Origin of the sequence: Yokenella regensburgei (assembly GCF_003634235.1) — a bacterium.
Taxonomy (GTDB): Bacteria; Pseudomonadota; Gammaproteobacteria; order Enterobacterales; family Enterobacteriaceae; genus Yokenella; species Yokenella regensburgei.
Genome location: NZ_RBIZ01000003.1, coordinates 632987 through 745427 on the forward strand (window position 1 = coordinate 632987; position 112441 = coordinate 745427).

Below are 112441 nucleotides of genomic sequence, written 5' to 3' on the forward strand. Positions count from 1 at the left end.
CGTAATCTCGCCAGCGGATCCTGGCGATAGAATTGGCAGAAACGCTGCCACAGCGCCGGGAAGCGGGGGGCAAACAGCTCCGGGGCGCTGAAGAAGTATTCTGATAAAACCGCGAAGCACTCCGCCGGGTCGCTGGCGGCGTAGGCGTCGATGCTCGAGGCACTTTCGCCCACCATATCGATTTCATCCTGAATATTGTTCATTGCCGCATGCAGGTCGTGCTCCCATCCCGCCACTTCACGCAGGGCGATGAGCGGCACGCCGCTGGCGCGATCGCCGTTGCGGGTGTCGAGCTTGTGCGCCACTTCGTGGACAATCAGGTTAAACCCGGAGGCGTCGAAGGAGTCCTGGATATCGAGCCAGTTGAGGATGATGGGCCCCTGTTGCCAGCTCTGCCCGGACTGCACCACCCGCTGGCTGTGCACGAGACCGATATCGTCTTCCCATTCGTCGTCAACCACGAACGGGGCAGGGTAGATAAGCACTTCGTGAAAGCCGTCGAGCCACTCGATACCCAGCTCGAGCACCGGCAGGCAAAACAGCAGGGCAATGCGCGCCTGTTGCTCTGCAGCAAGCTCAAGCCCCTGAAGCGGAACCAGACGCTTTATCTGCAAGAAACGTTCTGCCAACTGGACGAGCTTGTCCTGTTCTTCATCAGTCAGGTTAGCTAAAACAGGAATAGCAAGCGCCTGCTCCCAGGGGAACTGCGGATTGGGGGACGTTTCTTGTGCTTTCCAGGGCCACTTTATCATCGCTTTGCTCGCAAACTCGTCACTTGAACAGAATGGGAGGAACCGGGTCTGTTAAAATGCCAAATAACCTGGCATCATGGCAACCATCAAAACGGAGAGATGCCAGAGCGGCTGAATGGACCGGTCTCGAAAACCGGAGTAGGGGCAACTCTACCGGGGGTTCAAATCCCCCTCTCTCCGCCACTATTCAATCACTTACACCGTTTTGTTTCAACGATACCCATCACAATTGAAGCGCTGCTGGTGATAATTTCCTATCAGTATTATCCGCTTTCCTCATTTAGCAGAACAGTCTCAGTATGACTCCGTCCCGGAATGCCAGGCGTCGAAGCGGCACTCCCACAGGCGTGCGGTTGCGGCGTTGCGGTCACTGTGTCGACCACACAGGGTAGTGGCATCGGCGCAGTTTTTGATTTTACTGACCCAGCGGCCCTTCTGCTGAATAATACATCCCACCGGCTGGGTTCGGTAAAAGAGAATGGAAATATAATTTTTGTGCCGCAGAAAATATTGCTGGTTCATTTTATTAATACCTGAGTATTTGTGAATTACCGGCACCAGTAGGGCGGTATTCCTGTCTTCTCAACGATAAAATCAATAAAGGTGCGAACCTTACTCGAAACTATTTTTTTACTTGGATAAACAATCCATACAGCGGTTTCCGCGTGGAACATGCTGAATTCCCACTCTGTCATCACTCGCTGCAGGCGCTGGTTTTTTTCATCCTTCCAGGCGAGCCAGTCGGGCAATATTGCGATACCCGCCCCGTCCCGGCAGGCAAGAAGCATGGCCTCATCGTCGTTCGCGCTAAAGCGGAAATTCACCGGTACCCGCACCCAGTCATCACCGGAATTCTCTTTGCGTGCATACCAGCCGTCGCCGTGCAGGCGTGAAAACATCAGGACAGGCGAGTCCTCCTTCTGACAATCGGCCAGCAGTGGCTTCGCATGACGGGCCAGCCATTCCGGGCTCGCCCAGGCATAACGGCGCTGCGGCGCCAGCTTGCGGGCATGCATGGTGGAATCCGGCAGCGTGCCGATGCGCACGCTAAGATCGATATGCGTTTCGATCAGGTCCTGAATATCGTCGTTGAAAATAATATCCAGAGAGATATCCGGGTGCCGGTGGAGAAACTCGTCAACGAAAGGAATTATATGCAGACGTCCGTAGGCGCAGGGTACGCTAATGCGCAATAAACCCGCCGGACGCTGATTTAACGCTGAGGTCGAGCTGCGCGCATGTTCCCACTGCTCCAGTAACAGCGTAGCGTGAGAATAGAAAAGAATACCGGCTTCCGTCAGCGCTAAACCCCGGGTTGAGCGGTTAAATAATGAGACATGTAAATCATCCTCAAGGTGCGTAACATGGCGGGATACCGTTGAGGTCTCAATATTCAATACTTTAGCTGCAGCACTAAAACTGCCTAAATCCGCCGCGCTAACGAATGTCCTGATCGCAGCAAAGTAATTCATAATATTCATTCATCCTTTGAGGTGCCGCGGACACGATTTCTCCAGAGTTGTGCGCACTGGCTATTCATCAACATGCGGGTAGTTTGCGATCCGCACCTGACGGTACTTGAATCACCTGTGAGAAACAGCGTAACCCATTGTGGATGGTAAATTTAGCTACTGAGATCAATATTAAAGCGGGGAATTTGTCATTTTGAATGACTATTTCGATCATCAGCATCTGCTCGCTAAGCGGCCCCTATGGGTACCTGAATTAAGGCAATACAGTTTTGCTGAAATTGGCCTTACTTGCCTGATTCTGCAAAAGCTAAAGTGACAATACGTTTCCACCAGGGTTTGACCTATCGCTCATAAAATAAAAAGGTAACACGATGAAATTAAATGTGTTGACGAGAAAGGCATTGCCGATAGCACTAAATACAATTCTCAACCATGTTGATGAAGCCGGAATGGAAAAACTATTCAGATTAGGAGCCCGAATAGCGAAAGAGAGTAAACAGGAATTACTGCAGTTGGCTGATATGTGTCGTGATAAAGATCCGCAGGTCCAGGGGTGGCTTGAAACGCTACGCAAATTAAATCCTGTCGCCCGTAAAAAACTCATTGGTAATTTAATATTTAATCATATCGTTTCTGGCGCTAATCTGCGTGACGATGCCGGTGAAAAATATGCGACTCACATTCCCTTCCTGGTGCTGATTTCACCCACTTATGAGTGCAACCTCGAGTGTAAAGGCTGTTACTCGGCGCTGTATGGCAATCGCTATCATTACACCGAAGAAGAAATATTCGATCTTATCCAGCAGTTTTACGATCTGGGCGTGCGCTTCTTTACCTTCACCGGCGGAGAGCCCTTTGTCTATAAGCCGCTGATGAAACTCTTCGAGCACTTCGATGATTGCTATTTTATGGTCTTCACCAATGGCACCATGCTGACCGAAAGCCGGGTGAAAAAACTCGCCAGAATGGGCAACGTCGCGGTCACTATTTCGGTGGAAGGGTTTGAGGAGATGACGGACTGGCGCCGTGGCAACGGTACCTGGAAAAAAATCCTGGAGGCCTACGAGCGCCTGCAGCGCTACGGCGTCATGCGCGGGGCGTCAGTGATGGCAACCTCGAAAAACCACGAGCAAATTTGCGGAAACGAGTTCTGGAACTTCATGCTGGATAAGCTGGAAATTCAGTATGCCTGGATCTTTCAGTACATGCCTATTGGTCGTGATGCGACGATGGAGCTGGTGCCTAACGCGGAGCAGCGTTACGAGCGTTTTCACTTCCTTGAGGCGATGCGTACCTCGGGGCGTCTCGGTTTTCTGGCCGATTTCTGGAACCACGGATTCCTGGTGAACGGCTGCATGTCCGGCGGGGCGAACTACCTCCATGTTAACGCTAAAGGGGGAGTCGAACCCTGCGTCTTCCAGCCCTATGCCACCGACGATGTGCGTAAAAAACGTATTGTCGATATCCTGAAGAGCCCGTTCTTTGAGGGCTATAAGCAGCAGATACCGTTCAATGACAATCTGATGCAGCCGTGCCCGATAATTGATAACCCGGCCAAATTCCGCGAGCACATTGAAAAACACGGCGCGGTACCGCAGCACGACGGCTCTGACAGCTATTTTAAATTCTCGCACGAGCTGGATGAGCTGGCGGATGAATGGAAAAAATACGCCATCAAGATATGGAAAGATGAAGGGTACGGCGATGAATATCATGCCGAGCACGATCTCTATGTGAACCCCGAGAAATCTGCGAATAAAGCCGCCAGCGATGAGCATGTCGGGTCCTGATAATCGCGCAGGTCCCTCGTGGCCTGCGATATATCCTAATTATCACAAAGGGTTAGATTATTCATGATGTGAATGCTTATGATCGTGATCATATTTTGAAGTGATGCATCGATCGTAATATATATTTTTATATAGCGATCGAGCACCTTCATGAAAACGATAAGTAAAATAGCAGCGCTGATGCCGCTGTTCACCTCTTTTGCCCCACTTGCCGCCTCCACTCACACCAGCAACGAAGAAACCCTGGTCGTCACCGGAAAGACCACAACGCCTGAAGATGAAAGCGCTGCCGGTGCCGGGTTCAAAACCAGTGATATCGATATTGGCCCGCTGGGGAATAAAGCCTGGCTGGATACTCCCTATTCCTCAACCACCGTGACTCAGGAGATGATTGCCAATGAACAGGCAAAAAGCGTCAGTGAGTTGCTGAAATATTCACCGAGCACGCAAATGCAGGCGCGGGGTGGCATGGACGTTGGCAGGCCGCAGAGCCGCGGGATGCAGGGGAGCGTGGTGGCGAACAGTCGACTCGATGGTCTGAATATCGTCTCTACCACGGCGTTTCCGGTAGAGATGCTGGAGCGGCTGGATGTGTTAAATAGCCTGACCGGTGCGCTTTACGGCCCGGCAAGTCCGGCGGGGCAGTTCAATTTTGTCGCCAAACGGCCCACCGAAGAGACCTTACGCCAGGTGACGCTCGGCTATCAAAGCCGTAATGCGATTAACGGCCAGGTAGACCTGGGCGGGCATATTGATGATGAGAAGAAATTTGGCTACCGGATCAATGCGCTCAGCGAAGATGGCGAAGGGAATGTTGATGACAGCACCCGGCGGCGTAAGCTGCTGGCGGTAGCATTTGACTGGAATATACAGCCGGGAACGCAGCTCCAGCTGGATGCCAGCCACTATGAATTTTTGCAAAAGGGCTACCCCGGGGGTTTTAGCTACGGCCCGAACGTGAAACTGCCTTCAGCCCCCGATCCGCAGAACAAAAACCTGGCGCTCAATACCGCCGGGAACGATCTCACCACCGACACCATCAGCACCCGCCTGATCCATTATCTTAACGATGACTGGTCCGTCACCGCGGGCGTGGGCTGGCAGCAGGCCGATCGCGCCATGCGCTCGGTGTCCAGCACCATCCTTAATGATAAAGGTGATATCAAGCGTTCACTGAGCGACTCCAGCGCGGCAGGGCGTTTTCGGGTGTTGAGTAACACCGTCACCCTTAACGGCCACGTTGATACCGGCGGCCTGGGCCACGATCTCGCGCTCTCGACGACCGGCTATGTCTGGTCGATGTTCAGCGCGAAGGGAGCCAGTCAGCGTTACGATTTCGATAACAGCAATATTTACGATCCGTCGCAGATGCATGAGCCGGGTAATGGGCAAATCAATACCAACGGCGCCCGCTATAAGTCTGGGGTAAACACCCAGCAAAGCATAACCCTCGGTGACACGATTACTTTTAATCCTCAGTGGTCGGCCATGTTTTATCTGAGCCAGAGCTGGCTGCAGACCCAGAGTTTTGACAAGTCAGGCAATAAGACCAACCAGAACGATCAAAATGGGTTAAGCCCGAATGCGGCGCTAATGTACAAAATCACGCCGTCGCTGATGACCTACATCAGCTATGCCGATTCTCTGGAGCAGGGCAGCACGGCGCCAACCGGTGAAGGGATCAAAAATGAAGGACAGACGCTGGATCCTTACCGCAGCAAGCAGTATGAAATTGGCCTGAAAGCCGATGCCGGAGGAATGAATCTGGGCGCCGCGCTGTTCCGTCTTGAGCGCCCCTTCGCCTATGTTGACAGTAACGATATGGTGTTCAAAGAGCAGGGCAATCAGGTCAATAACGGCCTGGAGTTGACGGCAATGGGGCGGGTCTATGAAGGGCTTAATATCTTCGGCGGGGTGACCTTCCTCGACCCGCGGCTGAAGGATACCGTCTCTGACAGTACCAGTAATAAGCGGGTGGTGGGTGTACCGAAGGTGCAGGCTAATATGCTGGTGGAATATAGTCTGCCGTCCATGCCGCAGTGGGTTTACAGTGCGAATCTCCACTACACCGGCAAGCGTGCCGCGAACGATACCAATACCTCCTGGGCCGACAGCTATACCACGCTGGATTTGGGGACGCGCTACACCACCACCATCAGCCAGGTGCCGACGACCTTCCGTCTGGCGGTGAACAACGTGACGAACGAACACTACTGGGCATCCATCTTCCCGTCAGGTACCGACGGCGACGGCGGCTCACCAAGCGCATTCCTCGGCGGCGGGCGTGAGGTCCGTGCTTCAGTCACGGTCTCCTTCTGAGAGGCATAACGATGAGAACAACACGTTTTGCTGCGCTGATGTTGCTCCTCGGCGCGTGTTTGAGTGCCAGCCTGTGGGCGGCTCCGCTGCATAATGATGTCCGTATTGCTTCGCCGTGGCCGGCGCAGAATACCATCATCACTATGCTGGGCTACGGCGATAATCTGGTGGGCACCTCGCTGGTGGCAAAGCAGATCCCACTTTTTCGCCAGAGCCTGCCGGGTATCGAGACGGTGCCGGTGGTCAGCGCCAACAGCGGCAACGAGCTAAACCCGGAGCAGATAATCTCTCTGGGTACCCAGCTGTTGTTTGTACCGAAGGGAATGAAGGTGCCGCAGCCTGAGCTGCTCGAGCAGGCGGGGGTGCGCATTCTGGCGTTCCCGGCGAACTCTATGGCTGCCCTGCGCGAGCGGGTGCAGAAAACAGCGGATGTCCTTGGCGAGGACGCCCGGCAAAAGGCGCAGGCCTACGAGGCGTATTTTGCCGACAACGTGGCGCGGGTCTCTGCCCGTCTGAAAGGGCTACCGGACGCTGAGCGTGTTCGTGTTTATCACAGCATGGGTAACCCGTTGACCACCACCGGAAGACCCTCGCTTAATCAGGACTGGATGGATCTGGCTGGTGCAATTAACGTGGCGGAGCACGGCTTTGGTATGAAAAAAACCAGCGCAGGCGAAGTGGCGCTTGAGCAACTGGTGGTGGCCAATCCGCAGGTGATTGTGACGATGAACAAGCGAGATGCCGTGGAGATCCGCCGTTCAGCGCAGTGGGCGGGTATCGATGCGGTCATCCATCATCGGGTGGTGGTGAATCCGAAAGGCATGTTCTGGTGGTGCCGTGAAACCAGTGAAGAGGCGCTGCAGTTCCTGTGGCTGGCGAAGACGCTGTACCCGCAACGCTTCGCCGATATTGACATGGTGCAGGAGACCAGGCGCTTTTATCACACCTTCTTCGGCCTGAACCTGACCGATGCCCAAATCAACGACATTCTTAATCCGCCACAATGACTGAGCTCACCCTTGATATTGCCCGACGCTACCGGCAGGCGCTGAGAAAACGGCTGCTGGTGCTGCTTCTTATGCTGCTGGCTATCGTTTTGTCACTGTGGCTTGACGTTACCCTCGGCCCCTCCGGGCTGACGGTGGCGCAGCTCTGGCAAACGCTCCTCAGCCCGGAGAGCGTCGCTGTCGGACAGCGCGTGATCGTCCTCGACATTCGTCTGCCCTATGCGCTGATGGCGCTGCTGGTGGGGATGGCGCTGGGCCTCGCTGGTGCAGAGATGCAGACCATCCTGAATAATCCCCTTGCCAGCCCGTTTACGCTCGGTGTTTCTTCGGCGGCGGCGTTCGGTGCTGCGCTGGCGATTGTCCTCGGCATTGGGCTTCCGGGTATCCCGGGACACTGGTTTGTTCCGGCAAACGCCTTTCTTTTTGCGCTGCTTTCGGCGCTGATGCTTGATGCCATCAGCCGCTGGACGCGAATGGCGACCTCCGGCGTGGTGCTGTTCGGCATTGCGCTGGTTTTCACCTTCAATGCGCTGGTTTCTGTCCTGCAGTTTGTGGCGGACGAGGACACGCTGCAGGGGTTGGTGTTCTGGACGATGGGTAGCCTGGCGCGGGCGTCGTGGCAAAAGCTGGCCGTGCTGCTGGTGGCGTTCGCGCTGGTGATGCCGTTCTCGCTGAAAAGCGCCTGGCAGCTCACGGCGCTGCGTTTGGGTGAGGACAGAGCGATGAGTTTTGGTATTAACGTACGACGTCTCAGACTGGCGTCATTGCTTCGTATCAGCCTGCTGGCAGCGCTGTCGGTGGCCTTCGTCGGACCGATAGGTTTTATCGGCCTGGTTGCGCCGCACATTTCCCGCATGCTGTTTGGTGAGGATCATCGCTACTACCTGCCCGGCAGCATCTTGACCGGCGGGCTGGTGCTGTCGCTGGCGTCGGTGGCCTCGAAGAACATCTTCCCCGGGATAATCATCCCGGTTGGGATCGTCACTTCTCTGGTGGGGGTTCCTTTCTTTTTAAGCATCATTTTGCGCCAGCGGGGAGGGCATTGATGGGTGAATTACGGATCCAACAGCTGAGCTGCGGCTACGGAAAAACGCGCGTATTCACTAATCTTCAGATACCGGCGCTGCCCCAGGGAGAGATCAGCGTGCTGCTGGGGCCAAACGGCTGTGGAAAGTCCACGCTGCTGCGGGCGCTGGCGGGGCTGAACCCGGCACAGGGGGACGTTTTACTGGCGGGGAACAATCTGATGACCATGCCCTTTGCTGAGCGTTCCCGGCGGGTGGTGTTTCTGCCTCAGTCGCTCCCGCAGGGCGTTCATCTTCATGTTCTGGAGTCGGTGATTGTCGCCATGCGGGCAGGCGGTGGTCGAACGGAGGGGAACGAAATGGCCCGTGCGCAGGCGATACTGCGCCAACTGGGGATTGCCCATCTGGCAATGCATTACCTCGACCAGCTTTCCGGTGGGCAAAAGCAGCTGGTTGGTCTGGCGCAATCGCTGGTACGTCAACCGGAGCTACTGCTGCTGGATGAACCGCTTAGCGCGCTGGATCTTAACTATCAGCTGCTGGTGATGGAGCAGATAGCCCGTGAAACGCGGGCGCGACGGATAGTCACCGTGGTTGTGCTCCACGATATGAATATTGCGCTGCGCCATGGGAGCCACATTGTCATGCTCAAAGACGGGCAGCTGGTCGCCTGCGGCAGACCTGAAGAGGTGGTCACCTCCGCGACGCTTGCGGAAGTGTACGGCGTACGTGGGCGTGTCGAACGCACCCGCGACGGCCAGGCGCATGTGGTGCTGGAGGGGCTGGTATCAGCGTAAATAAAACAGAAAATCAGATGAAATAAAGCACCAGAAAAGTAATGGAATATGATGCAATATATATTATGCATTTTTATTTATATTTACTGGTGAGTGACGATGTTGTGGCGATAATATTGTTTCTGACTACGCTTAACACGACGCCATTTTGGCTTTCACATTGAAGGTGATCAAATGAACATGAATGTTTTGCGTTTGTCTTTAATCAGTGCCGGTGTATTTACCGCTATGACTTTGAGTTTGCCGAGCGCTGGCGCGGCCAGCACTGAGAAGGAAAAAGCTCCGCGCCACGGTACGCCAAGCGAGCCCATATCACGCCAGCAGCTGTGCTTTGACGGTCAGGATTATCACTGGCCCGTAGATGGCAGCAATATTAAAAATGCCGCCTGCAAAGCCGCCTATCAGGTGAATTATAATAAGTATAAAGACGCCGTGAAGTACCCTGAATTTAAAGATGAGCAAAAGCTCATTGAACAGTCGAATTATCCGTTTGTACAGAAGAATGAATTTGCGCACCTGATCCCCGCTCCAGATTATAACGATCAGGAAAAGGTAAAAGCGGCTATCCCGGACGGGACGCTGTGCTCTGGGAATAACGTAGGCCAGGCGAAAGACAGTAAAAAACCTTATCTGTATAACGATAAATCAGGTATGGATATTCCTGCTCCGTGGACCGCCAGCAAGGTTCATCTCAACGCCAAAGGAGAGATTGAGATTACCTATCACGCTTCAGCCACGCATGACCCAAGCTTCTTTGAGGTCTATCTCTCGAATGCTGACTATAAAGCCAGTGAAAGAGCGCTGAAGTGGAGCGACCTGACGCTGCTGGCAAAAGTGGATAAACCACAGCTGGTGGGCTCCGACTACAAGTTTGTTGCCCCGGCAAAAGAGGCGAAAGGACCAAGGGTACTATTCATCCGCTGGCAGCGTATCGACCCGGCGGGGGAAGGGTTCTACAGCTGCAGTGATATCGATATTCAATAGCGACGGGGTCAGAAAAGAAAAAGCCGCAGACGTCTGCGGCTTTTTGAGCGTTCCCGTCGGTCAGTTACATCATCAGAACTGATAAACCAGGCCCAGCGCGACGATATCGTCAGTAGAGATGCCGTTGCTGGAATAGAAGTCGTCGTTGTCATCCAGCAGGTTGATTTTGTAATCAACGTAGGTAGACATGTTTTTGTTGAAGTAGTAGGTCGCACCCACATCAACATACTTCACCAGGTCTTTGTCGTTGCCCCAGGCGGTGTTCAGGTCTTTGCCTTTAGACTGCAGGTAGGAAATGGCCGGGCGCAGACCGAAATCGAACTGGTACTGGGCGGTCACTTCGAAGTTCTGCGTTTTGTTGGCAACGCCACCACCTGCCGTACTGTCGGTGCTACCATATGGGGTCATATTGCGGGTTTCGGCGTACATGGTTGCCAGGTAGATGTGGTTAGCGTCGTACTTCATGCCCAGCGTCCAGGCATCAGCCTTATCGCCACCGGCAGTGGTACCGTGTTCTTGTGCGTTAGTTCGATCGGATGACGCATATGATGCACCTGCGCTGAAGCCCATGCCGGTGTTGTAGGTGGTGGAGATACCGTAGCCGTCACCGTTGTCATAGCGAATATCTCCGCTGTCACCGCGGTTATTGGTGCCTACGTTTTCTTTGATGCTCTGATTTTCATTTTTACCCTGATACTGCAGAGCAAAAGCCAGGCCGTCGACCAGACCGAAGAAATTGCTGTTGCGGTAGGTGGCAACGCCGTTGGTACGGCCGGTCATAAAGTTATCAGCGTTGGTGTAGGTATCGCCGCCAAACTCCGGCAGCATATCGGTCCAACCTTCCACGTCGTACAGCACGCCGTAGTTACGGCCGTAGTCAAAGGAGCCGTAGTCGCCGAACTTGAGGCCCGCAAAGCCCAGACGGGTCCAGGAGTTATTACTACCCTCGGTGCTGTTGGCCTGAACGTTGTACTCCCACTGACCGTAGCCGGTGAGCTGATCGTTGATCTGGGTTTCGCCTTTAAAGCCGAGACGGATGTAGCTTTGATCTCCGTCTTTCTTACTGCTGTCAGAGAAGTAGTGCAGACCGTCGACCTTGCCGTAAAGATCCAGCTTATTGCCGTCTTTATTATAAATCTCTGCCGCATTTGCTGCGCCTGCCATGAGTAATGCAGGCATAAGTAGTGCCAGAACTTTTCTGTTCATTATATATTCCCTTGAATTTATAATTAATGTGAATATCTGTAATGCCGGGCTGGATTACAGCTGAAATACTATCTATTAAGTTCATTTAAATTTAAAGGAAAAATGTAATTAAATTATATCTAATATTTCATTTTGTTTCTAAAGTGGGCATTATAATTCAAATGAATAATGATGTTGGTTAGTATTAAGTTGCTGTATCTGTAATATTATGCTTATAAATATCAATGGGTTTTGTATTCATTAATACAATGAAATTGAAGTGGTGTATGATTTTTGGTGTTACATATGGGCGACGAATAAAAAAATACCCAACGGCGTTGGGTAAATGTTCAAAGTCAGAAAAGTATGAATAAGTACAGTGTAAAAACAACTTCAGGCTAATAACGAGTTAATGCTCTCATAGATTAACGGCAGAAAGAAGTCTGAAACTGGATAATTTTATATGCATTGCGTAAATTAATTAAGTTAAATAATTTGTTTGGTAAATGACATTAACAAGAATTAATCTTGCTACACAGAAGAGCGAACATGAGGCATAACCATGACCCCTGAACAGTGGCAGGAACGATTCGAAAACTGGATGGCACAGCACCACTCCCAGGAGGACGCGGCTCATGATGTCTCGCATTTTCGTCGCGTCTGGGGAACGGCCCGCCAGCTGGCGGAAGGGGAGGAGGCGGATCTGCTGGTCATTCTCGCGGCCTGCTATTTTCACGATATCGTGAGCCTGCCCAAGAACCACCCTGAACGTCATCTTTCATCAACGCGGGCAGCGGCCGAAACGCTGCAGATCCTGGCGCGTGATTTTCCGGATTATCCAGCCAGCCTTTACCCGGCGCTGGCACATGCGATTGCGGCGCACAGCTTTAGCGCGGCGATCGTTCCTGAAACGAAAGAAGCGAAAATTGTTCAGGATGCGGACCGGCTGGAGGCGCTCGGTGCCATCGGCCTCGCCCGGGTTTTTGCGGTGGCAGGGCAGCTCAACGTCCCGCTGTTTGACGCGAAAGATCCGTTTGCCGAACGGCGAATGCTGGATGACCGTGCCTTTGCGCTCGATCACTTCCAGACTAAACTCCTGCGTCTGCCGCAGACCATGCAAACCGCACGAGGCAAAGCGCTGGCGGAACATAATGCGCAGTTCCTGGTGCAGTTTATGGCCAAGCTCGGTGCAGAATTAAGCGGTGATTATCGTAAGCCAGATGCGGCGGTGATCCAGCGTTTTGGGTTCCAGGTCCAGGAACCTACCCTTTAGGCTATCTTGCTTGTCAGTTTGGACCTGGGCAGTGCTCAAAATCCTCACGTACTTCGTGTACGCTCCGGTTTTTCCGCGCTGTCCGTGCCCAAACTGTCTTCGCCGATTACGCCTGATGGGGTAGGTTCTAAGACTAATCTCAGCAAGCTTCGGCTGTTGCGCCGGTTTTTTATGGTACTCTTTTGCCATAATTGACTGGTCCGGTTACCCCAATGCAGGAAAACATGTCATTCAAACTCTCCCCCCGTGGGGCAACGACAGAGCCCGCGCGGGATGCTAACGCGTTATTAACCCGCTTGCTGACCATCTATGATGCGAAAACGCTGGTAGCGCAGTTGAACGCGCAGGGCGAGCAGCACTGGAGCCCGGCGATCCTGAAAAGAGTGGTCGCCCTTGCTAAAGCCGATAAACGCCTGAGCGAGGGAGAGTACGCGCGGCTGCATGAACTGCTGCCGAAACCGCCGAAACACCATCCGCACTATGGTTTTCGTTTTATCGACCTGTTTGCCGGGATCGGCGGCATTCGCCATGGCTTTGAGGCGATTGGCGGGCAGTGCGTGTTCACCAGCGAGTGGAATAAGCATGCCGTGCGCACCTACAAGGCGAACTGGTATTGCGATCCACACGAACATCAGTTCAATACCGATATCCGCGACGTGACGCTAAGTCATCAACCTGAGGTCAGCGACGCGCAGGCAGCGCAGCATATTCGCGAGACGATCCCTGAACACGACGTGCTGTTGGCCGGTTTTCCCTGCCAGCCGTTCTCATTGGCGGGCGTCTCCAAGAAAAATGCGCTGGGTCGGGCGCACGGTTTCGCCTGCGATACCCAGGGAACGCTGTTTTTTGACGTGGTCAGGATTATCGATGCCCGCCGTCCGGCGATTTTCGTGCTTGAGAACGTTAAAAACCTTAAAAGCCACGATAAGGGCAAAACCTTCCGCATTATTATGGAAACCCTCGACAGGCTCGGATACGAGGTTGCTGATGCCGCTGAGATGGGGGCCGATGATCCGAAGATTATCGACGGGCAGCACTTCCTGCCGCAGCACCGCGAGCGCATCGTGCTGGTGGGTTTTCGCCGCGATCTTAATCTGCACGAAGGCTTTAGCCTGCGCGACATTCCGGCGCTGTACCCGGAGCGTCGAACGACTTTTGGGGAACTGCTGGAACCGACGGTGGATGCCAAATTTATCCTGACTCCGGTTCTGTGGAAGTACCTCTACCGCTATGCCAAAAAGCATCAGGCCAAAGGTAACGGCTTCGGTTATGGTCTGGTAGACCCGCGCAATCCGCACAGCGTGGCGCGCACGCTTTCGGCGCGATACTACAAAGATGGTGCAGAAATCCTTATCGACCGTGGCTGGGACAAGGCGCTCGGTGAACAGAATTTTGACGATCCAACGAATCAGCAGCATCGTCCTCGTCGGTTAACGCCGCGCGAGTGCGCCCGCCTGATGGGGTTTGAAGCGCCGCAGGGCTATCAGTTCCGTATTCCGGTGTCAGATACCCAGGCGTATCGCCAGTTTGGTAACTCGGTGGTCGTCCCGGCGTTTGCTGCTGTCGCGAAACTGCTGGAGTCGCGCATCCGCCAGGCGGCGGCGCTGCGTGAGCAAGAGGCTCTGCATGGCGGACGTTCACGATAAGGCCACCCGCAGTAAAAATATGCGGGCGATTGGCACCCGCGACACCGCCATCGAAAAACGCCTGGCTCTGCTGCTTGAGGAGGCCGGGTTTACCTTCAACGTACAGGATGCTTCTCTGCCGGGAAGGCCGGACTTCGTGGTGCCGGAGTATCGCTGCATCATTTTTACCCACGGCTGTTTCTGGCACCATCACAACTGCTATCTGTTTAAAGTTCCCGCCACCCGTACCACGTTCTGGCTTGGCAAGATTGGCAAGAACGTTGAACGTGATAGCCGGGATCTTACCCTGCTGCGCGCTGAGGGCTGGCGGGTGCTGGTCGTCTGGGAGTGTGCGCTGCGTGGGCGGGAAAAGCTAACGGATGAGGCGCTGCGTGAGCGAATCGAGGAGTGGATCTGCGACGGCGGCAGCCCCGCCGCGCAGATAGATACTCAGGGCATTTCGCCGCTGACGGCTACTTCAGATCCTTACACGGCGTAGCGCTGGCGCGTGCCGGAAACAGATATTTGCCGAGCGTTACCAGAACCACCGCGAAAATAATCACCCCCAGTGCCAGCCACTCCACGGCAGAAAGGTGCTCGCCGCCGAAACCGGTGCCCAGCAGCACCGCGACCACCGGGTTCACGTAGGCATAGCTGGTGGCGACCGCAGGCGCGACGTTACGAATAAGATACATATAAGCGTTGATGGCAATGAGCGAACCGAAAATTGCCAGATAACCCACGGCGAGGAAACCGGAGAGCGTTGGCATTGCCGTAAGTTTTTCGCCAGTTAAAAGCGATGCCGCCATCAGGACGATCCCGGCGGTTAGCATCTCAATGGCGCCCGCCATCATTCCGCTCGGCAGCTCAATGCGCGAGCCGTACACTGAACCAAACGCCCAACTGATGGAGCCAATCAGGATCAGAACCGCGCCCCACGGGTTGCCGTTGAGGTTGCCGCCGCTGTTGAGCAGAATAATACCGACAAGACCAATGGCAATACCTAACCACTCGAGTTTACGGGTGGCTATGCCAAAAAAGCGGCTGAAACAGAGCGTAAACAGCGGCACGGTGGCGACCATCACGGCGGCGATGCCGGAAGGTACGTGCTGATGCTCGGCCACGGTGACAAAGCCATTGCCAACCGCCAGCAGCAGAACGCCAATCAGCGCGGCGTTCAGCATCGGGCGCCGTGCGGGAAGTTTATGCCCGGTGGCCAGCAGAAAGCCCAACAGTAAAACGCCAGCAAACAAGAAGCGCACGCCCGCCATCATAAACGGAGGCCAGCTTTCAACGCCGATGCTGATAGCAAAATAGGTCGAACCCCAAATAATATACAGCGCAAACAGCGCGCCAATCAGGGGGAGTAAGGGTCTGGAGCGCATACTTCCTCACGGCAGGATAGAAAGGTCGCGTATAGTAAACGTGAAAACTATCCGCCTGGCGAGCGCTTTCACTGTCGGTGAATGTTTTTATTTTGTTGACAATTTGTATGAGTGGGCGCGTTGGCGCTTTTGCTACATACTATATGTTTAATAACGATAAATTGAAGGACGATTATTTTGGCGGGATCAAGTCTGTTAACGCTGCTGGATGATATTGCCACCTTGCTGGACGATATTTCACTGATGGGAAAACTGGCGGCGAAGAAAACCGCCGGGGTGCTGGGGGACGATTTATCCCTGAACGCCCAACAGGTTTCGGGGGTACGCGCCAACCGGGAACTGCCGGTGGTGTGGAGCGTGGCGAAAGGGTCGTTTCTTAATAAGGTGATCCTGGTTCCGCTGGCGCTATTGATAAGCGCTTTTCTGCCCTGGGCTATTACCCCATTGTTGATGCTGGGCGGCGCGTTCCTCTGTTTTGAAGGCGTGGAGAAAGTGCTGCATACCCTGCAGTCGCGCAAACATAAAAAAGATGAACAAGCGGCGGCGCAGCGGCTGGAGAGCCTGGCGAACCAGGACCCCCAGGTCTTTGAGCGGGACAAAATCAAAGGCGCCGTGCGCACCGACTTCATTCTTTCTGCCGAGATCGTGGCGATTACGCTGGGCATTGTTGCCGAAGCGCCGCTGCTGAATCAGGTGCTCGTCCTTTCCGGCATCGCAATTCTTGTAACAATTGGGGTTTATGGCCTGGTGGGGATCATCGTTAAACTGGACGACATGGGCTACTGGCTGGTGGAAAAAAGCAGCCAGCTGGCACAGAGTCTGGGCAAGGGGCTGCTGTTTATCGCACCGTGGCTGATGAAGTTTTTGTCGGTCGTCGGGACGGCGGCGATGTTCCTCGTCGGTGGTGGCATTATCGTGCACGGCGTTGCGCCGCTGCATCACGCCATTGAACATTTTACCGCGAGCCAGGCCGCTGCCATCCAGTGGATGCTGCCAACCTTACTCAATCTGCTGCTCGGTTTTGTGGTGGGCGCGGTGGTGGTGGGGGCCGTTTCTGTCGTCAGCCGTTTGCGCCAGACAAAAGCGTAAAATTCGTCCTGCCATTACGCAAATTTGACGGATTTCGTCTAAGGTTTGAGGGTTTCACCCTGATACAGGAGGCAACAATGGTCTTTTTGATCAGTGATGAAGTTAAGCCTAAAAACGGTGGGCCAAGCATGGTCGTGACCGGATTTTCCAGCGGGATGGTTGAATGCCGCTGGTACGATGGTTATGGCGTAAAGCGTGAGGCGTTCCGGGAAGATGAACTGGTGCCGTGGCGGCAGTCGGTTCAGAACGAGGCGTAGCGACCCCGCCCGGCAACGTTGCCGGGCGTTTTACTGAGCAATCTGACAGTGCCCTGCCACGGCAATCATGGAGTTTTTGTGCACCGCGTAACATCTGTGGAAAAGCCCTCCTGGCTGAACTATCTCAGCCGCCGTACGAACCCGGGAAGGGTCGTCAACTATTGCTTTATCATCGTTTTACTCTGTTCCACGCTGCTCACCTGGCGCGAGATCGTCGTACTGGAAGATGCCTACATCTCCAGCCAGCGTAATAACCTCGAAAACGTTGCCCATGAGATGGATGCCCAGCTCCAGTTCAACGTCGATCGTCTGTTCTTTTTTCGTAACGGAATGCGTTCGGCAGTAGAAATCCCTCTCGGGTTTGAAGTGCTGCGCAATGCGAAAGATGACTTTGAACACAAGCGCCGTCAGCCTGAATGGACCGTGCTTATTGATAAAAGCCGCACGCTGCCGGTGTATGGCGTGTCGGATAAATTTGTCGATGAGACGTCGATCCTTAATCGCGACAACCCGCTGCGCGATAATGAGCTGACCGCAACGCTTGAACTTGGCTACCTGCTGCGTCTTTCTCATCCCTCCCAGCGCCTGGCTGACCGTATGCTGTACGTTTCCCGCGCCGGATTCTTTCTCTCAAGCAACCCGGACGAAAACCCGAAATCGGTGATTATGGCTTATTACGGCCTCGTTACCAGCCCGTGGTTTGCCCAGCAGTCACAGCGTAATAACCCGGCGCGCGGCATCCGTTGGTACACGCAGCCCGCTCCGAAAGGAGAGAGCATTGAGGCAAGCCTCGTCACCGCGTCTTTACCACTCGATTTTAAGCACTACTGGTACGGCGTACTGGCGATGGACTTCTCCGTCAGCGAAATGAAAAACTTCCTCCTGCGTGCCGTTGAGGGCGAGGAGGAGGGAGAATACCAGCTGTACGACAGCAAGATGAACCTGATCGCTTCTTCAGCGGTGGGGGCGGATATCATCCACCTCGACAAACTGGAAGAGGCGCAGTTAGCCAACGATTTTGAACATGACAACCGCGGTGGATTGCGGTTGGTGACCCGCTACATTAGCTGGGAGAAGCTGCGTAACTTCGACGGTGTACTGCTGCGAATTCACAGCCTGAATGAGGGAATACGAGGTGACTTTGGCACCATTACTATCGCGCTGGCGCTGGTATGGCTGCTATTCACCAGCATGCTGCTGTTCTCCTGGTGGCTTATCCGCAGCATGGTCGCCAACATGACCGGGTTGCAGGAGTCGCTGCAGTGGCGCGCCTGGCATGATGCGCTGACCCGCCTCTATAACCGTGGCGCGCTGTTTGAACGTGCGGTCACCGCCACCCAGGAGTGCGAAGAGAAGCTCCTGCCGATTTCGGTTATCCAGCTCGACCTCGACTACTTTAAGCAGATCAACGACAAGTATGGTCATCAGGCGGGAGATCGGGTGCTCTCGCATGCCGCAAGCCTTATCACCAGCAAGATCCGCGAGGCGGACATTGCTGGCCGCGTAGGGGGAGAGGAGTTCTGCGTGGTGCTGCCGGGGGCCTCGCTACGCACGGCGATGGAGGCGGCAGAGCGTATCCGTGAGCGTATCCATAGCCGGGAACTGCTGGTGGGCAAAGGGGCGACGCAGCGCATCAGCGCGTCGCTTGGGGTGAGTAGCAGCGACGAAACCGGACAGTACGATTTTGAAGTTCTGCAGTCGATTGCCGACAAGCGCCTGTATCAGGCGAAGCAGAATGGCCGTAACCAGACCTGTGGCGCCGACGATTCCTGAAACGGCAGATGAGCCTCTTGCGGGAATAATTGAAATTTTTTGCCAAGGGATCGGTGGCCGCTGATTGGGACCGATCCCTTTATCACCAGGGCCGGAGCGGTAGTGCCCAAAAAAATCTATGCAAATTCAATTATTCACGTCAGGAATAATCCTTGTCACACAAAATTTTTGGCGATAATGTGTGAGCCACATCAGATTTTCTGGTGTAACGAATTTTAAGTGCTTCTTGCATATGCAAGCTTCATCCCGGGCCGAACGGCGCCGGGATTTTTTTCGCCTTAACGACTCATCTCCGTCACGCTGAAGTCGTGAATGTCCAGCTCGAACGCCTCGGCCATTTCACGCCACGTGTGATATTCGCGGCCGTCCACGCTGACGTGGCTGGGGTCATCGCTGGAACGGTGAACTTCGCTTTCGCAGATTTCGTTAATCGCGGCCAGTAGAGCGTCGACATCGACGTCGTCCCCGCCCCGGGTTCTGTCGGCATACATTTTCCCATCTTTCATAAGCCCTGCCTCCGTAGGGTCATTGGCTCATCTATTAGTATAGACGCGTATACTCGTCATACTTCAAGTTGCATGTGCGTTGGCTTCCTCGCTCACCCCAGTCACTGACTGATGTAAGCTCCCGGGGATCCACTGCGTCGCCTCCTTCCTGCAACTCGAATGATTTAGAGTATATAAAAGCACCGATCACACTCAGGCACGCTGATTGCGAATGCGTTTTGTTCTACACTGGCTGAAAAGCATTGTGGAGAGAAGCGTATGCAGGTCAACGATCGAGTGACGGTGAAAACCGATGGTGGTGAACGCAGGCCGGGCGTAGTGCTGGCGGTTGAGCCGTTCAGTGAAGGCACGATGTACCTGGTATCGCTTGAGGATTACCCACTGGGCATCTGGTTCTTTAATGAACTGGGACACGAAGACGGGATTTTCGTGGAAAAGAGTGAATAACCGCTGACGTTAAACCGGCGGCATGGCCGCCGGCTAACAGGCATCAACGCATGTTGACGTAGATCCCAGAGGTAACATGGTCGGTTAACCGAACAACATGGTAAATTACCTGCTTGTTATGTGTTTTTATTTTCTTTTTAATATTACCTTTATGTGAAGAAACTGTTTTTGCCTTTATATTCATCTGGTCGGATATCTGGATCGTACCCTGTCCCGACATCCACATTTTCAGCATACTGGATTCAGTACGGCTTAACGAAAGTGTAGGGAGATTAATATTACCAACCCCATTTGATTCTTTTTTGAGATAATCCCCTAAAATGTCATCCAGTGATTCCGGCTTAATTGATTTAGAGCTAATTAGTAAGTTTTTTCTGACCAGTAAATATTCATCAAAATGGATGTTTGCGATTGCCATAAATACGATAAACATTGTCCTGGTGTGTTGATTAATGATCTGCTTGATTTGCTGACTGCTTTGCGGATCATGAATAAAGCAGTCTTCATTAATAAACACGACAGACGGTTGACGGCTTTCACACACTTTTGCGAACTCTTCGACGCTGTCTACGTCACAGATGTCGCGCTTCTTCACCCCCCGGCTTGTCAGGTACCCGGTTAACCCCAGCCGGGTGTAACTGCACAGATCCATAATAATCGTTGACATGGCTTACCCCCACTCGATGTGTAACGATAATTAACCCATCACCTTCAATCAAAATCCCACGACCTGAATTAAACTTAAAATGAGCAGGGCGAACGAAATCAGGCGACCTCAACTATCCCGTAAAGTTACTTATAATTTGCCAGGAATCTTCTCAAAGTAAAGTAAATGTTGTGTTATGTGAATGTCTTAAAAGCAAATAAGCCGCGCCAGATATATCCTGGTAGATGTTTCCTCTAATTTTTTTTAGGAATATCCTTAGAATAACGGTGCGATAAGAAGGGGATTAAGGCGAGTTTATTTTCGGCAGTTCACTGATAATATCTGCGAGCAAATCAAAAATCTCACTAAATAAACGTTCGCAGAAAGGAGCAATCAACGGCATCAGTGCCGTCATCAATAAAATACCGACGGTAAGCGTAATCGGAAAACCGATAACGAAAACGGAGAGCTGCGGTGCCATTCGGTTCAGCATACCCAGCGCCAGGTTGATGGTCAGCAGCAGGGTAATCACCGGTAATGCCAGCATCAGACCGTTGAGGAAAATGAGCCCGCCAGCGCGGGAAAGCGCCATAAACGCATTGCTGTTTAACGGCTCGCCGCCAATGGGCAAAGTATGGAAGGTATCGACCAGTAAAGAAATCAGCCACAGATGGCCGTTAAAGACCAGGAACAACAGCAGCGCCAGCATATCCATGATGCGCGCCAGCACCGGCATGTTGAGGTTACTGCCCGGATCCACAAAGGTGGCAAACGACAACCCCATCTGCAGACCAATGATTTCCCCGGCGGTACGAATTGCCGCGAAGGCAAACTGCATGGTAAAGCCAAGGGCAATGCCAATCAGCACCTGCTGCAGCGCCAGCCACAGGGCGTTTGGTGAAAACAGCGTGACGTCGGTGGGCGGCAGCATCGGGGCGATGACAAAGGTAATCAGAAAACCGAGCCCCAGCTTCACCCGCTTAGGCACGGCTTTTTCACTGAGGATCGGCGCGGTCGAGATCAGCGCCAGCACGCGCAGCAGCGGCCAGAAATAGAGGCTTAGCCAGTGCAGCCACTGGTCGCTGGTGACGTGCATCATAGACGGTTAGCCAATGATGTAAGGCAGGTTGGAAAACAGCGTGCGCACATAGTCGAGCAGCAGATTCAGCATCCACGGACCGGCAACGATAATGGCGATAAACACCGCGATGATTTTCGGAATGAACGACAGCGTCATTTCGTTAATCTGGGTTGCAGCCTGCAGAATACTGATAAGCAAACCGGTAACCAGCGCTACAAGCAGCAGGGGAGCAGCGAGCGCGAGGGCGATTTTCATCGCCTCGGTGCCCATCATCATGACCGATTCAGGTGTCATCGTCAGACTCCTTAACTGTAGAAACTCTGGGCCAGAGAGCCGATCAGCAGCTGCCAACCGTCGACGAGAACAAAGAGCATGAGCTTAAACGGCAAGGCGATAGTCGCCGGCGGTACCATCATCATCCCGAGTGCCATCAGGACGCTGGCAATAACCAGGTCAATAATCAGGAACGGAATGAAAATGGTAAAACCGATCTGGAATGCGGTTTTCAGTTCGCTGGTCACATACGCTGGCAGCAGAATACGCATTGGCACCGCTTCCGGCCCCTGCAACGGGGCGGTGTTGGCCAGGCGGGCGAACAGCGCGAGATCCGCCTCACGGGTCTGGCGCAGCATAAACTCACGCAGCGGCTGGGCGCCTTTGTCCAGCGCCTGCTCCATCGAAATCTTATCTTCGCTGAAGGGCTGGTAGGCGTCGGCATAAATCTTGTCGATAACCGGCGACATGATGAAAAAAGTCAGGAACAGCGCCAGGCCCAGCAGCACCTGGTTAGGCGGTGCCGAAGGGGTTCCGAGCGCGTTACGCAGCAGACCAAAGACGATGATGATGCGGGTGAAGCTGGTCATCATCAGTAAAATGGCCGGAATAAAGGTCAGCGAGGTAATAAAAACCAGCGTCTGTACCGGCAGCGACCAGCTCTGACCGCCGCCCGGCAGCGGTTGGCTAACCAGACCCGGCAGTTGGGCAAACGCGGCAGGGGAGAGCAACCACAAAGCGGTCAGCGAAAGGGATAACACGCGCTTCATCAGGATCTCCCGGAACGCTTGAGAGTATTTTTTATTATCGAGGCGAAATCGGGCTGGACCGTTTTCTGTTCTTCGGCAGCGGCTGGTGCAGGCGGCAGCGTATGCAGCAGAGTCACCTGACCCGAGGTCACGCCAAGCACCAGGCGGGCGTCCTCAACGTCAACAATGACCACCCGTTCACGTTGGCCCAGCGAAGCGCTGGCGCTGACTTTAAGCCCCCGGTTACCGCCGGATTTAACGCCGCTGAGTCCGACGCGTTTGGCAAGCCAGGCCGCCGCCAGGATCAGCAAAATTATGCCCAGCAGGGCACCGCTGACCTGAATCAGCGGTGACGAGTTGGGTGTAGCAGGCTGGCTGATGATGGCCTGGGTTTTCATCTTAGCGGCTCAGACGACGCATACGTTCGGACGGGGTGATGATATCGGTGATGCGCACGCCGTACTTATCGGCAACGACCACGACTTCACCCTGCGCAATCAGGTAGCCGTTGATGAGAATATCCAGCGGCTCACCGGCCAGACCGTCGAGCGCCACCACGGAACCCTGCGTCAGGCGCAGCAGCTCTTTAATGGTCATGCGGGTACGACCCAGCTCAACGGTCAGTTTGACCGGAATATCCATGATGAGATCGATATCTTGCAGCGTACCGCTGGCATCGCCACCGCCGAGCTGCTGGAACACCGCATCGGCAGCGCTCTTGCTGGTGGTGGTTTTCTGTTCGTTCAGTGCATCAGCCCACAGATCGTCCATTGCTCCGCTGTTGTCATCGGACGGGGTATTCATATCACTCATTTGGGCTGTTCCTCATTCAGCGAATTCAGTATCGGATTAATCAAATGCTCTACGCGTAACGCGTATTGACCGTTCAATGTGCCGTACTGGCTGGTCAACACCGGTACACCATCCACGTGGGCAATAATGCGGTCAGGTTTTTCGATCGGCAGCACGTCACCCGGTGACAGCTTCAGGATCTGCGACAACCGCATCGAGATATCGGCAAAGTTCGCCACCAGCTCCAGCTCGGAGTGCTGCACCTGGCGTACCAGGTTTTCACGCCAGTTCTGGTCTTCGCTGCGGGAGTTTTCCAGTGGCGGGTTCACCAGCACTTCGCGCAGCGGCTCAATCATGCTGAACGGCAGGCAAATATTGAACTCCCCGGTCAGGTTGCCAATTTCGACATGGAACGGCGTATTGACCACAATGTCGTTCGGAGAGGTGGTGATATTGGTAAATTTCACCTGCATTTCGGAACGCACATACTCCACTTCCAGTGGGTTGATGGCTTTCCAGGCATCGCTGTAACCTTCGAGCGCCAGCTTCAGCATGCGGTTAATCACGCGCTGTTCGGTATGGGTGAACTCGCGGCCTTCCACTTTGGTCGGGAAGCGACCGTCACCACCAAACAGGTTGTCCACCGCAATGAACACCAGGCTTGGTGAGAACACGAACAGCCCGGTACCGCGCAGCGGCTTCAGGTGGATCAGGTTAAGGTTGGTTGGCACCGGCAGATTGCGGGCAAACTCATGATACGGCTGAATGCGAATCGCACCGACGGTGATGTCCGGGCTACGACGCAGCAGGTTGAACAAGCCCATACGGAACTGACGGGCAAAACGTTCGTTGATGATTTCCAGCGCCTGCAGGCGCTCACGCACCACGCGACGCTGGGTATTAGGATCGTAGGGACGAATATCGCTGTCGCTGACTTTCCCTGATTTGGGTTCGTCTGCATTGTCACTGTCGCCGTTAAGCAGTGCGTCGATTTCGGCCTGAGAAAGAATACTATCGCCCATGGGATTACCGCAGAATGAAAGCTGTATACAGAACGTCAGTCACTTCCTGCTTCGGTTGACCCGCAACCAGCGGCTGGGCAAGCGTGCTCTTGATAGCGTCGACCAGTTTTTGTTTGCCGGTATCGGTGGCAAGGTCGGTCGCATTTTGACGAGAGAACAGCAGCAGCAGGCGGCTACGAACTTCCGGCAGATACTCGCTCAGGCGCAGGCGGGTGGCTTCATCCTTCAGGCGCAGGGTGATCCCGACGTACAGCACGCGGTCAGCATCGCCAAGGTTAACGGTGAAGGTATCAAGCGCATAGAACACAGGCGCAGGCGGCGGCGGAACCTCTTGTTTCGCGCTCGCGGCGGGGTGTTGCTGCAAACGCCAATAACTATATCCCGCGGTGGCGCAGGCGGCGAGCGTCACCAGCACTAACAACGGGATCCAGATTGAGCGTTTACGTTTTTTACTGAGAGCAGAGTCTGTCATCTGTTACGGTCATCCTGTTTACAGCTTATGGTGTGATTATCCCGTCTCCCGCGCGCGTCAAAGCGTGGAAAAGACGGGAATAATCACGTTACCTCTGGCGTTAGGCGAACGTATCGACCGCGCCAGTGCCTCGAGTGAGAGATTGCAGGCTGGCAGGCGCAAGCAGCGTGTCGTCTTCTTCAGCCGCGGCGGAGCCCTGAGCAGAAGAGCGGGATGCGTTCTGCTGCTGCGAGAACGACTGCTGTTGTTGCCCGGAGAAACTCTCGCTGCTGATGTTGCTTTGCCCCAGCTGAATGCCGCTTTCTGCAAGATGCGTGCGCAGGGTGGGCAGGGCGGCTTCCAGCGCCGCGCGAACGTGGCTGTGTGATGAAACCATCTGCAGCTGGGCCTGATTGTCGTCAAGCTTGAGGGAGATATGGATCTGTCCCAGGTCTTCCGGGTGCAGACGCAGCTCGGCGGACTGCTGTCCCTGACGAGTAAACAGCGTGATGTGCTGGCTAACGTTCTGCTGCCAGTCCGGGCTACCCAGTGGTGCGCTGATGGTTGGGGTCGGCACGCTGGCGACCGCCGCAGGTTGCGCGGTGGCAGGACTCATCATCGGTGCGACGGGCGTGGTAGACGCGGTGGGCGTGGGCGCGCTTTCAGCCTCCGCCTTTACGGCCGCAGTGGCCGCCAGCGGGGAGTTTTGTGTCAGTGCTGGATTTTCACCGGCTTTTGCCGCCAGCGGTGCGTTTTTGCCTTCACCTTTACCCGGGAGCTCTGTGGCGGCCAGTGATGTCCCGCTTTGAGCCGCGGTGCTGGCAAGTCCGGACAGGGTGACGTTAGCCTGCGCGGATGGTGTGGTTGCCGGTACGTTCAATGTTTGCGCCTGCGGCAGCATCGCCATCAGCGCGCTTAAGCCTGCAAGGTCGTCTTCGCGCAGGCCGCGGGCATCAGATTTCAGCCCCGTTTTCACGTCAGCCTGTGGCAGAGTCTTTGCCGCATCCGTGTTGGCCAGCGGTGCGGTGAGCGAGGCCAGCAGCGCCTGCGCATCGCTCAGCGTTTCGGCGTCTGACTTGCTGAGCGCGGCTTCAGGATGCTCCTGAGCCTGGCCCAACAGCTGGTTGAGCTTCTGGGCACCGGCCCTGGCGTCGCCTTTGGCAAGGCCCGCGGCGGCATTTTGCAAATCGGTCAGCGTCAGCGCAGTTTTACCATCGCCGCCTGTTTTGGCAGAAAGCGCTCCCGCCAGCAGCGAGAGAAAATCCTGCGCGTCACCGGGGAGCTTCGCCGTTTGCCCGGCGGCGGAGACGTCGGTATCGCTAAGGATAATTTTCGGCAAGCTAATCATTCTGGTTTCCTTAAGGTTGCTCGTTGGGCGAATTCGTCCATTTTTTTCTGGTCCAGACGGTTTTCTGCCAGCAGTTCGGCGGCAGCCTGTCTGTCCTGCAGCGTTTGCCATGCCTGTAAACGCTGTTTTTTCTCACGCCAGAAGGTCAGGGCCTGGCTGACACGGCTCTCCCACTGGGAAAGCTGTTCGCGGTGCTGGTCGATGGCCTTTTCAAGCGTAGCAATAAACTGCTGATAGTTTTGCCAGCGCAGGCTGCCGATCCCTCGCGTCATGTCACCGGCAAGGTTGTTCTGGTACTCAAGCTGATAATCCATCAGCATTTTCAGCTGCTCTTCCGCTTGCTGAAACCCGCGACGCATTTCGCCTAAGCGCAGCGCGGCGTTATCCACTTCTTTTTCGGCCAGACCTTTTAATGTCGTTAATGCACCATGTTGCGCCATAATCGCAGACCTCCTGCTTCATCACGCCGTAGGGAAAATCAGTTCCAGCGCCTGCAGCGAATCGTCCCAGTCCGAACGTTCAAAAATGCCCTGCTGTAAGAAAGCTTCCAGCTGTGGCCAGAGCGTTATCGCTTTGTCGAGCATCGGGTCGCTGCCCTTGGCATAGGCCCCGACGCTGACCAGGTCACGGTTACGCTGGAAACTGGAGAGCAGCTGCTTGAAGTGACGGACGCGGGCGTAGTGCTCTTCGGTAATGAGCGATGTCATTGCACGGCTGATCGAGGCTTCTATATCAATCGCCGGATAGTGACCGGCTTCGGCCAGGCGACGCGAGAGCACCACGTGACCGTCAAGGATGGCGCGCGCCGAGTCGGCGATCGGATCCTGCTGATCGTCACCTTCGGTAAGCACCGTATAAAACGCGGTAATCGAGCCACCGCCGCTGATACCATTCCCGGCGCGCTCAACCAGCGCTGGCAGTTTGGCAAATACGGAAGGCGGATAGCCTTTGGTGGCCGGTGGCTCACCGATGGCCAGCGCAATTTCACGCTGGGCCATGGCGTAGCGGGTCAGGGAATCCATGATCAGCAGTACGTGCTGTCCGCGATCACGGAAATCTTCGGCGATGCGCGTGGCATAGGCGGCACCCTGCATACGCAGCAGGGGAGAAACGTCCGCCGGTGCGGCGACCACCACGGAGCGGGCGCGACCGTCGGCACCGAGAATGTTTTCAATAAAGTCTTTAACTTCGCGACCACGCTCGCCGATGAGCCCCACGACGATAACGTCGGCCTGGGTGTAGCGTGCCATCATGCCAAGCAGCACGCTTTTACCCACGCCGGAACCGGCGAACAGGCCCATACGCTGGCCACGGCCAACGGTGAGCAGGGCGTTAATTGGGCGAACCCCGGTATCCAGCACGTGCTCAATGGCGGTACGCTGCAATGGGTTAAACGGCGGGGTGATAAGCGCGCCGGTCTCGGTAGTGTCGGGCGCAGGCAGGCCATCCAGTGGCTTACCGCTGCCGTCGAGCACGCGACCGAGCAGAGCAGGGCCAAGGGGCAGCTGTTTGCCGCTTTGCAGGCCGTCGCCCGTGCTGTTGCGGGCATACACGCGCGCTCCGGGCAGAACACCTTCCACTTCTTCAAGCGGCATCAGGAACAGGCGGTGGCCATTAAAGCCTACCACTTCGCTTTCCACTTCCTGAGTTTCAGTACCATCCTGACGTTCAATAATGCAGGTTGCACCGAGCGGCAGCTGAAGCCCGGTGGCTTCGAGCACCAGCCCGGTTGCGCGGGTTAAGCGCCCGTAGCGACGAACCGCAGGCAGCTGCGCCATGCGGGTTTCGAAGTTGTCGAGGGTCGTGAGCCAGCGGGTCAGACGTGCAGTCATCAACAGGCTCCGGGTGCCGCCAGGCGGCACAGTTCCTGCCAGCGGGTTGCCACGCTGGCATCAAGATCGCCTTCATCGGCAGAAACTTTGCAACCGCCAGGATGCAGCGTTGGATCGCCGCGCAGTCGCCAGCCGTGCAGGTTAAGGGTTGCGCCGAGCATCTCTTCAACGCGCTGTAGATCGTCCGGATGCACCCGCAGCTGCGGTTTGCCGCTGAACAGCGGCTCCTGCTGCAGAAGACCCTGGATCTGTTTAATCAGCGCTGAGTTATCCACCGTCGGCGCATAGCCGATAACCTGACGCGCGGCTTCCAGCGCCATCTGCATCAGACGTGAGGCAATCACGCTGTCGAGGGCATCGAGGGTGTGCTGGAACTCGCTGACCAGCTGCTGCATGCGGGCGTGGAGCGGTGCCTGCTGCTGCTGTGCCTGTACCAGACCTTGCTCAAGGCCTTTCGCCAGACCTTCCTGATACCCCTGGGCGTGCCCGTCGCTGCGGCCTTCTTTAAGACCGGCCGCATAGCCCTGCTCGTGCGCCTGCATCTGCATCTGGGCGAGCTGCTGCTGAAGCTTCTCTTCTTTGCGGAGGTCGTCCACCGCTTCGCCGTCGAACACCTCTTCAGGCTCCTCAAAAGCAGGAGCGAAGGAGGGCATCGGCGGCGCGAGGTCGTCGGGTTGCCAGACTTTCCATGCCGAATTATCAGACATAGGTGTCGTCTCCGCTGCCAATCACCATCTCGCCGGTTTCTGCCAGACGACGAACAATAAGCAGGATGGCTTTCTGTTCGTTCTCGACCTGCGACAGACGGACCGGACCACGGTTGGCGAGGTCGTCGCGCAGGATGTCGGCAGCACGCTGCGACATGTTGCGCAGGAACTTCTCGCGCAACGGTGGCTCGGCGCCTTTGAGAGCGATAAGCAGCGATTCGGAATCCACTTCCTGCAGCAGGCGCTGGATACTGCGATCGTCGACTTCGACCAGGTTTTCGAACAGGAACATCTCGTCGATAATCTTCTGCGCCAGCTCGCCGTCGAATTCGCGCACGGCGGTGATAACCGCTTCTTCCTGCTGCGTTTTCATCAGGTTGATAATCTCGGCTGCGGTTCTCACGCCGCCCATTTTGCTGCGCTTGAGGTTCTGGCCGTCGAGCAGGTTGTTCAGCACTTCGGTCAGTTCCGCCAGTGCGGCAGGCTGGACGCCGCCGAAGGTGGCAATACGCAGCATCACGTCGTGACGCAGACGTTCGTCGAACAGCGCCAGAATATCTGCTGCCTGGCCGCGTTTGAGGTGCACGAGGATGGTGGCAATGATCTGCGGGTGCTCGTCGCGGATAAGGTCGGCCGCGCTCTGTGGCTCCATAAAGTTGAGCGTTTCAATCCCGCTGGTGGTCTCGTTGGTTTCGAGAATATCCTCCAGCAGGCTGGCGGCACGCTCTTCCCCGAGGGCTTTCACCAGCACGGAACGCAGGTATTCGTTGGCGTTGACGTTCAGCGCCGCAAACTGTTCGGCTTCCTGCTCAAACTCTGCCAGTACGTCGGTCAGCTGTTTGTTGGAGATCTGACGCACGTTGGCCATTGCGGCACTCAGCGTCTGTACTTCGCGGGTGGAGAGGTGTTTAAACACCTCTGCCGCACGGTCTTCGCCAATGGTCATCAACAGGATGACGCTTTTATCGGTTCCGGAAAGATTACTCATGGTCGTTATTCATCCACTGGCGAATGACCAGCGCCACCACGCGCGGATCGTTGTCTGACAATTCACGGATGCGCTGGCTCATCACCTCGGCACCCAGGCGCTGGTTAGCACGGCGCTGCTGAACTTGTTCGTCTTTGCTGAGGCGAACTTCCACGGCGTCTTCGGTTTCCTGACGCACGCGGGCTTCTTCCACGGCAACTTTCGCCATCTCCTGGCGGCGGATGATTTGCGGACGAACCGCTTTACGCCACAGCAGCCAGGCGACCAGGGCAACCAGCAGCCAGCGTCCGGCGGACATCAGCTGATCGATAAACCACGGCTGTTTCCAGAACGGCAGGTCGCCGCTGGTGTCTTCGGTGCTGTTGAACGGCGAGTTCACCACGTTCAGGGTATCGCCACGGCTGTCGGTAAAGCCCATCGCTTCGCGGGTCAGATTTTCAATCTGTTTAATCTGATCGGCGGTCAGCGGCAGCGGTTTGCCGTCCGGCAGGTTGCGATAGTTCACCACCACGGCAACCGACAGACGCTTCACGTCGCCCACATTCATTTTGGTGTGGCGAATGGTACGGTCGACTTCGTAGTTACTGGTTTCGTTACGCTGAGTATTGCTTGGGCCGTTGCTGGTATTGCGCTGAGCGTTGGTCTGCGTATTTTGCTGGTTGGCAGGCGGCGTAGAGATAGGCGCATTTGGTGCTGGCGCCGGGGAGTTCGACAGCGCCCCAGGTACACCACCAGGATACGGGCTACCGAGCTGCTCGCTCTCGCTCACCTGACGGGAACGAAGGACGGCCTGGCTTGCATCACCGTTCGGGCGATACTGCTCTTCGGTCTGCTCTTTATTATCGAAGTTAATCTGGGCGGTAACCTGCGCATGCACGTTGCCGCTGCCGACGATAGGTAAGAGGATGGATTCAATGCGACGCTGAATACGCGCTTCGACATCGGCAGAGTATTTCAGCTGTGCGTCGTTAAGGTCACGATCGCCGGTATTGGACTGGGTCAGCAGATGACCGCCCTGATCGACCAGCGTCACGTTGCCCGGCGGCAGGCCCGCTACGGCGCTGGAGACCAGATGAACGACGGCTGCGATTTGTCCTTCGTCGAGCGCGCGGCCTGGTTCCAGGTTCAGCGTGACGGAGGCAGAAGGGGATTTTTGTTCACGGACGAACAGTGTTGGTTTGGGCATTGCCAGGTGGACGCGAGCGCTTTTTACCGGACCTAAGGTTTCAATGGTCCGCGCCAACTCACCTTCCAGCGCGCGCTGGTAGTTAACCTGCTCGCTGAACTGGCTGATGCCAAATTTTTCCTGATCCAGCAGCTCAAAGCCAACGGCGCCGCCTTTCGGCAGCCCCTGCTGAGCGAGGCGTAAACGCAGTTCGTGAACTTTTTCTGCCGGAACCTCAATCGCACCGCCGCTGTCAGCGAAGCGATAAGGCACATTCATTTGCTGCAGTTGGGTGACGATGGCGCCCCCATCCTGATCGGACAAATTCGAAAATAGTGTGCGGTAGTCCGGGCTTTTCGCCCAAAGCACAAGGGCCACAACGATAGCGACCGCTGCGGCACTGGCCACCATTAACGGAATTTTCGGATTGGCACGCAGGCGATTGATCCACTCTGGAATTTTAGTTTGTGGCGTGGTCGTTGCAGTCGCGCTCATTGCGCACCTCGTAAATCCTGGCCAGTGGCGAAAAAGAGATTGAGAAACAAAACAGACTCCCGGGTCGACAAACGCATAAAAAAAGCTATGCCATTATTTGATGCTTCAGAATTTTTGATGGGCCAAATAACCCGTTTTTTTGTCGCTAATTAGCGCCTTTATCTCATTGACAAGCTGGTAATCTCAGCCCCAGAAATTCATAAAAGAGGAAAGATCATGGCTGTTCAGGGTATCGAGGGCGTACTGAGCCAGATGCAGATGACGGCGAGCGTCGCGCGCAATCAGGCCGTTGAAGCACCGCAGGGCGTCAGCTTTGCCGGGCAGCTTACCGCTGCGCTGGACCGCATCAGCGACACGCAAACCGCGGCACGTGCACAGGCAGAAAAGTTTTCACTGGGTGAACCCGGCGTTGCGCTCAACGACGTGATGACCGATCTGCAAAAATCGTCTGTTTCACTGCAGATGGGGATTCAGGTGCGCAACAAGCTGGTAACGGCGTATCAGGAAATGATGTCCATGCAGGTGTAGGTATAGTAACCTACTGAATATTATTATTTATTTACATCAGATCCCACAGCGTGGGGCATGGATGGGGCAAACGCTGATAGTTTCTGGTTCAGAATGACTACCTGGTCCTGGTTGTTTTCCGCCATCCAGGATCCGTATACCCGGTAAACCATCTGAGCATCCGAATGGCCCATTTGCTTAGCGATGAAGTTCGGGTTGGCGCCAGCCGTTAAAGACCAGCATGCGTACGTATGCCTGGACTGGTATGCTTTGCGGTAGCGAATCCCGGCGCGCCGCATTGCCGCCTCCCAGCTCTGGTTAATAGATCCAACTGCGTAATGATGCCCGGCCAGGCCATTTCGCATTACGATCTGAGGATTGAACACGAACGTGCAGAGATGCTGTTCGGTTCTTCCATATTCCCTGAGCTTTACTTCAATCTGATGCTGCTTCCCGAGCCGGGTCATTTCGGCCTGGTTTTTCAGTACATCTAACGCAGGCTGGATAAGGTTAATCACCCTGTCTGTACCCGCATCCGTCTTTGGAAGGGTGAATTCCTTCGTCAGAGTGTGGTTGCGGCGGATCGTCATCGTCCCGGCTTTCAGGTCGATGTCCTCCCAGGCCAGTGAAACGAGCTCACCATGACGGACACCGGTATAGACTGCCAGCGACCACATGTTTTTCAACTGCTGATGCCGGCAAGCATCAATCAGGCGAACGAACTCATCACGCGTCAAGGGGTCAGGTTCCGTCCTGGACTTCTTCAGCGGCGTTATCCCAGAAAAAGGGTTGGCCCTGATATATCCGCTATCCGTGGCAAACTGAAACATGACCGCCATGATGCCCATGTAGTTGTTAACCGTTGGAACGGTTCTTCCCTTCACCGGCGTACGGTGTCCTTTCTTCATAACCTGGTAGCCAGTTAGCAGGTCCTTCCTGATGAACAGCAGATCTTCCTGTGTAACCGAAGATGCAAGTCTGCTCTCTCCAATCCGCGGCACCATATTCCTGACGATAGACTTGTACCTGCCAAGGGCATTCGTGCTTATCTCCATCTTCTTCAGCTCGAGCCATTTTCTGGAAAGCTCAATGACCGTAATTTCCCGGTTTTCTGCACCGAATTTCTTCAGGTTCGGAGAATCAGGGAACTGAGCTGAAAAGTTGAAGCTCCCCGTCTTAATGGTGAAGCACACCGACGCGCGCAGCTCGCCAGCCACTTTCCTGTTTTTTGGTGTATCCGGTACGCCAAGGTTCTCCCTGACCCTGGCGCCTTTGTAGATGAACCATATGCGGAGAGTCCCGCCATGATTCTCAACGCCTGTTGGGTATGCTGACTTAGCCATTGTTCCCTCCTGACGTCCAAGAGCCCGTTAAGCATAAACGGATCTTCATTGGCGCGCACCCGGCTGTTTCTTTGACATGCTCTCAACCCATTGGTCGACAGCTTTACGGTTGTACATGCACTCGCTGTTCGGCTTTGGTATACCATCCGGGGAAACATGAATATATTCCCGACCAACCATCCATGACTTTTTGCGCGCAGCTTCAATGGTACCCGGGCGAAGCCCGGTAATTTCGACGAGCTTATCTTCCGTCACCCAGTCATTGGGCACGATAAATGTCATTTCGCTCATAGGTATCTCCAGGCAAAAAAGAACCCGGCGCGGGGCCGGGCGAAAAGGGATAATGGAGCAGTGCTTTCGCACCCAATAGCCAGCTCATAACTGGCTATCAGTTGCGTCAGTCGTCTTCATCTTCCTCCCAGTCCTCGTCGTAATAAGGCGGGGCCAAAAGAGGGTTGGTTGCGGAAAGAACTTCTCCGGCTGCACCCTGGCGCTGTAGACGGCGAAGCGCTTCGTATAGCTCGAAAGCCTCTGTACGCTGGTCACCAATATCGAGAGAACACGCTACTTTGTGCGCATCAGCGATCAGGGTTGAAAGTTGGCTCCGGATGTCCTGAATGGTTTTCATATCTCTCCTCACGCCGCACGCTGGGCGCGCAGCTTCTTCAGGTGTTCTGCTGTTTCGATTTCTTCGGCGATCCGCTCAGCCTGTGCTTTAGTCAGCGGTTCAAATTCGTGTTGAAAGCGGACCATGCTGGCAATGCAGGTGCGTCCGTTGCGGATGTAGTGGATTACTTCGTGGGTAGCGCGGAGGATTTTGCAGGGCGCGCCGTGGCGATCAGAGTAATACTCCCCAAGCATCAGGAAGCTAAAAAGTCGACTCTTCATGTTTCTCATCTCTTTTAGCGCGGGCTAATTGATGAGCGGCCGACGCCTCTTCCTCGGTGTCGAAACGTCCAAGAGAGGTTCTTTTCCCATCGATTGAAATGTGCGCCTCCCAACGACCATGCTTGGTAAGGCTAACCCCTTTGCAATTTGATGTGCAGCCACTCCTTTTCCTCTGATTCTTGGTCTGATCAGACTGAGTGGCCCATCGACAGTTCCCGGGGAAATACCCAAGATTATTGTCAATCCTATCGATGGTCATTCCGCGTGGCCTTTCACCCATATCAGCAAAGAACTCGCTGAATTCATGCCAGCGGTAACAAACGGTAATCCCACGACCTCCGTAATTTTTGTAATTTACATTGCTGGGGTTTTCGCACCGAGACAGCATTGCGCACCACGTTCCATAAGTTTCAGAACCATGCTGGCCATGCTTAGTCCTGAGCCTGACGGAAACCTCCCGGCTCAGGCAGCCGCAAGATTTAGTAAGGCCAGATTTAACCCTACTGATAACTGCGACGGTCTCATTTCCGCATTCGCAGATGAACCTGCCTTTCCTGTTCTTGCCGCTCTCCCTTGGAAGGCGCTCGATCATTGTTAGGCGCCAGCGCTTTTCCCCTTCCGAAAAATTCTCAATCATGTGAATTAACCCTCTGGATTATCCTGAACATTGGGCACCACCTTAAATTCGATTACCCAGACCCATGGGTTGGCCTTCCAACTCTCCTCGCCGTAGATTGATTCCCACAGCTGCGCAAAGTTGTCATATGGAGTCCATACTTCACCGCCGCTATCCGGGTCAGAGTATGTTGGCCGCCATCCGGTAAGCTCCATGCCTTCAGCTTGCGCATCCTCCTGGCTGATACTATTCAACCGTTCCACTCGCACGCCGGTAATCTCCAACAGAATACGGCTGGCATTGCGCGGCATGTGGATGGACGGTGTCCAGCGAATATCGGAAGCTGGCGGCACATTCTCGTAATGAGATGGAACGTGATCAGGATAATTCGCGCGATATAGCTTTAGCTCCGGCGCGCCAGCACCAGCTTCTGCCCACGTTTCGCGCACCCAGATGCGGTCGCCGACGGCACCGAACGGGCAGGTATAGCCTTCATTCTCATCAGCAACGCCAAACACATCTTTCTTTGCAGGCTGCAGGTATCCGTTTTTATCGACCACGCCAGGCGTGTACCAGTGTGCGTTTAAATCCAGATCGTAACCGTTATGAGTTGGGTGGAAGCCATCAGACGGCTGAATTGTCATGATGCGCCGTGTCTGCGTCTTTCTGCCGTCGAGAATGGCCCGGACCATCTCGCCGTTAAAAATCATTCCTCGCTCTTTCACTGGATCCCCCTCTGCTTATTCCTCAATTCGATGACGCCCTGGCACTCCGCGCAGGTCTGGCAGCCGGGAACGGCAGCGCGCCGCGGCTCGGGAATCGGTTCGTCGCATTCTTCACAACGCTCAGCTGATACGTCGTTACGGTTCACTCGGTGAGCGGAAAGGGCAGCGTTACGCTGAAGCTCTTCAATCTCTGCTGCGGTATCGATGATGTCGGCCATGGTCAATGCTCCCGGAACTGTCGGTTAATTCGGTTGAAGGTGAACGCCAGCAATAAAAAAGGCCGACTAAGCGACCTGGTGATTAGTGCCTTCATGCGGCGCGCTCCAGTTCTGCGAGCCCACCACGCACTGCATCAATGATGCGTTCGAGGTACTGATAATGATGGTTCGGCACTGACGGCCATTTTGCGTACCATGGATCATCGCCTAGCAGGTTAAGCAGCTTGTCGCCGACGAGATAATTGCAGCAGCTGGCCTTCACATCATCAGCATCTTCAGCCTCATCCCACATTGAGCGGGCTTCATTGCCGTCAATTTCCTGCTCACGACGCAGCCGGACAATCTCACCCTTAACGAAAGCGAGGTTGGCATCATTGTCATCATCTACTGTGCTTTGCAGCTGCGGATCGAAATAGCCGATAAGGTACTCATTGCTGACGCGCTTAATGAAGTCCTGAACAGTGTCACCGCCCATAGCAAACCAAGCCCCGGTCCACGCCTTACCGAAGCAGGTGATGGTGATGCGACCCTTACCGGGCTCATAGTTTTCAATCATCACCCTGACCGGGTCGAGGCGTTCAACATCTGAAATGGTAAACGCCAGAACATCGCTTTTTTCAACCTTCACGATTCCACTCCGAAGCGGCGATTAAGCCGCCCTGTGTATACGACGAACTCCAGGAGGCTAACTCCCAGAGCTTCTATTTTCTTGTGATGCTTGTTGATGATGGGAGGCACCGTTTCGTTCCAGTTAGGCTTTGGCTTCTTGCGCATGGCCTACTGGATTTCTTCGGTGCAGCGGCGGCAGGCGGCGCGGAGGCATTCTCATCTGCTGGCGTCATGCGGCCTCCCGGCGGGCGAGAAGTTTCACCCCGAAAGCCATCAGCTCGTCCCGGTCCACAGTTGCGAAGTGGCAGTGTGTACGCGGGTACGGTCGCCATATGATGAGCATCGACCCTTTGTTGTTTCCGCTGACCGGCTTACCGGTGATCGGGTTGATAAATGCCAGACGCCCGGCGGTGATGAAGCGAACCTCGCTGGCGGTCTGGATGGCTTCCTTGAACCAGCCAACTGAAGTGTCGGCCGGTACCAGCATGGCCGTGCCGATCTGATTGGCGCTCTCGGCAGCGGCCTTCTTAACGAACGGAGTAATGTCGCTGTAAGGTGGGTTCAGCCAGACGTAGCCGGGAATGCTCATGTAATCAGCCCAGGGCGTTTCCAGCGTGTTCTGCTCGGCGGTGATGAACTTCCTGCACAGTGCGTTATGCGGCGCTGCTGCGGCATCAAGCTGGAAACAGAACTCAGCATCAAGGGAAGCGAAAAGGGCTGGTGGGGTGCGCCAGAGGTCGCGCTGTTCTGCCGGAGTATGGCTTCCTCCATATCCAGTGCGGATCGAAACTTGGCTTTCTTCTTCCTCTGGCTCTGGGTTATCATCCACTTCACAAGTCAGTGCTTCGCAGCTTTCAGTGCATGAGTTAGGGTCATATCCGCCGCCGCCTTTTATTGTTGCTGCAATTTCTTCGCGCGAACTGCCAGAGAACATTGCGATTACGCTCTCCAGAGAATTGTTACCGCGATACATGATTTTGTTTTCCTGCTGCCGTCGTTCCACAACTCTTACCGAAGGGTTGGTAATAAGATTCCAGAACTCAGCGGCGAGCTCAGGCTCGTCGCGTGCGGCGAGGGCGACCTTGTTTATTCCTTTTTTGATACAGAAAACGCAGTTGCCCAGGTGTTCTGGAATGCCGAGGTCAAACGGCTGATCCTTCCACCAGTCGAGAATGTCCTGCTTTTCGAAATCGCTTATATCTGCCAGATAACTAACGCCATCTCGTGGCTTTAGCCTGCGCTGCTCGTCAGCGCGAATACCGATCCAAGTGTGATACTGGCCGAATGTGTCCCGGCAATATCTTTCGAAAACTTCCATTTTCATGGTCCTGGTGCAGAACGCGCCGTGGACATATGGGGTGCCGTACTTTTCGCATACGTCTTTCCATGGCTGAAGATCGGGACCGATATCATCCAGCGGTACCACCGAGTAACTGTTTGCCTTACCCAACTCAGGATTGACCTTTACACGGAGGCAGATCAGTTTAATCGACCATTCGCGCGCCAGCGTCTTGATGAACTCGTAGGTCCCTTTGTGCTCTGCCCCTGTGTCCATGTAGACATAGTGAACTTCTTCACCATTCAGCCTCCGTTGCTCCATTAAATGAACGAGATAAGCCGAGGTTCTTCCGCCAGAGAAACTGACAACTTGAGATATGCTCATGCACCCTCCCGCTCCGGATCGTTAACATCCCAGCCATTACGCTCAATATTGGTTTGCAGCCGCTTATCTCCGACCTCTTCGATACTTCTGCCGGTTATCTCTGCGACTTCTGCGTTAGTGTGGCGCCACAGGAGCGCCAGTTCTTCGGTTGTCCACTCCATCGTGGCGCTCCTGATTTTATTAAGTACCGTTAAAAGGGAATGTCATCATCGAATTGAGGATTCTGATTACTCTGTGATACCTGGCGATTGGCCTGCTGCAGTCGTGAATCAGGTACTGAGTTCGGATCCTGCTGATTGCCTCCCCATCCGCCACCGCTATGTGATGGCGCACCCCATCCGCCGCGGGAAGAATCGTGAGGTTTGCGGTCGTCTTTGTCTTTCATGGTGCGCTCAAGCGTAGCAATCGCTTCTGCTGGCGTTTTGTCGGTGAATTCTTTGTAGGTCAGGCGTGAACCTGGCTGGAATACGTGGCGCACTTCGAGTTTGTAACTATCGCCGCTACCATCTTGTTTGGTAGTGAGGATCTTCTGCAGGAAAAGGCCAACACGTTTACCTTCAAGCGCAGGTAGGAACCATTCTGGCCCGTTCTGACCTTGTCGCTGCTGTGCCTGAGCATCCTTTACCTGGGCGGCCCACATAATGGCGGCGATCAGACCCATGCCAAATGTCTGGCTTCCATCTCGGCCGATGAAGTTGATGCGAATGAAGTTAGCTTTTTGCCCATCGGCATCGAGAGAAAGCGTAAGAGCCTGTGACTGTGAGCCATCCTTGCCGAACTCATACACCGCTGAGGTGATGAGCCCTTCGTATGCGCCGGTTTCAGAAATGCCAGCGGAGGATCCGGCTTTGAGTGCTGCTTCTGCCGACTGCTGGTTCCAGGTAAAGCTGATTGGTTGGTTCATCGTTATCTCTCTTATAAGTCAGTGAATTCAGAAATTGCGTTGTCGAACGCCGCCAGGTCGTTATCCATGTCAGTCACTTCCGGACCGAATAGGTCAGGAGGACATTTCACGGTGTCGTTGTCGTCGCCCTTCAACAGGAAAAGGTGTTTGCCGTCGCGCTTGATGATGCGCAGAACGATAGGGAAGTAGCCTTCGGGGGTGAGCTTTTCGTTAAGCATCTTGCCGACGGTCTTCATCCTGATTTTTCCTTCGCTCTCTTCGGTGTGGGCGAGGAAATAGACGCGGAAGTCGTCAGGAAGCTGGGTGGCGGCCTCAATAATGCGCCAGGCATGCTCCGCCATTTCGGTGAACTTGGTGTAGCCAGTCTCGTAGGCCCGGTCCATGTTCTCGTGCTGCATGACCGCTTGAAAGTCATCGATGATCAGCATCTTTCGGCTGCTTTGTGCTGCGTTACGGATTACGTCAAGAAGATGCCGGCCATTGCGGATATCAACCACGTTACCGCGCTGGATAGAGTTATCCGCAAGGCGTTTGCCGTGAAGTTTCCAGCCAGTGTTGCGAAACGGTAGGGCCTTACGAATACAGCGGGCGAGAATGGCATTTTCCGGGTTAACGTTGCGGATGCTGAACGTCTTGCCATACCCGGAGTCGGCAAGGATGAGAGTCATCACCGCCATAAATCACCCCTTAAGCCAGTGTTTGATGGTGAAGAGAATGTCTTCGTCGTCGCTGTTGCTGGACAGCCAACGCAGATACCCGACGTCGATTTTGGCAATCTCTTCGAACGTCAGCCCCTTATGCTTGCCAAAGCGGATCGCCTTAATCAGTGATGGGCTATTCGATATGGCCCGCATTTCACCCATCGTCCACTTTGCCAGGCGACCCATATACAGAAGCAACTCAGCGGTGACATAGCAGTCATACAGTGCGCGGTGCGCATACAGACCTTCTGGTAGTTCAGGCTTGAGGCCCAGACTGTAACGAAGGTACTGGTTACTGTGACTTGGATGATCAGGGAGAAGGGCGCGGGCCAGCTTAGCGGTGCAGATCCATGGAGCATCAATTTGCGGCAATTTCGATTTGTCGAACTTGGCGTTGTGAGCCACATATGCATCTGCACCCATGTAGCGACCGATAACCTCGCTTATCAGTGGTGCGTCAGCGACCATATCCTCGGTGATGTGGTGGATAGCCATAGCCTCGAAACTGATCGCCTCTGTGGGCTTCACAAAGTCGCTCATGGGGTTGCAGATAACGCCATCAACAATGTCAACGCTGGCTATCTCCAGCACACTTCCTTCAAGGCTGGTGGTTTCGGTGTCAATCACTCGTAACATTCAGGTATCTCCGTTTTTGAGTCGTTAATTGCGTCAAACTCTGCAAGCTGGTGGGCGACTGTTTCAAGGTCTGCCGGCTGCAGGTCGTACAGCAGGCAGAGCATGGCAACCATCAGCAAACCGCTGTGTTGAGTTACCATTTGCTTCTCCGTGATGATTGGGATCTGCCAGGATGAAGGCGAAAGAATTTCTCAGCACAGCCTTTGTCTTCGCAAAAATGACTCTGGCTGGTAGTCATGTACGTCGATACGTTGCGCACAACGCAGTCTTTCGGATGCCGGCGGGCGCCACAGCAGGCGCACATCACTGACTGAAGGTGTTCTGTTGCAGACTCCAGAAAAATGCTTTCTGAAAAACTGCCTGGCACACCGCGTGAATCGACATACTCGATCATGTTTTCGGTTCGCCCGGCGCTGGTGGTGAAGGCACCACGGCCAGTAAGTTTTACGATTTGCCCTCCCAATTTCAGGCGGGTTCCTGCTGGAAACCCAGCAAGTCGCTCTGCTGTTAATCGTGCATAAGGTTGCATAGAGACTCCTTAAAAAGTGCGTACGGATCCCGCCCGCGTAATGCCAGGCAGATCGGTTGAATAGGGTGGTTAGTGCTGCGCTACTTCCTGCGCCTGGGTTTCGCCGTTACGGAATATGCCGTCAACTGGCCAGCATTCAGCTGCTACTTTCTGATCGTATGCAGCTTGGCTACATTCCTGTTGGCTGTCGTAAACGCCAAGGATGACGTCCTGATATTCACCGTTGGTCATTGCTACGGTCAGGACAAGTGCGAATAGTGTGCCCATCAGTGAAGCTCTCCACGTTTTGCTTTCCAGTACATATCGATCGCCTGCTGCATCATTTTTCCGTCGCAGAGAAAGATGGCGATGGTGAGCTTGCTGTGTGCAACATTAATCCAGTATCTATTGCTCATTTACCCTCCCGGACTTTCCCGGCTGTCAGAACGTTTCATTGCATCCGGCGCATTTGCCGTAATAGGGCGGTGGATGGCCGCCCGGTTCATAACTTGAGCCACTCGAAAATGACTCCAGGTATGAAAAAAGCCGCTATTTACGCGGCTCATTTCTGTTTTGCTTTTTGCTTGCCAGCCCATTGTTTGGCGATGTACAGGCAATCGTCGAATATTCGGCCTTTACGGCTTGCCTGAGAGCATCTGCGGTAGTGATCCACCGCCATATCAGCACCAGTCATTGCGGCGTTCTGGTCATAACCGAGCTTTACCAGTTCCGCCGTTATGTTTTTATGAATAAATTCCTGCGGGCTCATACAGGGAGCCCCTCTGAGAATTCACCAAGATCTGGGATGCTGAACTGTGTTAACTGAAGCGCGAGGAGAGTCGCTTCCTTAACGCGCTTTTTGTCTTTTTTACGCTGGGCGAGCAGTCCGCTGCCTTTTTGCCCGCGATGTTTGAAAGACAACTCGTCGAATGACGCGATCTGATCGTGAATCTGCTGCCCGGTCAGTTTGGCAAGGCCTGAGACATTTAACGGGGCAATCTGAATACCAGATTCTTTTTCTACCAGGTCGAGCATCCAGATACGCAGGTCTTTGGCTACTTTGGTACGGGATACCATGCCGATAAGGTGCGCACCTCGTGGGGAGAAAATACGCATCTCAACTTCACGTAAGCTATTGTTTATCCCATCCTTCCTCACTTTGGTCACGGTCGTCATACTATCCGTGAACTCATCTTTGTGGCGGTTGTAGATGTTGGAAACCTTATTGGCGTTTGCATAACCAAGAAGGTCGGCCAGCGCTTCTGTCGTGAACCAGATTTTCCCGTCGCCGTTATCAAATGGCACGACAGTGCGATCCTGAAACGTTAACTCGCTTCCCATATTCACCTCTCTTTGTTTACCGTCAGCCCCTCGCAAAGAGCTGCTGGTAAATCTGCCCCGATGTTCAGGGCGACTGAGCAACAAACCATTCCGGTGCGGCGTCCTCTTCGTGTGCTATACCCGCCACGCGTTACACACCTGCCTCAATCCCATTGGGCGCCATTTCAATTTGCCAGGAGCGCTCCGGGTGATTTGTTGCTTATCTGAATTTTTAATGAGCAGCCTGACTTGCGTCTGGCGCGGCTTAACTCTGGTGGCCGCATCGCTGTGTTGTTGCGATGGGTAGATAATGTACTAATAGTTCATTAGTGTAAAGTACCAAAAGTACATTTTATGTGAATACAAAGTTCACATGCGATTATGTTTATGAACTTTAAGGAGAAATAATTTTGGTTTTTTTGTTAGTGGGTAGCTTATTCGCAGGTGAGGATTGGATATTTTAGAGGTTCGTCACATCTACAAGTCTTGTGATCCTGTTGTATGTTGCGAAAAGTCCGCCTTCTGGCTCCACAACTGATAGTTCGGCATACCGAAGGAAATCGGTTTTGATAACAGACATCAACACCTCTCCAGTATCGATGTTTATAACCTCAATCCGGTTTGCATAAAAGTCATCTTTGTTTTTGCTTCCGGAAAAAGATAGGGCTATGTAGCAGCCAAATTCAGATATGGCCGAACTAATGAGGTGGGTAGATGTTTCTATCTTGAATAACTCTTTTCCGGCGTTGTCCATGGCTATGACTGCTGCCATGTTATTGTCTTTACCGGTGTGGACAGAAAATAAAAAACGCCCGTTTACAGCTATGCATTGAGGTTTCGGAGAGTGCTTCTCACCAAGCTTAACCATAAACATGAATTTTTCATTCTTCAGAACTACCAGCGTATCATCCCTGAGCCTGCTTTCATCACGTTTAAAGGCTCCTAACTGCCACCGTTTATCGTGGCTTAATTTGCACGTGATAAGGTGCTCTCCAAGCTCGTATAAAACGCTTCCATCACTCAGATCTGCAACCCTATTAGCTTCCATGCTTAATTCCCTCAGCTATGAAATCTGTATGCTCTGGACTGGCTTACCAGGACCTTTGCGCAGATACGGAGAGATGAAAAATCACCATCTTCTATGTACCAAGTCTCATATTTTTTATTGTCTGAGATCACAGCTAATTTTTTGTGCTGTTTCTGGAGGCGTTTTATATAGAGATCATTGTCCAGAACGAAAATATATATACCGTCACCGTCAAAACAGTCGATGCTGACGTCGACGAATATCTGGTCGCGCGGCTCGAACGTTCCTGACATCGAATCGCCGTTAACAGCAATCATTTTTATATGGTCAGCAGGGCGCCCGCCAAAAACAGCTCGAGCCTCTTCAGTGGAGTACTCAATGGATCTGATAGTTTCGATAAATTCATCGCGCACGAGAACTCCCTGCCCAGCACTAGCCTGAATATCAAATACGTCTACCCGGTAAGAATCATCCCTCATCATCAAATGACCTTCAGATATTCCATCTGCCGCACTATCGCCCAATAGGTAAGACGAGGACGTACCAATTATAGCCGCCAACTCCTGCAGCTTCCCACGTCTTGGTATAGCTTCCCCATTGAACCACTTGCTTACTGCTTTAGGCGTCAGCTTCATACGCTTAGCTATTTCAGTCTGACGACCATGTGCAGGTAAACCAGCTTTATCACAGGCCAGCGCTAGCCGTTGGGAAAACTCATTACGCGCTTTTTCTTCTTGAACCATGGGTTCAATCATAATATCACTTGCGTGAACTATCAGTTCCGACATAATATGTACTTACAGTTCAATTTGAGGGTTAACAAATGCAACCTAAAAACCTTGGCGACATCATCAAGCAAATCCGTGTACCGGTGGTGGCGAAGGCTTGTGGGCGTACTCCACGCGCTATTTATAAGTGGATTAACAGCGGTTGCCTGCCGCGTACCGATTACACCGGTGAAACAGGCTATGCGTCAAAAATCGCAGCCGCATCTGGTGGTCAATTTACCGAGAACCAGATCCTTGAAATCAGTAAACCAAAAGCCGCTTAACGGCGGCCAAAACCACGAAAGGGAATGCACATGCAATCACTTGCGTATCAACAGAGTACCGGAACACATAGCGGCGTGATGATAAATCGCGCTCAACCGGAACCAGACAATAAACACGACTTGATCCGCGCAGCTGTTCGCGCATGGTCAGCGGCTATCGACAATCAGGACGTGGTATCGGCGCTCATTATCGCTGAGTACAGGGAGCAGGGTGGCACGGAGATCGACTTCCCAGAAGACATCAGCCGGGCCCGTCAAAAGCTTTTTCGCTTTCTGGACAACCGGTTTGACTCCGACCAGTACCGCGAGAATGTGCGCGAACTGACTCCGGCAATCATGGCAGTTCTCCCTCTCGAGTATCGCGGGCGCCTGGTACCTCATAACGACACCATGTCGCTTATCGCTGATGCCATCAAAGAGTGCGGAGAAGCCAAACAGGCTGTGCTCCTGAACGCTCCAGAGCATCAGAAGCTGAAAGAGGTAAGTGAGGGTATAGCGTCACTGTTCCGCCTCATGCCGGAGCAGGTAGGGCCGTTAATGACGATGGTCACTTCGATGCTGGGGGTCATGTGAGAACTACAGAAATGGCGAAAGCCGCGGTGCTCGAACACCAACGGCTTTCAGGTGCAAAAACGAGAGTAGTTGCAGGAGGAATAATGGCAAAAAAACAACGCTATTTCCATACCGCTGTACATAAAAACATTACCCGTGATCGTTTTGTCCGTTCTGTTAACCCGGAAGTGGCCGAAAAGATGCGCGCCATCCTGGAAGAACTGAAACGCAAGGAGAGCGATCGTGGGTAATCTCGCAAAAGTAATACCTTTCAGACCGTCTATATCGGTCGTGGAGCGTCAGGTGGCAGATATCGATGATGGGTATACCCGCGTCGCTAACGAGCTGCTGGAAGCGGTTATGGCTGCTGATTTAACGGCTCGCCAGCTGAAGGTCGTTCTGGCGGTGATTCGCAAAACTTACGGGTTCGGGAAAAAGTTTGACCGCATTACCAATACCCAGATTGCAGCAATGACCGGCATTCACCACACGCATGTCTGCAAGGCAAAAAACGAGATGATTGCAATGAACATCATCGTTACTAATGGCCTGGCGATCGGGGTTAACAAGGTTATTTCTGACTGGAATTTCAACATTAGCCAACATGGCAAAACATTAGCCGAAATGGCTAAAGAAACATTAGCCAACTCAGCTAATACCCATAAGCCAACTCAGCTAAACACAAAAGAAACTATTCAAAAGAAAGAAAGAAAAGATCCCCCTAAATCCCCCAAGGGGGAGTGTGGCTGGCAGGAAGAAAAAACTATTTCACAGAAAAAACCGGTAATCGACTATCAGGCTGTGTTGTTAGCATACAACTCCACCCTGGGAGACAGACTGCCGCAGGCAGAAGCCCTTAACGACAAACGTCGCCGTGGTATCAAACGACTTCTGTCTGAGTTGAAGGAGCCAACGGTAGAAGCTGTTGAGAACTATTTTTCAGCGTTCTCCCGCTCTGCAAAGCCGTTTTACTTCGGTGACAACGATACAGGCTGGCGTGCGAGTTTTGACTACCTGCTACGTTCCGACACGCTGGTTAAAACACGGGAGGGTTCACTGTGAGTACTGAATTCCTGACCGTACCTAACAACCTCGAGGCAGAGCAGAGTGTCTTGGGTGGCATCATGCTGGACACCGGCAGCGAACGTTGCCAGAAAGCCATTGCCATGCTGAAACCTGAGTCGTTCTACCTGAGAGCGCACCAGGTGATTTTTGCCGAGATGCGCGAGCTGGTGGCAAAACAGCGCCCGGTTGACCTGATCACCCTGGTTGAATCGCTCGAAGCGAAGTCATTGGGTGAGCTTGCCGGCGGCTTCGCCTACATGGCAGAGATGTCAAAGAACACTCCAAGTGCGGCGAATATCGTTCACTACGCCATGGTTGTTCGCGAGAAAGCTATGGAACGTTACGGCATCGACATGACCACTAAGGCCACTGAACTGCTGTATGCCCGAAACGGCATGACGACTGCTGAGAAGTTTGAGGCCATCCAGAGCCTGTTTACCGAGATCAGCGATTACGCACGCACTGGAAGAAAGACCGGTCTGCGATCATTTGATGACGCGGTATCTGACTGGGCTGATGAGTTTGATGAACGCATGAAGCCGAATGGCAGGGCGCGCGGTCTGTCTACTGGCCTTCCGTCACTTGATGATCTGCTTGGCGTAAAACGCATCGTTCGCGGAAGCCTGTTTGTTATCGGCGCCCGCCCAAAGATGGGTAAAACCACACTGTACACGCAGATGGCCGTGAACTGCGCTACTGAAGAAAACGAGCCAGCTCTAATGTTTTCTCTGGAAATGCCAGAAGGGCAGATGGTTGAGAAGATCACGGCTCAGAAAAGCAGGCTGACACCGAACCTGTTCTACCCGGATATGACCAAAGAAGATTTTGGTTACCGCGGCGACTGGGATAGTGACATCCAGAAAGCGACTGGCGTGATGAGCGCGCTGATCGACACCAATAACCTGATGATTGACGACACCCCCGGCATTGGACTGGCTCACATTGTTTCAGAGTCACGCCGCATTAAGCGTGAGCGCGGAAAGGTTGGCATGGTGCTGGTCGACTACCTGACGCTGATGACTGCCGATAAAGCCGAGCGCAACGACCTGGCGTACGGTTTGATCACCAAAGGGCTCAAGATGTTGGCCAAGGAGCTGGATTGCGTTGTCGTGCTGCTGACTCAGCTTAACCGCGACCTGGAGAAACGTACCAACAAACGCCCACTCCCGAGCGATTCCCGCGATACCGGGCAGATCGAGCAGGACTGCGACTACTGGCTGGCCATCTATCGCGAAGGTGCATATGACGAGACGGCTAACCAAAGTGAAACAGAACTGCTCCTGCGCCTTAACCGACACGGTGAAACCGGTGTTGTCTTCTGCGAACAGCGGCACGGCTCAATCTATGACTGCGATCAGGAAGCTGCCAGTCAGCGCCGTCGCGACAAAGAAGCGAAACCTACACAGCGAGGTGGATTTTGATGGACAGCTTAAAACAACGCATCGTTGATTACGTAAAATCATGCGGTAGGCATGTTACACGCATTAGCCGCACAGCTTCGCCGGGAGGCCGCACAATGAGCAACATCGACAAACAGGCTCTGCGTGAAGCGGCGGAGAAGGCGGGCGGCGACAAATGGCAAGCAAAGAAAATAAGTGGTGATTTCTACGTAATCCGTAGTGGTAGCCATAAAAAACAGCTCGGCATCACTTCGTATCAGCCAATAGCAGAAATTGATCACAAGCCAGTCAGGGATTTCGTTGCTTCTGCCAACCCAGAAGCCGTGCTGGCGCTGCTGGATGAGTTGGAAGCCGCAGAGAAGCTCATCGCCGAACAGCGAACCGCTATAGAGAAGCTGGAGACCATGACAGACAACGCGCATGACGCTCTGAGTGCTGTTCTGGACAGTGGTGATGTAATGAATCTGCACGTAATTGACATGCTCAAGCGTGGCCTAAATAACCAATCTCAGCGCGCCGCCATGCTTAAAGGGAGTGATTGAGATGGCTAAGCTGACCAAAGAAGAAAAAGCCTGGGTTAAAAAACTCAACGCATTATTGGCTAATTGCCCCAGCAATCGCATAGCGTTCGCCACTATCGGTGATTGCGATGTGACGCTATTCGATGTCGCCCGGTACAACGATATTTGTGATGAGGTTGATACTAACGGTAGTGAATTCATTCCCGCAGCGGAACGGATTGGTGCGGCATTCCCGGAAGTATTGAGCTTCCCTAATCAAGTCGAAAGCACAGCAGGATGAGGGCTAACCCATGACCACATTCACCAAAGAGCAGTTAATACAGCACATTGCTCGCCATAGCGACCAGATTCAACGAGAGATAAAGGCAACCCCGAAAGGGGATAACAGTTACAACGAAAAGATTTTGGCTGTTAACGAAATCGCATTGGCGGCGCTAACGAAAACATGCGGTCACATCAATGTTGACTGTGATGATGGTGAAATGCGCTGCTTAGACTGCGGCAAAACGTGGGAGGTTTAATAATGCAATTCACCAAAGAGCAGCTAATAGCGCAGGCTGAGGGTAACATCACGATTATGCGCGGGTGCTTGGCGCACATAAGGGATGGGTTTGAGCGCAATGATATCGCGGCTGATTTGCGCCTGGCTGAAATCGCGCTGGCTGCCATGCAGCAGGAGCAGCTGTATCAGGTTCTTAACTCCGGTGGCTGGCGAGATGTGAAGGGGGATATTTTCGAGGCATTAAAAGCGGAGGGACTTAATACTCGCATCCTCTACACCGCCCCGCCAGTGCCGGTAATGCCTGATGAAATAACTTTTGAGAAAATCGCGGAAATTACAGCATCGCAGGGCTATGAATATTCAATAAACGAATGCATTTGTGCAGCCTCATGGTGGAACGCCTGCCGCGCGGCCATGCTTCAGGGTAAAGCCGAACATGTAAGTAATCGTGATGAGTTGAACTCTCCGGTGGTTCCGGATGGATGGATAAGCTGTAGCGAGAGGATGCCAGAAGAGGATGGAAATTATTGGGGATGGTGGAGTGAATGCAAGCGGCAGGGGCCTGTGTGGTTTACAAAGTCAGACTCTTACTCTTATTTCCAGAGCAGCGAAATAACCCACTGGATGCCACTGCCAGCAGCACCGAGACAGGAGGTGTAAAGCTATACTCATCTTTTACATTTCGTGCGCATCTTAACCAAATATTTGAGGGTATAATCCTGTCGTCAAATAAAAAAAAGGCGACAGGATTATGGTTAAGGTATTGGTTTATGGTGGTGGCCATAACGGCATTGTTCGTGAAGTTGAGTCCGCAAGTTCACCCGTAAGAATCACCCGTGGCGACTGGATTCGGGATCGCGATGCTCATCATGTAGGCGGGAAGGTAGATCCAGTGAACTACGATGAAGAGTTCTCTGTGCGTGAGTTTGAATATGCTGAAGGCCAGATTTATTTTATCGCCGAGCATGGCGTAACCATTCCAGATGAAGAGATCAGGAAGCGTATTGACGTGATGCGCAGCTTAAAGTCTCTGCCATGAGTGAATTCAATATTGCAGCCAAAAGCCAAGAGGAACGCGACAAGGTTAACGTTGACCTCTCAGCATCTGGAGCGATGCGCAAAGAACGCTGAAGTTTTATCATGAGAAGTCGATAACTCTACCGAAAGGTAGCTATCCGGTTTAATTAAAGAAAGGAAGAAGTAAAATGAGCAGACCTTCCAGATGCCCTGACTGTGGTTCAAGCAGCGTGTATAAAGAACGAATTAATGGTGCGCAGACAGGTGACTGGGTTTGTGCTGATTGTGGTAAGGAAGGGCAGTTAAATGGCGTTCCAATTGGAACTGTATTGCCCGAACATACACAGGGCGAAGAAAAAACTGAGTGAATTGATTTTCCATAATCAACCCGCCATAATTATGTAACCGGAGCCTGAACAACTCCGGTAATGCATCCGGCGCCAAGTGGGGACACTATGGCGCAAAGACATCTCAACAATCACCTGTCACTGACGTCACCCGGCGCCAGCGATTTCTTGTATCCAGCGCTTTATCTCTCCGGAGGTGAAGCGTGAACCTTCCTCAAGACGGTATCAAACTCCATCGCGGTAACTTCGCTGCCATCGGCCAGCAGATTCAGCCATTGCTAGATGATGGCCAGTGCTTCCGACTGGTGGTAAAGCCATGGCGCGAGAAGCGCAGCCTGTCGCAGAACTCGCTCAGCCACATGTGGTACGGCGAAATCAGCGAATACCTTATTGCCCGCGGAAAAGCATTCGCTACCCCTGAGTGGGCGAAAGATGCGATGAAACACACCTATCTCGGTTACGAAAGCAAAGACATGGTGGACGTCGTTACCGGAGAGGTCACCACCGTACAATCCCTCCGCCATACCTCCGATCTGGAAACAGGCGACATGTTCATTTTCCTGTGCAAAGTCGAAGCCTGGGCGATGAATATCGGCTGCCACCTCACCATTCCGCAGAGTTGCGAGTATCAGCTGCTGCGCGAAAAACAGGAGGCTTAATGGCTAACCTCATTAATCGCGTCATGAACGGTCACATCTACAAGGTCCCGGCACGCCGCCAACGCAAGCCGGAGCCAAACCCTTCAGATATCCCAACACTTCTCGGCTACACCGCCGGGCTCGTCGATAAGAAATGGCTGCGTCTCGCGGCACGGAGGAAACGTGGCTAAATTACCGCGCCGTAAGTGCAAGGTGTGCCGGGAATGGTTTCACCCGGCTTACAGCAATGTCGTCTGGTGCTGCCCGGAGCATGGCGCCATTTACGCGATTGAGTTACGCACCAAAGAGAAGGTGAAGGCAGCAGCCAAGCGTATCAAGGAGCAGAAAGAGGCCGAGAAGGCAGGCCGACAGCAGCGTGCTGCACGTCGCAATGAACTGAAGCCGATCCGTCACTGGGTGCAGATGACTCAACGCGCTTTCAATGACTGGCGGCGTGAGATGCTCCTGGCTGCCGGACATGGCTGCATCTCCTGCGGAACCAAGACTGCTTTTGCCTGGCATGCCGGGCATTACCGCACCACGGCCGCCGCGCCACAGCTTCGCTTTAACCCGGACAATATCTGGCTCCAGTGCTCCGCCTGCAACGTTCACAAATCCGGGAACATCGAGGCTTACCGCGCCGCCCTTGTCGAGCTTATCGGCGAAGAGCGCGTACTGACGCTGGAATCCAACAACGAAACCCACCGATACACCCGTGAAGAACTGGATGACATCCGTGCCAAGGCCAGGGCAGATCTTCGTGCATTGAAACAGCAGGAGGCAGCATGAAACCAGAACTTATTGAATCACTCCGTATGCACTGGCAACGCCTCCGCATTTACCGCCGTCCTGGTTCCGTAGTCACCGACTATCGGATCCTTCGTAACTTCGCCCGCATTTATCTCAAAGCAGGAGCCGCACAATGAACAATCAGCACCTCGAGTACGTACGTCAGCAGCTCATTGTGGCGACCGCAGATCTGAGCGGGGCGACGAAAGGGCAACTGGTAGCTTTCGCCGAGAACGCTCAATTCACCGCGACGGCGCGCAGCCGGGGGCGAAAGAAAATCACCGACCCGGTCACTGGCCGGAAAGTTAATCCTGACGGCCCGGCGATGAGCGGAAGCCAGTCACGGGCTAAAGGCTCATCCATCGCGCTGGTCAGCCCGGTAGAGTACGGCACCGCATCCTGGCGCCGCGCTGTACTTTCGCTGGAGGAGCAGCAGAAAGCGTGGCTCCTGTGGAACTACAGCGAGAATATCTGCTTTGAATACCAGGTAGCGATTACCCAATGGGCATGGGCAGAGTTCCGGGAGCAACTCGGCGCGAAGAAGGTCGCCGGCAAGACAATGGAGCGGCTGAAGAAACTTATCTGGCTGGCGGCCCAGGACGTGAACGCGGAGCTGGCCGGGAAGGATGTGTATCAACATCAGGACCTGGCAGCGCTGTGTGGCGTTAAACCGGACAACTGGTGCCATAACTACGCCGACTACTGGCGGGCAATGTGTGCCATCTTTAGGCGGCTTGATGGCGATTCTCTTCTTTGCACTGTGAGAACACGATCACAACAAAAGACGACTTTTTCGCAGCAGGGTATTGCAAAAGTCAATTAAATAGCATACATTTCATGTAAATCTGATATCGTCGCCATAGCTTCGTAGGTCGACAAAGAATTAAGAGCCTCGCCATCGTGCGGGGCTTTTTTATTTGAGCCGCTGTTTCATCAACGGCTCTCTGAATACATGAGTTAATTAACTCTCGCAACAGACACTGAAACCTCATATCCGAGAAGATATAAGGCTTGTTCCAGTGTCTCGACTTTGGATGCGTGACTAACGTCAAGCAGACGATCAATCTGCGGGCCTTTCTGGTTAAGCTTTCTTGCCAGATCTGCCTTGCGAGTCCCGGTGCTGATCATCGCATTGTGAAGCGCGGCTTTGAGGCATGTCAGAACGGGTAGGTGAAGAACAATCTCACCTTCCAGCGCTGTCGATGGCTCTGGAATTGGTATGCGTGAATCGATCAGATCGCCAATGAATGCTGTGATGCCGTCCCGCGCCTCCAGCTCGATGTCATCCTCTGTTAAAGCAACAGAGTGAAGATTGTTGAAATCACGATAAGCGATTTCGTATTGGCCCGTATCTTCATCGAAAGATACTGATGCAGGGTACTTAAACATAAATGCCTCTTTCCGGTTATGGTCTCAATGACCAGATTCAGTGTCGAAAAGGGTGGGGCCTAAAGCCCCAGATCCTTAATTATCGATTTTCTTGTTCCCTCTGGTATCTCCTTTGAGCCGTGGAAGGGGAAGATTGACATCCTTCCGTTGATTGTTGCTTTCCGGTGACTTCCGCCACCTCGGGCATTTTCAATCGTGACTCCTTGGGACTTTAACCAGCGAAGGAACTCGCTGTATTTCACTGAATCCTCCTGTTCGTTGATGATGGAATTATAATAACACACAAGATTCAAAACACAACAAAAATGTTGTGTTTGGTTCAATATATTTAGCGCCATCCATCCAGCAATCAATCTCACTCATAGATAACGTGCCTTGGCATGCGCTGGCGCTTTCCCAGAAAACACACAGCACCCGCAAACAACGCGAGGTGAAGAGCATGTATCGAATGGAAAAACTAACCACTGGTGCAGCCTATGGCGCTTCTGCCGGTAGCATCCTTAACGGCATGCTTAACGCCTACAGTCCTGAGCAGTGGAACGCCATTGGCGTACTCGTAGGTATTGTCATTGCCGTGCTGACATACCTGACCAATCTCTACTTCAAGATCCGCGAAGATAATCGCCGCAACCGGAGCCACCATGAACCCGACACTCAGGAATAAACTGGTGAGCGCGATTGTCGGTGGCTCAGGTGCAATTACCATCGCCGCCGTAATGCTGGGCAACGCTGATGGTCTGGAAGGCCGCCGGTACTACCCGTATCAGGATGTGGTGGGTGTGTGGACAGTGTGCGATGGCCATACCGGGAGCGATATCCGCCGTGGTCACCGCTATACCGACAAAGAATGCGACAGTCTGCTGAATGCAGATCTGCAAAAGGTGGCAAACGCCATCGACCCACTGATCAAGGTTCGTATCCCTGAGCCTACCCGCGCCGCGATTTACTCCTTCACTTACAACGTTGGCTCTGGTGCTTTCGCCAGCTCAACGCTGCTGAAGAAGCTGAATTCAGGTGATGTGCCTGGTGCCTGCAAAGAATTACAGCGCTGGACGTATGCTGGTGGAAAACAGTGGAAGGGGTTGATTACCCGGCGCGAGATTGAACGTGAAGTCTGCGAGTGGGGCCAGAAATGAGCCGCGTAACAGCAATTCTATGTGCTGTCGTTATCTGCCTTCTGGTTTCCATGGCCTGGGCGATTAACCACTACCGCAACAACTCCATCACCTACAAAGACCAGCGCGATAAAGCCACTGAGCAGCTCAGCCTCGCGAAAGCCACCATCAAAGACATGCAGACCCGCCAGCGTGATGTCGCTGATCTGGATGCCAAATACACGAAGGAACTTGCAGATGCGAATGCTGAGAATGCTGCTCTGCAGCGCAAGCTTGATAATGGTGGTCGGGTGCTCGTCAAAGGCCGATGTTCAGTGCCTGCCGCAACCGAAACCGCCAGCGCCTCCGGCATGGGCCATGATGCCACCATCGAGCTCTCTGACGTTGCTGGACGAAACGTTCTCAGTATCCGATCCGGAATCATCAGTGATCAGACGGCATTAAGAACGTTGCAGGAGTACATCATTACTCAGTGCTTAAAGTGACGCTTGCAATATTCGAACACTGATTTTGCAATAAACACAATTAATGCCCATATTAAATTTACTGTAATTGAAATGAGCATCTGCTCAAGCATAAAGCCTCCTTGATTATTTTGTTAGCTACAGGGGTGCACATTCATCACCCCGTTCCTGCTCACTAACCCTTAGTGAAGCTAATAGATATTCATTACAGGCATCTCAAAATACTTCCACGCGCTTCGCACGCGCATATAACCAACGTCGAACCGAACCCTTTGAAATGAGCCTTTGAGGAAGTCAGTTAGCGCTGGCGAGCCTCGACGGGCTGATTTCCTGTGCGGCAAAGGTTCATCTCAAAGAAAGGTACACGCTATGAATAATCCGTCAGTTATTCCGGCCTTCGACTTCCGCGAAATGGTGCAGGCCAAAAATGGAGGAGTCGTTACCACTTCCAGAAAAGTTGCTGAGTATTTCGGCAAGCGACACGGCGATGTGCTCAGAAAAATCGAGCAGGTTAAGGCCGATTGCTCGAGTGAGTTTAGTCAACGCAATTTTGCGTCGGCTAATTATATTGATGAGCAGGGTAAGGTTCGCCCGATGTACAGCCTGACAAAAGATGGTTGGATCATGGTTGTGATGGGGTTCACCGGGAGAGCTGCTGCAGCAATCAAAGAGAGCTATATCTCAGCATTCAACTGGATGGCCGAACAACTTAGCAGACGCATGGCGATGGGCGAAGAAATGCAGCACCGCTATGCTATTAAAGAAACGCGCTCAAAGCTGAAAGGCACAATTGGAAGTCGCTTGATGAACGAGCGGAAGAAGGAGAAGCGCGTTCTTGAGATCGAGCATGAGCACATCATGCAGGTAACACAGCCGGAATTACTTATTGGCTGATCGCGGCATTACAGAAGCTCTTCACTGAGGGGCTTCGATAATGTTTAACCGCTGGCGCGGATAAAACCGAAATAACCGCTGTAGCGGATAAAGAGGGTATCGATGTCAGTAACCTACCGAATCACCATTACCAAAAAATCCAAAGAGTCCTTCACTGGTGTGATGAATCGTAGCCAGCCTGAAATAATCAATGGGTTTGTTGCGCTCGCTGATGAGTCTGGTAAGTGGCGCTACTTCAGCCCGGACAGCATCGAAGATTTTCTATTTGAGCCGGTAGTCGAGAAGCCAGCAGAAGATAAGACGGAGTAACCCATGGTTAACGATGACGAGCGCAGGCCATACCCGCCAGTTAACTTCATCGCCTCCGACAATTGGCAGCCTTACACCAGGCTGATTCCCGCCAATGAGGTGCATGAGTGGATAAACCGACAAATCCTCAGCGATACCGGAAGCATCCATAACCCAGACCACGAGCACCTTTTAGAGGCGGATCTCTGCTTCATGTGGGCGTCTGACTCATTCGCGAAGAGAGGGCGTTACGTTCTCGGTCAGGCCGAGCAGGTAATGCTCCGCGCCAGTGGGTGGCAGAAGGCAAGAATGGAGCAGCAGATGCATGAATGGTTCGGGCGCATACCGAAGTTCATCATCACTCTAGCCGCTGATTACTGCTCGCAATGCAGCGACCTCGAGTTCTGCGCACTGGTAGAGCATGAGCTTTACCACATCTCCCAGGCCACCGATGATTTCGGCGCGCCTAAGTTCAACAAAGAGACCGGGCAGCCAGTGCTTACACTGCGCGGCCACGATGTCGAAGAATTCACTGGTGTCGTACGTCGATACGGTGCCAGCAAAGAAGTACAGGATCTCGTTGATGCGGCAAACAATCCGGCGGAGGTTGCTCATATCGATGTTGCCAGGGCGTGCGGGACTTGCATGCTGAGGCTGGCTTAAATTTGGAATGATTTGGAAGGATGGTGATTCATGGCTGCACTAAAACCAGAGGTGAAAGCCGCCATCGTTCAAATGCTTGCGTGCTATGACACTCTGTCAATTGTGGTCGACGCCATCCAAAAAGATTACGGGATAAAAGTCACTCCGCAGCAAGTCGAATCGCACGACCCTACGAAGGTCAGCGGCAAAGGTCTGGCTAAAAAATGGGTCGACCTTTTCAATGCCACCCGTGGTCGCTTCCTCAACGAGATATCCGACATCCCGATCGCCAATAAAGCCTATCGTCTGCGCGTCCTGCAGCGAATGTCTACGAATGCCGAGAATATGAAAAACATAGGCATGACCGCGCAGTTGCTGGAGCAGGCGGCGAAAGAGGTAGGTGAAGCGTACAGCAACAAACAGAAGGTCGAGCACACCAGCCCGGACGGCAGCATGTCACCGAGACCGACGACAATTCGCCTGGTAGGAGTTGACCCAGCAAATGGAAAGCCAAGTTGACCTCCAGATACCGGCTAAGTTAGTCCCTGTATTCGCGACAGAAGGCATCCGATATCGTGGTGCTCACGGTGGGCGAGGTTCCGCAAAGACGCGTACTTTCGCACTAATGACCGCCGTCAAAGCGTACCAGGCGGCAGAGGCTAATATCAGCGGCGTGATCCTCTGTGCCCGCGAATACATGAACTCGCTTGAAGAGTCCTCCATGGAGGAGGTAAAGCAGGCTATTCGCTCTGTCCCGTGGCTTGATGATTACTTCGACATTGGCGAGAAATACATCAGGACAAAGAACCGAAGGGTAAGTTATGTATTTTGTGGCCTTCGCCACAACCTCGACAGCATCAAATCCAAAGCGCGAATACTTGTAGCCTGGGTTGATGAAGCAGAATCGGTATCTGCCACTGCGTGGAAAAAGCTTCGCCCGACGGTTCGAGAAGAAGGATCAGAAATTTGGGTCACGTGGAACCCGGAGAAGGACGGCAGCGCTACCGATAAGCTTTTCAGAAAGAACCCGCCAAAAAGCTCGATGATTGTCGAGATGAATTATGTAGACAATCCATGGTTCCCTGCAGTTCTTGAGGAGGAAAGACAGGAAGACCTGGCAAACCTCGATTACGCCGACTATGCGTGGATCTGGGAAGGCGCTTACCTCGAAAACTCCGACAAGCAGGTACTTGCGAACAAATACGTCGTGCAGAGCTTCGAAGACGATCTCTGGCAGAAATCAGAACGCTTGCTGTTCGGTGCTGATTTCGGATTCGCGAAGGATCCAAGCACGCTTATCCGCATGTTCATTCTGGATAACAACCTCTACATCGAATACGAGGCCTACGGTAATGGCGTAGAGCTCGACGACATGTGGAAGTTCTACGCAGGGAAAACCGATGCCACGCCGAAGCAACTTGTCGACTGGAAGGTTACCGACGAGGCTAAATTCCCCGGCATCCCTGAAGCGCGTAAATGGCCTATCAAAGCCGACAACTCTCGACCTGAAACCATCAGCCATATCAAGGGGCAGGGCTTCAATATTTCTTCCGCCCAAAAGTGGCAAGGTAGCGTTGAGGACGGCATAACCTGCCTGCGTGGGTTTAAGAAGATCATCATCCATCCTCGCTGCAAAGAAACAGCGAAAGAGGCGCGGCTTTACTCGTACAAAACAGACCGTATCACTGGCGAAGTCCTACCGGTTATTGAAGACAAAAATAACCACTGCTGGGATGGAGTCCGCTACGGTCTGGACGGGTACATCAAGCACAAAGCGCAAGTCGGCGCAGTATTCTTCTAAGGAGCATCGCCAGTGAGCGAACAAGATAACGGCCTTCAACTGGCTGTGAACAACCTCGCCACTGAAATGAGGCGAAATAACTACCTGCAGACGCTAGGGCTGTCCGGCAATACAAAGCGCCCGACGCTTTATCAGGAATTCGGCTATCCGCGCACAATCACATTCTACGACTTCTACAACATGTACCGCCGCAACGCCGCCGGCTTCGCTGTGGTGCATCGCCTGCTTGATGGATGCTGGCAGGACTACCCGGTAATCGTGGATGGTGGCGAGGCGAATGAGTCTGAAGAGACGAATCCCTGGGAAAAGAAAGTCACCAAGTTCATGAAGAAGTGGTGGGCGAAGGTGAAAGACGCCGACCGCCGAAATATGGTGGGTCGCTATTCAGCGTTGCTTCTTCAGGTGAAGGATAATCGAGACTGGGACCAGGAAGTCGACACTGCTTTAGTTAAGCGTCTCGGCGAGTCAGCGCTGGTAAAACTTATCCCGGTGTGGGAGCCGCAGTTAACCGTCGCCGAATGGGATAACGATCGTCAGTCTGAAACGTTCGGCCAGCCGAAGATGTTCAACTTCAATGAGCAGCCGGTTGGCGATGAGCAATTTGTCGGTCCGATGCGCGGCGAACCGGTACACCCGAGCCGCGTGATTCTGTTCTGCGAGGGATCTGAGGACGATAACGTCCTTTCCGGAATCCCGCTACTTGAGGCTGGCTACAACAAAGGCCTCGACCTTGAGAAGGTATCCGGCGGTGGTGCTGAGGGCTTCCTGAAGAACGCCAGTCGTCAGATTGCGGTTGAGTTCAGCAAAGAGACCGACATGAACACGCTTGCAGACCAGGCCAAGAAGGCTGGTTATGCCGATCTCGGCGAGGCGATGGGCGATAAGGTCAACAAGCTGAATCGCGGTACCGACGCTGCAGCCGTCATGCAGGCTGGGCAAATGCACGTTCTGAGCGTGACACCCGGCGACCCTGCGCCAACCTGGACAGTTACGGCGAACGAGTTGGCAGCTTCTGTGCAAATCCCGTTCACCATCCTGTTCGGTCAGCAGACCGGGCGACTGGCGAGCGACGAGGATAAAACGGACTGGGCTATCCGACGAAACACGCGCCGCAATGGATTCCTGACAGACCGCATTGCCGCGCTGCTTGAGCGCTTCTGGACGCTTGGCATCATTGACCCACCGACCAAAGGCGAGGTCACTATTTCGTGGAGCGACCTGCTGGCGCCAGGCGAGAAAGAGAAAATCGAGAACGCCTCTAAGCTTGCCGACATCGTGCAGAAAACCACACCTTACTATGGTGGAGACGCCCCGTTTACCGCAAATGAGTTGCGCGAGATTGTTGGGCTTGACCCGCTGCCGGAGCCAAAAGAACCGCCGAACCCGGACGATAAGGTGACTACAGATGATCCACTGGCCGATGACACAAGAACAGACGGCAAAGGTGGGCCTGCCGATAGTTCCGCGCAGCAAGGTTGACCCGACGCGCTCAGCGAAGCAGGTCACCGCGATGTTCCGGGATATCGAGGATCGGTATCTCGGGATAAAGCGAGCGCTTAAGGCCCTGTTCGACCAGCGCATGACCGGGCGAGAGCGTGAGGTAAACAGCCATAACTGGCACTTCCTTTGCCACGACAACGGCGCGGATATGCGGCTATACCAGGTCAACGCCGGCAAGTTCATCTACGACATGTCGGTGCAGGAACTGGCTGACCTGCTCGAGACGGTGCAGTCGATTCTCGACGATTACCTGCTGGATGGTGGCGAGCAAAACCTCTGGGCGATGGATTACGTCGTTGCAGAGGCGCAGCGCGGCACGCTGGAGGCGTTTAACAACCTGTCGCAGCAGTCGCAGGTGTACGCCAGCCAGACTTCGTTGCAGCAGCTTTTAAACAGTCCTGGGTATCTGAATCAGATAGCGGCGGCCAGGCTGACGACATTTAGTGACTGGAAGGTTATCAGCGAAACCGCCCGCGGCGATCTGACCAACATCATCACTGATGCAGTGGCGCGCGGCGTTAATCCTCGCGAGACGGCCAGCGTCATTAGCAAGCGCCTCGATGTGTCGATGTCGAAGGCAAAGACCATCGCTCAGACTGAGCAGGTCGGCGCACTGCGCCAGGCACAGTGGAACGAAACTGACTGGGCAGCCGACAGACTTGGGCTGAACACCAGCCTGCTGTGGCTGTCTGCGCTCAAGCCAACGACGCGCACCTGGCATGCCAGCCGTCACGGCAAGGTCTACAACACCGAAGAGGTGAGGGACTTCTACGCCGAGAACGGAAACCGGTACAACTGCTACTGCAGCCAGATACCGGTGCTTCTCAACGACGACGGCAGCATTTTCAACGAAGGGCTGGCGGATAAGTTGGCGAAAGAGCGTAAACAATGGAGCACATCTGCCGATAATAAATCCTGACCATAAAAGGAGGATGTGTGACTAGTATTCTTATCATTTGGGACTTGGGCGATTGCGAAATATATAATACGATCAACCCTGCGGCATTAACTTTGCAGCTAACTCATAAACTGACGCAAGAGGTGGGTGAGTTTGCTGTCGAGCAGATTAGTATTGTAAATAGAACTAAATCACTGACAGAGAATTACAACGTTGTTATCGACACCTCACTTACTAGGATTAATAACAAACAAGTTGTTACAGAGATAATCAATTCAGGGCTACCACCGATTTAAAATAAACCTAAAAAATACAACCTCGCCACCTCGCGGGGTTTTTTATTGCCTGAAATCCACCAATGAGGACGCAACGTGAAGCTATCCAGCATCCACGTTAAATCCCTCGCCATCAACGCCTCCAACATCTCAACGACAACCATCAACGGTCAGGAACACTACGTCATTCGTGGTGCGGTCCCGATCGTTGATGACATCGTGATGAATGGCGGCCTGTACCCGGCGGAGGAGATTAACAACAGCTACCAGACGATGGAGCGCAAGTTAATGCCGATCGGCCACCCGATGGTGAACGGCAAATACGTCAGCGCCAACGACCCGCAGGCGGTCAATGACTACTACGCCGGAGCGTGGGCTCAGAACGTCAGCAAGGCCGGAGATAAGACGGTTAATGACGTCTATGTCAACAAGGCTGTTGCTGAGACCAAGCCTGATGGAAAGCGCCTAATAGCCAGACTCGACGAGATGATTGCTGGGACAAATTCCGATCCGATTCATTTGTCTACGGGACTACTGCTGAACAAAGAGCAGAAATCTGGCGAGTCGAAAGGGAAGAAATACTCCTGGGTCGCTCACAACATGCAGTTCGACCATATTGCGATCCTGCTCGACGAGCCCGGGGCCGGAACGCCGGATGAAGGTGTCGGCATGTTCGTTAACGCTGACGGGCAAGAGGCTGACATTGAGTCGACGAGTCTCATCGATGCCGCCAACAGCATGAAGGACGGCCTGCTGAACAAAGTGAAGTTCTTCTTCACCCACAACTCAGACGCCTCATTCGACGAAATCTACCAGATGCTGCGTGAGGCTATCCGCGCGCCATCCGGCAGTGATGTCTATCGCTACGTCGTGACCGTCTGGCCAGACAAATTCATCTACGAAGAGGGTAACGAACTCTTCCAGCAAAAATATCTCATCGATGACAGCGAAGTGACGCTGGTCGGCGAGCCTGTAGAAGTCGTGCGCAAACCAACTGAGTACGAAGTCAAAACCAACGGAGAAATAAACCCGATGAAAGAGAAGATGATCGCCGCGCTCAATACCGCAGGCGTTAAAACCGAGGGGCTGACCGACGATCAGGTCTGGGATGCCTATAACCAGCAGATGCAGAAGAAAGAAGGCGGTGGCGACCCGGGCCAGGCTCAGATTAATTCTGATGCGATTACTGCGGCAGTAAATCTTGCATTGAAACCTCTGACCGATGAAATCAGCACGCTGAAATCACAGCTGCAGGCAAACGCCGAGAACGACCTGAAAGCCAAGCGTGAAGCGGTTAAAGCGAAATTCTCGTTTATGACCGAGGCGGCGATCAACTCGCTCTCCGGTGATGCGTTGAATGACATGTACTCACAGTGCCAGACCAGTACTGGTCTCTACCCTGCATTCCAGGGTAACGGCGCCGAAAGCGAAATCCTTACCATGGAGGCACCTGAATAATGGCCCTCGCACCTCGTTTCCATACCGTAATCGCGGGCTCGGCCCGTAAGAATGACCCTCAGGTCATCGAAGCTATCATGGCAGCCGCAGTTAAACCTGGATCACTGGTAATGCTGGATAGCGTAGGAAAACTGGCTGTTCATGCAACCGCTGGTGGCGCTGGCGTCGCGCTGGCTCTGCAACATAACTACATCGGCGGTGGCGATATCCGTGAAGCCGTGCCCGCTGGTGATACCGGCGCAGCCATCATGTGCGAAGACGCTGTTGATTACCACATGCTGGTGAAAGCTGGAGAAGTGCTGCTGGAAAACGAAGGTCTGGTTTCTGCCGGTGACGGCACTCTGGCTAAGTCAACCACTCCAGCAACTGACCAGGTCCTCTTCTATTCACGCGAGAAAATCACCGTTGGCGCTGAAGCTCAGCTCGTGAAAGTTCGCAAATCAGGGAAAGCAACCGCATGAGCATGATCGTATTCAACAAAAAACTGATCACCGAGCACAACCAGGTGAAGCAGGCGTGGAATCAGCTGCTGATGCAGCGTGAATCCTTCAACGTAAACCAAAACACTATCTCCGCACAGTACAGTGGTGCGCTGGAAGCTAACCAGGCCGCGCTTATCTCCAAAGACTACTGGCGTGAAGTGGACAACATCACCACCCGAGTCTTCCGTAATGACGAGGGCAACGGCCTGTTGGATGATCTGCTCGGTCTCGGTACACCGATCTCCATCGGTAAAACTGCGGCGCTTTACCGCGTTTCCAGTGACGCTGGCAAGGTTCATCGCTCACTGACTGGCCACGTTCCGGAAGAGCTGGATAAAGTCATCTACGACGAAGCTGGTGACCCAATCCCGATCTTCAACACTGGCTACGGCCGTGAATGGCGTGAATGGAACGGGATGCAGTCCGAAAACCTCGATGCAATGGCCGATGACCAGGAAGCGCATGTTGCTGCAATTCGCGCAGATATGGCCGACTACATGCTTTCCGGTGACGTGAAAGTGAAGGTTAAGGGCTATGTCGGTGCAGGTATCACCAACCATGCTAACACCAACCAGGTAGACCTGAGCGCATCTGGTCTTAATGTGGACCTGACGACTGCGACCCCTGACCAGTGTATTACCTTCTTCACCGGCCCGTTCGCTAAGCTGCTGGACGATAACTACGTGCAGGAGAAGGTGAAGGTGTGGGTGTCTCCCGACATCATGCGCAACCTGAACAAGCCGTATTCTAATGCCGCCGGTTTCAAGGAAGGCACTGTGCTGGAATACATCCTGCGTTACGGTCGCATCGAGTCTATCAACCAGACCTTCAAGTTGACAGGTAACCACTTCGTCGCTTACGTGCGCAACTCGCAGTACATCAAAACGCGTATTGCGGCGCCGGTGGGCTCGTTCATGATCCCGCGTCAGAACCCGTTCGACAACTACAACACTCTGGTATGGAGTGCTGTAGGTCTGCAGATTAAGCGCGACTTCAACGGTCGTTCTAAAGTGTTCAACGCACAGGGTTAAGGGGCTTCGACCCCTTTTCTTCGGGAGAGAGCATGAAACAGTTAAAAGTCGAAAAGCGTGGCTGCTGGGGAACGATTGACGGTGTATTCCAGGAGCTTCCTGTTGGCCATCAGTTTGCTGCTGCTGATGTTCCACCAGCGTTTGTTGGTCGAGTATCAGTTATCGGTGATGTCGGCGATCAGGAGCTTGAAATTCCGTCGCAAGGCGATAATCCTGCGGAGCAGCCGGAGCAGCCGGAGCAGCCGGAGCAGCCGGAGCAGCCGGAGCAGCCGGAGCAGCCGGAGCAGCCGGAGCAGCCGGAGCAGCCGGAGCAGCCGGATACAACCACTAAATCGAAGAAGGCGAAATAACCATGGCTGACCCAATCACGGCGGCAGACGTGCAGGCGTTCCTCGGTGAATTGGGTTACTCCATCCCGGGCGCGCTGCTGGAGCCGATCCTCTGCGTGGTGAACAAAATCATCCCCTGCCTCGACGGGGCCGGGTATGACGAGTGCACCGCGAAGCTGATCCTGATGTACGCCGCCGCGCTTATGGCTACGTCTTCCGGTGCGCGCCGCATCAAATCACAGGGTGCGCCATCTGGCGCGTCCCGTTCATTCGATTATGGTGCCGACAGCATTACCTGGCTGCGTGACTCACTGGCGAAACTCGATACCAGTGGTTGCACCAGTGAGTTGCCAATCAGCGCTGGCAATAGCGTCGGTCTGTTTCTCGTTGTTGGGGGCTGTTGATGACGTGGACATCCGTAAGTGTACGGCTTCCTCGCTCGTTCACCCGCGTATGGGTAATGACCGACACCGGGCGGGAGACTACTGGTCACGTCAAATCAGACGGTGAGTGGTTCATTAACTGCGAGCGCATCCGGGCGACTGGCGCGAAGGTGCTGCGCTGGAAGGAGGGCTGATGTCATCTGTAGCTAACTGGAGCTATACCGCCACGGCGACTATCTGGCGCAAGTTGGAAGGCAATGACGAATACGGCGACCCACTGGGCTATGACGAGCCAGCGCAAATCCTCTGTGATTACGAGGGCGGGCTAAGCAAGAAGTTAGCCAGTTTGGGCGCTGAAATCGTCGTGAAGAACACCGTCTGGACCGAGTTCGCGCTGGCGGCTGCCGGTGATTATCTGCTTATTGGTGCGTCGACCGAACCAGACCCGGTTGTAGCCGGTGCCGACGAGGTGCGACAGGTTATCCGCTATGCCGACACGTTCGAGCGCCTGGCGGATGATTACGCCATCCTGACTGGAGTGTAACCATGGGCATAAAAGTGAAAGGCATCAGCAAGGCGAAGAAGCACCTGAACGATGTCATCAACGACGTCAAGGGGCGCAAGGTAATCCGTGCGCTGCAGTCGGCTATGATTCTCATAGGTGCCCGGGCTGCCTACTACACTCCGATCGACACCTCAACGCTGATTAACAGCCAGTTTCGGGAAATTGACGCTGGCGGGGTGTTCATTACCGGACGCATTGGTTATTCGGCCAATTATGCCGCGTATGTGCATGAGGCGTCAGGCAAGTTGAAAGGCCAGCCGCGTGCTCACTTCGGCGTCACCAGTAATCGGTCTGAATTTGGTCCGCAGAAACCGAAAGAGTTCGGCGGCGGGACCGGAAAGGGCAACTACTGGGATCCGCATGGTGAGCCGCAATTCCTGACAAAAGGTGCAAATGACGAGCGCGATAACGTTGATGCGGTGATGCGCAAGGAGCTTTCGCTATGACACCCATGATGCATGAGCGGGTGCGAAAAATGTTCGGCGACGCCGGGCTAACGACCGGTTTCACGGTGCAGCAGCTGATGTACGACGACCCGGACGACCTGTCGAAGGCGATCATGGTATTCAGGCCAAATGGCGGGTCGAATATTCGAACTGACCTCGGCTCTGAGTATCACGTCCTGGTCGACGTCGTAGGCGCAAAAGATAAGCGCAAAGACGCACTCAATGCCGTGCAGCGCATCGTCGATTACGTCCAGGCCAACCCCATGGCTGACGAGTGTGTCGGCTACATCCAGAACATGGGCGCAATCCCCGCGCCGGTGCTCACAGAAGAAGGGCGAATAGTCTTCCGACTTCAGTTCGCCTGCACTTACGGCGAATAGCCATCCCAACCAAATAACCCTCTTCGGCGGGTTTTCTTTTTTACACATCAAAGAGGAAGTTTCTCATGGGGAATTGCCCAAGCTCTAATGAGCGTCTATTCGGCGGTGCAGTCGTGCTGGAAGTTGCCGATGGCTGCCCGGACGCAAAGCCGCAGGAAGCAGACTGGAAATCTCTGGCGGCTGGCACGAACAAAGGCTTCGACTTCAATCCGAACACGGTTACTTCAGATGCAGATGACGGCGGCGGCTATGTCGAAACCATCATTACCAACAGTGACTTAACTTTCAGTTTTGATGGTGAGGTCCGCAAGAAGGACAAGTTGGATCAGTACGGTGTCGGCAAGTTCATTAAGTATTTCTCTGGCGAGCTTGCTGCAAAGCGTCAGACTGGTATTTGGGTTCGAATGGAATATGGCCCAGTCGAATTTATCGGCTACATGAACATCACTGCGCTGAGCTCTGACGGCGGTACCAACGACATCGTCACGTTCTCTACCGAGTTCAAAGTCGGTGATGCCAGCACCATTGAGGTGAACGAGATCAGCGAAGTCGCAGTGACTGGCGTAACGGTAACACCGACGACCAGCACCGGCACGGCAGGCGGTACCAGCACCTTCACCGTGAATATCGCACCGGCTGGAGCTACCAACAAAGGCTTCACTGTAGCGACTACAGACGCGACCAAAGCAACAGCTGCTGCGTCTGGAAACACCGTTACCGTTACTCGTGTTGCCACCGGCAGCGCGCAGATCATCATCAACACCGAAGACGGCAACTTTGTGGCCGTACATACGGTGACCGTTACTTAACGGATATTCCAAAGGGCGGCGTGCTGCCCTTGATAATGGCCGTTTAATGGAAGGCCTATGACTGCTTTAACCGATATTGGCGAACTATCTGTCAGTGACAGCCGCGAAGGCGGGAAAGACTATCTACTTAGGCCTTCATTCGAGGCTATGACGCGAATCGGCACCCCGGAAGAGATTGTGCAGACGTACGCCACAATCCACGGTAATGATGTCTCTAAGCTCATTGAGGTGTGTTCTGTCACGCTTGGGCGCTTTCCTGAGTGGTTATCGCCTTCATTCAACCGCGCTGCTGAGAAGTTGTTATCAACCTGCATGCTGGTACTACAGGCATGTTGCGAGGACGACCTGACACCAATGATAGGTGAATGGAAGGGGTGGCGGCATTGCGTCGTCTACCGACCAGGACAAATGCCGAAGAACGACATCATCGTGCTGGCGCAGCACCTCATGCAGCACGGTGTCGTCGGGAAGGCCAAGGTTCGCCAGTTGCAGCGTCACGAAACAAGCGAACGCACTACTGAGTTTAAAGCCTTCGACTACATTAGCGCGGCGCGAAGCCACTTCGGCATGAATCGCGCCGAAGCCTCTCAGTTAACAATGACCGAATTTCAGTTGCTGCTGGCGGCAAAATACCCGGACCAGAAAGGCTTCACTCGCGAAGAGTACGACAGTATCGCCGACGAGTACCTGGCTAAACAGGCCGCACGCAGGGCAAAAGCAATAACCGGAGAATGACATGGCAGGTGAGAAGAACGCCGGCAGCATCGTTTATGAAATCAGCGCCGATGTCGAGCCGCTGCTTCAGGGCGGGAAACAGGCCATTGATGCTCTGGATAAACTGGACGCTGCAGCCCAACAGTCCGGCAAGGGAATGGACAACCTCGACCAGAGTACGTCGCAAACCGGCTCTGCGTTTACGGAACTGGCCGGTTATGCCAATTCCATGGATAACCAGCTGCGCAAGCTTAATACCAGCGTTACTGGAATCGCACGTGCGATGGAAGAGGCTCGCAGCGGCACAGGCGGCGCAAATAGTGAGTTCACACGAGCTGAATCAATTATTGAGTCACTTGGTAACCAACTGGCAATACTGGACGAGGCTCAGGATAACGGGGCCCGAAGTGCTGCAATATTGGCGGCTCAGTTGCGTGCTGGTTCGAAGGCTACCGACGAAGAGAAGCAGAAGATCGGAGAGCTTACCGGTCGCCTGTATGACATGAAAACTAGTGTTGAAAATGGAGCAAAAGGAACTGGCAGTTGGAAATCCAGCATGCAACAAGCCGGTTATCAGGTTCAGGACTTTATCGTGCAGGTCCAGGGTGGACAGTCGGCGCTAGTGGCTTTTTCTCAGCAGGGATCGCAACTGGCTGGAGCATTTGGTCCCGGTGGCGCAATTGTAGGCGCATTCATCGCGCTGGGGTCTGTATTGGCTGGTGTGCTGATCACCTCGCTCAACGGCGGCAAAAACGCCATGGATGCGCTGAAAGACGCTGCAGAGGCAATGGATAAGGTCGTCAACGTCTCTATCAATGGCGTAGCCGCACTGTCAGACAAATATGCCTTTCTCGCAAAAACCAATGCTGAAGTTGCTACGCTGATGCGTAACCAGGCGTTGCTGGAGTATAACCAGGCGATTGCTAAGATTCCAAAAGCCATTAGCGATGCATCGAATTCATTCATTTCTTTTGGCGATAAAGCGTTATCTGCATTCTCTGGAGGTTATGCTTCAGTTCAGGGGTTCAATGACCGCCTTGCAGCACTTGATATCACAACAAGTAACTACTCAGAAGCGCTGAAGCAAATAAGCTCTGCTGGTATGGAATGGAACGCTACAGGAATGAGCATTGCCAACACAGTTGGCGCGTTAGCCTCTAAATTTGGCATTAGCGATCAGGCTGCTTTTGAGTTATCGAAGCAATTGTCTGACCTCAGCAAAAACCCTTCACCGCAGGCTTTACAGGATCTGGCGCTTAAATTGCAGAACCTTAAGCCAGCATCAAATGATGGACAGGCAGCAATAAACGCATTGCTTGGTCCTATCATTGAGCTCGCCAGAGAGGCTGCAAACGCTTCATTCAATGTCGATAGCCTTAAACGTTCGACCGATAATCTTACTGCTGGGCAGAAGAACCTCATCAAGCAGTCAGAGCGTAGCCTGGCGCTATCGAAATTGCAGGGTGAGGCACGCGCACGGCTGCAGGCACAATACGCTGCCGAAGATGCCGGGTTTGCGAAGGATGACCCGCACGCCAAGCAGATGGAAGATGACGCTGCGGCTACGTACAAAAATACGCAGGCGCAGAAAACGCTTCAATCAGAGCAGAAAAAAGGTGCTTCACAGGCTGACTCCATTGCTCAGAAGCTGACGAACCTGAAGCAACAATCAGAGCTTGCCGCAGACTCAACTAACAAGCTGAGCCGTGAGCAGGCGATTCTGAATGCTCAGCAGTCTCTAGGAAAAGGGGCCACAAAAGAGCAGATCGCGCTGGCTGGTCAATACGCTGCAGCAAAATGGGACACTGCCAACGCCATAAAGGCGCAGGCAGCAGCGGAGAAACTTCTTCCTGAGGCGCGTGAAAACGCCAGTTACAAGCAGGATGTTGAAGATCTGGATACAGCACTGGCTGCGAAGAAAATCAGCCAGGAGCAGTACAATCAGACAGCTGAGCGACTGGAAGCAACCCACCAGGCAAATCTGGCAAAAATCCGCTCACAGCAAGCCGTTACACCACAGCAGGATGCGGTTGGTGCTGTAGATCCTGTGCAGCAACTGGCAAACGAAAATGCCAGGAAGCTTGCGCTCATCAATGCATTTGAACAGCAAGGCCTGATTGTACACCAGGATGCGTTAGCACTACGCAAAGCCGCTGATGCTGAGTACGACCAGCAGCGCACTGCGGCCATGTGGGAGCTCTGGAAAAACCAGAATCTTGGGAACCAGGTGCTTGCAAATGGTTTTGATTCGCTTGCTGGTAACGCATCCAACGCGTTTACCGGAATCGTAACCGGGAGCATGTCTGCGCAGGAGGCCATGTATTCTCTTGCCAGTAATGCGCTTAACAGTCTGATCAACGGATTTGTTCAGATGGGCGTTGAGTGGGTTAAATCTGCCATTACCGGTAGCGCAGCTCAGGTTGCTGCTACTACCGCTACGACATCTGCAGCGGTAGCAGGGACAGCGACAACCACGGCAGCCAGCGTATCATCTGCTGCTGCAACAACGGCTGCATGGACACCGGCGGCCATCGTCGCGTCTATCGGCTCGTTTGGTGGGGCGGCGGCCATCGGTATCGGTGCGGTCATAGCTGCAATGGCAATGGCTGGTGGAATCGCTGGTAAGCGAAAAAACGGTGGTCCCGTTTCATCAGGTTCGATGTACCAGGTAGGTGAGGGCGGAATGCCTGAAATTTACCAGGCATCGAATGGTAGCCAGTACATGATCCCAGGTGACAACGGGAAGGTCATCAGCAACAAAGACCTTAACAGTGGTTCTACAGGAGGCGGTGTGGTTGTGAATATCAATAACTACACCGGTGCCACAGTTGATGCCCAGGCAACGCCTGATGGAAAAGGTGGATGGTCTGTCGATGCGTTTATCTATGACATGGATAATGGCGGTCTCGCAAGTCAGGCAATACAGAGAAACTTCACCGCGCCACGAAAGGCAAGGAGCTAATAATGGCTATCCCATACCCTGACTGGCTCCCGCTGGCGCAAAAAGGAAAAACACCGGCCACCGATACCGGCTTTCGGACCGACCAACCGACGGTCGGCGCGCCGATATTCCAGAAACTTACCGACGACCTGAAAACAACGTTCTCACTGACGTGGATATTCACGCGTGACCAACACCGGGCCTTCATGCAATGGGTGCGCAGCCCCAACTATCTCGACAACGGCAACCAGTGGTTCACGATGCCTATTGGCACCGGGACTGGCGACACCGGAATTGAGATACAGGAGCTGCACTTCCTTTCGTGGCCGACATGGTCGCAATCCGGGTCAGTATTCACCTGGAGCGGTGACGTTGTTGCGCGGAAACTGGTTAACTCTGATGACGACTACGACGACATCATTGTCGAGCTTCCGCCGCCGTGGGCGTCATGGCTGGATATTATCGTGACCGGCTACCCAGACGACCGGGACCCGGAAAGTTTGCCTAGGGTGCCATAATGCCAACGCTCAGAGAGTTTCAAAGTCAGCGACCGAACCGGATATTGTACGAAACGATAACGTTCTACAGTCCGGTTTTTGGTTATGTGAGGCTGGTGAATAATCAAATATTTCCGAAGACCCTCGGCGGACAGGTGTACACGCCGTGCCGCATGGATCTTACGGAAAGCCAGCAGAGCAATACGCCGATCCTCGATAGCACTGTAAAATTCAGCCGACTGGCGCAGGACTTCAAGCAAAAGCTGAAGCAGTGGAAGGCCTTCGACCGCATCACACCAATATCTGCCACTTATCAGCAGTTCGATGCTGCAGATATGGGGACGGCGATTAAGTCGTGGACGCTGTATGTCAGCGACTGCTCGATGGATGACAAGGACGTTACCTGTCCGCTTACCCGCATAAACCCGCTCAACCGCAACGTTGGGCGCCTGTATACCGTAGAAGAGTTCCCGGGGCTGCAGAATGTCTAAAGATGAGTTTGTGTCTCTTGTCACTGGCATTCCGTGGCGAAACCGGGCGTGTAGCTTCGAGGCGGCAGATTGTTGGGGGCTAGTGGTGCTTTACTACCGTCACGTTCTTGGCATCGAAATACACCAGTCCCCTGACTACGAGTGTGGCCACGACTTCCTGACCTGCTATGACGCTGATGTTGTCTTCTGGAAGCGCTGCGACGTGTTTGCGGAGGACGGTATCTTCGTGGCGTGGGTGGGGAGTCAGCCGGTTCACGTCGGGCTGATAGTTGATGGCCGTGCGCTACACAGCCGCGGGGAAAACGGGCACGTCAGGCCTGACGCCATCAGAACAATTCAAAAGCTATTCACCAGAGTGGAGTTTTACCAGTATGCCGATTATCGAGATCCAGCGAGTTCCCGGGCTGCCTAAGGACAGGGCTGTCGTAGAGGTCGGTACGGTATTCTCTGACTGGCTGATGCAGGAGAGCCTGCACAAAGACGTCAGAATCAACGTGAACGGTAGGGAGCTGCAGCCGGATGATGAGCTGGCATTCCATCTCCATGAGTCTGATCGGGTTATCATCTTCGACCAGCCAAAAGGCGGCGGCTTGATAGGGACCATCCTTAACCCACTCGAGCACCTCAACCCGATTAAGTTCACGCAGAAGGTTCTGTCCGGCCTGATGCCAAAGCCTAACGCCGGATCCGCTGCCGCCGGTAACAGCAAGACATCACCAAACAACAGCCTGAAAGGGCAGACTAACATCGCGCGTAACGGCGAAGCGAAGCCGGATAACTTCGGTCAGGTAAGGGCCTTCCCAGACCTGATTCAGGAGTCGCTTTTTGAGTATGTGAGCAACCTGAAATACGTCACCGAGTTGATGTGCTTTGGCCTGGGTAAGTATGACGTCACGTCAGTTCGCTTTTCAGAGTCGAATCTCGGCTCTATGGCTGGCGCCAGCTACACGATTTATCAGCCTGGAGAAACCATCCCGACAATTCAGGAGGGGTACCAGTTTGATGACGTTGATGGTCAGGAGTTGCCGGGCCCGAACGAAAGCGATGATATCCCGGTTGAAACGGCGACCGCCAATACAGTAGTCAGCGGTAATTATGCTGGTGGCCAGGTATCGATGAAGATCGTCAAGCAGGCTGAGTTCGATTTCTTCAAAGACCTGCCGCGGCCATCGCCGGTTAAATTCATTATCAACATCACGTATTCGACGACTGAGGGACCTGTTACGCAGGATGTGACTATCAGCGCCAACCTCATCAACTGCATAGAAAGTGACGACGGTGCGGTGATAAATCCGGTTCAATACTACGAGTTTATCTTTGATCAGCTGAATGGCCCAGGCGTCCCGATTGATACCGCAACGATAAACACGACCAAATTTATCCTGATGCAGAATTCCGGCGTTACCGTCGGGCCGTTCTTCTCGCCGTTACCGGCGGAGCAGTTATGGATACACACGCAGTCCAGGCTTGGTCCGGAGGATTACACCGACTGGAAGGTGGTCATCTGGAAAGTTGACGACGATAACAATCAGCTCCCCGGTACGCAGCAGGAGTTCGTATACCACGTCCAGAACCCACGAGATGATCTGTCAGATACTTTTTACCAGACGGATAAAATCATTCCGGCGGCCGGGGTTGGCAGGTACTCCATTTCCCTTACCAGGACAAACAACAGTCACGACAGGAGCGTGCTGCAGCTGGAAGAGATTCATTCGGTGAACATCCGTAATAACGTTGTGTATCCGGACGATACGCTCGTAACCGTAAAGGTGAGGGCCACCGAGAACGCGACCAGCGGGCGTGAGCGCAAGTATAACGCGCTTATCACCCGGCACGTTATCAGCTACGACGTCGCGACGCAGCAGGTTGATTACACTATCAGGCCATCACGTAAGTTTGCAGATATCGCGCTGCACAACTGGCTGGTTGTCGGTAATCAAGGTGAAAGTAGCATCGATATTTATGGCCTGTATCAGTTACAGGCAGAGCTCGACGCTATCGACCCGCGCCTGGGCTACTTCGACTACACCTTCGATGATGAGGACATCTCTCTGGGGGCACGCATGGAGTCCATTTGCGATGCGGCCAGCGTATCGGTTTACGATGATAATGGCGTTCTGTCATTCACGCGTGACGGCAAAAAGACGTCGCCGGCCACCATCTTCAACCGATCAAACACGAAGCCAGACGGATATTCACTGTCCTATGACATGACGCTTCCCGGCGGCTTTGACGGCGTGGAGGTTCAGTATCGTAACCCGGACACCAACAAGCAGGACTACGTGCGGTACCGGGTGGATGGAAACAGCATTGTTGAAGGCCAGCCGACAAAGGCGAAAAAGTTCGAGCTGCTGTATATCAGGAACCGCTTCCAGGCTAATGAGCGTGCCTTGCGTGAGTGCCGCCGACTTATCTATTCCCGCATGACGATGTCTGTCACGGCGCTCGCTGATGGCGAATGGGTGAATATCGGGGATATGGTCCAGGTACCTGATACCTACGACACCAATCAGCAGGCTGGCTATATCGTGTCGCGCACCGGAAATTACTTTGAAACCAGCGAGAGGATCACTTTCTCCGGCTCGATGTTCGTTCAGATAACCGACTCAATGGGGGCGACTACGGCGCGCTATCCTGCATCACCGCGCGCCGACACGCCGTTCGGATTCACCGCAGCAATTCCCGCTATCACTCTCAATCTCTATGACGGCGTCGACGTTCAGTCACCTTCACGGTACGCAATTGCTACCTCAGAGGAGCTGGACGCCGGGCGATGGACTGTAACCGCCAAGCAACCAGATGGAAAGGGTAGCACCGCACTAACTCTCGCTGAGTACAGCGACAAGATCTACGAATAAACCACCTCCTTCACAGCACAACCCGGCCACTGCGCCGGGTTTTTTTATGGAAAAAATATGGCGACGCAACCTACTAACATGCCGGTACCAAGCGAATCCCCGCGCGACCTGAAATTCAATGCCGGGAAAATCGATGAGTTCGTAACCTCGCAGGGTTGGACGTATATCGATCGCTTCGGTGGTAAACATTACACCATTGAAGGAATCAACTATCTCGCGCAGCAGGTGATGAATGCGTTCGGCTATGTAACTCTGACCGGCCTGACGTTTACCACAGGTGCTACGGTGGCAAACCCTAACGAAGTGTTGTTTAACACCGCTGATAACGCCTATTACAAGTGGACTGGCTCTTTTGCCTCTGGGCCTAAAGTGGTTCCGGCAAATTCAACACCAGAATCTACTGGTGGTATCGGTCCTGGTAAATGGCTGAGTGTTGGTGACACCGTCCTGAGGTCTGACCTTGCAAGCCCTTCTACAGGATTAGGTGATTCACTTTTAACCGTAAAGCAGCCTTATGCTGGGGCCATTGCAACTAATCAGCACGAAATAAACAAGCGCGTTGTAAACATCCTGGATTTCGGAGGTAATGGAGACGGAGTTACTGATAACTCAGCTGCGTTACAGAGTGCAGCGGCAGCAGTTGGAGAGTGGGGGACTATTTATTTCCCTGCTTTGGGCGGACTTAATTATAAATTAGGCACTGGAACCAGCGCATCATGGACGAACAACCGCATCCTGAAAACTGACAAGAATGTGATCCTTTCTACCGTTGATGGAGGGTACATCAGTTCAACGGCTCGGTATGCAAGTCTCGTAAAAATCCACTATACAAATCAAGATGTTTACTTTTACTACCCGCAGTCACTTGGATATGACAAAGCAGACAGACCGGTATGGACAAGCGCTGCAGATAGGGATATTTCAACGGTTAAACAAATATTTCCAAATCAAAGCGATCTTGCTGTGGGTATGTACTATCGTCAATTTGACCAAGGGCTAGACACTTCAACAACAGTGACACCTACGGCAACCAGCAACACTGGTTATGTGATTGCTAACTCTGATAACAACAAACAGAGTATTGGATTTGCTCCAATTGCCGATAATGAAGAGTTTTCCTGTCACTTCGATGCACCATCATCTGGCACCACAACCATAGCCACAGTCATGGTTAATTGCACGTTGGGTCGAGTTTGGTATAACTGTTTGGCCAACGATACAGCTAATCCAGTTAGAAATATCAGAACAGGTGGTTCGGTTATAACTGGCGATCTTGTTTATCAGGGTATGACCTCCACGCCAGCTTATAACTTTTTTATGAGTGACATCACCTTACGTAGAAACTCCTCAACTAGTTTCACTTTAATGCTAAATGGTTTTGCCATTGACACAGTAGACGTTTCCTCTATGGGAGAAATACAAGATGTCGGGTTTGGCTGCGGTGGGGTTGGAAATATTACTGTCTCATCACCAACGCGACGACTTAATCTCTCAAGAGATACAGGGCGATTTATTCATGTATGCTGTTTCGGAGATAGCATATCTTCTGATGCTTTAGGGGCATCATGGCCTTCTGTATTGAAGACATCTTTTGATGCTATGAACGGTATACGCTTAGCCACTGTTGATAACTACTCCAGACCAGGTGACGACTCCGCTGCACAGCGAACAATTATGGATGGAGTAAACCTAGGTAATTATAATTTATGCCTAATGATGGTCGGGGTGAATGACATCCAAGGTGGAGTGACTGGGTCTGCGTACCTAACAAATATGCGCTATATGATTAACAACGCAATTAATAATGGTAATCAGGTAATCGTAGCCTGCCCAACTATTTACTATGGACAAGATCAAGTAGGCGGGAAAGGTCAACCAACAACTCGTAGTGGGCTAGGGAAGTTCCATCGATCTGGCTTGCGTAATCTATGTGCCGAACTTGGGGTTAAGTTCATTGAGATGAACCAGGTTATTGGTCCAGTTTTCCCTGACTACATTACAGACCCTTCCCGCTCTGACCAGGATTCAACAGTTAACGATAATATTCATCCAACAGCTAACACTGGGTACCTATTCGCCAGAGCATTTTACAATTCCATCTTAGGTCTTGCTTCTCCCGGTGGCAGTCTTAACACTTCCCATATGCCACTAAATGGGACGATTGGTACTAACTGGTCTCTTGGGAGTGGTGAGAGTACCCCACGCTGGTCAAGAGACTCTGATGGGACAGTGACACTTGATGGGTTATTAAACTTCACAGGAGTGGGGGCACCTGTGAATGGAGATGTTATTTATACTTTGCCAGGAAACGTATCACCGCGATTTATTACGCGACAAGTCGTGTGGGCTGATGCAGTTAATGCGAGGGTAATTATAGAGAAAAACGGTCAGGTTAAAATTTGGGGTATGACAAGTGGTACTTGGGTGAGTCTTGGTGGCATATCTTTCAAGGGTGTAGTGTAAAAAAAATGGGCGCTTGACGCGCCCTGTTTTTTAATGAGCTACCTTTGACGAGAGTTCAGCTTCCATTTTTCTTAAAACTTCAACAGGAATTTTTCTACTGTTCTTATCATCACCTGTGGTAATAATTTCTTTTAAGCACTCTCCAAGAAAAGTGCTTCTTATCTCAGCTCCGATTGCATTAGCATGATAAGGCGGATCCATGAAGAAAACGGGGTCCAGCATAGACATACCGGGTGAGCATTTGATACTGATATCGTTTTTGCTCAATGTATCTGCAAGCACCTTCAATGACGCAGAAGTCTCTTTGTTATCCATCGAGCATTGTGCGTTTTTCATATAGACAGGGTATGTCAAAATCATCGTTGCCCCTGACTTTTCGACAATGGATTTAATCTCCTTCAACTCTCTAATTGTGTAGTCACTCACAACCAGGTTATTGCCCAGGCATTGCCGTGGGGCTTCCTTCGCCGCTTCTTGTTGCGCTGAAATTTTGGGGTTTGCATTTATGTCCCCAGTAGCGTTCATACTTCTGAAATTGTAGCCGTAGAAGATGCCATCATTGTGCTCATAGAACTGGCTAACGATGCTTTTATCTTCGAACTTAACAGGCTCAACTGTTGTTATCCCTTCATATATTCTCTTCGGGGAAAGATAAGTAAGAAGTTTGACTGCTGATGTGGGGGGCAGTGACTTAAGATAGCTTCCTCCCCATGATGCCATGTTGTTTACAAACCAGTCATTATAAGCATTTTGGCGAGTATAGAACTCATATTCAAGTGGGATAACTACCACATCACCCTTGTGGGTGTACTTTTTGATAATATATTTGTAAAAGTCAATATCAAGGCCGGCATGCATTGCCATATTGATAGTTTGAATACCCGTTTTTTCCTTAATAACGTTACTATTCACAGAGAACAGGCTATTAGATCCACTAACGACCATAATTCTTTTGCCTGAATGCTTTTCTGCAACAAGATTTTTGTAGTCAACAGTGTTTACAAGCCACCATTCAGCAGGGATACCTTTATTGTACTGATTGATAAAAGCATACCCATAGCCTAAAACTGCCAGTATGATAATTGAGATGAAGATAGCGAATCCAGTCTTATACCGCATACATCCCTCAGAAATTAAAATAAATGAATGAACCGGCACTACCACCACCAAGTGATGCATACACCGCTAAACAAAGTGCCAAAGCACTAGCTGCTGGAATCACCGCGTTCCATATGACCCCTTTTCTGTCCGAATTAGCCATTGAGATTATGGAGTTTGTATTGAATGGGACAAGACAGATGGCGATAGCTGCAGCGCAAACCAGCCACATTTGAACATTAAGGTCAGGGAATATGAAGCTAAAGGAATCAGAGAAGATCTGATTAAATTTTACCGGATCTGCAGTGCCACTCACCATCCCAAACATCTTCTTAAGGATAGTCACAGCATCGGTAATATTTTCTGTTCTGAAAAAAATCCATGCGATATTGACGTAGTTGAATGTGACAAACCAGCCAAGGATGGATGGCATCTTTAAGCCATTCTGAGACCAGTATCTATGGACAACAAGACCTGCACCATGCAATGCCCCCCAGGCAAGGAAGTTCCATCCTGCACCGTGCCAAAAACCGCCGATCAGGAAGGTGAGAAACAGGTTGAGATAAGTTCTTGGCACGCCCTTTCTGTTTCCTCCGAGAGGAATGTAAACATAGTTTCTCAGCCATGTTGACAGGGTTATATGCCAGCGTCTCCAGAAATCCTGAAGGTCTGTAGCCAGATACGGCGAGTTAAAGTTAAGAGGTAGTATTACCCCAAATAGTAACCCGGACCCGATTGCCATATCTGTATAGCCAGAGAAATCGAAATATAACTGTAGAGTATACGACAGGCTGGTTATCCACGAATCAATAGTATTCAATGTTGAAACAACGGAATACCCCTGATCTGCTATGGCGCCAAAGTAGGATGCAAGAACGATTTTTTTGAAAACACCTACGCTAAATACAAACAATCCTGGAGCCAGATACTTACCAAGATAGCTGTCTTTGCTGCTTAGCTGTTTGGTTATAATTTCATAATTAGTTATTGGCCCTGAAATCAATTTAGGGAAGAATAATATATATGCGCAATAATCTAATAATGTTACTTCAGTAATTTGCTTTCGATGAGCACTTACAGATAATGATATCTGCTGGAATGTGTAAAAACTGATTGCCAGTGGTGCAACGACATCAAGATGTCCAATGTTCAATCCAAATATAGAATCAATATTTGATGCGAAAAAGTTGCAGTACTTAAAGTAACCAAGTGAGATTACGTTAAAAAGCACATTCAAGACAATGTATTTTTTGTTTCCATGCGAGAGTATCAGTTTAATAAGTATGAAGTTGATTGCCATTGACGCTATCAGCAATGGAATGAACTGATAAGTAAAGAATGAGTAAAAATAAACACTTATCGAACAAACCCAAACCTTAGAAAGATTTAAATTCACTTTCTTAAGAAAGAAGTATATTAATGCCGTTATCGGCAAGAACAAAATCGAGTATTCAAAAGAGTTGAATAACATCCTGTACCCTCAAGTCCAGCAACGTTTTGCTGATTGTGAACGCTTTGTAAGCCAAAGTATAAAATTATAATTTTTTTTCTGGTGATAGTCATTTAGAAAAATCAGACGCTTGGCATTGATTTTAGTATTTTACGCCACCCTGCCTATCAATTGTGGTTTATTGATAGGTGCTTCATATTTGATTGATAGTGTCTCAATGCTTGATACTGTGTTTATGTACAGTGCTCTTGGTGGTGCTATGGGACGTAAATCAGACATTCACTCAGCCTTTGTTGCGGCAGTTAAACTCAGCCAGAAGGGTTACAGGTTCCTTCATACAGATGACTTCGTGAGGCAGTTGCGGCTGGTTAATCATCATTTTACGCCAGATGATGCAAACGCCTGGATAGAGCGCAATCAGCCTGATTTCTGCGATAAAACGGCGGACAACAGTAGCAATCGCTACTGGATCCTTCGCAACATGGGGAGGGTTCACTAATGGGTTTTCCATCACCAGCGGACGATTATGTAATGCCTAATCTCACCCCTGAGTATCTCTGTGGGGTGTCTGCAAACAGCCTGACGATAGAGACGTCATCCGGTTATGCAGTCATCGAGAGAACTACCAGATTTGATAGGGGAGACATACTCCTGGTGTCCCTTGATGGTCACAGCTATTTCGGAAAATGGATGGGATCTGCATTTATCACTGAAGATGGTGAAGCGATAGAAGGCGAGGAGCTTGATGATCTGGTGGTTATCGGCGTCCTGACGTTCAGTATCGACAGGGTTAAAGAAGACAGCAGCCCGACAGTTTAATCAAATCTGTTTAATCAGCTCCGGTCCCTGGTTCTTGACGTTTCCGACAGCCTGAGTAACCGGATGCCAGACGAACATATCGGCCGGCACTGAGCCATCAACTGCGATATTCTCCGCCTCTTTCCCGCCGACTTCCTGGCGCATCCATTCACGTGCGGCTTCTGGTAACAAAACGAGCGGCCGCCGGTCGTGAATATCGACCAGGCCTTTATCGGCAGCTGCCGTCACTATCAGGAACCCTTCTGCTTCATCACCGCGTTCGAACGGGGCGCTGCCGATTGCTGCCATGAAGATAGGTTTTCCGTCAGCGCGATGGATGAAATATGGCTGCTTCTTATTGCCTTCCTTCTTCCACTCAAACCAGCCATCAGCAAAACATATTGCCCGGCCATGCTGCCAGAGAGGCTTAAACATCCTGCTGGTGGCAGCCGTCTCGACGCGCGCGTTAATCAGTGGCGGTTTATCCCACCAACCAGGGGCGTAACCCCACAGTACCGGGTCAAGGTGCAACTCTTCGTCGCGCTCACTGAGTAGTAGAACTTTGGTGCCTGGCGCCACGTTGTAGCGTCCGATTGGTTCAGGGTCATATGGGATATCACGATCGGCTTCGTCAGCCAATATTGCGAGGTATTCTTCACGGGTCATGAATTGCGAGAAACGTCCGCACATAAGAACCTCCAGTCGACAGACTGAAAGTATAGGTGACTGGAGGTGGTAGGGGGATTTGGGGCATATATGGGACACAAAACAACACTCGCTCTAAGGTGAGTTTAGACGACTGGTGTTTTGCAAGACTGTAACCGCCTGTTGTGTAATGCGCTCTTGGACGATCTTTGTCATTTATGAAAAATACATGGTCATATGATGTCCATGCAGGTGTAGGTATCGTCCTGGTAGTTATATTCGTTTGCCCCACAGTCATCCGATATAGATGGGGCAAACGCTGAAAATTGCTCCTCAAATACATTCTTTTAATGCAGTTTGAACATAAACCTTGTTCCGGATGGCTCGTTATTAGAAGCTCAAATGAAATCCTGTAGTCAAGATTTCTGTAACGCGCTGTTAGCCGCCTTCACCTGGCAACATTACTGCAGTCGCCTTCGTAAGATAATTGCCTGAAATTCAAAGAATCACCACTTTATTTCAGAGCCTGATGACTACGTGATTACTTTGTGCCGGTGATTAGACATAAATTGTGGCGCGTGACTGCACCTGGAGTACGATTGTTGGTACTTCATGGGTTTGTTGACCACTATTCGCCTACCTGTAATAATCCGGCAACTACTGAAACGTTAAACGTGCAATAATTGTCATGTTCAGGTGTTCATGCAAAACGAAAAACGTAATATAGAGTTTATTCAGGCACTTCGCGGTATCGCTGCGCTCGCTGTAGTTTTACGGCATGCTGCAGAGTTCATTCCCGGCATCATTGTCTATGATACGAAAGCTATCTCCTGGATGCTTTTCTGGGGTGGTGCAGGATTCGGAGTTGATCTGTTTTTTATCATTAGCGGTTTCATAATGGTATGCACGACATGGAGTGGGGACGGCTCTATCCGTTATACCATTGAGTTTTATATTAAGCGTTTTACCAGAATCTTTCCCGTATACACAACATTAACATTAATATCCATTTTTACACTTCATGGTGGGATGGCGTTTTTCGATTCGGGGAGTAATGTTAATTCATTATTCAAAGCGTTACTTTTCCTTCCACAAGGTGACATTTCTGCTAAACCTGTATACGGCGTTGCACCATTGTTTGTTGGATGGACGCTGAACTATGAAATGTATTTTTATCTCATATTTGGTGCCAGTTTGCTTCTTGGACGGGCACGCTGGATCGCGCTTGCTACAGTTGCAGTGATGACATTAGTTGTATTGCCATACTTAACTACAGGTTCAGTAACTGCAAGCGTTTATCCGGATTATGCCTATTCATTTTTTTATCTTAATATCATTTCTAATCCAATTATTTGGCTGTTCATTGCCGGAGTAGGAATTGCTTTGATATATAAATCAAAAGTTAGAGTTGAAAGTCAGTTTTGGTGTCTGATCCTGGTGTCAACGGCTACAGCTTTTACAATATACCAGTATTTATCGTGGTACAGAGCGGATCATGGTATTTTTATGTGGGGTATATCTCTAGTCCCGCTTGTATTATCACTAGCGATCGCTAGTAAAACCATCCGAATCCCTGCACCTCATGTTTTTACTTACCTTGGTGATATATCATTTTCACTCTATCTGGTACATTTACCTGTCAAAGGGGCGCTTGATATAGTTTTCAGATATATTGGTGCGGTACCTGAGGGAGCTCCATTTTTTGTCTTAATGGTCCTGATGTCGATTATTGCTGCAGCAATCTCACATCGTTATTTGGAACAATCACTTGCTAATTGGCTTAAGTCAAAAATACTCACCGAATTCCAACATCGATTTGGAAAGATTGGTCAAGATGTCTTGATGAAATAAAAATAAGACAGAATAAAGGGATACCCATTTAGAACTGGATATCCCTTTTTACTCAAGCCAGATTTTCGGAAAAGTTGTTTTTTCGTCTGAATGTTGGTGCCAGCATGATTCGTTGCATGATGAACCATGCCACCAGGTACAACTCTCCGTGAAGCGGAACCATATACATCGTTATTGTGGCCTGCGCCGCCATTGAAAATGCAAAGACGCTGTTAGGGTTGCGTCTAAAGAATTCATAAGCTGACCACGACATAAAGCCGACAAACAGGCCGGAGAGCATCACACCAACCCATTCAAAATCAAGATACAGGAATGACCAGGAACTGAAAGCAGGGTAATAACCTTGATCCGCAGCACCTGGATATAAAGCTTCCTGGATCATTAACTGACCGTAAATAACGGGCTTATCTGGATCTATAAATCGTGGAATGTATCCCCAGAAGCTACTCAGGAATGACTCACCTAGCTTCGGACCAACCTTATCGTAGTTACCAACAAAATCAATTGTTTTCTGGAAGTAATCGAAGTACGCCAATGCGCCAAAAATATTATTTGTAGTTCCTTGAATTAGCTGGATTGCTAAGAATAAAGAGAGTAGCGATACGCCAATCAATGCAAATTTTGAGAGCTTTATTTGTTTTATAAAATGAGAATAGTAAAATATTATAATTAAAACGATGATTAGGATGTTTTGTTTTGAACCGGTAAAGTAGCTAATGGCTAAACAAAACAACACATATGGAGAAATCTTAAGCAGTTCACGTAAAGAAGTCGGTTTTCTCGTATAAAGAATATAAATCATGAAAAGCGATATGCTCCATACCCAGAAAAGGTAGAAGTTGCCAGCTCCAAATTTATTTTCAATATATGCATCCCTTGGGGATAAGAACCACTTTTCTCCACCACCACCCACTTTGGCCAGCATGATGAAGTTAACTGCCATAAATGTTATTATCATAAATGCAGATAATCCACTTTTCTTCATTACCCGGTCAGAATCATTCAGTCGGAAGCAATAAATAAAGCCTTTAAATACAGAATACGCATGCTCTGATCTAAGGAAAAATGGTGCGATAAAACAAAATACATATAGGAAATGTAGCAGAAGTGCGTGAGTTATATCGCTGTCTTTAAAAGCAGTAGCGCCACCAATAAATAGCATTGCGCAGCTAAGAATTACCCTTAGCCCACTATCAAAAGCAAGATAGTAGGATGCCGGATTAAATGGATTTCCGTAATACTTTGAAAACAAAACGATCAAAGAAAATACAAAAATTGCCATTGCCGACAGTGTAATATATGAAAGTATGTAATCCATGGTGTTTTCTTTGTGTCAGACGTTATACGAAATTTAACATGGAGGCATAGATAAGTCCAACGGCAACCTTGGTCACAAAATGGCCATCATGGGGCTCCATAGCCGGAATGTTTAGACGATGCCAGCAATCTACTGACAAAGATATGAGATTATAGCCAGATATAGAGTACAAGTTATGAATTGAGAAAAAACTTGTGCGTGGAAACAGTTAGTAGGACTTTAAGAACACGTAAAAGGACGTGTAATGGGATGGCACGGAAGTAGTTCCAACGAACCCGCCCGAAACACTGGCGCTGTTAATCCGTTAATGCCACAATATTTTTTTCTCCGTTTGCAGGAAAAGTGATGAAAAAATTAGCAATGGCGGGCGCGCTGCTGGCGCTGGCGGGATGCGTACAGGTGGATAATTACCACAACGTGGTGAAGGCGCCCGCACCGGCGAAACTTGCGGGTTACTGGCAGTCGAAAGGGCCGCAGAGCGTGATGGTGAGCCCGGAGGCAATAGCCAGCCTGATTATTACCAAAGATGGCGATACGCTGGATTGCCGCCAGTGGCAGCGGGTAATTGCGGTGCCGGGTAAACTGATGCAGCGCAGTGACGATTACTACAACGTCACCAGCAAGCCGGATGTCTACAGCCTGGATCTCGACGGTAGTACGCTTGAATACGATCGTATGGAGCTGCAGCGTGTCGATCGTCCGACGCAGGAATGCGCCGATGCGATGGCGAAAAATAACATCAAACCGCTGAAGTAATCGGCTTCCCCGGCATTATCGCCGGGGATTTTGTTACAGCACATCCTCTATTACCCACACGCTGACGCTGCCGCCTTCGCAGGTAAACGTCGCGTTGCCGTTGTCGTCGGTCTCGATGATTTCCTGACGATTGCCAAGAAAATCCTTCCAGCGTTTGCCGCCGTAGTTATCGCCAAGCGTCAGCGCTTTTTCACCATCGTCGCCGTTTGACATCACCACCACGCAACCGGGCGCATCGTCGGTACCGCTACGGCTGAAAGCGATACAGTTAGGGTGGTCGAAGTAAAGCGTCTGCACGCCGTGGGCGAAACGTTGACGGGCATCGATAAGCTCGTGCAACTGCTCGATGACCGGCATCTCGATGTTGTACTGGTTACCGTCGCGGCCAGTGTCCTCATAGCTGGCACCGAACAGATCCGGGTAAAACACGGAAGGCACACCGTTCTCGCGCAGCAGGATAAGCGCGTAGGCCAGCGGCTTAAACCAGGCTTCTACGGGGGCCTCCAGTGCCTGCAGCGGCTGGGTATCGTGATTGGCAACCAGCGTGACGGCGTGGAAGGGGTCTGCTTCGACCAGCGTGTTGGTAAAGATCTGACTCATGTCGTAGTCGCGGCCAAGGCGGGAAGCCTCGTGGAAATGCATTTGTAGCGGCGCGTCGAACAGCATGGTTTGCCCGTCGACCTGGTCGATGTAGTTCTGCAGCTTATCGACCTCGTGCGACCAGTATTCCGCAACAATAAACAGCGGTTTATCGGCGACTTCCTGAACGTGCTCAATCCACTCCTTATAAAACCAGGCCGGAATGTGTTTGACCGCATCAAGGCGAAAACCGTCGCAATGGGTCTGCTCCATCACCCAGCGTGCCCAGTATTTTATCTCTTCAGTTACCGCATGATTGCGAAAATCAATGTTTTCGCCCATCAGGTAGTCGAAGTTGCCCATCTCATCATCGACCTGATCGTTCCAGCCGTCGCCGGTGTAGTCGTTGACGATTTTAAACACCCCGTCTTCATCGGGGTTCTCGATATGGTCGACGCCGCTGAAGCATTTAAAATCCCAGATAAACTGTGAATACTGCCCTGCGCGAGCGGGGAAGGTGTAACGGGTCCATGCCTCGCATTCGACAATTTCATCGTCAATTTGGGTGCGATCCTGCTCGTTTACCCGCTGCACGCGGATCTGTTCTTTCTCGTCAGCGCCCATTTTGTGGTTGACCACCACATCGAGTAACACGGCAATGTCATGGTTTTTCAGTGCGTTAATGGCGGCCTGTAGCTGCGCCTTGTCGCCATATTTGGTGGCAATAGTGCCTTTCTGGTCAAATTCTCCGAGATCGAATAAGTCGTAGCTGTCGTAACCGACAGAGTAACCGCCCGATGCCCCTTTGTAAGCCGGGGGAAGCCAAATCATGTTGACGCCGATTTCGTTGAGATTGGGGGCCAGCGCTTCAACTTCTCGCCACAATTCACCGCCCGCAGGGTAATACCAGTGAAAGCATTGTAGTAAGGTGGGGTTGCGCATTCCGCTGCTCCATAAGATGAGGAGCCTCAAGTATGGCTGACGAAGCGGGAAAATGCCTGGCGCGCAGTGCGCGCCAGCGAATCTCTGGAGGGGATGTTTCCGGAATTACTGGGAGTTAAATTCGTTGGGGAACAGAATATTACCTGAGAGACTGCCATAGGCCGTGGTCACGGATTTTTGCTTTCCGGTCTGGTTTATCAGTACCTGAAGCTCACTCATCCTTTCCTGCAACAACGTTTTAAGTCGGGCTTCGTTGTCGAGGATCTGTGCCAGCAGTATCCGGGCTTTATCCTGAAACAGCGTGTTATTGGCGGGCAAGGGCTGCCCGGCAATACGTTCGACCATCGTCACGTAGGTGACCTCATGTTCAACCAGCTCATCCCATTTACCCTCATGGGCAAGACTGAGCAGGGTATGACTTAAAGCCAACAGGGCGTGCCAGTTCTGAAGTGATGGGATGGAGTCGGTCATCAGAACACGTCCTGGAGTGAAGGTGAACTTGGGCCAATCTGTTTCCATGCGTCAGCAATATTATTCAGCAGTGCTTCCACTTCTGAAATTGCTGCGACATCGTTACGCAGGTTGGCATGCAGCAACCGCCTGACCATATAGTCATACAACGCTGACAGGTTATGGGGGAGTTCTCCACCAACGTCCATGTTCAGTCCGGCCTTCAGTCCATTATCGATGATATTGATAGCCTTAGAGAGTGATTCTCCCTTAGCCACAATATCACCTTGCTCCAGAAATAGACGGGCACGCACCATTGCACTGAGCGCGCCGTCAAACAGCATCACGACGAGCTGGTGCGGGCTGGCGCTCAGCACCGCACTTTCCAACCCGACTTTCTGGTAGGCCTGAACACCAGAATTGTTGTACATATCAGTTCCTTAACTGCTTTTGGTGAATTGCTGAGTCAGATAGTTAGAGGTGTTGGTTAACTTGTTCACCAGCGAACTCAGGTTTGTAAACTGCGTTTTGTAACGCGCCATAGTGGCATCGATAGACGCCTGCATATCGTCGTAGCGTTGGTCCAGGCTCTTCAGCGTGCTGTTGATACCGTTTTTGGCGTTCTGCACCACACCTTCTTTACCGGTGGTGGTACTCAGCATGGTGGTGAGCTTGTTGTTCATCATGGTGGCGAAACCGGTGGTTTTACCATCGCCCATGAAGTAGCTCTGCACGCCTTCCGGGTTATCGGTTAATGCCTGGGTCAGTTTCTTGTCATCAATTTTCAGGTTACCGAGCGAGCCGTCAGCGCCAATGTTCGGATCCTGGGTGATACCCAACTGGGTCATCAGCTTGTAAGCGCCGCCGCTCTGAACTTCAGTCAGCAGGCCGCGTAAATCGGCTTGTACGGAGCGAACCTGGCTGTCACCAATCAGCGGGCCGCTGTCGGTAGACTGCGCTTTGCCTGGGTCAACTTTGACGTATTTGGTCAGGCTGGCAATCGTCGACTGCAGCGAGTTGTATGCTGCCACCCAGTCGGTGATCGCTTTTTTGTTTGTATCGGTTGAGCGTGATAACTCGAGGTTTTCATCAGCCTTGCTTTGCGCTTTCAGTGACAGAGTCACACCCGGCAGTACGTCAGAGATGGTGTTGGACTCGCGCTCAATGTCGATATTGTTCACGGTCACTTTCGCATTCTGCGACTTTGTTTGCAGGGTCATGGCACCGGTTTGGCTGCTGGAGTCGAAGCCAATCACACCCTGCAGGGTGTCATCACCCGTAACGGTCACGGTCATATCACCGCTGACGCCGGTGGATTTAGAGGTCAGCATCAGGCGGTAATCGCCGTCGGTGGCCTTTATCACGGTGGCATTCACGTTGCCGCCGGATTTGTTAATCGCGCTCGCGATACCGTTCAGGGAGGTGTCGGAGTCAGACAGCGTCACCTTCAACGGCGTTTTGGTACCCGGCTGGGTAATCGTAATGTCTCGCGTGCCTCCGGTAGTGGCACCCAACTGCGCGGTGTTGCTGGCCTGCTTACCGGTGGTCAACGCCTGAGCTTTGGCGAGTTGAGCAACGTTAATCGTATACGAACCCACTGACGCGCCGCTGGTTGAGGTGGCGGTAAACGCGGTGTTGGTACTGGTTACCGTCGTGGAGCTCCAGGTATCCGCTTTACCCAGGTTGGCGGTTGCAGTCTGCAGGCTCTGCAGGGAGCTTTGCAGCTTGCCCCACGCGCTCAGCTGCGCGTTATAAGTGCTCTGCTGACGGGTGATGATGTTCAGCTTGCTTTGTTCTGCCGTTTCCAACTGGGTGTAAAGGTCATTAAGGTTCAGGTTTGTTCCCGCACCAAGGTTGCTGATTGAAGCCATACAAATTTTCCTTTATGTATTTTGGTCGTTTGAGACTTTTATCGGCGCGGTGTCGGAAAAGTTTACATAAAGAGGAAAAAAATAATCCCTGGAATAGCCGAGGGGATTGCGGGCTTATGCAGGGATTGCCTGTGCATAAAATTAACGCAGTAGAGAAATTCGCCATTGGCGATCGCGTATTAATAATAAGGAAGAAAGTCAGAAAGGGCAGGCAGGTAAAAATTCCCCTTAAATAACGCCAATATATTTACCTGAGGAAAAATATAATATTAAAAATCCTTATATATCAATGGTTAATGATTTTTTTCATTTTGATTCTAAAGTCTTGTTAACTGCCGCCGATACCCTTTTTGACGGTGAGAGACGCCGTGGGTGTTAGGCACCGACCCTAGAATCTAATTTATGAAGGAAACGAATCATGGCAGTTATCAATACTAACCTGTTGTCCCTGACCACTCAGAACAACCTGAACAAATCTCAGTCTTCTCTGGGCACCGCTATCGAGCGTCTGTCCTCCGGTCTGCGTATCAACAGCGCGAAAGATGACGCTGCTGGTCAGGCGATTGCTAACCGCATGAACTCTCAGATCAAGGGTATGACCCAGGCCGCTCGTAACGCGAACGACGGTATCTCCATGGTGCAGACCGCTGAAGGTAACCTGAACGAAATCAACACCAACTTACAGCGTATCCGTGAACTGTCTGTACAGGCAGCAACCGACACCAACGGCGCAACCGACCTGAAATCAGTTAACACTGAAATCACTCAGCGTCTGGCTGAAATCGACCGTATCGCTGGTTTCGCGAACTTCAACGGTAAAAAACTGCTGGACGGTTCTGTCACTGGCGCCCTGAAAATTCAGGTTGGTGCAGGTACTTCTGCTAACGATACCATCGCTATCGACAGCACTGCGCTGATCAACGCCACTTCCGGTACCCTGGACGCTGGCCTGAGCACCTCCATCACTGATAACTCCTCTGCACAGGCAGTTATCTCTGCGGCCGATGCTGCTATCGCGAAAATCGATACCGCTCGTTCCAACATGGGTGCGATTCAGAACCGTTTCGAATCTACCATCAACAACCTGAACAACTCTATCAACAACCTGTCTGCTGCTCAGTCCCGTATCCAGGATGCTGACTACGCGACCGAAGTTTCCAACATGTCCCGCGCGCAGATCCTGCAGCAGGCTGGTACTTCTGTTCTGTCTCAGGCAAACCAGGTTCCGCAGGCAATGCTGTCCCTGCTGCGTTAATATCGACGCACTTTGCACAAAAGGTTGCTGGCGACAGCAACCTTTTTTTTCGTCTCTCTCCAGGGAAGCCTGAGAGACAATGTACAAAATAAGCCCCTGATCCTGCGTTTTATCCCCTCATCACTCCTGCATCTGCGGTGATACCGTAATCAGAATGACTTCTCTTTGCCTGAGCGAAGGCTGCTCCGTTTGCATCAACATTGAGCTAATAACATGAATAAGTTTTCACGTACCCGTGCGTTGCATCAGTACTATCGCGATGTATTTACCAAAGTCATCGATTTACCTGATTCAGACAGGCTTCCTGCCCAGGCGGTTGCTGAAATTTTGCAGTTCCGCAACACCGACCTCGATACGATGAAACCCATTATCATGGCGACGGAAACCGGGCTCAGTGCGGAGAAAGAGGCGGCCCTGAAGGCCATGATGTATGCGCTAACCCTGGCGAACAATGCTTTCGATGTGAAGAACGAAGGGCAGCGTTATACCGTTCCGCCGGAAATGGCTGAGAGCATCACCAACTATATTGTTGCTGCTCTGCAGAGCGACAATTCGGTTACCAATCTGGTTGTCGCTATTCAGATTTTATTCCGTATCAATGAAATTGAATCCGCGCTATTCCTTATATCTAATAATCTCTCCACGCTCAGCCAGCAGGCGGCGGTGCTTAAAATTCTGCTGCTGATTTGCCTGATGGAAGAAGATGACAATCAACTGCAGATAGTGATCCAGCATATGACGGCGGATTCTGAGCTGATTGGTGAGGATCCGTTCACGCTGCTGATGATCGTCTGCGGTATTTATAAGCTGGGCGGTTGCCCTGATTCATATATTGATTTTACGCCGCTACAGAGCGCGCATACCGAACTTGATACCTCGCGCTATCAGTGGCTTATTCCGCACAGCAAAAATGGTAAAACCACGGTGCTGATTGCCTGCGACAAAGGCTATTTCCTCCAGCACGCCAAAGCGCTGGTGGCCTCTGTCTATGAGACTAACGGCTGCGAGCTGAATGTGCATCTGCATATTTATAACTGCGACGACGGGCTCGAAGCTCAGGTTCATGAACTTGCTGCCTGCTTCCCGGGGTTAGCGCTTTCTCTGAGTCATGAAGAGGTGAAAACCACGCAGGGGATCAACGTCCACTATGCTTCCCGTCGATTCGTATTCATGAGCCATGCGCTGGAAGTCTTTGCCGCACCGATCCTGCTGCTCGATGCCGACTGCCTGGTGCGCAATTCATGGCAAGCAACACTTACTGCGCTCGGAGCGCAGAAATTATTCCTGACCAACAACGAATCGGCACCGCTGTGGGAGCGTGTTCAGGGCGGCTTCCTGTACGCCGAGCCGGACACGATTTCACAGCGCTATCTCGATATCGTCGCGCGCTTTATCGATCACAACCTGATGCGCGGGAATGTGGTCTGGTTCCTCGACCAGGTGGCGTTGTCGTTTGCCGTTGATGCGATGCCTGCCATTGAGCAGATGAGCATTGGTCGGGTTGACCCCTCGCTAGTTATCGACACACGTCACCATGACCAGACGTTCAGTTGGGTGGTCACCACCTACAAAAAAGGCGGTGGCAACTGGCAGCAGTATAAAACCGCACTCTGCGAGAAATATTTCCCGGCACATTAACCCTGTGCCGTCTGTACAGATTTGAATACGGAAGCGACCAGTGAAAACGTTGTACCAGAATCGATACCTTACGCCCGCGTCTTTGCGCGCCAGCGCCATGCTGAGCGGCATGGAGACGGCACCTTCCGCCCATGCCCGCATCATGGAGCTGGGATGTGGCAGCGCAGAAACGCTCATTGCCCATGCTCGCGCATGGCCACAGAGCGTGTGCATTGGCATTGATATTGATGAGCAACTGATAGCGCAGGCAGGTAGCACCATTGCCGCCCTTGAGCTCAGCAACGTTGCGACTTATGCCATCGGGTTGAACGATCTGCTGGCCGTCTCTCCTGGAGAGCTTGATTACATCATTTTGCATGGCGTCTTTGCCTGTCTGGGTGAGGCCGAGCGTGAGGCGGTGCTGGCATGGTGCCAACAGCACCTGGCTGCTAACGGTATTATCAGTCTACGGCACGCCGTATTACCCGGAGGTAGCGAAGCGCAGCAGCTTCGCGATGCACTGGCGTTTCATATTCAGCGTGGCGATGCCAACGACTCCCCGTTGGTGAGCGCCAGAGCCATGCTCGGATGGATGGCGCTGACTTTGCCTGAGGGGAGCCTCAGACAAACGGTGCTGGAAGCCGAAGCGCTGGACGATAACGCGCTGACCGTTCAGTGGCTGCTGGAGCCCGCGCCGGCTCGCTGGTATAGCGAATTCTGCCAGCAGTTGGCAGGACAAGGCCTGTACCCGCTGGGCGATGCACTCCCGCACGCTTCGCTGGCAATTGCCTGTGGGGAGAGTATTCATCAGTTGCACAGTGCAATCGCCAGCGGTACGTCGCACGCGATTGCCCAGCAGTATCTCGACATTGCAACAGGTCGGGGGGAGCGGGTGACGCTGCTGACCACTCAGGCAGAACGTGGCGTTCCTGCAGAACCCAATCTTGCGAGGCTCGAAGACCTGCACTGGGCGGGTAATTTCACCCGAATGGTGACCGACAAAGGGTTTATTGCCAACGGGCATCTCAGCGCCAGCGGTCAGCCGCTCAGTACGGAAAACCCGGTCATGCTGCAAATTCTCGATCTGCTGGGCGCGGCGTGGCCGCTGAGCCTCAGCGTGGAGCAACTGATCTTCAACACACGGCTGCCGGAAAAAAATGATGAGGTCCGTGAGCCAGTGCTCGCTGCGTTAACCGAACTTTTTCTGCTCCGCCCGGAAGGGCTGCACTGGAGCGCCGAGCCGGGGCCGTATAACGCGAATAGCCAAAACACGCTGCTGGTGCTGGGGGATAGCGAACTGACCAACCTGTGGGGCGTCGGCGTTGAGGTCACCGCCGGGGAGCGGGAGTACCTGGCCGGTGCGATGACGACGGTGGATGATGAGAGCTGGCAGCATTTCTTATCGCTGCGCGCTAAAGGTGTGCTGATTGGTTCTGCTCAGGCCTGGAAAGTGGCGATACAGCGGTTCCTACGCGAAGGAACACTTTCCCGCCTGAAGCCGATGATTACTACGCTGCTGTTACTGAGCGTGGGTATGAAACGGGGTGGCCTGCTCGCCGATAACGTCGGCGTACCGGAGTTACCTGCGCCAGAAGACGATGGTGCTATTGATGAATTATACAGCCACGTCAATTTGCTGATTCGTCAGGGGAAATCCCAGCAGGCGCGCGAATATACCTTCGCGTTATTGAACGAATCACCCGACGATCTGCATATTCTGCGCTGCTATTCGCGCACCTGTGTCCTGACCAGCGCCTGGCAGGAAGCGCTGTCGGCGCTTTGCCAACTGATGGGGCACTTCTGCTCCAGCCTCGATATTTACTACGACCTGGCGACGGCGTTGCAAAAGACCGGCGATCGTCATCATGCGCAGAAAATTATCCATGGTTTGCTGCGCCTGGACAGCAAAAGTGCCGGGTTCTGGCACTCGCTGGCTACGCTACACCAGATGCAGGGCCAGGCGCAGTTAGCGGAAAAATGCAGCCGTGAGGCTTTCCGCCATCAGCCAAATAATGCCCGCTATCTTGGGACGCTGGGAGTGATCCTCAGCGATAACCAGAAGCTGGATGAAGCCAGATACTTCCTCGAAAAAGCGCTGGAGCTGAAGCCGAATGATTTTGACTGCTTCACCAGCCTGCTGTTCGTGTTGACCCACGATCATACGGTGACCGCGCAGCAGCAGCTGGAGATGCATAAAGAGTACGGCCGCCGGGTGGATGCCTGGGCGGCGGGCGAGATGCTCGAGCACTATGCGCCAGTGGATAAAAATCCGACGCGGAAATTACGCATTGGTTTTGTCTCGGGCGATCTGCGTAACCACCCGGTCAGCAACTTCCTGCTGCCGTTCTGGGACAGCTTTAACCGCGAGCACTTTGAACTGGTGGGCTATAACGCCTCGCCGACCCACGACTGGATGACCGACAGGTTACAGGCAGGGGCGGTGCTGTGGCGCAATGTCGAGCTGATGAGCGATGTAGAACTGGCAAAACAGATTAACGCTGATGCCATCGATATTCTTATCGATCTCTCGGGGCATACCACCTACACGCGTATTCCGGCGTTTGCACTGCGACCGGCACCGGTACAGATGACGTGGATTGGTTATCCGGGCACTTCCGGTATTGCGGCGATGGATTATCGCCTGCTGTCGATGGGCTGTCTTAATCCACCGGGTCTGGAAAAACAGTTCCTCGAAAAAGTGATTTACGTACCGATGGATAAGCTGTTTTCACCCGAGAAGAACAGTCCGGAAATCAGCGAACTGCCCGCGCTCAGTAAGGGTTACATCACCTTTGGTAGCTTCAACCGACCAAAGAAAATTAACCCGGAAGTGCTGCAGCTGTGGGCTTCGATCCTCACTCAGTATCCGCAATCACGGCTGCACATTGGCTTTATGGATGATGAACGTATCAGGCGGCAGATAACGCGGCAGCTCGTCGAGCTTGGCGTGGCGGAAGAGCGCCTCTCGTTCCAGGGGCGTATGCCGCTGCTGGAGTATCTGGCAAGCCACGATCGGGTAGATATTTTGCTCGATACCTTCCCATATACCGGCGGCACGACGACAAACCACGCGGCGTGGATGGGCGTACCGACCCTGACGTTGTGCGGTGAAACCCTGGCCTGCAGACAGGGCGTTGAAAATATGAACAGTTATGGATTGCACCAGTTTATCGCCATGGATAAGGCGGATTTCGTCAGCAAAGCGCTGTACTGGCGCGATCATTTTGACGAACTGAACGCAATTCGACGTGGCATGCGCAGCCAGATCCCGGTGGAAACTGAAAACGGATTCAGCGCGGCCGGACATCTGGAGTATGCGCTGCGTCACGCATGGGCGCTGTACTGCAAGGGCCAGCCTGCGCAGTCATTTGTGATTGAAGAATCAGGCAACGCAGTACCACTAGTACGTTAACAGGTTAAACAGGCGATTTTCGGTTTCAACTACACCGTCTCGCAGAGGTCATTGATGAAAGATATCTACGTCACCAGCCCGCTACTGCCTCCTCTGGAGGAGTTTATTCCGTACCTGGAGAAAATCTGGGACAACAAAAATCTCACCAACGGGGGGGAGTGGCACCAGCGCCTGGAAAAAGAGCTGGCTGAGTATCTGGGCGTGGAGCATTTGTGCTTGTTTGCCAATGGCACCCTGGCATTGTTAACGGCGCTGCAGGCGCTGCGTATCACCGGCGAAGTGATAACCACACCGTACTCGTTCGTCGCTACCTCACATTCGCTGCTGTGGAACGGGTTAACGCCGGTATTTGCCGATATCGACCCGGTCACCTGCAACATCGATCCGGATAAACTGGAGGCGCTGATCACACCGGCTACCTCCGCTATTCTGCCGGTGCACTGCTATGGCATTCCGTGCGACGTCGATAAAATTCAGTCGATTGCCGATGCCTGGGGACTGAAAGTGATATATGACGCGGCTCACGCGTTTGGGGTGAAGAAGAATAACCAGAGCGTGCTGAACTACGGCGATCTCTCCATCCTGAGCTTCCACGCGACCAAGGTGTTCAACACCTTTGAAGGCGGCGCGATTATCTGCCCGGATGCCCGCATGAAGCAGCGCATCGATTATCTGAAAAACTTTGGTTTTGCCGGCGAAACTACCGTGGTGGCACCTGGGATTAACGCCAAAATGAACGAAGTGCAGGCGGCGTTTGGCCTGGTACAGCTCGGGCACATTGATAACGCACTGGCGAGCCGGGCGGAGATATACCAGCGTTACTGCGAATGGCTCAGTGATATTCCCGGCATCAGCATGTTCTCTGTGACCGATGACGTAGAATGGAACCACGCTTATTTCCCGATTCGCATTGAGAGCGAGTTTCCGGTAAGCCGTGATTGGGTGTATGACGCGCTGAAAGCGCAGGGAATATACTCGCGCCGCTATTTCTATCCGCTCATCAGTTCCTTCTCAATGTACCGACACTTGCCGTCGGCGCAGCCGGATACATTACCGGTCGCCAATGACATTTCGGAGAAAATATTGTGTCTGCCGATCTTCCCTTATTTAAGCATCGACGATCAGGCGCGGGTGGTGAATATTATCCGTGAGCAGGCAGGATTAGCCATGGTGGATAAAGTGGCATGAGACTCGGTATTTATGGTGCGGGCGGGCAGGGCCGGGAGACGTTGGTTCTGGCGCGCCAAATTAACCGGCTTTCATTTCGCTGGAGCGCAATATTCTTTATTGATGATGTGACTGGGGAAAAGGTTATCAGTGGTGCCGATGTGGTGCGCTTTGCTGACCTCGACTTCAGTAATCTGGAGATTAGCATTGCGTTGGGCGAGCCTTTTCAGCGGCAGAGGCTCGCTGAAAAAGTGGCACCAAAAGCACCGCTGGCGACGCTTATACACCCTGGGGTGTTTGTCCCGGAGGATTCGTTGATTGGTCAGGGCAGTATCCTGGCTCAGGGCGTTTTTCTCTCCTGTGACGTTACCCTCGGTGAGAACGTCCTTGTTCAGCCGAACGCTTATATCAGTCATGACTGTGAGGTTGGTCCACACAGCGTCATCAGCAGCCAGGTCTCACTGGGAGGGCGCACCCGAATTGGCGCCCGGAATTTCCTTGGGATGAACGCGGTGGTGAAAGAGAAAGTCACCCTCGGAGACGATGTGGTGATCGGCATGGGCGCGGTGGTACTTGATGATATTGCGGATAGCCGCGTTGCGTTTGGTCATCCTGCGCGAATTCAACGTATGAACAATAAACGGATTTTTAACTAAACGGAACCGTCGTTTCAGCGAGCATATTGCCGTAGCACGGGGTGCTACGGCATGATAAATGTTTAACTTTGGTAAAAATTAATATCTTAATATTCAATAAATTGAAATATAACCTGCAAATAAACGCGTATTTAGACCACTATTCTAGCGATTAAAACACCTGTAGAAACGGATAATCATGCCGATAACTCAACTAATGCAGGGCTGTTTATCGTGAATTCACTGTATACCGCTGAAGGTGTAATGGATAAACACTCGCTGTGGCAGCGTTACGTACCTTTGGTGCGCCATGAAGCATTGCGCCTACAGGTGCGGCTGCCGGCGAGCGTGGAACTGGACGATCTGCTTCAGGCGGGCGGCATCGGGTTATTGAACGCTGTCGAACGTTACGATGCTCTGCAAGGAACGGCATTTACCACTTACGCAGTGCAACGCATTCGTGGGGCAATGCTGGACGAACTGCGCAGCCGGGACTGGGTGCCGCGCAGCGTTCGGCGTAACGCCCGTGAAGTGGCGCAGGCGCTGGGGCAGCTGGAGCAAGAACTGGGGCGCAACGCGACGGAAACTGAGGTCGCGCAGCGGCTCGATATTTCTGTTGAAGATTATCGGCAGATGCTGCTGGATACCAACAATAGCCAGCTTTTCTCCTACGATGAGTGGCGGGAAGAGCATGGCGATAGTATCGAGCTGGTTACCGAAGAAAATCAGCAGGAAAACCCGTTATTCCAGTTACTGGAGAGCGATTTACGCCAGCGCGTGATCGACGCTATTGAAGCGCTTCCGGAACGTGAACAACTGGTACTAACGCTTTATTACCAGGAAGAGCTGAATCTCAAAGAGATCGGCGCGGTACTGGAAGTGGGCGAGTCGCGGGTGAGTCAATTGCACAGCCAGGCTATTAAACGTCTGCGTACCAAGCTGGGTAGGTTATAGGGTGGTGATGATGTCATCCCCCCTGAAAAATGCCGCACAACCAATGACAACCAGGAGTTATCATGACGGTGCAGCAAGTAAAAAGACGGCCATTAAGCCGCTATTTAAAAGACTTTAAACACAGCCAAACACATTGTGCACATTGCCACAAACTGCTTGATCGTATCACGCTGGTCCGTCGCGGCGAGATAGTCAACAAAATCGCGATTTCACGTCTCGATATCCTCATCAATGAAGAAGAGTGGCAGCTGGAGCGCCCCGACTGGGTGGCGCTGTGCCGCTTCTGCGGCGATCTGTACTGTAAAGAGCAGAGCGACTACTTCGACATCATTGGCTTCAAACAATACCTGTTCGAGCAGACCGATATGAGTCCGGGCACCGTGCGCGAGTACGTGGTTCGTCTGCGTCGCCTGGGAAATCACCTGAGCAGCCTCAACGTTTCGCGCGAGTTGCTGAGCGATGGCTATCTGGATGAAAATCTGGCGCCATGGCTACCGCCAACCAGCACCAATAATTATCGTATTGCCCTGCGAAAATATGCTCAGTTCCAGACCCATTTTCCAGCGCTAAAAATGCAGAATTTCGCTTATCCGGCAACCTCTGATATATATTAAATTTGAATAAGATGTAGCGTAGTGGTTTTTGCCGAATGCGGTGAAAACCTTACACTACCACCAGAATTCAAACATTTGGGGTAACGGGGTCTCTATGAAATTAGCACTTCTGGGTCGTCAGGCGGTGATGGGTGTCATGGCGGTTGCGCTGATGGCGGGCGTTACGGCAAAAACCTTCGCAGCTGAAAATCTGTTAAATCAGGTAAAAGAGCGCGGTACGCTGCGTGTTGGTCTTGAGGGAACTTACCCTCCGTTCAGTTTCCAGGGCGATGACGGGAAGCTGACCGGTTTTGAGGTTGAGTTTGCACAAGAACTGGCCAAACATCTGGGCGTGAAGGCAGATCTGAAACCGACCAAATGGGATGGGATGCTGGCTTCACTCGATTCTAAGCGTATCGATGTGGTGATTAACCAGGTCACTATCTCTCCTGAACGTCAGAAGAAGTATGATTTCTCCACCCCGTATACCGTTTCCGGGATCCAGGCGCTGGTGAAAAAAGGTAACGAAGGCGTTATCAAAACGGCGGCTGACCTGAAGGGTAAAAAAGTGGGCGTCGGTCTGGGGACGAACTACGAAGAGTGGCTGCGTAAAAACGTCCAGGGCGTAGATATTCGTACCTATGATGATGACCCGACCAAGTATCAGGATCTGCGCGTAGGCCGCATCGACGCCATTCTGGTGGACCGTCTGGCCGCGCTGGATCTGGTGAAGAAAACCAACAATACACTGGCGGTGACGGGTGAAGCCTTCTCCCGTCAGGAATCCGGTGTGGCATTGCGCAAAGGTAACGAAGACCTGCTGAAAGCGGTAGACGGTGCCATTGCGGAGATGCAGAAAGACGGTAGCCTGAAGGCGCTCTCTGAGAAGTGGTTTGGCGCTGACGTGACCAAATAACTCCTGTGGTAAAAAAAAGGCGCTAACCTTAGCGCCTTTTTTTATTTACGCTCAACTGAGTGCATAATAAAAATAAACGAGTCAGGAGGTACCATGTCATTACAAAATGTCACCCGTTTCCCGCGGCTGGAATTCATCGGCGCGCCGACGCCGCTCGAGTATCTGCCGCGCTTCTCCGATCATCTTGGTCGCGATATTTTTATTAAACGCGATGATGTCACCCCGATGGCGATGGGGGGCAATAAGCTGCGTAAGCTTGAGTTTCTGGCGGCTGACGCGCTGCGCGAAGGCGCCGACACCCTGGTCACCGCGGGAGCCATTCAGTCTAACCACGTGCGCCAGACGGCGGCGGTGGCGGCGAAACTGGGTCTGCACTGCGTGGCGCTGCTGGAAAACCCGATTGGCACGACGGAGGAAAACTACCTTACTAACGGTAACCGTTTGCTGCTCGACCTGTTCAATACTCAGGTTGAAATGTGCGATGCACTCACTGACCCGACGGCGCAGCTCGATGAGTTAGCCACTCGGCTGGAAGCGCAGGGATTCCGTCCGTACGTTATTCCGGTCGGCGGTTCAAACGCGCTGGGGGCGATGGGCTATGTGGAATGCGCCATGGAAATTGCCCAGCAGTGCGAAGGCATTGTCTCCCTTTCCTCCGTTGTGGTGGCATCCGGTAGCGCCGGCACGCACGCCGGACTGGCGGTAGGGCTTGAACACCTGATGCCGGAAATCGAACTGATTGGCGTCACGGTCTCTCGCAAAGTGGCTGAACAAAAACCGAAGGTAGTGACGCTCCAGCAGGCGCTGGCATCCAGTCTCGAAATGAAAGCCAGCGCAGATATTCAGCTGTGGGACGAATACTTTTCTCCGGGGTATGGTCTGCCAACGGAAGAGGGGATGGAGGCGGTCAAACTGCTGGCGCAGCTTGAAGGCATTCTTCTCGACCCGGTGTACACCGGTAAAGCCATGGCGGGGCTCATCGACGGTATCAGCCAGAAACGCTTTAAGGATGACGGAGCTGTCCTGTTTGTTCATACGGGCGGCGCACCGGCGCTCTTCGCCTATCATCCACACATTTAACGCAGACTTACGCTAATGCACGAAAGTATTCATCTGGTTATGGAATCACTGCCTTATCTGCTGAAAGGGGCGGTCTTTACGCTACAGCTCAGCATCGGCGGGATGATTTTTGGTCTGCTGCTGGGCTTTATTCTCGCCCTGATGCGTATGTCGGCTCTCTGGCCGGTGCGCTGGCTGGCGCGCTGCTATATCTCTATTTTCCGCGGCACGCCGCTGATTGCCCAGCTGTTTATGATTTACTACGGTCTGCCGCAGTTTGGCATCGAGCTGGATCCGATCCCCGCCGCGATGATTGGTCTGTCGCTTAACACTGCAGCCTATACGTCCGAAACCCTGCGTGCGGCGATTTCGTCTATCGACAAAGGGCAGTGGGAAGCGGCGGCCAGTATCGGCATGACGCCGTGGCAAACGCTGCGTCGGGCGATCCTGCCGCAGGCCGCTCGCGTGGCGTTGCCACCGCTGTCGAACAGCTTTATCAGCCTGGTGAAGGATACCTCGCTTGCTGCCACCATTCAGGTGCCAGAGCTGTTCCGTCAGGCGCAGCTTATCACCTCGCGTACGCTGGAGGTGTTCACCATGTATCTGGCCGCTTCACTGATTTACTGGGTGATGGCGACGGTGCTCTCGGCGCTGCAGAACTACTTTGAAAATCAGCTTAATCGTCAGGAGCGTGATCCAAAATGAGTGCGATTGACGTTAAAAATCTGGTGAAGAAATTTCACGGCCAGACGGTACTGCACGGGATCGATCTCGAAGTGCAGGAGGGCGAAGTGGTGGCCATCATCGGCCCCAGTGGTTCCGGGAAAACGACGCTGCTGCGGAGTATCAATCTGCTGGAGCAGCCGGAGAGCGGGACGATTCGCGTCGGTGATATCACCATTGATACCGCCAAACCTATCAGCCAGCAGAAAGGGCTTATCCGCCGTCTTCGCCAGCATGTGGGCTTTGTCTTCCAGAACTTTAACCTGTTCCCGCACCGCACGGTGCTGGAAAACATTGTTGAAGGCCCGGTGATTGTAAAGGGTGAAAACAAAGAAGAGGCGCAGACTCGCGCTCGCGCGCTGCTGGCAAAAGTCGGACTAGCGGGTAAAGAGACCAGCTATCCGCGCCGTCTTTCCGGTGGACAGCAGCAGCGGGTGGCAATTGCCCGCGCGCTGGCGATGCGTCCGGACGTGATTTTATTCGATGAACCGACGTCGGCGCTCGATCCTGAGCTGGTCGGTGAGGTGCTGAACACCATCCGCCAGTTGGCGCAGGAGAAACGCACGATGGTTATCGTCACCCATGAAATGAGCTTTGCGCGTGACGTAGCCGACCGGGCCATTTTTATGGATCAGGGGCGTATCGTTGAGCAGGGTAACGCCAAATCGTTATTCGCCAATCCCCAGCAGCCTCGCACCCGTCAGTTTCTCGAAAAATTTCTGATGCAGTAAACCTCTGCGCGCCGCAGCCTGCCTGTGGCGCGTCTCTATACCAATTTTGTTAAGCGGCGCTAATGAATTCAGCGCGGCAGGACATTTTCTCTCTTTACATCAGGCCGTCGGGTAATAAAGTGCTCAGGCATGATATTTTGCGCTTATAAATAAGTAATATGTGTTAATTTCTTATATTCATAATAATGATGAAACCTGACGCGGCAGATAGCAAAAGCAGGCGGGGTTTATTACTCTGGGGTTTATTTGGCAGGTATGAGGGATTACGACTTTTTCAAATGGCGGCGGGATATGCTGCAGCACTTTCAGACGTTAACCAGCAGCGAGCAGATCTATAAACTGCTTTCGTCATGGTCTGTGTAATGCGGAGTCGTTAGCAAGTCAGTGAGTGAAGTTTTTGATTCAAAAGCCTTCCTGAAAACGGTGACCAGCCAGCCTGGCGTTTATCGCATGTATGACGCTGGCGGCACCGTTATTTATGTTGGAAAAGCCAAAGACCTGAAAAAGCGTCTTGCCAGCTATTTCCGCAGCAACCTGGCCTCGCGTAAAACCGAGGCGCTGGTGGCGCTCATCCAGCAGATTGACGTGACCGTCACGCATACCGAAACGGAAGCGCTGCTGCTTGAGCATAACTACATCAAACTCTATCAGCCGCGCTATAACGTGCTGCTGCGCGATGATAAATCATACCCCTTCATCTTTCTGAGCGGAGATACCCACCCGCGACTGGCGTCGCATCGGGGGGCTAAACATGCCAAGGGCGAGTATTTCGGCCCGTTCCCTAACGGTTATGCCGTACGTGAGACTCTGGCGCTGTTGCAAAAAATCTTCCCAATCCGCCAGTGTGAGAACAGCGTCTACCGTAACCGTTCGCGTCCCTGTCTTCAGTATCAGATTGGCCGTTGCCTGGGGCCTTGTGTCGCGGGTCTGGTCAGTGAAGAAGAGTATGCACAGCAGGTGGATTACGTGCGTTTGTTCCTCTCCGGCAAAGACGATCAGGTACTGACGCAGCTGATTTCCCGGATGGAGAAGGCAAGCCAGTCGCTGGAATTTGAGGAAGCCGCGCGTATTCGCGACCAGATCCAGGCGGTGCGTCGGGTGACGGAGAAACAATTTGTCTCTAACACCGGCGACGATATGGACGTCATTGGCGTGGCGTTTGATGCCGGAATGGCCTGTGTCCACGTGCTGTTCATTCGTCAGGGGAAAGTGCTCGGTAGCCGCAGTTACTACCCGAAAGTGCCGGGCGGTACCGAACCGGGTGAAATCGTCGAGACGTTTGTGGGGCAGTTTTACCTGCAGGGTAGTCAGTCGCGCACGCTACCGAGTGAAATTCTGCTCGATTTCGCCCTTGCGGATAAAACGCTGCTGGCAGATACGCTTTCTGAATTTGCCGGGCGGCGCATTAACGTGCAGACCAAACCGCGCGGCGACCGTGCACGCTACCTTAAGCTTGCCCGTACCAACGCGGCGACGGCGCTGGTCACCAAACTCTCGCAGCAGTCAACCATCACCCAACGCCTCAAGGCACTGGCGACGGTGCTTGAACTGCCCGACATTAAACGCATGGAGTGTTTCGACATCAGCCACACGATGGGCGAGCAGACGATTGCCTCCTGCGTGGTATTTGACACAAATGGCCCTCTACGTGCGGAATATCGCCGCTATAATATCACCGGTATTACCCCGGGTGATGACTATGCCGCGATGAACCAGGTGCTGCGCCGCCGCTATGGAAAAGCCATCGAGGAAAGCAAAATTCCCGATGTTATTCTTATCGACGGCGGTAAAGGACAGCTGGGGCAGGCGAAAACCGTGTTCGCCGAGCTTGATGTAAGCTGGGACAAGCAGCATCCGATCCTGCTTGGAGTCGCTAAAGGTAGTGACCGTAAAGCCGGGCTGGAAACGCTCTTTTTCGAACCGGAAGGTGAGGGATTCAGCCTGCCGCCGGATTCCCCGGCGCTGCATGTGATCCAGCATATCCGCGACGAATCGCACGATCATGCCATTAGCGGGCATCGAAAAAAACGCGCCAAAGTGAAGAGCACCAGCTCGCTCGAGACTATCGAAGGCGTAGGCCCGAAACGGCGGCAGATGTTGCTGAAGTACATGGGCGGATTACAAGGCCTGAAGCAGGCGAGCGTGGAAGAAATTGCCAAAGTGCCGGGTATATCGCACGGTCTGGCAGAAAAGATCTACTACTCATTGAAACATTAGGGGCTCTGTAGCACCATAGGGCTAATATTTACTGACAACAGATAGTTACCGTCGCCATGCAATTTAATATCCCTACGTTGCTTACGCTGTTCCGTGTCATTCTGATCCCTTTCTTCGTGCTGGCGTTTTATTTGCCGTTCACCTGGGCCCCGTTCGCCTGTGCGCTGATCTTCTTCGTTGCCGCCGTCACCGACTGGTTTGACGGTTTTCTGGCTCGTCGCTGGAACCAGAGTACGCGCTTCGGTGCATTTCTCGATCCGGTTGCCGATAAGGTGATGGTAGCGATTGCGATGGTGCTGGTGGCCGAACACTATCACACCTGGTGGGTGACGCTACCGGCTGCGACCATGATCGCCCGCGAGATAATCATCTCGGCGTTACGTGAGTGGATGGCAGAGCTCGGTAAACGCAGCAGCGTGGCGGTCTCGTGGATCGGTAAAGTGAAAACCACGGCGCAGATGGCGGCGCTGGTATGGATGCTGTGGCGTCCGAATGCCTGGGTTGAGTGGGCCGGGATTGGTCTCTTCATCATCGCTGCAGTGCTGACGCTGTGGTCTATGCTGCAATATCTGAACGCTGCACGCGGCGATTTGCTTGATCAGTGATCGTTTCGCCGCAAATTTCAGCAAACGATCCTGAGTGATGAAAAATATCGTTGACTCAGTGCGTCAGGTAAGTAGAATGCAACGCATCGAACGGCGGCACAGCTCGCCAGACGGTAGTAAAATCAAGTGATTAACTTCACATGATTATGCGGGAATAGCTCAGTTGGTAGAGCACGACCTTGCCAAGGTCGGGGTCGCGAGTTCGAGTCTCGTTTCCCGCTCCAAATTAAAAGCATCGGCAATTGCGGGTGCTTAAGATTTAAAGGCGCGTTAGCAAAGCGGTTATGTAGCGGATTGCAAATCCGTCTAGTCCGGTTCGACTCCGGAACGCGCCTCCAATTTTCATCCCGAGCCCGGATGGTGGAATCGGTAGACACAAGGGATTTAAAATCCCTCGGCGTTCGCGCTGTGTGGGTTCAAGTCCCACTCCGGGTACCATTGGGATAAGCAGAATAATCAAAGCAATAAGCAGTGTCGTGAAACCACCTTCGGGTGGTTTTTTTGTGCCTGTAATAAGCCTCTCCGCCTTCGGCGATTGCGTAATGAGCAATCCGCAGCAAAAAATTTCCTATCAAGTGCATCCAGTTTGCTTTGTCATTCGTATATGTCAGCAAGGGAGCCTCCCGAGTACATTTAACTTCCATCCGTTGAGGGCTACATAATGAATAAGCTGCTCGGTTCCGCATTGATTCTCGGTCTGGTCTGCAGTTCTGCCGCATTTTCTGCAGGTATGGGACAAACGAAGATGGTCGGTGGGGCAGAAATGTACCCGTCGAAAAACATCATCGAAAACGCTACGCAATCGAAAGATCATACGACGCTGGTGGCGGCAGTTAAAGCCGCCGGACTGGTAGGGACTCTTGAGGGTAAAGGACCTTTCACCGTATTTGCACCCACCAATGAGGCTTTTAACAAACTTCCGGCTGGAACGGTAGATTCACTGCTGAAACCAGAGAATAAAGGCAAGCTAACCAGCGTCCTGACTTACCATGTCGTGGCGGGAAAACTGGACATGAAAGCGCTGATGAGCAAAGTTCAGGCCGGAGGGGGCAAAGCTGAACTGATGACGGTCAACGGCGAGCCTCTGTGGGTGATAAAAAATGGCGCGCATAGCCTGCAACTTAAAGACAAACAAGGGAACATCGCCAATGTCTCTATCTGGGATGTACATCAGAGTAATGGGGTTATTGACGTTATTGATACCGTACTGATGCCGTAATTGTCTCCTATACTGGTGCAGTAACAATAAGTTACTGCACCAGGTCGGGAGTAATATGGACTACCGCCACGTGAATGATATTTCCTTAATGAAAAACATTGCCAGCGGCGATCGGCGAGCGTTTAAAAATCTGTATGAACGCTATTGTCCGCTGATGCTTGCAATTGCAGTGCGCATCGTTAAACGACGCGAAGTGGCAGAAGATATTATGCAGGATGTATTTGTTCAGGTGTGGTTAACCGCGAATGCATTCGATAACAACCTGAGCTCACCTAAAACCTGGTTGAGTCATTTAACGCGTAATAAAGCCATTGACTGGCTGCGCGCGCGCGACAATCAGTGGCAGTCGGAGGACGTAATCACGGCACAGCAGTCGGAACTGACGGGCGCGGCAGATAGCGCAATTCAGGATGATGAAAGCCGTCGTTTGCTTCATTGTATGAAGCATCTTCCCAATAACCAACAGCAAAGTATTGCGCTTGCCTGGTATCAGGGATTGTCGCACACCGATATTGCCCAGTATTTAAATCAGCCGACGGGAACAATAAAAAGCTGGATTCGTCGTGGTCTCGAGCATCTTAAGGAGTGCATAGGAATATGAGCCTTGAAACCAAAGACGACCTTCAGGCTGCAGAATATGTCCTGGGGCTGTTATCGGCAGAAGAACGGCTGGCGTTCGAAAATGAAATGGCCACTCGGCCTGAGCTGAAGGCCGTGATGTGGCGCTGGCAAGAGGTATTGTGCGGATTAGACCGCATAACTGAACCCGTCAAACCCTCTGACCAGCTTTGGCGCCGAATAGACGCCACGCTTAACAAGACTGCCAGTCATCGTAAACCACAACGCTTATTAAACTGGGCCGGTTGGGCGGTTGCCGCCGCTCTGGCAGGGGTTATCATTTTCAAACCCGCCACTCAACCAGCCAGCCATCCTATCGCTGTGTTGAATCCGAGTGCGGGGACAAGTCAGTTTGTTGTTAGTTACTCTCCGACGAACCATACGATCACCGTTACGGGTCTGAATGTGACAACGGGTAACGATCACAGCCTTCAGCTCTGGTTAATACAAGGTAACGCTGCACCCAAATCGTTGGGACTTCTTGATAAGCGTTCAAATATTTTGAGCATACAAGCCAGTCAGATCAATTCGCAGGCGTTGCTGGCGGTGAGTCTGGAGCCTAAAGGTGGCTCCCCCGGGGTATTGCCTACCGGGCCTATTTTGTATAAAGGCATCATCTCAACGGGAAGCTAAGTCACAGAGCCTTCGCGCTGCCATGGGCTCCCCCTTAGTTTTCTCAGGCGCAATCTTTTCATTTTTCGGTAAAATACACCACGGATTCATGCAGTCGTACGAGTCCGCACCTTTGGGTTTAGTGTCAAAATTATAAAGTTGAGAAGGGATCTTCAATGGCAACGTTGCTTGAAAGCTACACCGATTGTTTTAAAAAATATGCCACTTTCCGCGGTCGCTCTGCTCGTCAGGAGTACGCCGTATTCACGGTGGCGAACTTTGTCCTGTCGTTCGTGCTGGGGCTTATCCCGGTTATCGGCGGGCTCTTCGGTCTGGTGATTATCATTCCAGGACTGGCGGTTGCTGTGCGCCGCCTGCACGACCTGAACCGGTCCGGCTGGTTGCTGCTGGCGCCGTATGCCGTGATGATCGTGGCCTTTATCGGTCTGGTGGCGACCTCCGAATCCGGAAATACCACGGGCTGGTTCGTCCTGCTGTGCATTTCCGGTATTGCGGTGCTCGTCATGTCGCTGTGGATGCTGTTTGCGAAAGGTACCGCGGGGAGTAACCGCTTCGGTGATGATACTTTGATCCCGGCACCGGTAGCCGCGCCTGAAATGCAGGCTGCGCCGGCTAACAACGCTGATGATGTGCGTGAGCGCCTGGCGCAGGCGAAAAAAATGTTTGATGAAGGTCTCATCAGCGAAGCCGAATACGAAACGATGCGCAGCGGCATCATCAAGGATATGTAACGCGCTTCTGTGCCGGGTGGTTTTCTCCCGGCATTTCCGCTACTGTATGCGCCATTTTTACATCACCACGAGCCTGTTATGAAAACCGGACCCCTGAACGAAAGCGAAATTGAGTGGCTGGACGATACGTTGTCCCGCTACGGTAACGAAGAATCCGTCATCGACATGGCTGAGCTCGACGGCATGCTCACCGCGGTTGTCTCCGCGCCTGTTGAAATTGAGCCGGCGGAGTGGCTGCTGGCGCTCTGGGGCGGGGCTAAGCATGTTCCGCGCTGGGCAAACGACCGCGAGCGCGACCACTTCGTCAATCTGACCCTGCAGCACATGGACGATATCGCTGAACGTCTGCATGACTATCCGGAGCAGTTTGACCCGCTGTTTGGCTCTCGTGAAGAAGAGGGGCAGGAGCTGACCATCGTTGATGACTGGTGCTATGGTTACATGCGCGGTGTTGCAATGAGCAACTGGTCCGCGTTACCTGAAGCCCTGCAACCTCAGCTGGACGCTATCGCCCTGCACGGTAGTGAAGCGAATGCTGAACGTCTGGATGCGCTCTCGGCGGATGAGTTTGTGGCGAGCGTGGACGGTATCAAACCGGCGGCGCTGGCGCTCTTTCAGCACTGGCAGGAAAACCCGCAAACGGCACCGGTGCAACAGCCGATTGTTAATGCGGCCAAGATCGGTCGTAATGACCCGTGCCCTTGCGGCAGCGGAAAGAAGTATAAAAACTGCTGTCAGAAATAACACTCTGGCATAGAGTAAACGGCCCGCATGGGCCGTTTTTGCGTTAATACCTTTTCAACCGCGTGATAAAAAGGAGGAACAGTTAAAAATAGCTGTTCTATAATTCACCATACCTGCCGTTCGGCAAACGCTTCCCATGACGCTAATCCTTTTGGTGGTTGAACGATGAACCGATTATTCTGTTTATTGTCTTCGCTCTCTCTGCTCCTGCTCGCCAGTCAAAGCGCGCAGGCAGACAGAAATATATTATGGGATCTGGTGAGTAAGCAGTGTATCCCTGGATATGCAAGTCCTTTATGACCGAGCGGCTAGGTAAACCGATTAAGGAAAAGTATATCGCGCTGGCGTTAAACCCGACCAATGCGCGTAGCCAGGATCAACTCCATATCCATATCTCATGTTTGTCTGCTGCTGCAAACGTGGCGCTGATAAACATTCCGACGGATAAGGTTCGTACCGCGTGGTCGAAAAGCCAGGTCACTATTCCCCCGTATCACTTTCACTACCGCCACGTATCTATGGCTGAGCTGATACACAAGAATTTATTTAAAGTGGTTGCTGAAAAGGTCCGGCAAGAGAAGGGGAGCCTCGACTACACCGGCGCTGCGCTGGTTAACCGTAGCCCGGGGGAATTTATGCTACTGGTTGGAATTGGCACCAGCGCATCCGGCGTTTCCGCCGAACTGATTCAGGATCATCAGTGCCTGCTGGCTGGGCAATAACGTGTTCCTGCTTTCACATTAGTTTTTGATACAAAATAGTGCTACAGCATGGCGAATATTTTTATGTGCGCTTTTGTCCAGTGGAGCGTAGTTGTTAAATTTACGCAAGAACTTCAAATTATCTGTCAGGAGTTATTCAACTTAACATATTTTATATATTAAACGAGGTATATCATATGCAGGCATTTATTCCTCCGACGACTGAAGTACTCGATAACATTGTTAATTCATTTCCACTGATTGCCCAGCCACCGGCTGATGCCAATATTGCCATCGCCATTGGGTGGGTACTGGATAACGGTGACCAGGGTGTTTACCTGAGCGGCTCTCTGCAGGACGAAGCGGGTAACGGCATGGTGCTTAACGACAGCGTACTATTTAAGCTTGCGTCTAGCAGTAAACTCTTCACTGCTATGGCTTTCGCTTATGCTTGCCTGGATAGCGCCAGCCCGGTCACCAGAGAGTCTGTCCTCGGAGATTTTATCCTTTTCAGCGATAGTGAGGTTGGCTCGGCGTTAAAAAAGATCCCGTTGTATAACCTTGCAGCGTACACCAGCGGATTGCCGGCAGACAATAACTCGAGTGCCGGAACGCTACCCCCCCTGAATATTGATGAATCTTACTCAGTTCAGGATATGCTCAACTTCCTTAATCAGGATGCGAGTTTCCCGGTTGAGCCATATGGTGAGATATCTACCTATTCTAATCTTGGTTTTTCCTTGCTCGCGGTCGCAATTTCCCGAGCCTGTGGCACAAATGGATTCAATATCTGGCTCCAGGATTATCTATTCAGGAATGAAAACGTGAATATGGCTGACTCCAGATACTGTCCCATCCCTGGTAATCCATGGCCTGCACGTTTCCCATGCGGTTTTGTCTATGATGAAGCGACCCAAAAATACACTAAAGCTAGCCTCTATAGCCCCAAGTTTGGTGCCTACTATGGTGGTGGCGGCGTTATGTCATCAGCCCGGGACATGCTCACTTTTCTGAAGATCAATATGGGGTTGCTGAAGCCGTTTCCGTTTAGCGAGGAGTTGATTCAGTGGATGCAAACTCCGATATGGACGCAGTCAGGAACAATAACGGGGCTCGGTTGGTTCTTCTCGCCTGACGAATCTGTATTGACGAAGAACGGCATCCTTGATGGCACCAATACCGCCATCCAGATGGCAGCAAGCACTTCGCCCGGGCGCACGCCGTCAGCGGCCGGCGTCTTTGTGCTGACCAATCTCTCAGAAATCAATATGCCTGCAGGTAAAGGGGATCTGGCGACCAAAATTGCCGGGCAGGTTTATCTTACGATGCAGAAAGGATGAAAAGCAGAAACGGCCCCAAGGGGCCGTTTTTTTTGGCTTATCCCACCGAAGGGAGCAGCCCGGTGGCAATGCAGAACTGTATGCCGATGACGGCGATACCGCAGGCAAACACCAGCCAGGGGACTACGCTGCCGCCCGCCACGCGCCAGGCGGCAGTGGGGTGAAGTTTGCGGCTTTTCATTACCAGCAGGGCCGGGATCACCAGGGCCAACACCGCCAGCGCCACACCGGCATAACCCAACGCCATCACAAACCCACGCGGATAGAACAGCGCAAACACCAGCGGGGGCAGGAAGGTCACGGCACCGGTCTGAATACGCCCACGAACGCTGTTCTCGCGCTGGAAGAGGTCAGCCAGATAGTCGAACAGGCCCAGCGCCACGCCGAGGAAGGAGGTCGCCAGCGCCAGATCGGCGAACAGGTGTACCGCCAGCTCCACGTGCGGTGAAGCGACTACCTCGCGAATGGCCTGTAACAGGCCGTTCAGCCCACTGCTGTTAGCCAGCAGCGCGGTAAATACCGGGGAATCGATACTGCCGAGCGTCGCCAGCTGCCAGAAGATATAGGCCACCAGCGGAATAAAGCTACCGATTATAAATACCCGGCGCAGCTTGCGCAGGTCGCCGTTCAGATAGCTGACGATACTCGGTACGCTACCGTGGAAGCCGAATGAGGTGAAAATGACCGGAATGGCCGACAGCGCCAGTCCTTTTTCCACCGGAAGAGTCAGCAGGTTAATCTTATGAATATGTGGCATCAGCAGGGCCAGCATCACTACCAGAAAGATGATTTTGGCGCTGAACAGGAAGCGGTTGAAGAAATCGACCATTGAGGTGCCAATGCAGATGATGCAGCCACCCACGAGGGTGAATAACAGCACGCCCAGGGTTGGGGTCATATTGACGTCAAGCCAGTCGCTGAAGCTTGAGGCGATAAGCTCACCTGCGCCGCTGATGTAGGCAGCCGTCAGCGCGTACATCAGGAAAAGCATGCTGAACCCGGTCACCCACTGACCGTAGCGCCCGAGGTAGCGGAACGCGAGTGAACCCAGCCCGGTGTCGGCGGGTACATGCTGATAAACCTCCAGCAACAGCAGGGCGGTGTAGCACATCAATCCCCACAGACCGAAGAGTAACGCCAGTGTGACACCAAAGCCCACGCCTGCCGAAGCCAGAGGCATCGCCAGCATCCCTGCGCCAATTGTGGTGCCAGCCACGATTAAAATACTACCAAGAGTGCGGTTCTTCACGCTTTCCTCTACTACAGAACGGCAAGACAACAAAATATGCCGCGCAGCGTATGTGAAATCCAGCGTTTCGTCAAATCAAGATTACAGGTGATGTACAGAAAAATGTACACTAAAAAGCGCGGAGAAACTGCGCTAACGCAAAACATGCAAAGGAAATGCAGTTTATGGTTTACGTTTTCAGGAGGGAAGGTATGCCATCAGTTCATGGTCACGAAGTGCTTAATATGATGATTGAATCCGGCGAAGGTTATACGACGGAGAGCCTAGCGGCAGCCATCGTTGCACGGTTTGGTGAGGAAGCGCGTTTTCACACCTGCTCCGCTGAGGGGATGTGTGCGGCCGAACTGGTCGCGTTTTTGCAGCGTAAGGGGAAGTTTATTCCGCAGGACGCGGGTTTTACGACGGATGAAAGTAAAATTTGCCGTCACTGAGGCGTAAAAGAAGCGGCAGCAAAGCGCTGCCGCGAAGGGATTAGTTTTGCGCGTCGAGGGTAGAGAGCTCTTTATCGATAAAGTAGAGGCCTTCACCGCTTTTACCCGCCAGGGTCAGTTTATCGATAACAGATTTGAACAGCTTCTCTTCTTCATGCTGTTCAGCCACGTACCACTGCAGGAAATTAAAGGTTGGATAGTCCTGATGGGTCATCGCCGCGTGGGTCAGCTCATTAATTTTCTGTGAAATAAGCTGTTCGTGTTCGTAGGTTTTACGGAACAGTTCATCCAGGGACGCATATTCAGCAAACGGAGACTGGATCGCGTTAATACGTGGCAGGCTGCCGGTATCGGTCAGGTAGTCAAACAGACGCTGCATGTGACCCATCTCTTCCTGAGCGTGGCGACGCAGGAATGCCGCAGCGCCTTCAAAGCTGTGGTAGCTGCACCATGCGCTCATCTGCTGATAAAGCAGAGAAGAAAAGAGTTCAAGATTCATCTGCTCGTTGAGTTTCTCAATCATTTCAGATTTCAGCATCGCAAGTCTCCGGAATATAAGCGGTTCAGATTATTGTGCGGCCACTATAATTTGTTATCTATTTATTTGCAAAAGGTAAAATAATAAATTTCTTTATTAAAAATACGAATGGGAATAAAACGCATTGCGCTCAATAAATAATATTAAAATGAGAATCGTTATAATTTAAAATAAAAAAGCCAGCGCAGACGGCTGGCTGTCTCAGGTTCAATATACGCCGGACGTTGCCGGGGTGAAGGCGATGCCGCGGCACTGATACTGAATGGTTATCGTCTTGTTCAGGCACAGCGCTCCGCTGGTGGTTGAACAGGTAGGCACCGGTTGTCCAAAACGCACCGCCGTGGCGTATCCCATCTGCTGGCACTGCTTCGTTGCCGTACCGTTGGCGACGTAATCGTCGGTTCTGGCGGACTGCAGGATGGCCTGGCCATAGGTCAAACGCACAATGCCGCTGGTGGCATCAACGTCGGTGACCTCAGCCTGACGGGTTACGGTACAGGCCGAAAGCGCTATTACGGCGGCAAGAAGACAAAGTTTGTGCATGTTATTACTCTGATCCAACGGTTATCTCAGTATCGTAAACCTGTTAAGAAAAACCAATCCGCAGAATAGCCCGCCGATCCTGGCTCAGTTATCGTAACGGCTCGGATTAATCGGCATGAGAGTCGTAGATAGCCTTAAACTTCGGGTGCAACTGGCG

General features: G+C 52.6%; 136 protein-coding genes, 4 tRNA genes and 3 pseudogenes (2 of these 143 cut by a window edge). 87 read left to right on the top strand and 56 right to left on the bottom strand.

Annotation, left to right across the window (positions count from 1 at the left end; genetic code table 11):
* Positions 1-752, bottom strand: partial view of a DgsA anti-repressor MtfA gene (gene mtfA / locus C7387_RS03060; protein WP_120816025.1) — the 5' portion only. It extends 46 nt beyond the left edge of the window; the window shows 752 of its 798 coding nt (coding positions 1-752); its start codon is at positions 750-752; its stop codon lies beyond the left edge, outside the window.
* Positions 753-845: 93 nt separating this feature from the next.
* Here mtfA and C7387_RS03065 point away from each other — a divergent pair.
* Positions 846-935: transfer RNA gene (locus tag C7387_RS03065), tRNA-Ser, on the top strand.
* Between the two features lie 111 nt (positions 936-1046).
* Here C7387_RS03065 and C7387_RS03070 read toward each other — a convergent pair.
* Positions 1047-1274 (bottom strand): hypothetical protein, encoded by a 228-nt coding sequence (locus C7387_RS03070; protein WP_006820606.1) that lies wholly within the window; start codon positions 1272-1274, stop codon positions 1047-1049.
* 26 nt (positions 1275-1300) lie between these two features.
* Positions 1301-2224 (bottom strand): LysR family transcriptional regulator, encoded by a 924-nt coding sequence (locus C7387_RS03075; RefSeq protein ID WP_166791144.1) that lies wholly within the window; start codon positions 2222-2224, stop codon positions 1301-1303.
* Between the two features lie 521 nt (positions 2225-2745).
* On the opposite strand from C7387_RS03075, the gene C7387_RS03080 reads away from it, so the two are divergent.
* The 6 genes from C7387_RS03080 to C7387_RS03105 all read left to right on the top strand — a co-directional run bounded on the left by C7387_RS03080 (position 2746) and on the right by C7387_RS03105 (position 10146).
* Entirely contained in the window at positions 2746-4014 is a 1269-nt protein-coding gene (locus tag C7387_RS03080; protein ID WP_237723314.1) for a radical SAM/SPASM domain-containing protein, read from the top strand.
* A gap of 150 nt (positions 4015-4164) precedes the next feature.
* Positions 4165-6333: a TonB-dependent receptor gene (locus C7387_RS03085; protein ID WP_120816027.1), complete on the top strand. Its 2169-nt coding sequence runs from the start codon at positions 4165-4167 to the stop codon at positions 6331-6333.
* 11 nt (positions 6334-6344) lie between these two features.
* Positions 6345-7340, top strand: a complete 996-nt coding sequence (locus C7387_RS03090; RefSeq protein ID WP_120816028.1) for an ABC transporter substrate-binding protein — start codon at positions 6345-6347, stop codon at positions 7338-7340.
* Positions 7337-8386, top strand: coding sequence for a FecCD family ABC transporter permease (locus tag C7387_RS03095; protein WP_006820600.1), 1050 nt, complete (start codon positions 7337-7339; stop codon positions 8384-8386). The genes C7387_RS03090 and C7387_RS03095 overlap by 4 nt, the downstream gene beginning before the upstream one ends.
* Entirely contained in the window at positions 8386-9162 is a 777-nt protein-coding gene (locus C7387_RS03100) for an ABC transporter ATP-binding protein (RefSeq protein ID WP_006820599.1), read from the top strand. Before C7387_RS03095 ends, C7387_RS03100 begins: the two co-directional genes overlap by 1 nt.
* Positions 9163-9336: 174 nt before the next feature.
* Entirely contained in the window at positions 9337-10146 is an 810-nt protein-coding gene (locus C7387_RS03105; protein WP_120816029.1) for a lytic polysaccharide monooxygenase, read from the top strand.
* Positions 10147-10218: 72 nt separating this feature from the next.
* On the opposite strand, the gene ompC is transcribed toward C7387_RS03105, so the two are convergent.
* Positions 10219-11352: a porin OmpC gene (ompC, locus tag C7387_RS03110; RefSeq protein ID WP_120816030.1), complete on the bottom strand. Its 1134-nt coding sequence runs from the start codon at positions 11350-11352 to the stop codon at positions 10219-10221.
* Positions 11353-11893: 541 nt separating this feature from the next.
* Here ompC and C7387_RS03115 point away from each other — a divergent pair.
* The 3 genes from C7387_RS03115 (at position 11894) to C7387_RS03130 (ending at position 14728) form a co-directional block, all read left to right on the top strand.
* Complete coding sequence (locus C7387_RS03115; protein ID WP_120816031.1) at positions 11894-12604, top strand: phosphohydrolase; 711 nt, start codon at positions 11894-11896, stop codon at positions 12602-12604.
* Between the two features lie 212 nt (positions 12605-12816).
* Positions 12817-14250: a DNA cytosine methyltransferase gene (locus tag C7387_RS03125; RefSeq protein ID WP_420855488.1), complete on the top strand. Its 1434-nt coding sequence runs from the start codon at positions 12817-12819 to the stop codon at positions 14248-14250.
* On the top strand, positions 14231-14728 hold the full coding sequence (locus C7387_RS03130) for a very short patch repair endonuclease (protein WP_120816034.1): 498 nt from the start codon (positions 14231-14233) through the stop codon (positions 14726-14728). The genes C7387_RS03125 and C7387_RS03130 overlap by 20 nt, the downstream gene beginning before the upstream one ends.
* Here the strand turns inward: C7387_RS03130 and yedA are convergent.
* The gene (yedA, locus tag C7387_RS03135) at positions 14703-15614 is read right to left on the bottom strand and encodes a drug/metabolite exporter YedA (RefSeq protein ID WP_006820592.1); all 912 of its coding nucleotides are present in this window, start codon (positions 15612-15614) and stop codon (positions 14703-14705) included. The two genes, C7387_RS03130 and yedA, sit on opposite strands and share 26 nt — an antisense overlap.
* Positions 15615-15785: 171 nt before the next feature.
* Here yedA and C7387_RS03140 point away from each other — a divergent pair, with 171 nt between their 5' ends.
* The 3 genes from C7387_RS03140 to dgcQ all read left to right on the top strand — a co-directional run bounded on the left by C7387_RS03140 (position 15786) and on the right by dgcQ (position 18733).
* Entirely contained in the window at positions 15786-16703 is a 918-nt protein-coding gene (locus C7387_RS03140; RefSeq protein WP_120816035.1) for a DUF808 family protein, read from the top strand.
* A gap of 77 nt (positions 16704-16780) precedes the next feature.
* Positions 16781-16960, top strand: coding sequence for a YodC family protein (locus tag C7387_RS03145; protein ID WP_006820590.1), 180 nt, complete (start codon positions 16781-16783; stop codon positions 16958-16960).
* Between the two features lie 96 nt (positions 16961-17056).
* The gene (gene dgcQ / locus C7387_RS03150) at positions 17057-18733 is read left to right on the top strand and encodes a cellulose biosynthesis regulator diguanylate cyclase DgcQ (RefSeq protein WP_038256740.1); all 1677 of its coding nucleotides are present in this window, start codon (positions 17057-17059) and stop codon (positions 18731-18733) included.
* Between the two features lie 278 nt (positions 18734-19011).
* Here the strand turns inward: dgcQ and yodD are convergent, their stop codons facing one another.
* Positions 19012-19239: a YodD family peroxide/acid resistance protein gene (yodD, locus tag C7387_RS03155; RefSeq protein ID WP_006820587.1), complete on the bottom strand. Its 228-nt coding sequence runs from the start codon at positions 19237-19239 to the stop codon at positions 19012-19014.
* A 258-nt stretch (positions 19240-19497) separates the two neighbouring features.
* Here yodD and dsrB point away from each other — a divergent pair, with 258 nt between their 5' ends.
* A complete protein-coding gene (gene dsrB / locus C7387_RS03160) occupies positions 19498-19686 on the top strand; it encodes a protein DsrB (RefSeq protein WP_006820586.1) in 189 nt (62 codons plus the stop codon).
* A 43-nt stretch (positions 19687-19729) separates the two neighbouring features.
* Here dsrB and rcsA read toward each other — a convergent pair whose 3' ends face one another.
* From rcsA to fliF, 14 genes are all read right to left on the bottom strand, one after another.
* On the bottom strand, positions 19730-20353 hold the full coding sequence (gene rcsA / locus C7387_RS03165) for a transcriptional regulator RcsA (protein WP_006820585.1): 624 nt from the start codon (positions 20351-20353) through the stop codon (positions 19730-19732).
* Between the two features lie 283 nt (positions 20354-20636).
* On the bottom strand, positions 20637-21431 hold the full coding sequence (fliR, locus tag C7387_RS03170) for a flagellar biosynthetic protein FliR (RefSeq protein ID WP_038256745.1): 795 nt from the start codon (positions 21429-21431) through the stop codon (positions 20637-20639).
* Between the two features lie 6 nt (positions 21432-21437).
* Positions 21438-21707, bottom strand: a complete 270-nt coding sequence (gene fliQ, locus C7387_RS03175; protein ID WP_038256747.1) for a flagellar biosynthesis protein FliQ — start codon at positions 21705-21707, stop codon at positions 21438-21440.
* A gap of 11 nt (positions 21708-21718) precedes the next feature.
* Positions 21719-22456 (bottom strand): flagellar type III secretion system pore protein FliP, encoded by a 738-nt coding sequence (gene fliP / locus C7387_RS03180; RefSeq protein ID WP_006820582.1) that lies wholly within the window; start codon positions 22454-22456, stop codon positions 21719-21721.
* Positions 22456-22833, bottom strand: coding sequence for a flagellar biosynthetic protein FliO (gene fliO, locus C7387_RS03185; protein WP_006820581.1), 378 nt, complete (start codon positions 22831-22833; stop codon positions 22456-22458). Before fliO ends, fliP begins: the two co-directional genes overlap by 1 nt.
* A gap of 1 nt (position 22834) precedes the next feature.
* Complete coding sequence (gene fliN, locus C7387_RS03190; RefSeq protein ID WP_006820580.1) at positions 22835-23248, bottom strand: flagellar motor switch protein FliN; 414 nt, start codon at positions 23246-23248, stop codon at positions 22835-22837.
* Positions 23245-24249 (bottom strand): flagellar motor switch protein FliM, encoded by a 1005-nt coding sequence (fliM, locus tag C7387_RS03195; protein ID WP_006820579.1) that lies wholly within the window; start codon positions 24247-24249, stop codon positions 23245-23247. Before fliM ends, fliN begins: the two co-directional genes overlap by 4 nt.
* A gap of 4 nt (positions 24250-24253) precedes the next feature.
* Positions 24254-24721 (bottom strand): flagellar basal body-associated protein FliL, encoded by a 468-nt coding sequence (gene fliL / locus C7387_RS03200; protein WP_006820578.1) that lies wholly within the window; start codon positions 24719-24721, stop codon positions 24254-24256.
* Between the two features lie 100 nt (positions 24722-24821).
* Positions 24822-26048: a flagellar hook length control protein FliK gene (gene fliK, locus C7387_RS03205; protein WP_006820577.1), complete on the bottom strand. Its 1227-nt coding sequence runs from the start codon at positions 26046-26048 to the stop codon at positions 24822-24824.
* Positions 26045-26488 carry a flagellar export protein FliJ gene (fliJ, locus tag C7387_RS03210; protein ID WP_006820576.1) on the bottom strand — a complete coding sequence of 148 codons (444 nt, stop codon included), beginning with the start codon at positions 26486-26488 and terminating at the stop codon, positions 26045-26047. Before fliJ ends, fliK begins: the two co-directional genes overlap by 4 nt.
* 21 nt (positions 26489-26509) lie before the next feature.
* Positions 26510-27880, bottom strand: a complete 1371-nt coding sequence (gene fliI, locus C7387_RS03215) for a flagellar protein export ATPase FliI (protein ID WP_006820575.1) — start codon at positions 27878-27880, stop codon at positions 26510-26512.
* Entirely contained in the window at positions 27880-28587 is a 708-nt protein-coding gene (gene fliH, locus C7387_RS03220; protein ID WP_006820574.1) for a flagellar assembly protein FliH, read from the bottom strand. Before fliH ends, fliI begins: the two co-directional genes overlap by 1 nt.
* On the bottom strand, positions 28580-29575 hold the full coding sequence (fliG, locus tag C7387_RS03225; RefSeq protein ID WP_006820573.1) for a flagellar motor switch protein FliG: 996 nt from the start codon (positions 29573-29575) through the stop codon (positions 28580-28582). Before fliG ends, fliH begins: the two co-directional genes overlap by 8 nt.
* Positions 29568-31235 carry a flagellar basal-body MS-ring/collar protein FliF gene (gene fliF / locus C7387_RS03230; protein WP_112471386.1) on the bottom strand — a complete coding sequence of 556 codons (1668 nt, stop codon included), beginning with the start codon at positions 31233-31235 and terminating at the stop codon, positions 29568-29570. The genes fliG and fliF overlap by 8 nt, the downstream gene beginning before the upstream one ends.
* Positions 31236-31451: 216 nt before the next feature.
* Between fliF and fliE the strand changes: the two genes are divergently transcribed.
* Positions 31452-31763: a flagellar hook-basal body complex protein FliE gene (fliE, locus tag C7387_RS03235; protein WP_006820570.1), complete on the top strand. Its 312-nt coding sequence runs from the start codon at positions 31452-31454 to the stop codon at positions 31761-31763.
* Positions 31764-31786: 23 nt separating this feature from the next.
* On the opposite strand, the gene C7387_RS03240 is transcribed toward fliE, so the two are convergent.
* The 22 genes and pseudogenes from C7387_RS03240 to C7387_RS03335 form a co-directional block, all read right to left on the bottom strand.
* Positions 31787-33085: a tyrosine-type recombinase/integrase gene (locus tag C7387_RS03240; RefSeq protein ID WP_120816036.1), complete on the bottom strand. Its 1299-nt coding sequence runs from the start codon at positions 33083-33085 to the stop codon at positions 31787-31789.
* Positions 33086-33130: 45 nt separating this feature from the next.
* Complete coding sequence (locus C7387_RS03245) at positions 33131-33376, bottom strand: excisionase family protein (RefSeq protein WP_120816037.1); 246 nt, start codon at positions 33374-33376, stop codon at positions 33131-33133.
* Between the two features lie 106 nt (positions 33377-33482).
* Complete coding sequence (locus tag C7387_RS03250) at positions 33483-33713, bottom strand: hypothetical protein (RefSeq protein WP_120816038.1); 231 nt, start codon at positions 33711-33713, stop codon at positions 33483-33485.
* 8 nt (positions 33714-33721) lie between these two features.
* Positions 33722-33973: a DUF4222 domain-containing protein gene (locus tag C7387_RS03255; protein ID WP_244922334.1), complete on the bottom strand. Its 252-nt coding sequence runs from the start codon at positions 33971-33973 to the stop codon at positions 33722-33724.
* A gap of 642 nt (positions 33974-34615) precedes the next feature.
* Positions 34616-35314, bottom strand: a complete 699-nt coding sequence (locus C7387_RS03265; protein ID WP_244922335.1) for an ASCH domain-containing protein — start codon at positions 35312-35314, stop codon at positions 34616-34618.
* Entirely contained in the window at positions 35311-35532 is a 222-nt protein-coding gene (locus tag C7387_RS03270) for a TraR/DksA family transcriptional regulator (protein ID WP_120816042.1), read from the bottom strand. The genes C7387_RS03265 and C7387_RS03270 overlap by 4 nt, the downstream gene beginning before the upstream one ends.
* Positions 35533-35623: 91 nt before the next feature.
* Positions 35624-36160, bottom strand: a complete 537-nt coding sequence (locus C7387_RS03275; protein ID WP_120816043.1) for a phiTE_072 family protein — start codon at positions 36158-36160, stop codon at positions 35624-35626.
* Positions 36157-36374, bottom strand: a pseudogene (locus tag C7387_RS23085) (hypothetical protein). Before C7387_RS23085 ends, C7387_RS03275 begins: the two are co-directional and overlap by 4 nt.
* Positions 36371-36925, bottom strand: coding sequence for a phage N-6-adenine-methyltransferase (locus C7387_RS23090; RefSeq protein WP_244922362.1), 555 nt, complete (start codon positions 36923-36925; stop codon positions 36371-36373). The pseudogene C7387_RS23085 and the gene C7387_RS23090 overlap by 4 nt, the downstream one beginning before the upstream one ends.
* Before the next feature lie 513 nt (positions 36926-37438).
* Positions 37439-37804: pseudogene (locus C7387_RS23095) on the bottom strand (phosphoadenosine phosphosulfate reductase domain-containing protein); the annotation flags it as partial.
* Complete coding sequence (locus tag C7387_RS22985; RefSeq protein ID WP_166791149.1) at positions 37801-37965, bottom strand: hypothetical protein; 165 nt, start codon at positions 37963-37965, stop codon at positions 37801-37803. The gene C7387_RS22985 and the pseudogene C7387_RS23095, both read right to left, overlap by 4 nt.
* Before the next feature lie 29 nt (positions 37966-37994).
* A complete protein-coding gene (locus tag C7387_RS03290; protein ID WP_120816045.1) occupies positions 37995-38708 on the bottom strand; it encodes a hypothetical protein in 714 nt (237 codons plus the stop codon).
* 11 nt (positions 38709-38719) lie between these two features.
* The gene (locus tag C7387_RS03295) at positions 38720-39385 is read right to left on the bottom strand and encodes an ATP-binding protein (protein WP_120816046.1); all 666 of its coding nucleotides are present in this window, start codon (positions 39383-39385) and stop codon (positions 38720-38722) included.
* Between the two features lie 3 nt (positions 39386-39388).
* Entirely contained in the window at positions 39389-40045 is a 657-nt protein-coding gene (gene exoX / locus C7387_RS03300; RefSeq protein WP_120816047.1) for an exodeoxyribonuclease X, read from the bottom strand.
* Complete coding sequence (locus tag C7387_RS22990; protein WP_166791150.1) at positions 40033-40185, bottom strand: hypothetical protein; 153 nt, start codon at positions 40183-40185, stop codon at positions 40033-40035. The genes exoX and C7387_RS22990 overlap by 13 nt, the downstream gene beginning before the upstream one ends.
* Positions 40179-40574: a hypothetical protein gene (locus C7387_RS03305; protein WP_120816048.1), complete on the bottom strand. Its 396-nt coding sequence runs from the start codon at positions 40572-40574 to the stop codon at positions 40179-40181. The genes C7387_RS22990 and C7387_RS03305 overlap by 7 nt, the downstream gene beginning before the upstream one ends.
* Positions 40575-40643: 69 nt before the next feature.
* On the bottom strand, positions 40644-40841 hold the full coding sequence (locus C7387_RS03310) for a DUF1482 family protein (RefSeq protein ID WP_120816049.1): 198 nt from the start codon (positions 40839-40841) through the stop codon (positions 40644-40646).
* Positions 40841-40969, bottom strand: coding sequence for a host cell division inhibitory peptide Kil (locus tag C7387_RS03315; RefSeq protein ID WP_006820554.1), 129 nt, complete (start codon positions 40967-40969; stop codon positions 40841-40843). The genes C7387_RS03310 and C7387_RS03315 overlap by 1 nt, the downstream gene beginning before the upstream one ends.
* A gap of 146 nt (positions 40970-41115) precedes the next feature.
* A complete protein-coding gene (locus C7387_RS03320; protein ID WP_120816050.1) occupies positions 41116-41322 on the bottom strand; it encodes a hypothetical protein in 207 nt (68 codons plus the stop codon).
* The gene (locus C7387_RS03325; protein ID WP_050597475.1) at positions 41319-41894 is read right to left on the bottom strand and encodes a BRO-N domain-containing protein; all 576 of its coding nucleotides are present in this window, start codon (positions 41892-41894) and stop codon (positions 41319-41321) included. Before C7387_RS03325 ends, C7387_RS03320 begins: the two co-directional genes overlap by 4 nt.
* Positions 41895-42333: 439 nt before the next feature.
* Positions 42334-42921 carry a hypothetical protein gene (locus C7387_RS03330; protein WP_120816051.1) on the bottom strand — a complete coding sequence of 196 codons (588 nt, stop codon included), beginning with the start codon at positions 42919-42921 and terminating at the stop codon, positions 42334-42336.
* Between the two features lie 11 nt (positions 42922-42932).
* On the bottom strand, positions 42933-43655 hold the full coding sequence (locus C7387_RS03335; RefSeq protein ID WP_244922336.1) for an XRE family transcriptional regulator: 723 nt from the start codon (positions 43653-43655) through the stop codon (positions 42933-42935).
* Between the two features lie 68 nt (positions 43656-43723).
* Here C7387_RS03335 and C7387_RS03340 point away from each other — a divergent pair, with 68 nt between their 5' ends.
* The 16 genes and pseudogenes from C7387_RS03340 to C7387_RS03420 all read left to right on the top strand — a co-directional run bounded on the left by C7387_RS03340 (position 43724) and on the right by C7387_RS03420 (position 51605).
* Positions 43724-43951 carry a hypothetical protein gene (locus tag C7387_RS03340; protein WP_033817243.1) on the top strand — a complete coding sequence of 76 codons (228 nt, stop codon included), beginning with the start codon at positions 43724-43726 and terminating at the stop codon, positions 43949-43951.
* A gap of 30 nt (positions 43952-43981) precedes the next feature.
* On the top strand, positions 43982-44524 hold the full coding sequence (locus tag C7387_RS03345; protein ID WP_120816053.1) for a toxin YdaT domain-containing protein: 543 nt from the start codon (positions 43982-43984) through the stop codon (positions 44522-44524).
* Between the two features lie 83 nt (positions 44525-44607).
* Positions 44608-44754 (top strand): hypothetical protein, encoded by a 147-nt coding sequence (locus C7387_RS22995; protein ID WP_166791151.1) that lies wholly within the window; start codon positions 44608-44610, stop codon positions 44752-44754.
* A gap of 52 nt (positions 44755-44806) precedes the next feature.
* Positions 44807-45565 carry a replication protein gene (locus C7387_RS03355; RefSeq protein ID WP_244922337.1) on the top strand — a complete coding sequence of 253 codons (759 nt, stop codon included), beginning with the start codon at positions 44807-44809 and terminating at the stop codon, positions 45563-45565.
* A gap of 62 nt (positions 45566-45627) precedes the next feature.
* Entirely contained in the window at positions 45628-46989 is a 1362-nt protein-coding gene (locus tag C7387_RS03360) for a DnaB-like helicase C-terminal domain-containing protein (RefSeq protein WP_420855512.1), read from the top strand.
* 95 nt (positions 46990-47084) lie between these two features.
* The gene (locus C7387_RS03365; RefSeq protein ID WP_120816057.1) at positions 47085-47510 is read left to right on the top strand and encodes an ead/Ea22-like family protein; all 426 of its coding nucleotides are present in this window, start codon (positions 47085-47087) and stop codon (positions 47508-47510) included.
* Position 47511: 1 nt separating this feature from the next.
* On the top strand, positions 47512-47769 hold the full coding sequence (locus C7387_RS03370; RefSeq protein ID WP_120816058.1) for a hypothetical protein: 258 nt from the start codon (positions 47512-47514) through the stop codon (positions 47767-47769).
* Between the two features lie 10 nt (positions 47770-47779).
* A complete protein-coding gene (locus C7387_RS03375; protein WP_120816059.1) occupies positions 47780-48010 on the top strand; it encodes a hypothetical protein in 231 nt (76 codons plus the stop codon).
* Between the two features lie 2 nt (positions 48011-48012).
* Positions 48013-48651, top strand: a complete 639-nt coding sequence (locus C7387_RS03380; protein ID WP_120816060.1) for a DUF551 domain-containing protein — start codon at positions 48013-48015, stop codon at positions 48649-48651.
* Between the two features lie 91 nt (positions 48652-48742).
* Entirely contained in the window at positions 48743-49030 is a 288-nt protein-coding gene (locus tag C7387_RS03385; RefSeq protein WP_120816061.1) for a hypothetical protein, read from the top strand.
* Positions 49027-49119: pseudogene (locus tag C7387_RS23330) on the top strand (DNA polymerase III subunit theta); the annotation flags it as partial. The gene C7387_RS03385 and the pseudogene C7387_RS23330, both read left to right, overlap by 4 nt.
* A 439-nt stretch (positions 49120-49558) precedes the next feature.
* A complete protein-coding gene (locus C7387_RS03400) occupies positions 49559-50014 on the top strand; it encodes a YbcN family protein (RefSeq protein ID WP_120816063.1) in 456 nt (151 codons plus the stop codon).
* A complete protein-coding gene (locus tag C7387_RS03405) occupies positions 50014-50184 on the top strand; it encodes a NinE family protein (protein WP_006820537.1) in 171 nt (56 codons plus the stop codon). Before C7387_RS03400 ends, C7387_RS03405 begins: the two co-directional genes overlap by 1 nt.
* Positions 50177-50782, top strand: a complete 606-nt coding sequence (locus tag C7387_RS03410) for a recombination protein NinG (RefSeq protein ID WP_120816064.1) — start codon at positions 50177-50179, stop codon at positions 50780-50782. The genes C7387_RS03405 and C7387_RS03410 overlap by 8 nt, the downstream gene beginning before the upstream one ends.
* Positions 50779-50919 (top strand): YlcG family protein, encoded by a 141-nt coding sequence (locus C7387_RS03415; RefSeq protein ID WP_120816065.1) that lies wholly within the window; start codon positions 50779-50781, stop codon positions 50917-50919. Before C7387_RS03410 ends, C7387_RS03415 begins: the two co-directional genes overlap by 4 nt.
* A complete protein-coding gene (locus tag C7387_RS03420) occupies positions 50916-51605 on the top strand; it encodes a bacteriophage antitermination protein Q (RefSeq protein ID WP_120816066.1) in 690 nt (229 codons plus the stop codon). The genes C7387_RS03415 and C7387_RS03420 overlap by 4 nt, the downstream gene beginning before the upstream one ends.
* 134 nt (positions 51606-51739) lie before the next feature.
* Here C7387_RS03420 and C7387_RS03425 read toward each other — a convergent pair whose 3' ends face one another.
* Both C7387_RS03425 and C7387_RS03430 read right to left on the bottom strand, forming a co-directional pair.
* Positions 51740-52171, bottom strand: a complete 432-nt coding sequence (locus tag C7387_RS03425; protein WP_120816067.1) for a type II toxin-antitoxin system HicB family antitoxin — start codon at positions 52169-52171, stop codon at positions 51740-51742.
* A gap of 59 nt (positions 52172-52230) precedes the next feature.
* Positions 52231-52509 (bottom strand): type II toxin-antitoxin system HicA family toxin, encoded by a 279-nt coding sequence (locus C7387_RS03430; protein WP_420855513.1) that lies wholly within the window; start codon positions 52507-52509, stop codon positions 52231-52233.
* A 101-nt stretch (positions 52510-52610) separates the two neighbouring features.
* Here C7387_RS03430 and C7387_RS03435 point away from each other — a divergent pair, with 101 nt between their 5' ends.
* From C7387_RS03435 to C7387_RS03570, 28 genes are all read left to right on the top strand, one after another.
* Complete coding sequence (locus C7387_RS03435) at positions 52611-52835, top strand: class II holin family protein (RefSeq protein WP_120816068.1); 225 nt, start codon at positions 52611-52613, stop codon at positions 52833-52835.
* Positions 52813-53307: a lysozyme gene (locus C7387_RS03440; RefSeq protein ID WP_120816069.1), complete on the top strand. Its 495-nt coding sequence runs from the start codon at positions 52813-52815 to the stop codon at positions 53305-53307. The genes C7387_RS03435 and C7387_RS03440 overlap by 23 nt, the downstream gene beginning before the upstream one ends.
* Positions 53304-53771, top strand: a complete 468-nt coding sequence (locus C7387_RS03445; RefSeq protein WP_120816070.1) for a lysis protein — start codon at positions 53304-53306, stop codon at positions 53769-53771. Before C7387_RS03440 ends, C7387_RS03445 begins: the two co-directional genes overlap by 4 nt.
* Before the next feature lie 348 nt (positions 53772-54119).
* The gene (locus tag C7387_RS03450; protein ID WP_120816071.1) at positions 54120-54644 is read left to right on the top strand and encodes a Rha family transcriptional regulator; all 525 of its coding nucleotides are present in this window, start codon (positions 54120-54122) and stop codon (positions 54642-54644) included.
* 102 nt (positions 54645-54746) lie between these two features.
* Entirely contained in the window at positions 54747-54953 is a 207-nt protein-coding gene (locus C7387_RS03455) for a hypothetical protein (RefSeq protein WP_120816072.1), read from the top strand.
* Between the two features lie 3 nt (positions 54954-54956).
* Entirely contained in the window at positions 54957-55595 is a 639-nt protein-coding gene (locus tag C7387_RS03460; RefSeq protein WP_120816073.1) for a putative metallopeptidase, read from the top strand.
* Between the two features lie 30 nt (positions 55596-55625).
* Entirely contained in the window at positions 55626-56093 is a 468-nt protein-coding gene (locus C7387_RS03465; RefSeq protein WP_120816074.1) for a DUF2280 domain-containing protein, read from the top strand.
* Entirely contained in the window at positions 56077-57375 is a 1299-nt protein-coding gene (locus tag C7387_RS03470; RefSeq protein ID WP_120816075.1) for a PBSX family phage terminase large subunit, read from the top strand. Before C7387_RS03465 ends, C7387_RS03470 begins: the two co-directional genes overlap by 17 nt.
* 12 nt (positions 57376-57387) lie before the next feature.
* Entirely contained in the window at positions 57388-58854 is a 1467-nt protein-coding gene (locus C7387_RS03475; protein WP_120816076.1) for a DUF1073 domain-containing protein, read from the top strand.
* Positions 58781-59794 carry a phage minor head protein gene (locus C7387_RS03480; protein ID WP_120816077.1) on the top strand — a complete coding sequence of 338 codons (1014 nt, stop codon included), beginning with the start codon at positions 58781-58783 and terminating at the stop codon, positions 59792-59794. The genes C7387_RS03475 and C7387_RS03480 overlap by 74 nt, the downstream gene beginning before the upstream one ends.
* A gap of 17 nt (positions 59795-59811) precedes the next feature.
* Entirely contained in the window at positions 59812-60069 is a 258-nt protein-coding gene (locus C7387_RS03485; protein WP_120816078.1) for a hypothetical protein, read from the top strand.
* A gap of 75 nt (positions 60070-60144) precedes the next feature.
* Positions 60145-61506, top strand: coding sequence for a DUF2213 domain-containing protein (locus C7387_RS03490; protein WP_120816079.1), 1362 nt, complete (start codon positions 60145-60147; stop codon positions 61504-61506).
* On the top strand, positions 61506-61967 hold the full coding sequence (locus tag C7387_RS03495) for a hypothetical protein (protein ID WP_120816080.1): 462 nt from the start codon (positions 61506-61508) through the stop codon (positions 61965-61967). Before C7387_RS03490 ends, C7387_RS03495 begins: the two co-directional genes overlap by 1 nt.
* Complete coding sequence (locus C7387_RS03500) at positions 61964-63019, top strand: major capsid protein (RefSeq protein ID WP_120816081.1); 1056 nt, start codon at positions 61964-61966, stop codon at positions 63017-63019. Before C7387_RS03495 ends, C7387_RS03500 begins: the two co-directional genes overlap by 4 nt.
* A 32-nt stretch (positions 63020-63051) precedes the next feature.
* Positions 63052-63369 (top strand): hypothetical protein, encoded by a 318-nt coding sequence (locus C7387_RS23050; RefSeq protein ID WP_211326889.1) that lies wholly within the window; start codon positions 63052-63054, stop codon positions 63367-63369.
* A gap of 2 nt (positions 63370-63371) precedes the next feature.
* A complete protein-coding gene (locus C7387_RS03510; protein ID WP_120816082.1) occupies positions 63372-63752 on the top strand; it encodes a DUF7370 family protein in 381 nt (126 codons plus the stop codon).
* Positions 63752-63925: a 50S ribosomal protein L13 gene (locus tag C7387_RS03515; protein ID WP_120816083.1), complete on the top strand. Its 174-nt coding sequence runs from the start codon at positions 63752-63754 to the stop codon at positions 63923-63925. Before C7387_RS03510 ends, C7387_RS03515 begins: the two co-directional genes overlap by 1 nt.
* Positions 63925-64275 (top strand): hypothetical protein, encoded by a 351-nt coding sequence (locus C7387_RS03520; protein ID WP_120816084.1) that lies wholly within the window; start codon positions 63925-63927, stop codon positions 64273-64275. The genes C7387_RS03515 and C7387_RS03520 overlap by 1 nt, the downstream gene beginning before the upstream one ends.
* Positions 64276-64277: 2 nt before the next feature.
* Complete coding sequence (locus C7387_RS03525) at positions 64278-64742, top strand: HK97 gp10 family phage protein (protein ID WP_120816085.1); 465 nt, start codon at positions 64278-64280, stop codon at positions 64740-64742.
* Entirely contained in the window at positions 64739-65122 is a 384-nt protein-coding gene (locus C7387_RS03530) for a phage tail termination protein (protein WP_120816086.1), read from the top strand. The genes C7387_RS03525 and C7387_RS03530 overlap by 4 nt, the downstream gene beginning before the upstream one ends.
* 65 nt (positions 65123-65187) lie before the next feature.
* Entirely contained in the window at positions 65188-65931 is a 744-nt protein-coding gene (locus C7387_RS03535; protein WP_120816087.1) for a phage tail tube protein, read from the top strand.
* A 57-nt stretch (positions 65932-65988) separates the two neighbouring features.
* Complete coding sequence (locus tag C7387_RS03540) at positions 65989-66666, top strand: DUF6246 family protein (protein WP_120816088.1); 678 nt, start codon at positions 65989-65991, stop codon at positions 66664-66666.
* A 1-nt stretch (position 66667) separates the two neighbouring features.
* A complete protein-coding gene (locus C7387_RS03545; protein ID WP_120816089.1) occupies positions 66668-69607 on the top strand; it encodes a coiled-coil domain-containing protein in 2940 nt (979 codons plus the stop codon).
* Positions 69607-70104: a hypothetical protein gene (locus C7387_RS03550; RefSeq protein WP_120816090.1), complete on the top strand. Its 498-nt coding sequence runs from the start codon at positions 69607-69609 to the stop codon at positions 70102-70104. Before C7387_RS03545 ends, C7387_RS03550 begins: the two co-directional genes overlap by 1 nt.
* Positions 70104-70574, top strand: a complete 471-nt coding sequence (locus tag C7387_RS03555) for a hypothetical protein (protein WP_120816091.1) — start codon at positions 70104-70106, stop codon at positions 70572-70574. The genes C7387_RS03550 and C7387_RS03555 overlap by 1 nt, the downstream gene beginning before the upstream one ends.
* Positions 70567-70986, top strand: a complete 420-nt coding sequence (locus tag C7387_RS03560) for an NlpC/P60 family protein (protein ID WP_120816092.1) — start codon at positions 70567-70569, stop codon at positions 70984-70986. The genes C7387_RS03555 and C7387_RS03560 overlap by 8 nt, the downstream gene beginning before the upstream one ends.
* Entirely contained in the window at positions 70946-73432 is a 2487-nt protein-coding gene (locus tag C7387_RS03565) for a host specificity factor TipJ family phage tail protein (protein WP_120816093.1), read from the top strand. The genes C7387_RS03560 and C7387_RS03565 overlap by 41 nt, the downstream gene beginning before the upstream one ends.
* A gap of 57 nt (positions 73433-73489) precedes the next feature.
* A complete protein-coding gene (locus C7387_RS03570) occupies positions 73490-75895 on the top strand; it encodes an SGNH/GDSL hydrolase family protein (protein ID WP_120816094.1) in 2406 nt (801 codons plus the stop codon).
* 30 nt (positions 75896-75925) lie between these two features.
* On the opposite strand, the gene C7387_RS03575 is transcribed toward C7387_RS03570, so the two are convergent.
* A complete protein-coding gene (locus tag C7387_RS03575) occupies positions 75926-77014 on the bottom strand; it encodes a hypothetical protein (RefSeq protein WP_120816095.1) in 1089 nt (362 codons plus the stop codon).
* A gap of 7 nt (positions 77015-77021) precedes the next feature.
* Complete coding sequence (locus tag C7387_RS03580) at positions 77022-78464, bottom strand: MBOAT family O-acyltransferase (RefSeq protein WP_120816096.1); 1443 nt, start codon at positions 78462-78464, stop codon at positions 77022-77024.
* Between the two features lie 238 nt (positions 78465-78702).
* On the opposite strand from C7387_RS03580, the gene C7387_RS03585 reads away from it, so the two are divergent.
* Positions 78703-78942, top strand: a complete 240-nt coding sequence (locus tag C7387_RS03585; RefSeq protein ID WP_166791153.1) for a hypothetical protein — start codon at positions 78703-78705, stop codon at positions 78940-78942.
* Positions 78942-79262, top strand: coding sequence for a hypothetical protein (locus C7387_RS03590; RefSeq protein ID WP_006820502.1), 321 nt, complete (start codon positions 78942-78944; stop codon positions 79260-79262). Before C7387_RS03585 ends, C7387_RS03590 begins: the two co-directional genes overlap by 1 nt.
* Here C7387_RS03590 and C7387_RS03595 read toward each other — a convergent pair whose 3' ends face one another.
* A complete protein-coding gene (locus C7387_RS03595) occupies positions 79263-79931 on the bottom strand; it encodes an SOS response-associated peptidase (RefSeq protein WP_040903661.1) in 669 nt (222 codons plus the stop codon). It lies immediately after the preceding gene.
* A 657-nt stretch (positions 79932-80588) separates the two neighbouring features.
* Between C7387_RS03595 and C7387_RS03600 the strand changes: the two genes are divergently transcribed.
* Positions 80589-81737 carry an acyltransferase family protein gene (locus tag C7387_RS03600; RefSeq protein ID WP_006820500.1) on the top strand — a complete coding sequence of 383 codons (1149 nt, stop codon included), beginning with the start codon at positions 80589-80591 and terminating at the stop codon, positions 81735-81737.
* A gap of 52 nt (positions 81738-81789) precedes the next feature.
* Here the strand turns inward: C7387_RS03600 and C7387_RS03605 are convergent, their stop codons facing one another.
* A complete protein-coding gene (locus C7387_RS03605) occupies positions 81790-83055 on the bottom strand; it encodes an oligosaccharide repeat unit polymerase (RefSeq protein WP_006820499.1) in 1266 nt (421 codons plus the stop codon).
* A 345-nt stretch (positions 83056-83400) separates the two neighbouring features.
* On the opposite strand from C7387_RS03605, the gene yedD reads away from it, so the two are divergent.
* Positions 83401-83811: a lipoprotein YedD gene (yedD, locus tag C7387_RS03610; protein ID WP_006820498.1), complete on the top strand. Its 411-nt coding sequence runs from the start codon at positions 83401-83403 to the stop codon at positions 83809-83811.
* A gap of 33 nt (positions 83812-83844) precedes the next feature.
* Here the strand turns inward: yedD and amyA are convergent, their stop codons facing one another.
* The 4 genes from amyA to fliD form a co-directional block, all read right to left on the bottom strand.
* Positions 83845-85332: an alpha-amylase gene (amyA, locus tag C7387_RS03615; RefSeq protein ID WP_120816097.1), complete on the bottom strand. Its 1488-nt coding sequence runs from the start codon at positions 85330-85332 to the stop codon at positions 83845-83847.
* A gap of 105 nt (positions 85333-85437) precedes the next feature.
* Positions 85438-85803 carry a flagella biosynthesis regulatory protein FliT gene (gene fliT / locus C7387_RS03620; protein ID WP_006820496.1) on the bottom strand — a complete coding sequence of 122 codons (366 nt, stop codon included), beginning with the start codon at positions 85801-85803 and terminating at the stop codon, positions 85438-85440.
* Positions 85803-86213, bottom strand: a complete 411-nt coding sequence (gene fliS, locus C7387_RS03625) for a flagellar export chaperone FliS (RefSeq protein ID WP_006820495.1) — start codon at positions 86211-86213, stop codon at positions 85803-85805. Before fliS ends, fliT begins: the two co-directional genes overlap by 1 nt.
* 9 nt (positions 86214-86222) lie before the next feature.
* Positions 86223-87653 (bottom strand): flagellar filament capping protein FliD, encoded by a 1431-nt coding sequence (gene fliD / locus C7387_RS03630; RefSeq protein ID WP_038256757.1) that lies wholly within the window; start codon positions 87651-87653, stop codon positions 86223-86225.
* A gap of 418 nt (positions 87654-88071) precedes the next feature.
* Between fliD and C7387_RS03635 the strand changes: the two genes are divergently transcribed.
* From C7387_RS03635 to C7387_RS03755, 23 genes are all read left to right on the top strand, one after another.
* Positions 88072-88908, top strand: a complete 837-nt coding sequence (locus tag C7387_RS03635; RefSeq protein WP_120816098.1) for a flagellin N-terminal helical domain-containing protein — start codon at positions 88072-88074, stop codon at positions 88906-88908.
* A 213-nt stretch (positions 88909-89121) separates the two neighbouring features.
* Positions 89122-90546: a hypothetical protein gene (locus C7387_RS03640; protein ID WP_038256759.1), complete on the top strand. Its 1425-nt coding sequence runs from the start codon at positions 89122-89124 to the stop codon at positions 90544-90546.
* 40 nt (positions 90547-90586) lie between these two features.
* Positions 90587-93937, top strand: coding sequence for an O-linked N-acetylglucosamine transferase family protein (locus tag C7387_RS03645; protein WP_038256761.1), 3351 nt, complete (start codon positions 90587-90589; stop codon positions 93935-93937).
* Positions 93938-93991: 54 nt separating this feature from the next.
* On the top strand, positions 93992-95125 hold the full coding sequence (locus C7387_RS03650) for a DegT/DnrJ/EryC1/StrS family aminotransferase (protein WP_006820489.1): 1134 nt from the start codon (positions 93992-93994) through the stop codon (positions 95123-95125).
* A complete protein-coding gene (locus C7387_RS03655) occupies positions 95122-95760 on the top strand; it encodes a NeuD/PglB/VioB family sugar acetyltransferase (RefSeq protein ID WP_120816099.1) in 639 nt (212 codons plus the stop codon). Before C7387_RS03650 ends, C7387_RS03655 begins: the two co-directional genes overlap by 4 nt.
* A 213-nt stretch (positions 95761-95973) precedes the next feature.
* The gene (locus tag C7387_RS03660; RefSeq protein ID WP_038256766.1) at positions 95974-96693 is read left to right on the top strand and encodes an RNA polymerase sigma factor FliA; all 720 of its coding nucleotides are present in this window, start codon (positions 95974-95976) and stop codon (positions 96691-96693) included.
* Positions 96694-96755: 62 nt separating this feature from the next.
* Positions 96756-97307, top strand: a complete 552-nt coding sequence (gene fliZ / locus C7387_RS03665) for a flagella biosynthesis regulatory protein FliZ (RefSeq protein WP_006820486.1) — start codon at positions 96756-96758, stop codon at positions 97305-97307.
* 94 nt (positions 97308-97401) lie between these two features.
* On the top strand, positions 97402-98202 hold the full coding sequence (tcyJ, locus tag C7387_RS03670) for a cystine ABC transporter substrate-binding protein (RefSeq protein WP_006820485.1): 801 nt from the start codon (positions 97402-97404) through the stop codon (positions 98200-98202).
* Between the two features lie 93 nt (positions 98203-98295).
* The gene (gene dcyD / locus C7387_RS03675; protein ID WP_120816100.1) at positions 98296-99282 is read left to right on the top strand and encodes a D-cysteine desulfhydrase; all 987 of its coding nucleotides are present in this window, start codon (positions 98296-98298) and stop codon (positions 99280-99282) included.
* 15 nt (positions 99283-99297) lie between these two features.
* The gene (gene tcyL / locus C7387_RS03680) at positions 99298-99966 is read left to right on the top strand and encodes a cystine ABC transporter permease (RefSeq protein ID WP_120816101.1); all 669 of its coding nucleotides are present in this window, start codon (positions 99298-99300) and stop codon (positions 99964-99966) included.
* A complete protein-coding gene (tcyN, locus tag C7387_RS03685; RefSeq protein ID WP_120816102.1) occupies positions 99963-100715 on the top strand; it encodes an L-cystine ABC transporter ATP-binding protein TcyN in 753 nt (250 codons plus the stop codon). The genes tcyL and tcyN overlap by 4 nt, the downstream gene beginning before the upstream one ends.
* A 384-nt stretch (positions 100716-101099) precedes the next feature.
* A complete protein-coding gene (uvrC, locus tag C7387_RS03695; RefSeq protein ID WP_120816103.1) occupies positions 101100-102932 on the top strand; it encodes an excinuclease ABC subunit UvrC in 1833 nt (610 codons plus the stop codon).
* Between the two features lie 56 nt (positions 102933-102988).
* On the top strand, positions 102989-103537 hold the full coding sequence (gene pgsA / locus C7387_RS03700; protein WP_006820475.1) for a CDP-diacylglycerol--glycerol-3-phosphate 3-phosphatidyltransferase: 549 nt from the start codon (positions 102989-102991) through the stop codon (positions 103535-103537).
* A gap of 148 nt (positions 103538-103685) precedes the next feature.
* A tRNA-Gly gene (locus tag C7387_RS03705) sits at positions 103686-103761 on the top strand.
* 40 nt (positions 103762-103801) lie between these two features.
* Positions 103802-103875: transfer RNA gene (locus tag C7387_RS03710), tRNA-Cys, on the top strand.
* A 13-nt stretch (positions 103876-103888) separates the two neighbouring features.
* Positions 103889-103975 (top strand) — tRNA-Leu (locus tag C7387_RS03715).
* 223 nt (positions 103976-104198) lie between these two features.
* On the top strand, positions 104199-104756 hold the full coding sequence (locus C7387_RS03725) for a fasciclin domain-containing protein (RefSeq protein ID WP_038256787.1): 558 nt from the start codon (positions 104199-104201) through the stop codon (positions 104754-104756).
* A 55-nt stretch (positions 104757-104811) separates the two neighbouring features.
* On the top strand, positions 104812-105357 hold the full coding sequence (locus C7387_RS03730) for an RNA polymerase sigma factor (RefSeq protein ID WP_120816104.1): 546 nt from the start codon (positions 104812-104814) through the stop codon (positions 105355-105357).
* Positions 105354-106007 (top strand): anti-sigma factor, encoded by a 654-nt coding sequence (locus tag C7387_RS03735; RefSeq protein ID WP_120816105.1) that lies wholly within the window; start codon positions 105354-105356, stop codon positions 106005-106007. The genes C7387_RS03730 and C7387_RS03735 overlap by 4 nt, the downstream gene beginning before the upstream one ends.
* A 155-nt stretch (positions 106008-106162) precedes the next feature.
* Positions 106163-106738, top strand: a complete 576-nt coding sequence (locus tag C7387_RS03740) for a DUF805 domain-containing protein (protein ID WP_006820471.1) — start codon at positions 106163-106165, stop codon at positions 106736-106738.
* Positions 106739-106816: 78 nt separating this feature from the next.
* Positions 106817-107482, top strand: coding sequence for a YecA/YgfB family protein (locus tag C7387_RS03745; RefSeq protein WP_120816106.1), 666 nt, complete (start codon positions 106817-106819; stop codon positions 107480-107482).
* A 269-nt stretch (positions 107483-107751) separates the two neighbouring features.
* A complete protein-coding gene (locus C7387_RS03750) occupies positions 107752-108204 on the top strand; it encodes a CDP-diacylglycerol diphosphatase (protein WP_276329981.1) in 453 nt (150 codons plus the stop codon).
* A gap of 176 nt (positions 108205-108380) precedes the next feature.
* Positions 108381-109523 carry a serine hydrolase domain-containing protein gene (locus C7387_RS03755; protein WP_120816108.1) on the top strand — a complete coding sequence of 381 codons (1143 nt, stop codon included), beginning with the start codon at positions 108381-108383 and terminating at the stop codon, positions 109521-109523.
* A 37-nt stretch (positions 109524-109560) separates the two neighbouring features.
* Here the strand turns inward: C7387_RS03755 and tyrP are convergent, their stop codons facing one another.
* On the bottom strand, positions 109561-110772 hold the full coding sequence (gene tyrP / locus C7387_RS03760; RefSeq protein WP_006820469.1) for a tyrosine transporter TyrP: 1212 nt from the start codon (positions 110770-110772) through the stop codon (positions 109561-109563).
* Between the two features lie 191 nt (positions 110773-110963).
* On the opposite strand from tyrP, the gene C7387_RS03765 reads away from it, so the two are divergent.
* Complete coding sequence (locus C7387_RS03765) at positions 110964-111203, top strand: YecH family metal-binding protein (protein ID WP_120816109.1); 240 nt, start codon at positions 110964-110966, stop codon at positions 111201-111203.
* Positions 111204-111243: 40 nt separating this feature from the next.
* Here the strand turns inward: C7387_RS03765 and ftnA are convergent, their stop codons facing one another.
* The 3 genes from ftnA to C7387_RS03780 form a co-directional block, all read right to left on the bottom strand.
* Complete coding sequence (gene ftnA, locus C7387_RS03770) at positions 111244-111741, bottom strand: non-heme ferritin (RefSeq protein WP_120816110.1); 498 nt, start codon at positions 111739-111741, stop codon at positions 111244-111246.
* 207 nt (positions 111742-111948) lie between these two features.
* Positions 111949-112284, bottom strand: a complete 336-nt coding sequence (gene yecR, locus C7387_RS03775; protein WP_120816111.1) for a YecR family lipoprotein — start codon at positions 112282-112284, stop codon at positions 111949-111951.
* A gap of 106 nt (positions 112285-112390) precedes the next feature.
* On the bottom strand, positions 112391-112441 hold the 3' portion of the coding sequence (locus tag C7387_RS03780) for an HD domain-containing phosphohydrolase (RefSeq protein WP_006820464.1). Its footprint extends 2091 nt past the window's final position; only the last 51 of its 2142 coding nucleotides appear in the window; its start codon lies off the right edge, out of view — the gene reads right to left on this strand; the stop codon is at positions 112391-112393.

Coding starts and splice junctions, on each gene's coding strand:
- yedA (WP_006820592.1), bottom strand. CDS start 15,614: ATGCGCTCCAGACCCTTACTCCCCCTGATTGGCGCGCTGTTTGCGCTG.
- C7387_RS03095 (WP_006820600.1), top strand. CDS start 7,337: ATGACTGAGCTCACCCTTGATATTGCCCGACGCTACCGGCAGGCGCTG.
- C7387_RS03325 (WP_050597475.1), bottom strand. CDS start 41,894: ATGGGAAGCGAGTTAACGTTTCAGGATCGCACTGTCGTGCCATTTGAT.
- C7387_RS03745 (WP_120816106.1), top strand. CDS start 106,817: ATGAAAACCGGACCCCTGAACGAAAGCGAAATTGAGTGGCTGGACGAT.
- fliM (WP_006820579.1), bottom strand. CDS start 24,249: ATGGGCGATAGTATTCTTTCTCAGGCCGAAATCGACGCACTGCTTAAC.
- C7387_RS03345 (WP_120816053.1), top strand. CDS start 43,982: ATGCAATCACTTGCGTATCAACAGAGTACCGGAACACATAGCGGCGTG.
- C7387_RS03510 (WP_120816082.1), top strand. CDS start 63,372: ATGGCTGACCCAATCACGGCGGCAGACGTGCAGGCGTTCCTCGGTGAA.
- C7387_RS03105 (WP_120816029.1), top strand. CDS start 9,337: ATGAACATGAATGTTTTGCGTTTGTCTTTAATCAGTGCCGGTGTATTT.
- C7387_RS03130 (WP_120816034.1), top strand. CDS start 14,231: ATGGCGGACGTTCACGATAAGGCCACCCGCAGTAAAAATATGCGGGCG.
- ftnA (WP_120816110.1), bottom strand. CDS start 111,741: ATGCTGAAATCTGAAATGATTGAGAAACTCAACGAGCAGATGAATCTT.
- C7387_RS03295 (WP_120816046.1), bottom strand. CDS start 39,385: ATGGCGGTGATGACTCTCATCCTTGCCGACTCCGGGTATGGCAAGACG.
- C7387_RS03075 (WP_166791144.1), bottom strand. CDS start 2,224: ATGAATTACTTTGCTGCGATCAGGACATTCGTTAGCGCGGCGGATTTA.
- C7387_RS03250 (WP_120816038.1), bottom strand. CDS start 33,713: ATGAAAACCATTCAGGACATCCGGAGCCAACTTTCAACCCTGATCGCT.
- C7387_RS03450 (WP_120816071.1), top strand. CDS start 54,120: ATGAATAATCCGTCAGTTATTCCGGCCTTCGACTTCCGCGAAATGGTG.
- fliL (WP_006820578.1), bottom strand. CDS start 24,721: ATGACAGACTCTGCTCTCAGTAAAAAACGTAAACGCTCAATCTGGATC.
- C7387_RS03535 (WP_120816087.1), top strand. CDS start 65,188: ATGGGGAATTGCCCAAGCTCTAATGAGCGTCTATTCGGCGGTGCAGTC.
- C7387_RS03305 (WP_120816048.1), bottom strand. CDS start 40,574: ATGCAACCTTATGCACGATTAACAGCAGAGCGACTTGCTGGGTTTCCA.
- C7387_RS03335 (WP_244922336.1), bottom strand. CDS start 43,655: ATGATTGAACCCATGGTTCAAGAAGAAAAAGCGCGTAATGAGTTTTCC.
- C7387_RS03370 (WP_120816058.1), top strand. CDS start 47,512: ATGGCTAAGCTGACCAAAGAAGAAAAAGCCTGGGTTAAAAAACTCAAC.
- C7387_RS03315 (WP_006820554.1), bottom strand. CDS start 40,969: ATGAGCAATAGATACTGGATTAATGTTGCACACAGCAAGCTCACCATC.
- C7387_RS03365 (WP_120816057.1), top strand. CDS start 47,085: ATGAGCAACATCGACAAACAGGCTCTGCGTGAAGCGGCGGAGAAGGCG.
- fliF (WP_112471386.1), bottom strand. CDS start 31,235: ATGAGCGCGACTGCAACGACCACGCCACAAACTAAAATTCCAGAGTGG.
- C7387_RS03445 (WP_120816070.1), top strand. CDS start 53,304: ATGAGCCGCGTAACAGCAATTCTATGTGCTGTCGTTATCTGCCTTCTG.
- C7387_RS03730 (WP_120816104.1), top strand. CDS start 104,812: ATGGACTACCGCCACGTGAATGATATTTCCTTAATGAAAAACATTGCC.
- C7387_RS03575 (WP_120816095.1), bottom strand. CDS start 77,014: ATGCGGTATAAGACTGGATTCGCTATCTTCATCTCAATTATCATACTG.
- yedD (WP_006820498.1), top strand. CDS start 83,401: ATGAAAAAATTAGCAATGGCGGGCGCGCTGCTGGCGCTGGCGGGATGC.
- C7387_RS03340 (WP_033817243.1), top strand. CDS start 43,724: ATGCAACCTAAAAACCTTGGCGACATCATCAAGCAAATCCGTGTACCG.
- pgsA (WP_006820475.1), top strand. CDS start 102,989: ATGCAATTTAATATCCCTACGTTGCTTACGCTGTTCCGTGTCATTCTG.
- C7387_RS03605 (WP_006820499.1), bottom strand. CDS start 83,055: ATGGATTACATACTTTCATATATTACACTGTCGGCAATGGCAATTTTT.
- C7387_RS03240 (WP_120816036.1), bottom strand. CDS start 33,085: ATGGCTAAGTCAGCATACCCAACAGGCGTTGAGAATCATGGCGGGACT.
- fliH (WP_006820574.1), bottom strand. CDS start 28,587: ATGTCTGATAATTCGGCATGGAAAGTCTGGCAACCCGACGACCTCGCG.
- C7387_RS03570 (WP_120816094.1), top strand. CDS start 73,490: ATGGCGACGCAACCTACTAACATGCCGGTACCAAGCGAATCCCCGCGC.
- fliI (WP_006820575.1), bottom strand. CDS start 27,880: ATGACTGCACGTCTGACCCGCTGGCTCACGACCCTCGACAACTTCGAA.
- C7387_RS03080 (WP_237723314.1), top strand. CDS start 2,746: ATGTGTCGTGATAAAGATCCGCAGGTCCAGGGGTGGCTTGAAACGCTA.
- C7387_RS03495 (WP_120816080.1), top strand. CDS start 61,506: ATGGCCCTCGCACCTCGTTTCCATACCGTAATCGCGGGCTCGGCCCGT.
- C7387_RS03725 (WP_038256787.1), top strand. CDS start 104,199: ATGAATAAGCTGCTCGGTTCCGCATTGATTCTCGGTCTGGTCTGCAGT.
- fliG (WP_006820573.1), bottom strand. CDS start 29,575: ATGAGTAATCTTTCCGGAACCGATAAAAGCGTCATCCTGTTGATGACC.
- C7387_RS03480 (WP_120816077.1), top strand. CDS start 58,781: ATGATCCACTGGCCGATGACACAAGAACAGACGGCAAAGGTGGGCCTG.
- C7387_RS03440 (WP_120816069.1), top strand. CDS start 52,813: ATGAACCCGACACTCAGGAATAAACTGGTGAGCGCGATTGTCGGTGGC.
- C7387_RS03425 (WP_120816067.1), bottom strand. CDS start 52,171: ATGTTTAAGTACCCTGCATCAGTATCTTTCGATGAAGATACGGGCCAA.
- C7387_RS23050 (WP_211326889.1), top strand. CDS start 63,052: ATGAAACAGTTAAAAGTCGAAAAGCGTGGCTGCTGGGGAACGATTGAC.
- C7387_RS03380 (WP_120816060.1), top strand. CDS start 48,013: ATGCAATTCACCAAAGAGCAGCTAATAGCGCAGGCTGAGGGTAACATC.
- fliS (WP_006820495.1), bottom strand. CDS start 86,213: ATGTACAACAATTCTGGTGTTCAGGCCTACCAGAAAGTCGGGTTGGAA.
- C7387_RS03525 (WP_120816085.1), top strand. CDS start 64,278: ATGGGCATAAAAGTGAAAGGCATCAGCAAGGCGAAGAAGCACCTGAAC.
- C7387_RS22990 (WP_166791150.1), bottom strand. CDS start 40,185: ATGGTAACTCAACACAGCGGTTTGCTGATGGTTGCCATGCTCTGCCTG.
- C7387_RS03640 (WP_038256759.1), top strand. CDS start 89,122: ATGAATAAGTTTTCACGTACCCGTGCGTTGCATCAGTACTATCGCGAT.
- C7387_RS03070 (WP_006820606.1), bottom strand. CDS start 1,274: ATGAACCAGCAATATTTTCTGCGGCACAAAAATTATATTTCCATTCTC.
- tcyJ (WP_006820485.1), top strand. CDS start 97,402: ATGAAATTAGCACTTCTGGGTCGTCAGGCGGTGATGGGTGTCATGGCG.
- C7387_RS03470 (WP_120816075.1), top strand. CDS start 56,077: ATGGAAAGCCAAGTTGACCTCCAGATACCGGCTAAGTTAGTCCCTGTA.
- fliE (WP_006820570.1), top strand. CDS start 31,452: ATGGCTGTTCAGGGTATCGAGGGCGTACTGAGCCAGATGCAGATGACG.
- fliD (WP_038256757.1), bottom strand. CDS start 87,653: ATGGCTTCAATCAGCAACCTTGGTGCGGGAACAAACCTGAACCTTAAT.
- C7387_RS03320 (WP_120816050.1), bottom strand. CDS start 41,322: ATGAGCCCGCAGGAATTTATTCATAAAAACATAACGGCGGAACTGGTA.
- C7387_RS03765 (WP_120816109.1), top strand. CDS start 110,964: ATGCCATCAGTTCATGGTCACGAAGTGCTTAATATGATGATTGAATCC.
- C7387_RS22985 (WP_166791149.1), bottom strand. CDS start 37,965: ATGGAGTGGACAACCGAAGAACTGGCGCTCCTGTGGCGCCACACTAAC.
- C7387_RS03555 (WP_120816091.1), top strand. CDS start 70,104: ATGCCAACGCTCAGAGAGTTTCAAAGTCAGCGACCGAACCGGATATTG.
- C7387_RS03735 (WP_120816105.1), top strand. CDS start 105,354: ATGAGCCTTGAAACCAAAGACGACCTTCAGGCTGCAGAATATGTCCTG.
- C7387_RS03310 (WP_120816049.1), bottom strand. CDS start 40,841: ATGGGCACACTATTCGCACTTGTCCTGACCGTAGCAATGACCAACGGT.
- C7387_RS03545 (WP_120816089.1), top strand. CDS start 66,668: ATGGCAGGTGAGAAGAACGCCGGCAGCATCGTTTATGAAATCAGCGCC.
- fliP (WP_006820582.1), bottom strand. CDS start 22,456: ATGAAGCGCGTGTTATCCCTTTCGCTGACCGCTTTGTGGTTGCTCTCC.
- C7387_RS03375 (WP_120816059.1), top strand. CDS start 47,780: ATGACCACATTCACCAAAGAGCAGTTAATACAGCACATTGCTCGCCAT.
- rcsA (WP_006820585.1), bottom strand. CDS start 20,353: ATGTCAACGATTATTATGGATCTGTGCAGTTACACCCGGCTGGGGTTA.
- C7387_RS03245 (WP_120816037.1), bottom strand. CDS start 33,376: ATGAGCGAAATGACATTTATCGTGCCCAATGACTGGGTGACGGAAGAT.
- C7387_RS03515 (WP_120816083.1), top strand. CDS start 63,752: ATGACGTGGACATCCGTAAGTGTACGGCTTCCTCGCTCGTTCACCCGC.
- C7387_RS03595 (WP_040903661.1), bottom strand. CDS start 79,931: ATGTGCGGACGTTTCTCGCAATTCATGACCCGTGAAGAATACCTCGCA.
- C7387_RS03085 (WP_120816027.1), top strand. CDS start 4,165: ATGAAAACGATAAGTAAAATAGCAGCGCTGATGCCGCTGTTCACCTCT.
- tcyN (WP_120816102.1), top strand. CDS start 99,963: ATGAGTGCGATTGACGTTAAAAATCTGGTGAAGAAATTTCACGGCCAG.
- C7387_RS03420 (WP_120816066.1), top strand. CDS start 50,916: ATGAACAATCAGCACCTCGAGTACGTACGTCAGCAGCTCATTGTGGCG.
- C7387_RS03255 (WP_244922334.1), bottom strand. CDS start 33,973: ATGAAGAGTCGACTTTTTAGCTTCCTGATGCTTGGGGAGTATTACTCT.
- C7387_RS03290 (WP_120816045.1), bottom strand. CDS start 38,708: ATGAACCAACCAATCAGCTTTACCTGGAACCAGCAGTCGGCAGAAGCA.
- C7387_RS03755 (WP_120816108.1), top strand. CDS start 108,381: ATGCAGGCATTTATTCCTCCGACGACTGAAGTACTCGATAACATTGTT.
- fliR (WP_038256745.1), bottom strand. CDS start 21,431: ATGATGCACGTCACCAGCGACCAGTGGCTGCACTGGCTAAGCCTCTAT.
- amyA (WP_120816097.1), bottom strand. CDS start 85,332: ATGCGCAACCCCACCTTACTACAATGCTTTCACTGGTATTACCCTGCG.
- C7387_RS03590 (WP_006820502.1), top strand. CDS start 78,942: ATGGGTTTTCCATCACCAGCGGACGATTATGTAATGCCTAATCTCACC.
- yodD (WP_006820587.1), bottom strand. CDS start 19,239: ATGAAAGATGGGAAAATGTATGCCGACAGAACCCGGGGCGGGGACGAC.
- C7387_RS03385 (WP_120816061.1), top strand. CDS start 48,743: ATGGTTAAGGTATTGGTTTATGGTGGTGGCCATAACGGCATTGTTCGT.
- C7387_RS03580 (WP_120816096.1), bottom strand. CDS start 78,464: ATGTTATTCAACTCTTTTGAATACTCGATTTTGTTCTTGCCGATAACG.
- C7387_RS03090 (WP_120816028.1), top strand. CDS start 6,345: ATGAGAACAACACGTTTTGCTGCGCTGATGTTGCTCCTCGGCGCGTGT.
- C7387_RS03430 (WP_420855513.1), bottom strand. CDS start 52,509: ATGGCGCTAAATATATTGAACCAAACACAACATTTTTGTTGTGTTTTG.
- C7387_RS03740 (WP_006820471.1), top strand. CDS start 106,163: ATGGCAACGTTGCTTGAAAGCTACACCGATTGTTTTAAAAAATATGCC.
- C7387_RS03600 (WP_006820500.1), top strand. CDS start 80,589: ATGCAAAACGAAAAACGTAATATAGAGTTTATTCAGGCACTTCGCGGT.
- fliO (WP_006820581.1), bottom strand. CDS start 22,833: ATGAAAACCCAGGCCATCATCAGCCAGCCTGCTACACCCAACTCGTCA.
- C7387_RS03455 (WP_120816072.1), top strand. CDS start 54,747: ATGTCAGTAACCTACCGAATCACCATTACCAAAAAATCCAAAGAGTCC.
- C7387_RS03115 (WP_120816031.1), top strand. CDS start 11,894: ATGACCCCTGAACAGTGGCAGGAACGATTCGAAAACTGGATGGCACAG.
- C7387_RS03520 (WP_120816084.1), top strand. CDS start 63,925: ATGTCATCTGTAGCTAACTGGAGCTATACCGCCACGGCGACTATCTGG.
- fliT (WP_006820496.1), bottom strand. CDS start 85,803: ATGACCGACTCCATCCCATCACTTCAGAACTGGCACGCCCTGTTGGCT.
- C7387_RS03500 (WP_120816081.1), top strand. CDS start 61,964: ATGAGCATGATCGTATTCAACAAAAAACTGATCACCGAGCACAACCAG.
- fliK (WP_006820577.1), bottom strand. CDS start 26,048: ATGATTAGCTTGCCGAAAATTATCCTTAGCGATACCGACGTCTCCGCC.
- C7387_RS03465 (WP_120816074.1), top strand. CDS start 55,626: ATGGCTGCACTAAAACCAGAGGTGAAAGCCGCCATCGTTCAAATGCTT.
- yecR (WP_120816111.1), bottom strand. CDS start 112,284: ATGCACAAACTTTGTCTTCTTGCCGCCGTAATAGCGCTTTCGGCCTGT.
- C7387_RS03530 (WP_120816086.1), top strand. CDS start 64,739: ATGACACCCATGATGCATGAGCGGGTGCGAAAAATGTTCGGCGACGCC.
- tcyL (WP_120816101.1), top strand. CDS start 99,298: ATGCACGAAAGTATTCATCTGGTTATGGAATCACTGCCTTATCTGCTG.
- C7387_RS03270 (WP_120816042.1), bottom strand. CDS start 35,532: ATGGCCGACATCATCGATACCGCAGCAGAGATTGAAGAGCTTCAGCGT.
- C7387_RS03650 (WP_006820489.1), top strand. CDS start 93,992: ATGAAAGATATCTACGTCACCAGCCCGCTACTGCCTCCTCTGGAGGAG.
- exoX (WP_120816047.1), bottom strand. CDS start 40,045: ATGTTACGAGTGATTGACACCGAAACCACCAGCCTTGAAGGAAGTGTG.
- C7387_RS03560 (WP_120816092.1), top strand. CDS start 70,567: ATGTCTAAAGATGAGTTTGTGTCTCTTGTCACTGGCATTCCGTGGCGA.
- C7387_RS03100 (WP_006820599.1), top strand. CDS start 8,386: ATGGGTGAATTACGGATCCAACAGCTGAGCTGCGGCTACGGAAAAACG.
- fliN (WP_006820580.1), bottom strand. CDS start 23,248: ATGAGTGATATGAATACCCCGTCCGATGACAACAGCGGAGCAATGGAC.
- C7387_RS03405 (WP_006820537.1), top strand. CDS start 50,014: ATGGCTAACCTCATTAATCGCGTCATGAACGGTCACATCTACAAGGTC.
- fliJ (WP_006820576.1), bottom strand. CDS start 26,488: ATGGCGCAACATGGTGCATTAACGACATTAAAAGGTCTGGCCGAAAAA.
- C7387_RS22995 (WP_166791151.1), top strand. CDS start 44,608: ATGGCAAAAAAACAACGCTATTTCCATACCGCTGTACATAAAAACATT.
- C7387_RS03435 (WP_120816068.1), top strand. CDS start 52,611: ATGTATCGAATGGAAAAACTAACCACTGGTGCAGCCTATGGCGCTTCT.
- C7387_RS03330 (WP_120816051.1), bottom strand. CDS start 42,921: ATGGAAGCTAATAGGGTTGCAGATCTGAGTGATGGAAGCGTTTTATAC.
- C7387_RS03415 (WP_120816065.1), top strand. CDS start 50,779: ATGAAACCAGAACTTATTGAATCACTCCGTATGCACTGGCAACGCCTC.
- C7387_RS03655 (WP_120816099.1), top strand. CDS start 95,122: ATGAGACTCGGTATTTATGGTGCGGGCGGGCAGGGCCGGGAGACGTTG.
- C7387_RS03360 (WP_420855512.1), top strand. CDS start 45,628: ATGCTGGACACCGGCAGCGAACGTTGCCAGAAAGCCATTGCCATGCTG.
- ompC (WP_120816030.1), bottom strand. CDS start 11,352: ATGAACAGAAAAGTTCTGGCACTACTTATGCCTGCATTACTCATGGCA.
- C7387_RS03540 (WP_120816088.1), top strand. CDS start 65,989: ATGACTGCTTTAACCGATATTGGCGAACTATCTGTCAGTGACAGCCGC.
- dcyD (WP_120816100.1), top strand. CDS start 98,296: ATGTCATTACAAAATGTCACCCGTTTCCCGCGGCTGGAATTCATCGGC.
- C7387_RS03585 (WP_166791153.1), top strand. CDS start 78,703: ATGGGACGTAAATCAGACATTCACTCAGCCTTTGTTGCGGCAGTTAAA.
- fliZ (WP_006820486.1), top strand. CDS start 96,756: ATGACGGTGCAGCAAGTAAAAAGACGGCCATTAAGCCGCTATTTAAAA.
- C7387_RS03145 (WP_006820590.1), top strand. CDS start 16,781: ATGGTCTTTTTGATCAGTGATGAAGTTAAGCCTAAAAACGGTGGGCCA.
- dsrB (WP_006820586.1), top strand. CDS start 19,498: ATGCAGGTCAACGATCGAGTGACGGTGAAAACCGATGGTGGTGAACGC.
- fliQ (WP_038256747.1), bottom strand. CDS start 21,707: ATGACACCTGAATCGGTCATGATGATGGGCACCGAGGCGATGAAAATC.
- C7387_RS03565 (WP_120816093.1), top strand. CDS start 70,946: ATGCCGATTATCGAGATCCAGCGAGTTCCCGGGCTGCCTAAGGACAGG.
- C7387_RS03460 (WP_120816073.1), top strand. CDS start 54,957: ATGGTTAACGATGACGAGCGCAGGCCATACCCGCCAGTTAACTTCATC.
- C7387_RS03635 (WP_120816098.1), top strand. CDS start 88,072: ATGGCAGTTATCAATACTAACCTGTTGTCCCTGACCACTCAGAACAAC.
- C7387_RS03125 (WP_420855488.1), top strand. CDS start 12,817: ATGCAGGAAAACATGTCATTCAAACTCTCCCCCCGTGGGGCAACGACA.